The sequence below is a fragment of the Sorangium sp. So ce281 genome (assembly GCF_051527395.1).
GTDB lineage: Bacteria > Myxococcota_A > Polyangia > Polyangiales > Polyangiaceae > Sorangium > Sorangium cellulosum_B.
This window is the reverse complement of the sequence record NZ_CP150322.1, coordinates 2,304,388-2,419,730: the sequence shown is the minus strand read 5'-3', so window position 1 is coordinate 2,419,730 and position 115,343 is coordinate 2,304,388. Positions and strand designations below refer to the sequence as shown.

The 115,343-nt window shown below is 71.7% G+C and carries 94 protein-coding genes and 1 tRNA gene (2 of these 95 only partly in view); 30 read left to right on the top strand and 65 right to left on the bottom strand.

Features of this window, described 5'->3' with window-relative positions; genetic code table 11:
• Positions 1-1,073, bottom strand: the 5' portion of a protein-coding gene (locus WMF27_RS09235) for a radical SAM protein (protein ID WP_437769290.1). The gene continues 169 nt to the left of window position 1, outside the view; 1,073 of the gene's 1,242 nt are visible here — the first part of the coding sequence; it begins with the start codon at positions 1,071-1,073; its stop codon lies off the left edge, out of view.
• 249 nt (positions 1,074-1,322) lie between these two features.
• Here WMF27_RS09235 and WMF27_RS09230 point away from each other — a divergent pair, with 249 nt between their 5' ends.
• The gene (locus tag WMF27_RS09230; RefSeq protein ID WP_437769291.1) at positions 1,323-1,733 is read left to right on the top strand and encodes a putative metal-binding motif-containing protein; all 411 of its coding nucleotides are present in this window, start codon (positions 1,323-1,325) and stop codon (positions 1,731-1,733) included.
• 79 nt (positions 1,734-1,812) lie between these two features.
• Here WMF27_RS09230 and WMF27_RS09225 read toward each other — a convergent pair whose 3' ends face one another.
• Positions 1,813-3,219, bottom strand: coding sequence for a hypothetical protein (locus tag WMF27_RS09225; RefSeq protein ID WP_437769292.1), 1,407 nt, complete (start codon positions 3,217-3,219; stop codon positions 1,813-1,815).
• Between the two features lie 204 nt (positions 3,220-3,423).
• Positions 3,424-4,629: an SMP-30/gluconolactonase/LRE family protein gene (locus WMF27_RS09220; protein WP_437769293.1), complete on the bottom strand. Its 1,206-nt coding sequence runs from the start codon at positions 4,627-4,629 to the stop codon at positions 3,424-3,426.
• Positions 4,630-4,848: 219 nt separating this feature from the next.
• On the opposite strand from WMF27_RS09220, the gene WMF27_RS09215 reads away from it, so the two are divergent.
• Positions 4,849-5,829 carry a 2-dehydropantoate 2-reductase gene (locus WMF27_RS09215; RefSeq protein ID WP_437769294.1) on the top strand — a complete coding sequence of 327 codons (981 nt, stop codon included), beginning with the start codon at positions 4,849-4,851 and terminating at the stop codon, positions 5,827-5,829.
• Positions 5,830-5,841: 12 nt separating this feature from the next.
• Here WMF27_RS09215 and WMF27_RS09210 read toward each other — a convergent pair whose 3' ends face one another.
• On the bottom strand, positions 5,842-6,138 hold the full coding sequence (locus WMF27_RS09210; RefSeq protein ID WP_437769295.1) for a hypothetical protein: 297 nt from the start codon (positions 6,136-6,138) through the stop codon (positions 5,842-5,844).
• Positions 6,139-6,257: 119 nt separating this feature from the next.
• Between WMF27_RS09210 and WMF27_RS09205 the strand changes: the two genes are divergently transcribed.
• Both WMF27_RS09205 and WMF27_RS09200 read left to right on the top strand, forming a co-directional pair.
• A complete protein-coding gene (locus tag WMF27_RS09205) occupies positions 6,258-7,406 on the top strand; it encodes a multiheme c-type cytochrome (RefSeq protein ID WP_437944066.1) in 1,149 nt (382 codons plus the stop codon).
• 148 nt (positions 7,407-7,554) lie between these two features.
• The gene (locus WMF27_RS09200) at positions 7,555-9,168 is read left to right on the top strand and encodes a hypothetical protein (RefSeq protein ID WP_437769297.1); all 1,614 of its coding nucleotides are present in this window, start codon (positions 7,555-7,557) and stop codon (positions 9,166-9,168) included.
• A gap of 90 nt (positions 9,169-9,258) precedes the next feature.
• Here WMF27_RS09200 and WMF27_RS09195 read toward each other — a convergent pair whose 3' ends face one another.
• Entirely contained in the window at positions 9,259-9,663 is a 405-nt protein-coding gene (locus tag WMF27_RS09195) for a GFA family protein (RefSeq protein ID WP_437769298.1), read from the bottom strand.
• A 319-nt stretch (positions 9,664-9,982) separates the two neighbouring features.
• On the opposite strand from WMF27_RS09195, the gene WMF27_RS09190 reads away from it, so the two are divergent.
• Positions 9,983-10,552, top strand: a complete 570-nt coding sequence (locus WMF27_RS09190) for a hypothetical protein (protein WP_437769299.1) — start codon at positions 9,983-9,985, stop codon at positions 10,550-10,552.
• Between the two features lie 183 nt (positions 10,553-10,735).
• On the opposite strand, the gene WMF27_RS09185 is transcribed toward WMF27_RS09190, so the two are convergent.
• From WMF27_RS09185 to WMF27_RS09130, 12 genes are all read right to left on the bottom strand, one after another.
• Positions 10,736-11,239 (bottom strand): hypothetical protein, encoded by a 504-nt coding sequence (locus WMF27_RS09185; protein WP_437769300.1) that lies wholly within the window; start codon positions 11,237-11,239, stop codon positions 10,736-10,738.
• 96 nt (positions 11,240-11,335) lie between these two features.
• Positions 11,336-12,322: a hypothetical protein gene (locus WMF27_RS09180; RefSeq protein WP_437769301.1), complete on the bottom strand. Its 987-nt coding sequence runs from the start codon at positions 12,320-12,322 to the stop codon at positions 11,336-11,338.
• A gap of 38 nt (positions 12,323-12,360) precedes the next feature.
• Complete coding sequence (locus tag WMF27_RS09175; protein WP_437944065.1) at positions 12,361-13,425, bottom strand: hypothetical protein; 1,065 nt, start codon at positions 13,423-13,425, stop codon at positions 12,361-12,363.
• Positions 13,422-14,135 carry a hypothetical protein gene (locus tag WMF27_RS09170; RefSeq protein WP_437769303.1) on the bottom strand — a complete coding sequence of 238 codons (714 nt, stop codon included), beginning with the start codon at positions 14,133-14,135 and terminating at the stop codon, positions 13,422-13,424. The genes WMF27_RS09175 and WMF27_RS09170 overlap by 4 nt, the downstream gene beginning before the upstream one ends.
• Before the next feature lie 214 nt (positions 14,136-14,349).
• A complete protein-coding gene (locus WMF27_RS09165; protein WP_437769304.1) occupies positions 14,350-15,729 on the bottom strand; it encodes a DUF5050 domain-containing protein in 1,380 nt (459 codons plus the stop codon).
• Positions 15,730-16,185: 456 nt separating this feature from the next.
• A complete protein-coding gene (gene purK / locus WMF27_RS09160; RefSeq protein WP_437769305.1) occupies positions 16,186-17,397 on the bottom strand; it encodes a 5-(carboxyamino)imidazole ribonucleotide synthase in 1,212 nt (403 codons plus the stop codon).
• A gap of 55 nt (positions 17,398-17,452) precedes the next feature.
• Positions 17,453-17,956: a 5-(carboxyamino)imidazole ribonucleotide mutase gene (gene purE, locus WMF27_RS09155; RefSeq protein WP_173427451.1), complete on the bottom strand. Its 504-nt coding sequence runs from the start codon at positions 17,954-17,956 to the stop codon at positions 17,453-17,455.
• A 115-nt stretch (positions 17,957-18,071) separates the two neighbouring features.
• Positions 18,072-18,398: a TerB family tellurite resistance protein gene (locus WMF27_RS09150; RefSeq protein WP_012234447.1), complete on the bottom strand. Its 327-nt coding sequence runs from the start codon at positions 18,396-18,398 to the stop codon at positions 18,072-18,074.
• A 123-nt stretch (positions 18,399-18,521) separates the two neighbouring features.
• On the bottom strand, positions 18,522-20,279 hold the full coding sequence (locus WMF27_RS09145; protein ID WP_437769306.1) for a hypothetical protein: 1,758 nt from the start codon (positions 20,277-20,279) through the stop codon (positions 18,522-18,524).
• 30 nt (positions 20,280-20,309) lie between these two features.
• A complete protein-coding gene (locus WMF27_RS09140) occupies positions 20,310-22,937 on the bottom strand; it encodes a HEAT repeat domain-containing protein (RefSeq protein WP_437769307.1) in 2,628 nt (875 codons plus the stop codon).
• A gap of 122 nt (positions 22,938-23,059) precedes the next feature.
• Entirely contained in the window at positions 23,060-23,668 is a 609-nt protein-coding gene (locus tag WMF27_RS09135; protein ID WP_437769308.1) for a hypothetical protein, read from the bottom strand.
• Entirely contained in the window at positions 23,665-24,546 is an 882-nt protein-coding gene (locus WMF27_RS09130; RefSeq protein WP_437769309.1) for a hypothetical protein, read from the bottom strand. Before WMF27_RS09130 ends, WMF27_RS09135 begins: the two co-directional genes overlap by 4 nt.
• Before the next feature lie 171 nt (positions 24,547-24,717).
• Here WMF27_RS09130 and WMF27_RS09125 point away from each other — a divergent pair, with 171 nt between their 5' ends.
• Positions 24,718-25,719, top strand: coding sequence for an LLM class flavin-dependent oxidoreductase (locus tag WMF27_RS09125; protein ID WP_437769881.1), 1,002 nt, complete (start codon positions 24,718-24,720; stop codon positions 25,717-25,719).
• 420 nt (positions 25,720-26,139) lie between these two features.
• Here WMF27_RS09125 and WMF27_RS09120 read toward each other — a convergent pair whose 3' ends face one another.
• The gene (locus WMF27_RS09120; protein ID WP_437769310.1) at positions 26,140-26,928 is read right to left on the bottom strand and encodes an FkbM family methyltransferase; all 789 of its coding nucleotides are present in this window, start codon (positions 26,926-26,928) and stop codon (positions 26,140-26,142) included.
• A 482-nt stretch (positions 26,929-27,410) separates the two neighbouring features.
• Here WMF27_RS09120 and WMF27_RS09115 point away from each other — a divergent pair, with 482 nt between their 5' ends.
• Positions 27,411-28,364 carry an alpha/beta hydrolase family protein gene (locus WMF27_RS09115; RefSeq protein WP_437769311.1) on the top strand — a complete coding sequence of 318 codons (954 nt, stop codon included), beginning with the start codon at positions 27,411-27,413 and terminating at the stop codon, positions 28,362-28,364.
• Here WMF27_RS09115 and WMF27_RS09110 read toward each other — a convergent pair.
• Positions 28,343-29,647, bottom strand: coding sequence for a PQQ-dependent sugar dehydrogenase (locus WMF27_RS09110; protein WP_437769312.1), 1,305 nt, complete (start codon positions 29,645-29,647; stop codon positions 28,343-28,345). The two genes, WMF27_RS09115 and WMF27_RS09110, sit on opposite strands and share 22 nt — an antisense overlap.
• A 147-nt stretch (positions 29,648-29,794) precedes the next feature.
• Between WMF27_RS09110 and WMF27_RS09105 the strand changes: the two genes are divergently transcribed.
• Both WMF27_RS09105 and WMF27_RS09100 read left to right on the top strand, forming a co-directional pair.
• The gene (locus WMF27_RS09105; protein ID WP_437769313.1) at positions 29,795-30,994 is read left to right on the top strand and encodes a hypothetical protein; all 1,200 of its coding nucleotides are present in this window, start codon (positions 29,795-29,797) and stop codon (positions 30,992-30,994) included.
• A 304-nt stretch (positions 30,995-31,298) separates the two neighbouring features.
• On the top strand, positions 31,299-32,612 hold the full coding sequence (locus WMF27_RS09100; RefSeq protein ID WP_437769314.1) for an inositol-3-phosphate synthase: 1,314 nt from the start codon (positions 31,299-31,301) through the stop codon (positions 32,610-32,612).
• Here WMF27_RS09100 and WMF27_RS09095 read toward each other — a convergent pair.
• Together WMF27_RS09095 and WMF27_RS09090 are read right to left on the bottom strand one after the other, a co-directional pair.
• The gene (locus tag WMF27_RS09095) at positions 32,603-32,743 is read right to left on the bottom strand and encodes a hypothetical protein (protein WP_437769315.1); all 141 of its coding nucleotides are present in this window, start codon (positions 32,741-32,743) and stop codon (positions 32,603-32,605) included. The two genes, WMF27_RS09100 and WMF27_RS09095, sit on opposite strands and share 10 nt — an antisense overlap.
• Before the next feature lie 26 nt (positions 32,744-32,769).
• Positions 32,770-33,768, bottom strand: a complete 999-nt coding sequence (locus tag WMF27_RS09090) for a diacylglycerol/lipid kinase family protein (protein WP_437769316.1) — start codon at positions 33,766-33,768, stop codon at positions 32,770-32,772.
• Positions 33,769-34,365: 597 nt separating this feature from the next.
• Here WMF27_RS09090 and WMF27_RS09085 point away from each other — a divergent pair.
• On the top strand, positions 34,366-35,049 hold the full coding sequence (locus WMF27_RS09085) for a hypothetical protein (protein ID WP_012234436.1): 684 nt from the start codon (positions 34,366-34,368) through the stop codon (positions 35,047-35,049).
• Positions 35,050-35,081: 32 nt separating this feature from the next.
• Here the strand turns inward: WMF27_RS09085 and WMF27_RS09080 are convergent, their stop codons facing one another.
• The gene (locus WMF27_RS09080) at positions 35,082-36,596 is read right to left on the bottom strand and encodes an ATP-binding protein (protein ID WP_437769317.1); all 1,515 of its coding nucleotides are present in this window, start codon (positions 36,594-36,596) and stop codon (positions 35,082-35,084) included.
• 99 nt (positions 36,597-36,695) lie between these two features.
• Here WMF27_RS09080 and obgE point away from each other — a divergent pair, with 99 nt between their 5' ends.
• Positions 36,696-37,736 (top strand): GTPase ObgE, encoded by a 1,041-nt coding sequence (gene obgE, locus WMF27_RS09075; RefSeq protein ID WP_437769318.1) that lies wholly within the window; start codon positions 36,696-36,698, stop codon positions 37,734-37,736.
• A gap of 912 nt (positions 37,737-38,648) precedes the next feature.
• Positions 38,649-39,884: a hypothetical protein gene (locus tag WMF27_RS09070; protein WP_437769319.1), complete on the top strand. Its 1,236-nt coding sequence runs from the start codon at positions 38,649-38,651 to the stop codon at positions 39,882-39,884.
• On the opposite strand, the gene WMF27_RS09065 is transcribed toward WMF27_RS09070, so the two are convergent.
• Positions 39,876-41,972: a CotH kinase family protein gene (locus tag WMF27_RS09065; RefSeq protein ID WP_437769320.1), complete on the bottom strand. Its 2,097-nt coding sequence runs from the start codon at positions 41,970-41,972 to the stop codon at positions 39,876-39,878. The genes WMF27_RS09070 and WMF27_RS09065 overlap by 9 nt on opposite strands.
• Positions 41,973-42,153: 181 nt before the next feature.
• Here WMF27_RS09065 and WMF27_RS09060 point away from each other — a divergent pair, with 181 nt between their 5' ends.
• Positions 42,154-42,792 (top strand): Uma2 family endonuclease, encoded by a 639-nt coding sequence (locus WMF27_RS09060; RefSeq protein ID WP_437769321.1) that lies wholly within the window; start codon positions 42,154-42,156, stop codon positions 42,790-42,792.
• 58 nt (positions 42,793-42,850) lie between these two features.
• Here WMF27_RS09060 and WMF27_RS09055 read toward each other — a convergent pair whose 3' ends face one another.
• Positions 42,851-43,732, bottom strand: a complete 882-nt coding sequence (locus WMF27_RS09055; protein WP_437769322.1) for an NAD-dependent epimerase/dehydratase family protein — start codon at positions 43,730-43,732, stop codon at positions 42,851-42,853.
• Positions 43,733-43,957: 225 nt separating this feature from the next.
• Between WMF27_RS09055 and WMF27_RS09050 the strand changes: the two genes are divergently transcribed.
• Entirely contained in the window at positions 43,958-44,623 is a 666-nt protein-coding gene (locus tag WMF27_RS09050) for a hypothetical protein (protein WP_437769323.1), read from the top strand.
• Positions 44,624-44,838: 215 nt separating this feature from the next.
• Complete coding sequence (locus WMF27_RS09045; RefSeq protein WP_437769324.1) at positions 44,839-47,490, top strand: SUMF1/EgtB/PvdO family nonheme iron enzyme; 2,652 nt, start codon at positions 44,839-44,841, stop codon at positions 47,488-47,490.
• A gap of 18 nt (positions 47,491-47,508) precedes the next feature.
• On the opposite strand, the gene WMF27_RS09040 is transcribed toward WMF27_RS09045, so the two are convergent.
• Both WMF27_RS09040 and WMF27_RS09035 read right to left on the bottom strand, forming a co-directional pair.
• A complete protein-coding gene (locus WMF27_RS09040) occupies positions 47,509-49,017 on the bottom strand; it encodes a phenylacetate--CoA ligase family protein (RefSeq protein WP_437769325.1) in 1,509 nt (502 codons plus the stop codon).
• A 106-nt stretch (positions 49,018-49,123) separates the two neighbouring features.
• The gene (locus tag WMF27_RS09035) at positions 49,124-50,152 is read right to left on the bottom strand and encodes an NAD-dependent epimerase/dehydratase family protein (RefSeq protein ID WP_437769326.1); all 1,029 of its coding nucleotides are present in this window, start codon (positions 50,150-50,152) and stop codon (positions 49,124-49,126) included.
• 159 nt (positions 50,153-50,311) lie between these two features.
• Between WMF27_RS09035 and WMF27_RS09030 the strand changes: the two genes are divergently transcribed.
• Complete coding sequence (locus WMF27_RS09030; RefSeq protein ID WP_437769327.1) at positions 50,312-51,307, top strand: ATP-binding protein; 996 nt, start codon at positions 50,312-50,314, stop codon at positions 51,305-51,307.
• Positions 51,308-51,344: 37 nt separating this feature from the next.
• On the opposite strand, the gene WMF27_RS09025 is transcribed toward WMF27_RS09030, so the two are convergent.
• Positions 51,345-51,947 (bottom strand): hypothetical protein, encoded by a 603-nt coding sequence (locus WMF27_RS09025; RefSeq protein WP_437769328.1) that lies wholly within the window; start codon positions 51,945-51,947, stop codon positions 51,345-51,347.
• The gene (locus WMF27_RS09020; RefSeq protein ID WP_437769329.1) at positions 51,944-52,708 is read right to left on the bottom strand and encodes a thiamine phosphate synthase; all 765 of its coding nucleotides are present in this window, start codon (positions 52,706-52,708) and stop codon (positions 51,944-51,946) included. Before WMF27_RS09020 ends, WMF27_RS09025 begins: the two co-directional genes overlap by 4 nt.
• A gap of 122 nt (positions 52,709-52,830) precedes the next feature.
• On the opposite strand from WMF27_RS09020, the gene WMF27_RS09015 reads away from it, so the two are divergent.
• Entirely contained in the window at positions 52,831-54,321 is a 1,491-nt protein-coding gene (locus WMF27_RS09015; RefSeq protein ID WP_437769330.1) for a hypothetical protein, read from the top strand.
• Positions 54,322-54,387: 66 nt separating this feature from the next.
• On the opposite strand, the gene WMF27_RS09010 is transcribed toward WMF27_RS09015, so the two are convergent.
• The 15 genes from WMF27_RS09010 to WMF27_RS08940 form a co-directional block, all read right to left on the bottom strand.
• Positions 54,388-55,950: an acyl-CoA carboxylase subunit beta gene (locus WMF27_RS09010; protein ID WP_437769882.1), complete on the bottom strand. Its 1,563-nt coding sequence runs from the start codon at positions 55,948-55,950 to the stop codon at positions 54,388-54,390.
• 37 nt (positions 55,951-55,987) lie between these two features.
• Positions 55,988-56,773 (bottom strand): enoyl-CoA hydratase/isomerase family protein, encoded by a 786-nt coding sequence (locus WMF27_RS09005; RefSeq protein WP_437769331.1) that lies wholly within the window; start codon positions 56,771-56,773, stop codon positions 55,988-55,990.
• Complete coding sequence (locus WMF27_RS09000; RefSeq protein ID WP_437769332.1) at positions 56,770-57,708, bottom strand: 3-keto-5-aminohexanoate cleavage protein; 939 nt, start codon at positions 57,706-57,708, stop codon at positions 56,770-56,772. Before WMF27_RS09000 ends, WMF27_RS09005 begins: the two co-directional genes overlap by 4 nt.
• A gap of 24 nt (positions 57,709-57,732) precedes the next feature.
• On the bottom strand, positions 57,733-58,221 hold the full coding sequence (locus WMF27_RS08995) for a MarR family winged helix-turn-helix transcriptional regulator (protein WP_437769333.1): 489 nt from the start codon (positions 58,219-58,221) through the stop codon (positions 57,733-57,735).
• A 50-nt stretch (positions 58,222-58,271) separates the two neighbouring features.
• Positions 58,272-59,639, bottom strand: a complete 1,368-nt coding sequence (locus WMF27_RS08990; RefSeq protein ID WP_437769334.1) for an STAS domain-containing protein — start codon at positions 59,637-59,639, stop codon at positions 58,272-58,274.
• A gap of 34 nt (positions 59,640-59,673) precedes the next feature.
• Positions 59,674-60,084 (bottom strand): hypothetical protein, encoded by a 411-nt coding sequence (locus tag WMF27_RS08985; protein WP_012234416.1) that lies wholly within the window; start codon positions 60,082-60,084, stop codon positions 59,674-59,676.
• A 34-nt stretch (positions 60,085-60,118) separates the two neighbouring features.
• The gene (locus WMF27_RS08980) at positions 60,119-60,610 is read right to left on the bottom strand and encodes an ATP-binding protein (RefSeq protein ID WP_231864758.1); all 492 of its coding nucleotides are present in this window, start codon (positions 60,608-60,610) and stop codon (positions 60,119-60,121) included.
• Complete coding sequence (locus WMF27_RS08975; RefSeq protein ID WP_044964406.1) at positions 60,610-61,599, bottom strand: PP2C family protein-serine/threonine phosphatase; 990 nt, start codon at positions 61,597-61,599, stop codon at positions 60,610-60,612. The genes WMF27_RS08980 and WMF27_RS08975 overlap by 1 nt, the downstream gene beginning before the upstream one ends.
• Positions 61,600-61,647: 48 nt before the next feature.
• Positions 61,648-62,565, bottom strand: coding sequence for a slr1658 superfamily regulator (locus WMF27_RS08970; protein ID WP_012234413.1), 918 nt, complete (start codon positions 62,563-62,565; stop codon positions 61,648-61,650).
• A gap of 24 nt (positions 62,566-62,589) precedes the next feature.
• Positions 62,590-64,974: a PP2C family protein-serine/threonine phosphatase gene (locus WMF27_RS08965; protein WP_437769335.1), complete on the bottom strand. Its 2,385-nt coding sequence runs from the start codon at positions 64,972-64,974 to the stop codon at positions 62,590-62,592.
• Positions 64,975-65,056: 82 nt separating this feature from the next.
• On the bottom strand, positions 65,057-66,220 hold the full coding sequence (locus tag WMF27_RS08960) for a methyltransferase domain-containing protein (protein ID WP_437769336.1): 1,164 nt from the start codon (positions 66,218-66,220) through the stop codon (positions 65,057-65,059).
• Positions 66,221-66,291: 71 nt separating this feature from the next.
• A complete protein-coding gene (locus tag WMF27_RS08955) occupies positions 66,292-66,849 on the bottom strand; it encodes a hypothetical protein (RefSeq protein ID WP_437534412.1) in 558 nt (185 codons plus the stop codon).
• A 1,034-nt stretch (positions 66,850-67,883) separates the two neighbouring features.
• Positions 67,884-69,098, bottom strand: a complete 1,215-nt coding sequence (locus tag WMF27_RS08950) for a tetratricopeptide repeat protein (RefSeq protein ID WP_437769337.1) — start codon at positions 69,096-69,098, stop codon at positions 67,884-67,886.
• The gene (locus tag WMF27_RS08945; RefSeq protein WP_437769338.1) at positions 69,095-70,657 is read right to left on the bottom strand and encodes a SpoVR family protein; all 1,563 of its coding nucleotides are present in this window, start codon (positions 70,655-70,657) and stop codon (positions 69,095-69,097) included. The genes WMF27_RS08950 and WMF27_RS08945 overlap by 4 nt, the downstream gene beginning before the upstream one ends.
• A 6-nt stretch (positions 70,658-70,663) precedes the next feature.
• Complete coding sequence (locus WMF27_RS08940) at positions 70,664-71,773, bottom strand: DUF444 family protein (RefSeq protein ID WP_437769339.1); 1,110 nt, start codon at positions 71,771-71,773, stop codon at positions 70,664-70,666.
• Positions 71,774-71,971: 198 nt separating this feature from the next.
• Between WMF27_RS08940 and WMF27_RS08935 the strand changes: the two genes are divergently transcribed.
• On the top strand, positions 71,972-73,105 hold the full coding sequence (locus WMF27_RS08935; protein WP_437769340.1) for a hypothetical protein: 1,134 nt from the start codon (positions 71,972-71,974) through the stop codon (positions 73,103-73,105).
• A gap of 238 nt (positions 73,106-73,343) precedes the next feature.
• Here WMF27_RS08935 and WMF27_RS08930 read toward each other — a convergent pair whose 3' ends face one another.
• The gene (locus WMF27_RS08930) at positions 73,344-74,054 is read right to left on the bottom strand and encodes a hypothetical protein (protein WP_437769341.1); all 711 of its coding nucleotides are present in this window, start codon (positions 74,052-74,054) and stop codon (positions 73,344-73,346) included.
• A 320-nt stretch (positions 74,055-74,374) separates the two neighbouring features.
• Here WMF27_RS08930 and WMF27_RS08925 point away from each other — a divergent pair, with 320 nt between their 5' ends.
• Entirely contained in the window at positions 74,375-74,536 is a 162-nt protein-coding gene (locus WMF27_RS08925; RefSeq protein ID WP_437769342.1) for a hypothetical protein, read from the top strand.
• Between the two features lie 752 nt (positions 74,537-75,288).
• Here the strand turns inward: WMF27_RS08925 and WMF27_RS08920 are convergent.
• The 3 genes from WMF27_RS08920 to glnE all read right to left on the bottom strand — a co-directional run bounded on the left by WMF27_RS08920 (position 75,289) and on the right by glnE (position 80,916).
• Positions 75,289-76,686 carry a carboxypeptidase-like regulatory domain-containing protein gene (locus WMF27_RS08920; RefSeq protein WP_437769343.1) on the bottom strand — a complete coding sequence of 466 codons (1,398 nt, stop codon included), beginning with the start codon at positions 76,684-76,686 and terminating at the stop codon, positions 75,289-75,291.
• Between the two features lie 442 nt (positions 76,687-77,128).
• Positions 77,129-77,671: a hypothetical protein gene (locus WMF27_RS08915; RefSeq protein ID WP_437769344.1), complete on the bottom strand. Its 543-nt coding sequence runs from the start codon at positions 77,669-77,671 to the stop codon at positions 77,129-77,131.
• A gap of 47 nt (positions 77,672-77,718) precedes the next feature.
• Positions 77,719-80,916 (bottom strand): bifunctional [glutamate--ammonia ligase]-adenylyl-L-tyrosine phosphorylase/[glutamate--ammonia-ligase] adenylyltransferase, encoded by a 3,198-nt coding sequence (glnE, locus tag WMF27_RS08910; RefSeq protein WP_437769345.1) that lies wholly within the window; start codon positions 80,914-80,916, stop codon positions 77,719-77,721.
• Positions 80,917-81,041: 125 nt separating this feature from the next.
• On the opposite strand from glnE, the gene WMF27_RS08905 reads away from it, so the two are divergent.
• On the top strand, positions 81,042-81,785 hold the full coding sequence (locus WMF27_RS08905; RefSeq protein ID WP_437769346.1) for a metallophosphoesterase family protein: 744 nt from the start codon (positions 81,042-81,044) through the stop codon (positions 81,783-81,785).
• Between the two features lie 174 nt (positions 81,786-81,959).
• Positions 81,960-82,892 (top strand): diguanylate cyclase, encoded by a 933-nt coding sequence (locus tag WMF27_RS08900; protein WP_437769347.1) that lies wholly within the window; start codon positions 81,960-81,962, stop codon positions 82,890-82,892.
• A 137-nt stretch (positions 82,893-83,029) separates the two neighbouring features.
• Here WMF27_RS08900 and WMF27_RS08895 read toward each other — a convergent pair whose 3' ends face one another.
• The 3 genes from WMF27_RS08895 to fni form a co-directional block, all read right to left on the bottom strand.
• Complete coding sequence (locus tag WMF27_RS08895; protein WP_012234398.1) at positions 83,030-83,407, bottom strand: response regulator; 378 nt, start codon at positions 83,405-83,407, stop codon at positions 83,030-83,032.
• Positions 83,408-83,409: 2 nt separating this feature from the next.
• The gene (locus WMF27_RS08890; RefSeq protein ID WP_437769348.1) at positions 83,410-84,255 is read right to left on the bottom strand and encodes a GAF domain-containing protein; all 846 of its coding nucleotides are present in this window, start codon (positions 84,253-84,255) and stop codon (positions 83,410-83,412) included.
• A 225-nt stretch (positions 84,256-84,480) separates the two neighbouring features.
• Positions 84,481-85,587, bottom strand: coding sequence for a type 2 isopentenyl-diphosphate Delta-isomerase (gene fni / locus WMF27_RS08885; RefSeq protein WP_437769349.1), 1,107 nt, complete (start codon positions 85,585-85,587; stop codon positions 84,481-84,483).
• Positions 85,588-85,759: 172 nt separating this feature from the next.
• Here fni and WMF27_RS08880 point away from each other — a divergent pair, with 172 nt between their 5' ends.
• Positions 85,760-86,719 carry a hypothetical protein gene (locus tag WMF27_RS08880; protein ID WP_437769350.1) on the top strand — a complete coding sequence of 320 codons (960 nt, stop codon included), beginning with the start codon at positions 85,760-85,762 and terminating at the stop codon, positions 86,717-86,719.
• Positions 86,720-88,012 (top strand): argininosuccinate lyase, encoded by a 1,293-nt coding sequence (argH, locus tag WMF27_RS08875; protein WP_437769351.1) that lies wholly within the window; start codon positions 86,720-86,722, stop codon positions 88,010-88,012. It abuts the gene before it with no gap.
• 121 nt (positions 88,013-88,133) lie between these two features.
• Here argH and rpiA read toward each other — a convergent pair whose 3' ends face one another.
• The 7 genes from rpiA to WMF27_RS08840 all read right to left on the bottom strand — a co-directional run bounded on the left by rpiA (position 88,134) and on the right by WMF27_RS08840 (position 93,165).
• Positions 88,134-88,832, bottom strand: a complete 699-nt coding sequence (rpiA, locus tag WMF27_RS08870) for a ribose-5-phosphate isomerase RpiA (RefSeq protein WP_437769352.1) — start codon at positions 88,830-88,832, stop codon at positions 88,134-88,136.
• A 26-nt stretch (positions 88,833-88,858) separates the two neighbouring features.
• Positions 88,859-89,500, bottom strand: coding sequence for a phospholipase D family protein (locus WMF27_RS08865; RefSeq protein WP_437769353.1), 642 nt, complete (start codon positions 89,498-89,500; stop codon positions 88,859-88,861).
• Complete coding sequence (locus tag WMF27_RS08860; protein WP_437769354.1) at positions 89,497-89,940, bottom strand: acyl-CoA thioesterase; 444 nt, start codon at positions 89,938-89,940, stop codon at positions 89,497-89,499. Before WMF27_RS08860 ends, WMF27_RS08865 begins: the two co-directional genes overlap by 4 nt.
• A 5-nt stretch (positions 89,941-89,945) precedes the next feature.
• Positions 89,946-90,521: a DUF3501 family protein gene (locus WMF27_RS08855; RefSeq protein ID WP_437769355.1), complete on the bottom strand. Its 576-nt coding sequence runs from the start codon at positions 90,519-90,521 to the stop codon at positions 89,946-89,948.
• A 34-nt stretch (positions 90,522-90,555) separates the two neighbouring features.
• The gene (locus tag WMF27_RS08850; protein WP_437769356.1) at positions 90,556-91,914 is read right to left on the bottom strand and encodes a hypothetical protein; all 1,359 of its coding nucleotides are present in this window, start codon (positions 91,912-91,914) and stop codon (positions 90,556-90,558) included.
• 169 nt (positions 91,915-92,083) lie between these two features.
• Positions 92,084-92,512 (bottom strand): rubrerythrin family protein, encoded by a 429-nt coding sequence (locus WMF27_RS08845; RefSeq protein ID WP_437591927.1) that lies wholly within the window; start codon positions 92,510-92,512, stop codon positions 92,084-92,086.
• An 83-nt stretch (positions 92,513-92,595) separates the two neighbouring features.
• Positions 92,596-93,165 (bottom strand): Fur family transcriptional regulator, encoded by a 570-nt coding sequence (locus WMF27_RS08840; protein WP_437769357.1) that lies wholly within the window; start codon positions 93,163-93,165, stop codon positions 92,596-92,598.
• Positions 93,166-93,566: 401 nt separating this feature from the next.
• On the opposite strand from WMF27_RS08840, the gene rpsU reads away from it, so the two are divergent.
• The 3 genes from rpsU (at position 93,567) to WMF27_RS08825 (ending at position 95,389) form a co-directional block, all read left to right on the top strand.
• The gene (rpsU, locus tag WMF27_RS08835; RefSeq protein ID WP_012234386.1) at positions 93,567-93,791 is read left to right on the top strand and encodes a 30S ribosomal protein S21; all 225 of its coding nucleotides are present in this window, start codon (positions 93,567-93,569) and stop codon (positions 93,789-93,791) included.
• Between the two features lie 201 nt (positions 93,792-93,992).
• Positions 93,993-95,105 (top strand): glycosyltransferase, encoded by a 1,113-nt coding sequence (locus WMF27_RS08830; RefSeq protein ID WP_437769358.1) that lies wholly within the window; start codon positions 93,993-93,995, stop codon positions 95,103-95,105.
• 209 nt (positions 95,106-95,314) lie between these two features.
• A tRNA-Pro gene (locus WMF27_RS08825) sits at positions 95,315-95,389 on the top strand.
• 149 nt (positions 95,390-95,538) lie between these two features.
• On the opposite strand, the gene WMF27_RS08820 is transcribed toward WMF27_RS08825, so the two are convergent.
• A complete protein-coding gene (locus WMF27_RS08820) occupies positions 95,539-97,143 on the bottom strand; it encodes an amidase family protein (protein ID WP_437769359.1) in 1,605 nt (534 codons plus the stop codon).
• An 89-nt stretch (positions 97,144-97,232) separates the two neighbouring features.
• Between WMF27_RS08820 and hrpB the strand changes: the two genes are divergently transcribed.
• Positions 97,233-99,956 carry an ATP-dependent helicase HrpB gene (hrpB, locus tag WMF27_RS08815; RefSeq protein ID WP_437769360.1) on the top strand — a complete coding sequence of 908 codons (2,724 nt, stop codon included), beginning with the start codon at positions 97,233-97,235 and terminating at the stop codon, positions 99,954-99,956.
• 1 nt (position 99,957) lies between these two features.
• On the opposite strand, the gene WMF27_RS08810 is transcribed toward hrpB, so the two are convergent.
• From WMF27_RS08810 to WMF27_RS08800, 3 genes are all read right to left on the bottom strand, one after another.
• On the bottom strand, positions 99,958-100,995 hold the full coding sequence (locus WMF27_RS08810) for a hypothetical protein (RefSeq protein WP_437769361.1): 1,038 nt from the start codon (positions 100,993-100,995) through the stop codon (positions 99,958-99,960).
• Positions 100,995-102,089 (bottom strand): bifunctional chorismate mutase/prephenate dehydratase, encoded by a 1,095-nt coding sequence (locus WMF27_RS08805; protein WP_437769362.1) that lies wholly within the window; start codon positions 102,087-102,089, stop codon positions 100,995-100,997. Before WMF27_RS08805 ends, WMF27_RS08810 begins: the two co-directional genes overlap by 1 nt.
• A 123-nt stretch (positions 102,090-102,212) precedes the next feature.
• On the bottom strand, positions 102,213-102,557 hold the full coding sequence (locus tag WMF27_RS08800; RefSeq protein WP_437769363.1) for an FmdB family zinc ribbon protein: 345 nt from the start codon (positions 102,555-102,557) through the stop codon (positions 102,213-102,215).
• Positions 102,558-102,819: 262 nt separating this feature from the next.
• Here WMF27_RS08800 and smc point away from each other — a divergent pair, with 262 nt between their 5' ends.
• From smc to WMF27_RS08785, 3 genes are all read left to right on the top strand, one after another.
• Positions 102,820-106,425 carry a chromosome segregation protein SMC gene (gene smc / locus WMF27_RS08795; RefSeq protein WP_437769364.1) on the top strand — a complete coding sequence of 1,202 codons (3,606 nt, stop codon included), beginning with the start codon at positions 102,820-102,822 and terminating at the stop codon, positions 106,423-106,425.
• Entirely contained in the window at positions 106,422-107,003 is a 582-nt protein-coding gene (locus tag WMF27_RS08790) for a hypothetical protein (RefSeq protein WP_437769365.1), read from the top strand. Before smc ends, WMF27_RS08790 begins: the two co-directional genes overlap by 4 nt.
• Positions 107,004-107,185: 182 nt before the next feature.
• Positions 107,186-108,835, top strand: a complete 1,650-nt coding sequence (locus tag WMF27_RS08785; RefSeq protein ID WP_437769366.1) for a hybrid sensor histidine kinase/response regulator — start codon at positions 107,186-107,188, stop codon at positions 108,833-108,835.
• A gap of 111 nt (positions 108,836-108,946) precedes the next feature.
• Here the strand turns inward: WMF27_RS08785 and WMF27_RS08780 are convergent, their stop codons facing one another.
• From WMF27_RS08780 to WMF27_RS08765, 4 genes are all read right to left on the bottom strand, one after another.
• Positions 108,947-112,195, bottom strand: a complete 3,249-nt coding sequence (locus tag WMF27_RS08780; RefSeq protein WP_437769367.1) for an error-prone DNA polymerase — start codon at positions 112,193-112,195, stop codon at positions 108,947-108,949.
• On the bottom strand, positions 112,192-114,066 hold the full coding sequence (locus WMF27_RS08775; RefSeq protein ID WP_437769368.1) for a DinB/UmuC family translesion DNA polymerase: 1,875 nt from the start codon (positions 114,064-114,066) through the stop codon (positions 112,192-112,194). The genes WMF27_RS08780 and WMF27_RS08775 overlap by 4 nt, the downstream gene beginning before the upstream one ends.
• Before the next feature lie 17 nt (positions 114,067-114,083).
• Positions 114,084-114,884: a recombinase A gene (locus tag WMF27_RS08770; RefSeq protein ID WP_437769369.1), complete on the bottom strand. Its 801-nt coding sequence runs from the start codon at positions 114,882-114,884 to the stop codon at positions 114,084-114,086.
• Positions 114,885-115,158: 274 nt separating this feature from the next.
• On the bottom strand, positions 115,159-115,343 hold the 3' end of the coding sequence (locus tag WMF27_RS08765; protein WP_437769370.1) for a citrate synthase. Its footprint extends 964 nt past the window's final position; only the last 185 of its 1,149 coding nucleotides appear in the window; its start codon lies off the right edge, out of view; it ends in the stop codon at positions 115,159-115,161.

The following is a 115,343-nucleotide window of genomic DNA, read 5'->3' as shown; positions in this document are numbered from 1 at the left end:
GCCAGCGTGCGCGCCCGGAAGTGGCAGTACGGGTTGTTCCCCGGCCGCCCGAAGAGCGCGTGCGCCGTGAAGGTGCACCCGCCCATGCACACCTCCGCGAACGCGCAGCTCCGGCAGAAGCCCCAGAGATCGTCGGCCGTGCGCGCCCGCGCGAACGCGAGCCGCGGCGCCTCGTCCCAGATCTCCTGGAGCGCGCGCCCGCGCAGGTCGCCGCCCACGTAGGCGTCGCTCTGGAGCGACGGGCAGCCCTTCACCGCGCCGTCGGACTCGATCCCCAGCACCAGCTTCCCGGCTTGACAGCCGCGAAAGTGGTCGCGGCCGCCCTCGCGCAGCGAGCGCAGGAGCGCCTCCTCCGGGCCGAAGTAGCCCAGGTTGTTGCCGGGCATCACCGTGATCCCGTCCCGGAAGGCCCGCCGCTTCAGGGCGGCGATGCGCGGGAGCACGTCGAGCAGATCGTAGGGCTGGAGCAGCATCGCCGGCCGGTCGGCCGCGCGGCCGAGCGCCGCGGTGATCTGCACCTGCCACGCCGTGATCCCCTGCTCCCGGAGCAGGTCGTAGAGCGCCTCGAGGTCGCCCTGGTTCACCCGGTTGAGGTTGGTGTTGGCCGCGGTGAGCAGCCCCGCGCCCCGGAGGTGCCCGAGCGCCGCGAGCGCGCTCCGGTGGCTGCCCGGCGCCTTGCGGATGAGGTCGTGGGCGCGCTCCAGCCCGTCGACGCTGACCGAGACGCTGTGCAGGCCGGCCGCCTTCATCTGCGCCGAGATCTCCGCCGTGATCCCCCGCCCTCCGGTCGTCATGGTCGGCCGCACGCCCGCGGCCTTGAGCGCTGCGATGATCTCCAGAAAGCCGTCGTGCAGGTAGGCCTCGCCGCCGATGAGCACCACCTCGCGCGCGCCCATCGCCGCGAGCTGCCGCACCACGCCCAGCGCCTCCTCGGTGCCGAGCTCCGAGGGCCGCGCGGCCCCTGCCCTGGATCCGCAGTGCCGGCAGGGCTGATCGCAGCGGAGCGTCAGCTCCCAGACCACGTACGCCGGGAAGTACTCGCCGGGGACCACATCGAGACGGCGCAGCGCCATGCCGGAGCCTACCGCGAACTCCGCCGCCGGCTCCTGCTCTCCGGCGCCCTTTCGATCGCGCGGGGGATGGATGATGACCTGCGCACGCGCACGCGCACGCGCCACGCGCACGCCGCTGCGCCACTCCCCTTCATTTTCCTTGTGCGTCGCCGAGGCGGCTTGCCATAGAATGGGACGGTTTGACCTCCCTGGCTCGGCCTTCCGAGGCGCGCCAGGGCTCGGCCTCATGGCCCAACGGCGGAGATCCTCATGCTCACCCTCGGCGCTTGTCCTTGCTGCGATGGTTTCCTGCCTCCCGGCGCTTCCGCCTGCCCGCATTGCGGCGCGACGCCCACGGCCGAGCGCGCCAGCTGCGCGCAGGCGCGCCACGGGATCGCGGGCCGGCTGCTCGCGGCGGCGTCGGGCGGCATGATGGCTGTCACGCTGATGGCCTGCTACGGCATGCCCCCGTGCGACGAGCCCGCGACCGACAGCGACGGCGACGGCTACCAGGCGACATGCGAGGGCTACGGGCCCGAGGAGGACTGCGACGACGGCAATCCGGACATCCACCCCGGCGCGACGGACGTGGCAGGTGACAGCATCGATCAGGACTGCAGCGGCGACGACACCCCGCTCGGCACCGGCGGCGGGGGAGGCGGCGCCGGCGGCGCCTCCTGACAAATCCCCTCACTTTGCTGGCATTTTAACGAAAAAAAATTGAACAGGGAGACGGGGAGACGGGGAGATTGATGGGATTTCACTCCCCGACTCCCCGCCTCCCTGTGAACTTTCCCGAAAACGGAGCCGCCGCCCATTCGGACAACACACGGCGGACGCGCTCGAGATATCCCCCCTCGCGCACGATCTCCTGGTATCCCGGCACTGCGCCGACCCACTCCCGCATACGCACGTTCGACGCCTCGGTGAGGTACATCGTGGGAAGCCCCATGAGCGCGGGCCCGTCCATGCCTGCGGTCGTCACGCCGAGCTGGCCGACAAGGCCGTGCGTTCGCTTCAGGTGCTCGAAGAACTGCAGCTGCGCCCGGCGCATGTCGAGCTGCCGGAAGGTCGGGTCCTTCCAGAAGAGCGTCATGTCGATCGCTCCCTCGGGGACCCGCGCGTCTCGAAGGGCGTCGCCGGTCAGCACAGGCACGAACCCCGTGCGTTGAACGAGGTCCGTCAGCTCGAGCAGCTCGGCGAGCGTCGTGTTGCGGTGCGGGTGGTGGCTCCCCTCGCGGATCCAGAGCAGCACCTTCTTCCGGCATGACGCCCCCGCCCGCGCTTCCGCGAGCCTGCGATCGACCCAGGCGATCACCGATCCCGGAATCGGCGCGTCCGCCAGAAACGCTGTGCGAAGTCTCCCCTGGGCGGACGACGGATCGACCTTGAAGGCGCGGGCGACGATCTCCGTGGTCTGCTTCACCGCGCGCGGGCGCGGGCGGTACGCCTGAAGGTGATCGCTCAGGCCTGCATCGCGCAGAAACGCCTCGGCTTGCGGCGTTCCCGGTTTGCCTGGCTCGACCTGGATGGCCGCGCCCGCGAGGACGGCGGCCGCGGCGACGTACCACCCCTCGCCGAACGAGAAGCCGCCGTCCGTGTGAAATGTATACGCGTGGTTTCGCTCCTCGATGATCCTGCGCGCCGCGCGGGCGGCGACCTCGGCCTCGTGGGCCGCCGCGCGCGCAGCGCGGGCGACCTTGGACCGCGGAGAGCCGCCCTCGAGCTCCGAGGCGCTGATCGCGGCCGCGCGCGCCGAGGCCTCTGCGCCGGTCACGATCGCCTCCACGCGCCGCCAGCCGTCGTCGCAGGCTTCGCGCGTCGGCGCGCGCTGCGCGCTCAACGAGAGCTGGCCCGCTCCGTGGAGCGCGTCTGCCGCCCGCGCCGCGTGGGCCCTCGCCAGCGTCGAACGGGCGCCCACCGCCGTCGCGAGGATTCGTTCTCTTCCAGCGGCGACCTCATGTTCCTGGAGGGCGGCGCGCTCCTGCTCGGCGGCGGCCAGCGCGCGATCCGCCTGCTCGATCGCGCATTCGAGCAGACGCCGATAGCGCTCGCGCTGCCCCGGCGCGTGCAGCGTGGTCGCCAGGGCGAGCGCGGCGTCGAGGCTGCTTTCGGCGTCGCGCCCGATGTGCTGCGCGGCGAGCGTCTCGGCGACAACCACTCCCATGCACACCGGCTCGAGTCCCTCGATCATCGTGACCTACGCCGGACCGCCAGACCGGTCAAGCGCTGTCGCCCGCAGGGTGTTCCGCGTCGGTGAATCCATCACGGATTTCCTGGACAGCGCGCTCGCGCGCGGGGACGAGCCGCCGGACGCTCGCTGCTGGAACGCCGGCGCGGTTGAGCACCGGCGACCCGCGTCCAGCAAAGTTCAGTTAGGATATCCGGGGATGTTCACCTCCATCGCGTAGAGCGACGCGCCCGACGTGATGTAAAGGGTCTTTCGATCGGCCCCGCCGAACGCGACGTTCGACACCTCGCCCATCCCCGTGATCGCGCCGAGCCTCGCGCCACTCGGCGCGAAGACGTCGATGCCGTCGCGCCACGCGATGTAGAGGTTGCCCGCGCAGTCGACGCCCATGCCGTCGGCCTTCGGCAGGTTCGCCGCGAAATTGGACGAGGCGCCGGGCGCTCCTTCGGCGCTCAGCGGATAGCGAAGGATCCGGCCGGGGGTGAACTCGGTCACGTACAGCACGCTCTCGTCCGGCGAGAGCGCGACGCCGTTGGGGGTCTCCAGCGTGCCGATGAGGCTCACCGCGCCGGACGGGGACACGCGGTAAGCTGCTGTCGGCAACTCCGGCCTGCCGGCGCTGAGCTGAAAATCGGGATCGGTGAAGTAGACGTTGCCGTCGCTCCGCACGACGACATCGTTCGGGGAGCTGAACCGCTTGCCCATGTACGATCCGGCGATCTCGCGCCGCGCCTTCGTGCCGAGATCGAACACGGAGACGCTGCGCGTGTCGTGGGTACACCCGATGAGGTTCCCGTCGCTGTGGAGGCCCAGCCCGTTCGTCCCGCTGTTCTCGAGGAACACCTCGATCGTGCTCGGAGGCGTGAGCTTCTGGATCTTCGCCTTCGGGCCGTTGAGGGGCGGCGCGTTCTGCGCCTGCATGTTGATCTCCGAGAAGAACAGCGCCCCGAGCTCGGCGACCCAGACCGGGCCCTCGACGTACGTGAACCCCCCTCTCACCAGCTGCGGCCTGCCGTTCGCCGGCACCGGATCGGCCGCGTACGGGCCGCCCGGGCAGACGGCCGACACCCCATCACCGCCGCCCGCCCCGGCGCCGCCCGCCCCGGCGCCGCCCGCCCCGGCGCCGCCGCTCCCCGTCGCGTCGCCCCCGCTGCCGCTCGACGCCGCCGCGCTGCCCGCGCCCGCGCCCGCGCTGGTGGAGCTGGAGCTGGAGCTGGAGCTCGTGGCGCCCACGCTGCCCGTGGAGCCGCTCGACCCGCCAGCTCCAGCGCCGCTGGAGGATCCGCCCCCGCCCTCCGACTGGAGCGGGTCGTCGTCGCCGCCGCCGCAGCCATTCGCCGCGACGAGCACGATGCAAGAAACGACGAGCGAGTACGTGACCTTCATAAGCAAGTGCCTCCAAGCGCCCCCCGGCTGGTGTGCCGATCGGGCCCGCTCATCATCGTCAGCTCGCCTCGCGCCGCAAGGGCCGAGGCGACCGAGCGGCACAGCGCCTCGAACGCGCGCTCCACGCAGGTCAAGGACCGGCGCGCCGCGCTGCGCCGTGAACGGCGGCGGCGGGCGAGGAGGCAAGCGGCGGCCGGCGACGGTAGGATGCAGGGAACCATGAAAATTGCTGTTTACGGCTTCGGAGCCATCGGCGGTTTGCTCGGCGCCCGGCTGGCCACGGCTGGCTGCGACGTGAGCGCCGTCGCGCGCGGAGAGAACCTCGCCGCCTTGCAGAAGCGCGGCCTGCTGCTGCAAGGCGAGGGAGAGATCACCCGGGTGCCGATCCGCGCCTCGGAGGATCCGGCCGCGCTCGGCGCGCAGGACGTCGTGATCATCGCGGTCAAGGCCACCGCGCTGGCCGACGTCGCCGCGCGCATCGCTCCGCTGCTCCGCGAGGACACGATCGTCGTCCCCGCGATGAACGGCGTGCCGTGGTGGTTCTTCGCCCCCGAGAACGTGCCGTATGCCGGCGCCCGGCTCCGCTCGCTCGACCCGGGCGGCATCGTTCCGCGCGCCATCCGGCTCCGCCAGGTGGTCGGCTGCGTCGTGCATCTGTCGGGCTCCAGCCCGGAACCGGGGCTGGTGCGCGTCGGCCCCGGCAACCGCCTGCTCCTCGGCGAGCCGGCCGGCGGACCTTCGCACCGCGTGGGCGCGCTGGTCGAGCTGCTGCAGCGCGCCGGCTTCGACGCCGAGGCCAGCGCCGATATCCGGACCGACATCTGGTACAAGCTGTGGGGCAACATGACGATGAACCCGGTGTCGGTGCTCACCGGTGCGACGTGCGATCGGATACTGGACGATCCGCTGGTGCGCGGCTTCTGTCTCCAGGCGATGCAGGAAGCGGCGGCGATCGGCGCGAAGATCGGGTGCCCGATCGCGCAGAGCGGAGAAGACCGGATGGAGGTCACGCGCAAGCTCGGCGCGTTCAAGACATCGATGCTGCAGGACGCGGAAGCGGGCAAGTCGCTGGAGATCGACGCGCTGGTGACCGTGGTCCACGAGATCGGCAAGCTGACCGGCGTACCGACGCCGACCATCGACGGCTTGCTCGGCCTCGTGCGCCTGTGCGGCCGCACGCGCGGCCTGTACGCCGGATGATCCAATCGTCGCTCAGGGCCGGGCTCCACCGCAGTCGCCCGGGCAATTGCAGTCGTTCTCACCCGCGCCGCAATCGCCGTCGCCGCATGTCGCGCAGAGGTGCGCGTCGGGCGCCGTGATCACGCACGCGCCGTCGACGCGCGCCATGCTCGCGATGGGCGTGAGACCCGGGCAGCAGGCCGTGAACGACTTGCTCGACGCCATCCCTCCCTCGCCCGAGCAGCGCGACGCGAGCGCTGCGCACGAGCCGTCGGCTTGCTGGACATACCCGGGCAGGCAGTCGCACTGCGGCCGCCGGGGGCGCAGCACCGGCACCGTGCCGGCCGGGCCTCTCGGCCCGAGCTGAACGGCAGCCGGGAGCGGCCGGCGTCGCGCGGGTGCCTCGGAGGTGACGCGGCGGCGGCGGTGTTGTAGCGGAAATGATCGCTGTGCGGCGCTGTGCACCTGGCCTCGGCTTGCTGGTCGCGGGCGCCCTCGCGGGCGCGTGCGCTGCCGCGCCGGACGCGCCCGCGCGGCCCACGGGTGACGTCGAGGCGCCGCCGGGCAGCGCCCTGCCCGGGGCCGCGGGGGCGGCGCGGGTGCCCATGCCGAGGCCGGCGCGGGCGCGGCTCGGGGCGGCCGTGATCGCGAACCAGGCCTGCGAGGGGTGCCACGAGGAGGTGGCGCGAGAGTGGCGCGCGTCGCTCCACCACCGGGCCAACACCGAGCCGGCCTACCGGCGGGCGTTCGCGATCGAGCCGATGCCGTTCTGCCGGGCGTGCCACGCGCCCGAGGCGAGGCCGGAGGCGCCTGAACCGGAGGCGCTCGGGGCGCTCGGGGTGGGGTGCGTGACGTGCCACGTGACGAGCGACGCCGAGGGCGAGCTCGCAAGGCAGGCGGTGGCGCCGGTGCTCGCGGCGCCCTGGGCGGGGCGCGGGGCGCCGCCGGCGGCGCCGCACGCGGTGATCCGGGACGCGCGGTTCGGGGGCGCGGACGCGTGCGCTGCCTGCCACGAGTTCGCGTTCCCCACGGCGCGAGGGCGGTCGGCCGCGGAGCTGATGCAGTCGACCGTCGTCGAGCACCGCGCGTCGCCGGCCGCCGACCGGCCCTGCGCGGCGTGCCACATGCCCCGCGGGCCCGGGGGGCGGCGCGTCCACGGGTTCGCGGGATCGCGGGACGAGGCGCTCGTGCGGAGCGCCGTGGCGGTGACGGCGCGGCGGCTCTCGGCGACGCGCGTGGCGGTGACGCTCGCGCCCGCGAACGCGGGACACGCGTTCCCGACGGGGGATCTGTTCCGGAGGCTCGAGGTGTCGGCCGAGGCGCTCGGGCCCGACGAGCTGGTGCTGGGGCAAGCGGAGCGCTACCTGACGCGGCACTTCGCGCTGCGGCCCGGGACGATCGGGCGGAAGCTGGTGGCCGACGACCGGGTGCACGCGGAGCCCGTGACGGTGGAGCTCGACGTCGGGGCCGCCGGCGAGGGGCGCGCGATCGCGTGGCAGGTGGCCTACCAGCGGGTGGCGCACCCGAACGGGGTGGACCTGCGCGACGCGGAGATCGAGGGCGAGATCCGGGTCGCGTCGGGGAGGCTCGCGCCATGAGCGGACGAGGGATCGGCGCGAGGGGGAGCAGGCCGGCGCGGCGCGCGGTCCGGGGTGGTGAGCGGCCGGGCAGCCGGCGGGTCGGGGATGAGAGCATGGGAGCGCGGCGCGGCAGTCAGGCGCGGCCGCGCCTGGAGGAGGACGGGCGATGATCGGGCGAAGGGCGTCGTGGGGGCTGGGCGGGCTCGTGATGGCGATGGCAGGGTGCGGGCCGGCGCCCGCGCCGCAGGCGGCCGACGGGCCGCGCGCGGAGGCCGCGGCGCAGGCGCCGGGCGCGGCGGGCGCATCGAGCACCGCGGGCGCGCCGGGCGCGGCGGGCGGGGTGAAGGCGGACGAGGCGGCGAAGCCGGAGCCGCCGCCGACGTCGGCGTTCGCGCCGGTGGCGCAGATCCCGGAGGAGGTCGAGCTGCGGCTGCACCCGGTGGAGGGGGCACTGCTCGTGTCGACCTCCAACCTGACGATGCTCGAGGGGGAGCAGGAGGCCGTGGCCGCCGCCGTCGGCGTGCTGAAGGAGGGGAAGATCGAGTTCCCGAAGCGGCTGCACCTGCCGGGGTGGTGGGTGTCCGTGATCGGCGTCCACGGGCGCTATCCCGACCAGCTCGACCTGATCGCGACGGGCACGACGGGCCGCACCGGCGTCGCCGAGCACTACGCCCTGGGGGCGAAGGGCTGGGTGCAGCGCGTGAGCGACGCGGGGCAGTGGTTCACCGGGGTGGCGAGCATGGGCAGCTCGCTCGTGGGGCTGGTGGGGCCGACGATGATCGGGCCCTCGCGGTTCGTCACGCTGCGCGGGCCCAGGGTGGGGCTGACGATCACGCCGGCGCCCAGGAAGGGGGAGTGCCGCGGGTTCGACTTCGACGGGGCATCGCGTTACTCGGAGACCGAGGTCCGCCCGGAGGCATTCGGGGCGACGCGCGATGGGACCGCGCTGAGCTACGGGCTCAACTGCAAAGGGGAGAGCGCCCTGGAGGTCTGGAAGCCGGGCGAGAAACGCTCGACCATCCTGCCCATCCCGGCGCCCTCCGACGAACAGAGCGCCGACGATGTGCGCACGCTGGTCCTGCCGGGCCCCGGCGACGGCGAGGCGTGGATCGTGGACGGGGGCGTGCTCCGCTACCAGGGCGGGGAGGCGAAGAAGATCGACCCGCCGGCGAAGGGCGCGCGCGTGCTCACCGCGTCGGCGGCGCCGGACGGGACGCTGTGGGCGCTCGCGGACGGCGCGCTGTTCGCGCGCAAGGGAGATGCCTGGGAGCAGGCGCCGCTGCCCGACGGGGTGAAGGCCCGCGACGTGGCCGTGGGGAGCGACGGCGCGGTGTGGGTCGCGGCCGGCGGGGCGATCCTGAAGCACGGCGGCGCCAGCGAGGCCGCGGGCGCCGCGCCTGGGACCATCCAGCTCCAGAAGGGGCCGCCGCCGAAGCCCAAGGAGAACCGGACCTTGCCGAGGCCCGGCGGGCCGAAGTGCCCGCAGAACCTCGTGGTGCTCTACACGTTCAGCAAGACGGCGCCGGACGACTACGACTTCCCGCTGACGCGCAAGGCGCTCAAGGGACGCACGGAGTTCTCGCCGGCGCGCTTCGTGGTGACGCGCGACATGGGGCAGCGCTTCTTCGCCGCGTTCGTGCCGACCTGGGATCTCGCGAAGAAATTGGAGGAGCGGATCAAGACCGATGTGCAGGGCTCGACGCCGCAGATCGTGTGCGCCAAGCCGGAGGTGGTGCGGGAGCTCAAGCTGGATCTGAAGACGGGAGAGGTCGCGAAGTGACGACGGGTGAAGACGGCGCGGCGGGGCGCCGCCGTGCGGCGGCGCCTCCGTCGATGGGCCTCCGTCCGCCGCAGCCAGCGGCGGCGACGGTCACAGGTGCCGGGTCTCTCCCGGCGGCGCGCCCCAGTTGTTGTTGCGTCCGTCGGCGTACCGGATGGGCGCGGAGATGAGCTCCGCGAGATCCACGTCGTCCAGCGAAGCGAGCTGGACCGCCACGTAATCGCCGCCGATCTCCTCGACATGCCCGCGCCCGAACGAGCGCACGCCGCAGTGTCGACAGAACAGGTGGTGCCCGACCTTCATGCCGAACTGGTAGTCGCTCAGCGCGTCCTCACCCGCGAGCAACCGGAACGCGTCCGGCTTGAGGATCACGTTCCAGTTTCTCGTCTTGGTGCAGATAGAGCAGTTGCACTTGTTGGTTCCGGCGCTCAGGTCGATGTCGGCCTCGAAGCGGACCGCGCCGCAGTGGCAGCTCCCTGTATAGGTCTTCTTCATGTGCAAACCTCCTGGCAGGACGGGCGTTCGCGTTCGAACGCGCGACCCCCTGATGGCCTGACGGTACCCGAATCCGCACCGGCGGGAGCCCCCTTCGAAGCACCGCCGCGCGGTCTGGAGGCGCGCTGCGCCGGCGGCGCCGGGGCGTCCATCCGCCGAGCCGCGGGTTCGTTGCCCTGACACACATGTCATGCCGCTCGGCGGGCGCCTGGCACAAGGCGTCAGGAGCGCCGGCTTCTTGCGCCCGCGCAGGTGGCCCGCCCGTTGCTATGCCAGCGCGTCCATCCACGGCGGTTCCGCCGGAGAGAGGATGCCATCCATGACCTTATCTCTTTTTTCCCTCGTCCCACTCGGCTCTTTCGCGCGCAAGGCCGCCGCGCTCGCCGCCGGATTCGCCATGGCCTCCGCCATGCCCGGCTGCATCATGGACCCGAAGTCATGCACGGAGATTGGCTGTAGCGACGGCTTCTCCATCACCGCCGCGACGGCGGACAAGCGCTGGGCAGCGGGAGAGTACACGCTGGAGGTCGCAGTGGACGGCGACAAGGTGTCGTGCGCCTACAGCTGGACGAACACGCCGACGGTCGGCGGCGGCGGCGTGTTCGTCCGGTGCAGCCCGACCGTCAGTGTCGCGGTCAATGCGGTGACAATCTGCACGGAGACGAGGCGCGGCGACGCCGTCTCCCAGAGCTGCGTCCCGGCCCCCGGGCAGTTCACCCAGCAGCTCGCGATTCAGGGCACGCCGGCGCGCGTCGACGTCGTCGTGCGCCGGGACGGCGCCCTCGTCGGAGAGCGGAGCTTCACCCCCGCGTACCGGACATGGTACCCGAACGGCGAAGACTGCGAGCCTGCGTGCCGGCAGGACGCGCAGGACTGGGCGCTCCCGTAGCGCACCGCTCTACAGCGGTTTCCGCCCACCTCTGCACCATCCAGAGCAGAGCGGCAGCAGAGCGGCGGTCACCCGCACAGGAGACGGGCCCAGATCGGCGTTTTCGGCGCGCAAGCGCACTCCGGTGCGCTGAGCACCGAAAACGTCGAGGTGGGCCCGTATCCGAAGCGGGTGACCGTCGCTCTAATCCCAGCGGGCGGAGAGCACGCCTCTCATCCGGTCGATCCGCAGCGCCCTCTCCAGGGCGCGCCCCTCGTACGCGCTCAGGAGCGCGGGGAGCGCCTGCCGGGCCAGCGCCAGCAGCGCGCGGCGGCGGACCTCCGGATCGAGCCTGCCCTCGACGACGATCTGGCTGAAGGCCAGGGCGAGGATCGCCTCGTCGCGGGTGAGCAGGCCGTACTCGTCCTCTTCGCCGAGCGCCTCGACCTCGGCCGCGCCCACGGCGTCCCAGCCGGCATTGCCGACCTCCCAGCGCTCGAGGAGCGCGTCGAGGAGCTCGATCGGGCTCTTCTTCGGGTGCTCGTCGCGGAAGTCGCGGAAGGCGGTGAGGGTCTCGTGCGCGGTCTCGTTGCCGAACGGAGCGGTCTCGTCGGTGAGCGACCAGAAGAACGGGTCGGCGAGAGCAGCGGCGGCCCGGGGGTGGCAGTCGTCGAGGGAGAGGTCGGGGAGCTCGGGCGCTTCGGTCATGGCAGAGGGCTTTCCGTCGGGTGAGGCGCGGGCGCGCCGCGCCGCCACCTTACCGCGTCGGCGCGCCCCGTCCGAGCGCGGCGCCCTCCTCCCCCGTCATTTCCAGTGCCATTTGCCCTTCCCCTTGCCCTTGTGCTTGTGCTTGTGCTTGTGGATGACGAGGACCCGGCCGTCGTCGTCGTCATCGTCGTGCACCACCACGGTCGGCTTGACGTCGACCTTCACGGCCCACGTGGTCGCCACCAGGATGCCGATCACGGGCGCGCGCGGGCCGACCACGATCACCGCGCCTGGACGGTAGCCGCAGAGGACCACGTGCGTGTGCCCGCCTTCCTTGAGCACCACCGTGATCTTGGTCGGATTGACCTTCACGTCGAGCTTGCCGGTGAAGTAGAGCCGATCGGGCCCGGGCGCGAGCACGATGACGTCCGGCCCCGACGCCGTCTGGATCGCGAGCTTGATCTCGCGCTCGCCGATCGGCACCGGCTTGAGGTTGAGATCCAGCACGTACACGCGCAGATCCCCGCTCTCCTTGTCGGCGACGATCTCCACGATGTCGTCTCCGACCGGCTGGAGCACGCCCCCGTTCGGCCCCTTGGTCCCGTCGAGCTGGGTGGTCTGGTGCTCCCTGGCGCTCTCCTGGAGCTCCCGGGTCCCGCCGCGCGGCACGTGCAGCACCCCCTTGAACGGCTCGCCCTTCACCTTGAGCTCGTAGCTGACCTCGGTCAGGTCGTCCTCGAGCGGCGGGAGCTTGGCGAGCAGCACGCCGCCCGATTTGGGCTCCGGCACGAGCGCCGCGGTCATGGGGGCTCCGCCCTTGCCAGGCACCTTGACCGAGACGCTGCCCGACACGTCCGCCTCGATGGGCTTGCCGTCGCGATCCTTCACGAGCGCCGTCACCTGCCCGTCCTGGGCCACCGTCATGACGACGGACCCGGGCTCGTGCTGCTCCGTCAGCGCCCAGTTGTCCTCGATGCTCTCCGCCGTGATCTGCGGCGACTTGCTGCAAGCGGGCGAGGCGAGCGCCGCGGCGGCGACCCCGAGCGCGACGACCATGGACCGGAGACAACGTTGGATTCGCATACACCCCTCTCTGGCAACACCCTGAAGGCTTGATCGCCTCATACCTGCTTGCGCGTCACGGACCAGATGAACCCGTCGTACCAGAAGTGCATCAGCGCGACGGCCTGCGTGATCGACCACAGCGCGCGGTCGTCCGCCGGCGCGAGCTCGGCCCAGACCCCGTACACAAGGACGCCCCCGAGGAAGACCGCCACCGCGATCGGCGTCCCGGCCCGGAGCGCGTCGAGGCGCAGCCGGCGGCGGAGGCGGCCGCCCTCCGACCACCAGACGAGCGCCAGGTACTGCACCGCGTGGAACAGGTTCATGATGAAGAAGGCCTGTCCCCAGGGGTTGAAACCCCACGTGTAGATCGAGCAGAGGCCCGTGCTGACGAGCAGCCACACCTTGGGGAACGACACCCGATACCCCCGCCGGATCATCGCTCGGTAAGCGAGCGCGTAATAGAGCAGGTACGACGTGCCCGCGGCGATGACGGCCCAGCTGATGACGCGGTGGCTCGACGTCATCAGCGCAGGGACGGCGGTGAAGAAGGCGGGGCCCACGCCCTCGAAGGCGTCGAAGCTCTGGAAGTGGAGCAGCATCGTCGCGCCGCCCAGGATGGGGCCGGCGTAGAGGACGAGGTTGAGCCACAGGTCCAGCCGGCGGCCGAGCGCCGGCGCGTTCCCCGCGCGCGCGTCGTAGATGCGCCCGAGGCCGAACGTCTGGAGCGCCGAGTGGTAGACGTCCCAGAACACCACGAGGACCGACACGCAGGCGACGGCCCACATGGACAGCATCATCGCGGCAAACAGGGCGACCGGCGCCACGAGGAAGCGGAGCCGGTGCCGCCGGAAGATGTCCGCGTTGCCGTGGCTCCGGAGCAGCACCGCGGCGAGGTGGCCGTGGATGAGCGTGCCGATGAAGAGCCCCGCCCCCGTGACCTTCTCCCCATGAAGCCTGAACGTCGCGTCGACGAACGGCGTCCCCGCGATCAGGGCGCCCGCGGCGAGCGCGACGGGCGGCGGCAGCAGAAAGAAAGCCCAGTCGTACCAGGGGCCGACGATGTACGCGGCCCGGCCCACACCGAGCTGCGCAGCGGACACGGGCTCGGCCCGTGCGCTCATGTGGGAGGCTCGAGCGCCGCGGGCCGCGGCTCCGGTGCTGCTGGCGAGAAGCCGATCGTCCACCCCTGCACGGCGAGGTGATCGACGAGCGACAGCAGGAAGAGATTCACGCCGAGCATCTCCATCGACTCCTCCACGAAGTCGATGAGCGCGTAGATCAGGTTGTCGCTCCCGGCCCGCTCGGTCCAGTACCCGAGCGGCAGCTCCAGGACGAGCGCGCCGGTGACATAGATCCCGCCCGAGAGGAGGAATCGATTCCGCGTATCTCGCGGCAGGTGCGAGAGGAACCGGAGGTAGGCGACCGCGAACACCGCCACCGCGGCGGCCGCCGGGATCACCCAGCTGAAGTACAGGACCCCGCCCAGATCGAGCCAGGAGCTCGCCGCTTCATGGATCTCGACCACCTCGTCGAGCGAGATGTAGAGGAACGCCGCGGAGAGCCCCCACCAGTGCTTCACGAACTTGCCCGTGCGCCGGGCGCCGGCGGCGATGAAAGCGAGCGTGAGTGAGCACACGAACAGCAGTGACGAGGTGTACCACGTGGGCACATTCTGTTCGTAGCTCAGCGAGAACAACGGGACGACGCCGCTCTGGCTCCTCAGGTGGAGGAGCGGCTTGAGCACCTCGACGCCGAGCCCGGTGCCTGCAATCACCGCCATCACGGCGAGCAGCGCGACCTGGAGCCGGGCCCTCGGGAGGGTGATCTGCATCGAATGAGGAGAACTACGCCAGGACGCCGGACACGGTCAATGCGCAAAGCCGCCGACACCGGCGCAGCGGGGCGGCGCAGCGCGCCCTGGCGAGCGGACTCGGGAGCGCTCGCCATGCGCTCTCGAGGCCACCTCCGGTGCAATGCGGTGAGGGCGAACGGGCTCCCTCCGCCGCGTTCGCCCCTGCTGCCCGCAATCGCCGCCGGACGCGCGCTCAAGGAGCGCTGTAGGACACGATCTCGCCTTCGAAGCGGTAGTCACCGCCGTTGGTCCAGAACACGTCCTGACCTTCCGGGGCGAGGATGCGCCAGGCGAAGTGCTGGCCGAGCGCGAGCACGGTGGTCGTATTGCCCGCGAGATCGTGGGCCTGGACGCTGCGGTTCCGGCTCATGTCCGTCGAGAAGAGCGTCGAGCCCCTGAGGGCCAGCCCCGCCATCGAGCCGCCCTGGTAGATCAGCGTCTTCGCTCCTCCGGCGATCGGCGCCTTGAACACGCCGCCGTCGCCGGCGTTGGCCCAGTAGACGAACTGCGCGTCCACCGCGATCCCGGCCGGCTCGCCCTCGTTCTCGGCGATGACGGTCACGTCCCCGCCCGCCTTCGCCACCTTGTAGACCTTGTTCGTCGTGGCGCCGCCGGTCCAGTAGATGTTCTGTGCGTCCTGCGCCAGGTGCTCCGGCGCCCCGGCGCCTTCCGCGAGGACGACGGGCTCGCCGCCGTCGAGGGGCATCTTGTAGATGTTGTGTCCGTCGCCATCGCCGAAATAGACGGACGACTCGTCCCCGATGACGCTCAGCACGTAGCCGATCTCGACGAGCGTCTCCATCCCCAGGGTCGATTTGTCGACGCGCTTGAGCGCCGAGGGGATGACCGGATCGTTGTCTCCGCCGCTCGCCCAGTACACGTGGGAGGCGTTGACCCACAGCGCCTTGGGGTCGGGATCCGCGGGGGTCATCGCCTCCACCTCGGTCGTGCCCGGCTTGACGCGATAGATGTAGCCGTCGTTCGAGTCCGCGGGCGCCGTGGACTCGGTGCCGCCGCTCGCAAAGTAGAGGTAGGTGTCGTCGGCGGCGAGCGCCATCGGGTAGGCGTGCTGGCTCGCCATCGCCGCCGGCGGGACCATCCCGGCCTGGAAGCGGGAGAAATGAGGGGTCTCCGTGATGACGCCGGCAGGGGAAGCGTCATGACGCCCGAGCCGCGTGAAGTCATCGGAGTCGGCCGGCGCGGTGAAGGCATAGGCGTCGAGGATGGTGTTTTCCCCGAGCTCCGCCTCGAGCTCGACGGTGATCGGCAGCGTGAGCGTGATCGGCTTGTCGAACGTCTGCCCCTCCGGGCCGAGGAGGTACATGGGCCCCACCCCGCCCTCGCGCGCGCCCTCGACGCGCTCGATGGTGATGTCGGTCGCCGCGCTGACCGCGCCCGGCGGCACTTCGATCTTGAACCCGTCGTCCGAGGTGAACACGCCGCCCTGAGCGTCGACCGAGAACTGCGGCTCGTTCCCCTGCGCGGCGCCGTCGTCCGCGTCCGCCCCCCCGCACGACACGCTGCCCAGCCCGCCCGCCACACACGCGAACACCATGAATGAGATTCTTTTCATCGACTAGCTTCTCCGCGGGCGGTCGCCGCCGCCCATGATCGACAGGGTTGCAAGCAGGGGCACGGCCGGAGTCTCCACGGTCGCGAGCCGATGAGATGCGAACATGCCACAGCGGCGCCTCTTACGAGATGATCGTTGGAGTCGGGATCGGGTGTTGTCGGATCGGCTGCTGCCTGGTCGCCATGAAGACAAAGACGCCGTGAGCGCGCTCCGCACTGGCAGTGAAGACGATTGACGCTGCCGAGCACACTGCACGCGGCCCCGGTGCCGCCGTCGCGTCCACACGACAGCGGAGCCCCAGAGCCGCGGGAAGCGAAGCCAAGCATGAGCAAGTAGGACCACCCCCTACCCGTCACGCTGGTCCCGGGTGAGCAGTTGCGCCGCGGCTCATCGGCGGCTCACAAATCGGCGGCCGTGGAGAGCGTCGTGCGCCGGCGGAGGCCCGCCGGCGGCGGGTCAGCGCCCGGGGAGCGGCAGCCCGGCCTGCGCCGAGAGCCGGGCCATCGCGAGCTTCGCGGCGACGAGCGCCTCCTCCGGCGTGCGGCCCGTGGCGGAGAGGTGGCCCATCTTGCGGCCGGGGCGGGCGACCCGCTTGCCGTAGAGGTGGAGCCGGACGCCCGGGATCTCCAGCGCGGCCTCGAACGGCGGCGGCGCGCCGCCGAGCCACACGTCGCCGAGCAGGTTGAGGATCGCCGCGGGGCGGACGATCTCGACCGAGCCGAGCGGCAGGTCGCACACGGCGCGGACCGCCTGCTCGAACTGGCTCGTCGCGCAGGCGACCTCGGAGGCGTGGTAGCTGTTGTGGGGCCGCGGGGCGAGCTCGTTGATGAGCAGGCGGCCGTCCTTGAGCAGGAAGAGCTCGACGACGAGCAGCCCCTCGACGCGCAGGCCGACCGCGAGGTCGAGCGCGATCTGGACCGCCTGCCCCGTCACCGCGGCCGAGAGCGGGCCCGGCAGCAGCGACCAGTCGAGGATCTGGTCGACGTGGTGGTTCAGCGCCGGCGGGTAGACCGCGAGCTTGCCGCTCGGGCTCCGCGCGACGAGCACCGAGAGCTCGGCCTCGAGGTCGAGGGCCTGCTCGACCACGCAGCGCTGGCCGCCGAGCGACGCGAAGAGCGACGCGGCCTCGCGCTCGAGTTCGCCGGTGCCGCCGGCGCCGCCGCCGCCGTCGTCCAGGCGCGCGTCCCCCGAGAGCCGCAGCTGGCCGCGGCCGTCGTACCCGCCGACGCACGACTTCACGAAGCACGCCCCGCCCATGGCGCGCGTCGCCTCGAGGAGCTGCTCGCTCGTCGCGACCTCGCGGAAGGGCCCCACCGGGAAGCCGTTGCGCGCGAGCCAGCCCTTCTGGACGCCGCGATCCTGCACCATGGCCAGCACGTCGGCCGACGGGCGCACCGGCGCGAACCGGGCGGCGGCCACGAGCCCGTCCGTGGCGACCTTCTCGATCTCGAGCGTCACCACGTCGCACTGCGACGCGAGCTCGGCCGCCTGCGTCACGTCGTCGAACGAGGCGACGATGCAGTGATCGAGCACCGAACGGGCCGGGCAGTCCGGGTCAGGGTCGAGGGCGTGGACCTTGTACCCGAGCGTGCGGGCGGCCAGCGCCGTCATGCGGCCGAGCTGGCCGCCACCGAGGATACCGAGCGTGGAGCCGGGAGCGATGGGCATTTCCGGAGGACCTGGTCGAGGGGGAGCGAAACGAGGCCCGGCGAGGCCTGACGAGCTAGACGATGACCGAGTCGCGTAGCACCGCCGCCTCCTGGGCGCCGCGGAAGGCGGCGAGGCGCTCGCGGAGCTCCGGGTGCTTGCCCGACAGGACCGCCGCCGCGAACAGGGCCGCGTTGGCCGCCCCGGGCTTGCCGATCGCCATCGTGGCGACGGGGACGCCCTTCGGCATCTGGACGATCGAGAGCAGCGCGTCCATCCCGTTCAGCGCCGTGGCGGGGATGGGCACGCCGATGACGGGCAGCACCGTCTTGGCGGCGACCATCCCGGGCAGGTGGGCGGCGCCGCCGGCGGCGGCGATGATCACCTCGATCCCGCGCTCCGCGGCCGTGCTCGCGTACTCGAACATCCGGTCCGGCGTGCGGTGCGCCGAGACGACGCGCACCTCGTGCGGGATGCCGAGCTGCGTGAGCAGCTCGCTCGTGACGGCGAGGTGCTCGTAGTCGCTCTTGCCGCCCATGATCACGCCGACCCAGGGCTTCTCGGCCGAGCTCGCTCCCATTTCCGCCGGGGTCCGGCCCTCGCCGGCCCCTCCCTGCGCCATCGTGCTCATCGTTCCACCGCTCACCGGCTCATCGTCCGTCCGTCGTCCGTCATCCGTCGCCCCCCCGCCCGCGTCAGCGCGTGAGCTGATCCAGGAGGCTCAGGCTCTCGCGCTCTTCCTCGCCGATCTCGCCGTCGGACGAGATCATCTCGCGCGCGGCGTTCAGGAAGAGCTGCCGGTGCGCGCGCGGGATCTTCATCGGATCCACGTCGTCGGCCGCGGGCGGCACCTCGAGCCAGCCGCGCACCTGCTTGGCTTCCTCCGCGTCCAGGTGGAGCCGCAGGATCATCTTGCGCACGAACGCGCGCTCCTGGTCGCGCACCTGGAGGTCGGCCCAGGCGAACGAACAGATGAACCGCATCAGCTGGAGGCGTTCTTCGCGAGAAAGCTTGTCGAGCATGGGGCGAGGACTCTAGCCCGGATCCGCCGGCGTTTTGTGTGGAAATCAGCGAGCCGCGCGCCGCGTAAGGGGATTCCCGGTTCCGGAGTGCCAGCCCCCGCCCGGGCGCCCGCTCCTCGCCGCTCAGCGGTACGGGCGGGCGGCGCGCGGGCCGCGCAGCAGCGCCGCCACGTGCAGCTGCTCGCCGAGCAGATCGCGCAGGGTGGCGGGGTCCTCGAGCGGGGCCGGCAGCGTGATCACGATGGCGTGCGGCGCGATCCGCAGCGCGCGCGTGCGGGCCTGCAGGCCCTTGACCGCCTCGCGCATCCTGGGCGAGGCGGCGCGCAGCTGCTCGGGATCGTCGGGATCGAGCGCCACGTCGAGGGGCGGCTCCACCACCAGCGTGATCTCGGAGCGCTCGGGGTGGGGGCCTCGCTCGAAGCAGGTGTCGAGGTGGAACGTCGCGCCGTCGACCTGCGCGTCCCGGATGCGCATGCGGCCCACCTCGAAGCGGCCGTGGACCTCGGCCGCGAACCGCTCCCAGGCCGCGCGCATCCCCGCCATCGGCGTGGGCGGCGGGATGCGCCCGTTCGCGGCGCCGATCTCGGCCGCCAGCGCGGCGAGGTGCTCCAGGAACGCGCCGAGCCAGGGCTGATCGTGGCCCGGCGTCCGCGACCGGACCGACACGTGCTCGTCGTCCAGCCGGACGTCGTCGAAGGCGAGCAGCGCCCGGCGCAGCGGCCCCGCGACCACGGCGCGCACCTGGCCGGGATCGCGCCCGCGCACGCGGTAACGGCGGCCGAAGCCCTCGTCGTCCTCGGACGACAGCGCGAGCAGGAAGCGCCTCACGCCGACCTCCAGGTCGAGCCCCCACGACGGCCAGCGCAGCTCGCCCGCGAGCGCGCCGCTCGACGAGGAGCCCGCGTCGATCCACACCGACGCCGCGGCGCCGGAGAGCGTGCCCGAGAGGCGGAGCTCCAGCGCGTCGAGGGACAGGCCGTGGCGCGCGCCGACCGCTTCCCAGACGGCGCGCCACCTCCCGGAGCCGATCTGCCGCCGCATCGCGCCGAGGCCGGGCGGGCTGTCGAAGACGCCGAGCGCGAGCGGCGTCGTGTGGACGACGCCGTCCGCGCGCGCGAGCTCGACGCGCACCTCGAGCCCCCAGACGAGGGCGACCCAGCCGGCGTCGAACGACGGCGCGACGGAGCGGGGGATCCGGAACCGGAACGGCAGCTCCCGCCCCTCGTCGCGGCTGTCCGCGCGGCGGAACGCGGTGAAGCGGTGCGCCTCGGTCGCGCGGTTCGGCGCGGAGCGGTCGACGCTGAGGAGGCGCTCGACGCCGACCAGCGAGATCTCGATCCCGCGCACGCCCCGGCCCTGCACGTTGCCGAGGGCCACCGCCCCGGAGATCTCGTCGCCCGGCGCGAAGACGCGATCGTCGAGCGAGACCTCGACGAAGGGGCTGTCGCCGCGCGCCGTCGTCCCCGCGGCCGGCGACCGGGCCGGGCGGGTGACGGGGCGGGGCGTGACGAGCACCTCGTAGGACTCCTGGACGTCGAGCCACCACGGGATCGCGATGGAGAGCGTGATGCCGTAGCGGATCTCGGCGCGCGTGCCGAGGTACGAGCAGGGCGCGTCGGCCGGGACCGGGAAGCTCGCGCGGTAGCGCTGCTCGCCCTCCGGGAGCGTCGTCGGCCCCGAGACGCGGGCGACGAGCGAGAGGAAGTGGGGCGGCACGAGGACGCGCTCCTCGACGCGGGCGACCTGCATGCCCTCCAGGTGGAGCTCGATCGCGTCGACCGGCGTCCTCCCGCGGCAGCGGAGCACCAGCTCGACGAGGACGACGTCGCCCGGGTGGACGGTCCTGGACATCCGGAGCTCGACGTCGGGTCGGGTTCGCATGGTGTCCGGCTCAGCGCGGCGGGCGCGGGCTCACTTCACGAGCGGGGCCGGGACGGTCAGGCGGATCGGCCCGCGGGGAGCGCCGCGCTCGAAGAGCTCTCCGCGCCGGTCCGCGACGCCGAGGCGCATGAGCCCGTCCGCGCGCACGAGCGCGAAGGGCGCGCGCGGGGCCGGCGCGTCGCGGACCGAGCCGCCCCGGCCCGCGTCGAACGGGACGATGAAGACCACGACGTCCTCGGCGCCGGCGGCCGGCGCGCGGGGCGGCGCGGCGCGGGCGCAGCGCCCGGCGACCGCGGCGTTCCTGTCCTCGGCGGCGCAGCGGGCGAGCGCGCGGCGATCGTCGTCGGCGCCGCTCCGCGCGACGTGGTCGGCGGCCGCGAGGCGGACCGCCTCCGCGGGGTCGCGCGCGAGCAGGTCCCGGGCCGCGTCGCCGTCGCAGCGGGCGCCGGCCACGGTGAGGGCCGCGAGCGCGTTGGCCCGCACGTAGGGGCGCGCGTCGGCGAGCGCCGCGCAGAGCGCCGCGGCCGCGCGGGCCGGCTGCCCGGCGCGGCCGGCGGCGCGCCCGATCGCGCCCGCCGCGTTGCTCGCCACGGCGGCGTCGGGGTCCTTGAGCAGCGGCAGGAGCAGCGGCAGCGCGTCCTTGTCCCCCGCTGCGCCCAGCGACCAGACCGCGTTGGCGCGGACGCCGGGATCCGGATCGCCCGCGAGCTTGCGGAGCGCGGCGGCGGCCTCCGGGTGCCCCGCGAGCGCCTCGGCGATCTTGCGGCGATCGTCGATGGGCGCCGCCGAGGCCATCCGCGCGAGCGCGGCGCCCGCGGCCTGCCCCGGCATGCGGCCGAGCCCCTCGATCAGCGCGTCGCGCGCGGCGTCCGGCGCGCTCGCGATCGCGGCCGCGACCTCGTGGACGAGGCCCTTGCCGCGCGCGTCGCGCGCGGCCTTCGCGTCCGTCGCGCCGCCGGCGTCGTCCGCGCGCGACAGGGCGCCCGAGAGGGCGATGCCGAGCGCGCCGCGGTCCTGCTCCGCCGCGACCGTGAGGCGCTGGAGCAGCGGCCGGGCGCTCCCTGGGCCGGCGACGCGGGAGAGCGCGATCGCCGCCCGGAGCCGCACGTCGGCCGACTCGTCGTCGAGCGCCGCGAGCAGGGCGGCGTCCACGGCCGCGCCGAGCGTCCCGGCCGCGCGCGCGGCCCCGAGCGCCTCGATCACGGCGAGGCGGAGCGGCGCGGAGCGCGCCTTGGCGAGCGGCAGCAGCGCCGCCTGCGCGCGCGGCGAGCCGGTGCGCCCGAGCAGCTGGACGAGGGCGAGCCTCTCGTCGGGCGCGGTCGCCGGGTCGACCAGCTGGGCGCGCGCCGGGTCGACCGCGCGCCCGTCGGGCCGCGCTGGATCGAGCAGCGCGGTCGCGGCGCGGATGGCCTCCGCGCGGACCGCGGGGTCGGCGTCGCCGAGCAGCTCCAGCACGCCGGGCAGCGCCGCGGGATCGCCGAGCGCGCCGAGGGCGCGCAGCCCGTGCCGGAGCGGGACGACGCCCCGCTGCATCCCCCGCGCGAGCGCGGGCAGCGCTTCCCTGGCCCTGAGCTCGCCGAGCACGAGGGCGGCGCCCGCCGCGGTGTTGGCCGACGGCGCGGCCGCGAGCGCCGCGACGAGCGCGGGGACGGCCGCGGCGCCGGCGCTGACGAGGCCGTCGCGGACCGCCGAGCGCGGCGCCGCGGGGTTGTCCTTCGCGAGCGCCGCGAGCAGCGCCTTCACGGCCGCGTCGGAGCCGATGCGGCCGAGCGCCCGGAGCGCCGCCTCCCGCACGTCGTTGCTCGAGGTGGCGCTGTCGGACGGCCGCGCCCCCGGGAACGCGCCCGCGGCCCCCGGCGACGCCGTGACGAGATCGGCGATCGCCGACGTCGCGTCGTCCGAGCGCAGCCGGCCGAGGGCGGTGACCGCCTCGACGCGCACGTCCTGGGACGCGTCCTGGAGCGCGAGCAGCAGCGCGCTGACCGCGCGCGGGTCTCCGAGCTCTCCGAGCGCGCGCGCCGTGGCCTTGCGGACCTCCGGGATCGAGTCCTGCACCTTGCCGATCAGCGGCACGACGGCGCGCGCGTCGCCGATCCGGCCGAGCGCGCGCGCGACCTCCGCGCGCACCTCCGGCGCGGTGTCGTCGAGGTGGCCGAGCAGGGGCGAGACAGCGTCCGGGAGCCCCGCCGCGCCCATCGCGGTCGCGGCGGCGAGGCGGACGTGCGGGTCGGGATCGCCGAGCACCCGCCCGAGCGCGACGACGGAGCGGTCCGTGGGCGCCGCGCGGATCACGTCGCAGGCCGCGAGCCGCAGGCGCGCGTCGCCCTCGCCGAGCCACTCGATCACGAGGTCCCCCGCGCGCGGCATCCGGAGGCGCACGGCCGCCCCGGCGAGGTGCAGCCGCACCTCGACGTCCGGATCGCTCATGCCCCGCTGGATCAGCCTGATCGCCGTCTCCGGGGCGAGCTCGCCCACGCGGGTCGCGGCCAGGCGCCGCTCCAGGGCGTCGCCCGACGTGAGCGCACGCGCGATCTGCTCCGGCACGTTGGGCCAGAGGGTCGCGGCCGCTCCCCCGGGCGACGCCGCAGCGGCGGCCGAGGCGGCGACGACGAGCAGGACCTGCGGCAGGCGGCGCAGCGGCGAGGACGAACGGCGCACGAGCCGAGCGTAATACAGCGGGCGCGGCCACGTCATGGCGTTCCAGACGGCTCGCTCCGGCGCCGGGCGTGACCTGACATCCGCGAAAGCTCCAGGACTTCCAGCACGCCAGAGTCCTCGATTCAGAGGAGCCCGAGCATCTGCCTGTTCGTGATGCCGAAGCGGTCGTCCAGGAATTTTACGACCGCGTCAATGAGAATGCGCTTCGCCTGTTCGCGCCGGTAACCCACGTGCGTGAGCGCCTGCGCGGCCCTCTGCAGCACCGCCACCACCTCGTTGCGACAGTCGTCATAACTCCCCCCTTTGTAAGGCGAGTGCTCGTGGACGTGGCGCAGGACTCGCTGAACTTCCGGAATGGCACCCAGCTCGCCACCTTTCAGGTACTCGACGAGAACGCTGTTGAAGTAGTCGTCGCCAAACCGTCGCGCAGGATATTGGAACCAATCCTCGAGCATCAATGCAATTCGCAACGCCTCATTGTCCTCGTCCACCGCCCGAACCCCTTCAGACGCGAGCACATCGCTGAGGTGTGTATCCCAGTCATCTCGCCGCTCGTCCGTCCCGTTGAAGATGACATGCAGCTTGGCAGGGCCGTACGAGAGGCCGCTGCGCTTACGGATGACCTCGATCTCCGCCTTCTCCCCTCCGCGAATCCGCCGAAGCCAGGTGCGCGCGACATGGGAAAGGTCCGCATTTTCTTGGTTCTGGAACAGGTCGTCGAGGTCACTCATCGCTTCTCCTCCGGCGGTCTCTCGACAAGTTTGTTCAGGAACGCATCCAGCACCAGGCCCGCTGCGTTCCGGCAGGCGTGCTCGCGATATTTCTTGAACTCATCATCCCTCTCTTCATCGGCGAAATCCACGATCCCTTTGACTACGAGCCAGGCCGCCTGCTCAGCGGCCCCGAGGAGCCCGGCGCCCTCCATCTCACCCCCCACGATGGGCTGCCCGCGCGAGGACAGCGCAGTCAGAAGATGTGCTCGGAACGTCCTGGAATGGATCTTGGCAGCCCCGGAGAGCAGCGCTCCACGATGCACGTGGAACGACCTCGGCGACGACCGCTCAATCTCCCTATCAAGGATCGCCAACAGACCTCGACTCGCGGGCAGCGCCTGCACCTTCGGATATTCGGTCAGCGGGAGCTCATCCTTTGACTTGATCGTGCGCAGATCGTACGGGAGCAGGTGCGTGGATACGAGCACGTCCGCGTGTCGCTGCCGTTGCCGATCGACGCCGAAGGCCATTCCCACCGCGACGACGCCCCGCGCGCCGGTCCACTCCATCCAGCGGATGGCCTGCGCTGCCGAGCCTCGGTGGCGCAAGGCCCCTTCGTCGATCCTGACAACACAGAGCCGCGCAGAGCCGACCTCACCGAGCTCATGGTACTCGCCGATCGGCCCCTTCCTGGTCTCGAACGACAGGCTTCGCACCTCGGCGGCCGCCTTCATCTGTGCTTCCTCGGTCGCGGTGACGACGAAGACGAGGTAGTCCACGCTAGGGATCGACGGCTCGAGGAGGCCCAGTTCGACGTCCCCGTCCGGAAGATCAACGGGCACGTCGAGCAGCAAACGACCGCCACGAACCTGCGCGGGCCAGGTGCGCCTTACCATGGCTGAGGTCTGTAGCATGGACCGAGCGCGAGCGGGGCGGAAGCACCCGATAGGCCTCCGCCGGAGCCTGTGCCCATCGGAGGGCGGGCGCGCCGTGTCCCGGAGGTGCTTACCCGCATGGACCACGGCGTCGCGACCGTTCTGGTGCGACACTGGGGCGAGGTGTCCAACATGATTCCGTTCTCCGTTCTCGACCTTGCCCCGATCGTCCAGGGCGGAGACGCCGCCCAGGCGCTCCGCAACTCGCTCGATCTCGCGCGCCACGCCGAGCGGCTCGGCTATCACCGCTACTGGCTGGCCGAGCACCACAACATGGGCGGCGTCGCCAGCGCCGCGACGTCGATCGTGATCGCGCACGTGGCCGCCGGCACCTCGACGATCCGCGTCGGCGCGGGCGGGATCATGCTGCCGAACCACGCGCCGCTCGTGATCGCCGAGCAGTTCGGCACGCTGGCGTCGCTCTTTCCCGGGCGCATCGATCTGGGCCTCGGGCGCGCTCCGGGCTCCGACCCGATCACCGCCCGCGCGCTCAGGCGCAACCTGGCCGGCGACGCGGACAGCTTCCCCCGGGACGTCCTGGAGCTGATGGGCTACTTCCGCCCGGCGGAGCCTGGCCAGCTCGTGCAGGCCGTGCCCGGCGCCGGGCTCCGCGTGCCGATCTGGATCCTCGGCTCCAGCCTCTTCGGCGCGCAGCTCGCCGCGGCGCTCGGCCTCCCCTACGCCTTCGCCTCGCACTTCGCGCCGGGCCAGATGACGCAGGCGATCGCGCTGTACCGAAGGGAGTTCCGCCCCTCGGACGAGCTCGCAGAGCCCCGCGTCATGCTGGGGATCAACGTGGTCGCCGCCGGCACCGACGAGGAGGCGCGCCGGCTGTGGACCTCGCTCCAGCAGGCCTTCGTCAACCTGCGCCGTGGCCGGCCGGGGCCCTTTCCTCCGCCGGCCGACGATTTCGAGCGCGACCTGAGCCCCCTGGACCGCGCCGGCCTCGAGCAGGCGCTGGCCTGTTCCGTCGTCGGCTCGCCCGAGGCCGTGCGGCGCGGGCTGGACGCCTTCATCACGCGCACCCGCGCCGACGAGCTCATCGTGAGCTCGTCGATCTTCGATCACGCCGCGCGGGTGCGCTCGCTCGAGCTCACGGCAGCGGTGCGCGACGAGCTCGCCCGCGCTGGGTGAAGCGCCTTGCCCGGAGGCGCGGGCTCGCGCTGGGCGGGGCGCCGGCTCGGCACGCAGCGCTCTCCGTCCGGCTCGTTCGCGGGACGGTGGTCGAGCACCTCCGGGCAAGCCCGCCGCACTTCCACGACGGTCCTCCACCACCTCCGGGCAAGCCCGCCGCACTTCCACGACGGTCCTCCACCACCTCCGGGCAAGCCCGCCGCACTTCCACGACGGTGGTCGAGCACCTCCAGGCAAGCCCGCCGCACTTCCACCGAGGTCCTCCACCACCTCCGGGCAAGCCCGCCGCACTTCCACGACGGTCCTCCACCACCTCCGGGCAAGCCCGCCGCACTTCCCCCGAGGTCCTCCACCACCTCCGGACAGCCGTCGGGCGTGCTGGTCATGAGGGATGTCGACGCTGCTCGAAGCTCGGCGAACTCACGATGAGCTCGTCGGCGCGGGTGCGCGTGATGAAGGCGTCCAGCCACCGAGGCGGGCGTAGACGTCGCCCGATCCCGATCCGAGGGTCAGCGACGCGAGGAAGCGGCGGATGCCATCCGCGTCGAGCCACGCCGTTTCGCCGAGGACGAGGCTCTCTCCGTGGGACCAGTTGTAGCGGTAATCCCCCAGCGAGGTGAGCCGCTCGACGCACTCGAGCGCGATCTCCCGCGCGGCGGGCAGGTATTCGAACGAGAGCGCGGGCAGCGGCCTCGAGAGGCCCGAGAGGACCTCGGCCTCGAAGCCTTCGACGTCGATCTTCACGAAGGCGGGAACGCCGAGCTCGTCGATCAGCGCGTCGAGCGTGCGCACCTCGACCTCTGCGCCCTCGGACCATCTCACGCCCCGGAACGACGGATCCCTCTGTACCTTGTCGATCCAGGCGCGCGACAGCGTCGTGACCGTCGGCGCGCGCTCGCTGACGAAGAGGCGCGCTCGTCCCGGCGCCCGACCGAGCGCGGCGTGCAGGAGGACGACGTCCCCGTCGCGCCCATAGAGGCCACGAAGCAGGCGGACGAACACGGCCTGGGGCTCGACGGCGACGACGCGCGCGCCGAGACAGCGGAACGCGCGGATGCGATCCCCCGCGTGCGCCCCGACGTCGAAGCAGAGCGAGCCCGGCGTCACGAACTGCCCGTAAAGACGAGCCATCCGGCGGCCGCGGAGCGGCACGCCGTAGTACATCGCGAGCGAACGCGCGATGCCGAACCAGCTCTCCACGCGCGTCATCGCGCTCCTTACCGCCCCGCGGGTCGAGCCCGGAGCATCGCAGGCCCCGCCCGGCGGCCTGGCGTACCTCGTATCGTCATTCCGCGGCGCAGCTCCGATCGTCAGCCGCCGCGAGCGACGGTAGCACGGCGCCCGCTCACCCGCCGCTCCATGGGGAGCGTATCGATTCCACGTTACCGAGCGGGCGTTTACCGAGCGGGCGTTACGTCCACTTCCGGCGCGTCCGTCCGCTCGGCGAAGGTGACATCAACGGCTTCCCTCGAAGCCGGGGAGGATGCGCGGCGAGGCGGATGGATCCGTCGCGGCGCGCGACGGGTCCCGGCCGCCGGCGTCACCGGCCGTGGTTGCGGATCCACGGGGCGTCGGTGTTACCCCACCATCGGTCACCAAGGTCGGGGTGGTCGTGCCGGTGAGCCCCTGATAAACGGGCGGGCACCGCCCGTGGTCTTCCCGTCACCCCGACGCCATCAGGAGAAGCTAGCATGAGTCGATTCGTGGGCTGCCGCAGCCTGACCGTTCGAGACCCGATGAACGACCTCTCGTTCCCGGTCCTCGTGATGTACCCGACGGACGTCCCTGCCGAGGTCGTCGCCATGGGGCCTTACGCGCTCGAGGTGGCCCGGAACGCGCCCGCGCACGGCGGCCCTTTCCCCTTCGTGGTCATCTCGCATGGCGGCGGCGGGACGCCCCTCGGGTATCGGACGCTCGCGTCCCACCTCGCGCAGAGCGGCTATGTCGTCGCGATGCCCGAGCACCCCGGGGACAACCGCAACGATCGGTCCCTGACCGAGGCGGTCGAGAACCTGGAGCGCCGGCCCCGGCACGCCCGGCTGGCGGTGGACGCCGTCTGCTCCGACGCCGAGCTCGGGCCTCGCCTGCTGGGCGACGACATCGCCGTCATCGGGCACTCGATGGGTGGCTACACCGCGCTCGCCCTCGCGGGCGGGCAGCCCTGGACGGGGCCGGGGCAGCGGGTCGCGGTCACGAAGGACCCGCGCGTCAAGGCGCTGGTCTTGATGGCCCCCGCGGCGTGCTGGTTCGTGCCCAACGACGCCTTGAAGGACGTCGAGGCGCCCATCCTCCTGCTCGTGGCGGAGCACGACCGCATCGCGCCGCGATGGCAGGGGCAGCTCGTCCTCGACCTCGTCCCCGACCCGGCCCGGGTCACGTTCAAGGTCGTCGAGAACGCGAACCATTACTCGTTCCTGAGCCCGTTTCCTCCCCAGATGCGGCGCCCGGACTTCCCGCCCGCGCTCGATCGCGCCGGGTTCGATCGCGAGGCGTTCCACCGTCGGCTCGAGCGCGACGTGCGCGAGTTCCTCGACGCGGCGCTGCGGCGGAGCCCTTCGTCGCCGCCACGTCGACAGCCCGTCCCGGAGGGAGCAGGCGACGCGCCGGCGGCCGTGGAGCCGCCTCACCCCGGATCGAGCCGGTAGACGCGCCCCGTGTTGAACATCACCACGTAGACCTCCCCGGCCGCGTCCTCGCCGAACGAGGACGGGAGTCCATTCGGGTTCAACGCCGAGGTCAGCTCGGCGGGATCGGTCGCTGCCTTGCCGTCCCACACGAAGGAGAAGAAGCGGCCCGTCACGTAGTCGGCGTACAGGTAACGGCCGCGCAGGCACGGGATCTTCGCCCCGCGGTAGACATAGCCGCCGACGATGGAGCCCGCCTCGCTCCGCGGGTGCTCGACCGCGGGCGGGAGGCCGCGCGGCTTGCACGTCGCGCCGGGAGGGTAGCAATGGGCGCCCTCCATCGCTTCCCAGCCGTAATCGTTCCTGCCCTGGCCAGGGCGCTCCACCAGGATCTCTTCCCAGCTCTTCTGGCCGACATCGCCGATGTACATGTCCCCGGTGAGCCGGTCGAAGCTGAACCGCCACGGGTTCCGGAGCCCGTAGTCCCAGATCATCGGGTCACCGCCCGTCATGTTGCCCGCCGGCGCCTTGCCCGGCTGATCGACGTCGATGCGGAGGATCTTGCCGAGCTTCGAGGTGAGATCGGCCGCGGGGCTCGGCGATCGCGCGGAGTCGCCGATCGCGGCGTAGAGATGGCCGTCCTTGCCGAAGGCGAGCATCCCGCCGACGTGGTTCCAGGCGCCGTGCTTCACGTCGACCAGCGACCTGACCGGCTCGGGATGGGCGGAGTCGCCGCCCTGCGCCGCGCGCTTCCACTCCTCGATCACCACGTTGCCGCGCGGGGCCGACGAGTAGTGGAGCCAGAAGCGCCCGTTCTTCGCGTAGTCCGGGTGGAACGCGAGCCCGAGCAGGCCGCCCTCCGCGTTCGGCGCCGGAAAGAACACGCGCGATCGCACGTCGAGGAACGGCGCCTGCTGGACGGCGCCGCCCTTGATGAGCCGGACGACCCCCGTCTTTTCGAGCACGAGGAGGCGCGACGGATCGCCGGGCGGCCCGGCGACATACGTCGGCTGATCGAGCCCGCTCGCCACTAGGGTGAGCTTCAGCTGCGGGACGCCCCCGCACTTCGCCGGGCGGTCGAGCTCCGCGGCGCTCGCGGGCGCCCCCTGCGCCGCGGGAGCGCCTTGTGCGGCCGGCGCCCCCTGCGCGGCCGGCGCCCCCTGCGCGGCCGGCGTGTCTTGCGCGGCGAGCGCCGCGCCAGGCGCCCCCGTGCCCCCCTGAGCCGCCTGGACCGGGCCCCCCGCCGCGGCCTGGCCGGGAGGGCCGCCCTCGCGAGGCTCCTCGGGCGGCCCCGCGACCTGCACGCGCCTGTCACAGGCGGCTACACTGCCAGCGAGCAGGAGGCACCAGGCGGTCCGATGGCACGCTCTCGTCACATAGGCAGCGCGCCCCACGACGCGCCGGTGGCTCGGTCTCTCGGGCAAGCGGGCACCTCCCTCTCCACCTTCACCATGAGAGGCCGCGCCTGGCAAGCCGCGGTCGCGTCGCTGCTGCTGGCCGGCTGCGGCGGCTGCGGCGCGCAGGAGGCGCCCCGGCCCGAGCCGCTCCCCACCGCACCGGCCCAGACCGTCCCGGCGGCCGCGGCCACCACGCGCGCGGCAGGCACCGGCGATCGCCCCGGCCAAGGCGCGGCCCAGGCGCGCGGAGGCCTGCCGCCTTGCAAGGACGGCGACACCGATCCTCACGATCTCCGCTGCACCGGGCTCTACAGCGACCCCGGCGCGCGCACGATCGCGGCCGATGTCCGCGAGTTCAAGCCGGCCTTCGAGCTCTGGAGCGACGGCGCCGAGAAGACGCGCTGGATCTACCTCCCTCTGGGCGCGACCATCGATGTCTCCCGGATGAACGACTGGATCTTTCCTGTCGGCACAAAGCTGTGGAAGGAGTTCCGTCTGCCCGTCGCCGGCGCGAGCCGCCGTATCGAGACGAGGTTCCTGTGGAAGACCGCGGAGGATCGCTGGACGCGCGCCACCTACGTCTGGTCGGAGGACGGAGCGAGCGCGACGCAGGTGAAGGCCGGTGTCCCCCACGTCCCCGGCGCCCCCGACTACGCGATCCCGGCGCAGGTCGACTGCATCCGTTGCCACGCTGGCAAGACCGACAACCCGCTTGGGTTCGAGGCGATCCAGCTCGCCGCGCGGGGCGCCGGCGGCCTGACGTATGCCGAGCTCGTCGAGCGCGGCCTCCTGTCGACGACCTCCGGCGGCCCGCTCCCCGACGCGGCCGCGCTCGAGGTGCCCGGGACCGCGACGGAGCGGCGCGCCCTCGGCCTGCTGCACGTCAACTGCGGCGTCTCGTGCCACCACCGGCTCGGCGTCGCGACGCACTTCGAGATGCGCCTCGACATCGACGCGGCCGGCCGGGTGGGCGACGTGCGCGGCACGCGCGTCTACCAGACGGCGATCAACCAGCCCGCGAAGCTCCGCCCGCCCGGAGCGCCGCCGGGAGCCCGCTATGACCGGCTGAGGCCCCTCGATCCGGATCGCAGCGCCGTGCTCCGCGCCATGTCCCGGCGCGACGCGCCCGGCGCGCCGCCCGAGCAGATGCCGCCGCTCGCGACCCGGCGCGTCGACGAGGAGGCCGTCGCCGCGATCCGCGCCTGGATCGAGGCGATGACCCCTGCCGCCGGCTACCCGCGCCCCTCGCCTTGATCGCTATCGCCCGCCGGGGTTGCCCGGCGCGTCGCGAACATGCCCTCTCGTGGCAGCACCGCATGCCGCCGTCCGAGGCGCCGAGGGGAAGGGAGCGCCGGAAACGCGCGAAGGGCGCCCGCGGGAAACGCCATCGCGCGCGCGCCGGCCCCGTGGTGATCGCGGCCCTCGAGCTTCATGCTCCCGGCGGGTCGCGGCGCCGCGCGGCCCCGACCGACCTCGCGCTCGCCGTGTCCACGGCGCCGGCGGATGCCCGCCCTCACCCGACGAGCGCCCACGACCACGACCGGGGGGAACACGTCACGTGAAGCAGCCGAAAGAGATCAAGACCGCGGAGGGCAAGCTCGGGGTCCTGCTGCCGGGGCTGGGCGCCGTCTCCACGACGACCATCGCAGGCACCCTGCTCGCGCGGCGCGGGCTCGCGGCGCCCATCGGGTCGCTCACCCAGATGGGCACGATCCGGCTCGGCCAGCGCACCGACAAACGCGCGCCCAGGATCAAGGATTTCCTGCCGCTCGCGGCGCTCGATCAGCTGGTGTTCGGCGCGTGGGACATCTTCCCCGACAACGCCTACGAGTCGGCGCGGCACGCGGACGTGCTCGATCAACGCCACCTCGACGCCGTCCGCGAGGAGCTCGAGCGGATCCGCCCGATGTCCGCGGTGTTCTACCCGCAGTACGTCCGGCGGCTCCACGGCAACCACGTGAAGAAGGGCGCGAGCAAGGCCGCGATGGTCGAGCAGGTCCGGGAGGACATCCGCGACTTCCTCCGCGAAAGCGGCGCTGCGCGCGCCGTCGCCGTCTGGTGCGGATCGACCGAGGTCTATACCGCGCCCGCGGAGGTCCACTCCTCCGTCGCGCGCTTCGAGGCGGGCCTCGCCGAGGACCACCCGGCGATCTCGAGCTCCCAGATCTACGCGTGGGCCTGCCTGAAGGAGCGCGTCCCGTTCGCGAACGGCGCCCCGAACCTGACGGTCGATTTCCCGGCCGCGTGGGAGCTCGCGAGCAAGCAGGAGGTCCCCATCGCCGGCAAGGACTTCAAGACCGGCCAGACCCTGATGAAGACGGTGATCGCCCCGGGGCTCAAGGCGAGGATGCTCGGCGTCGCAGGGTGGTTCTCGACGAACATCCTCGGCAACCGCGACGGCGAGGTGCTCGACGACCCGGACTCGTTCCGATCGAAGGAGGTCTCGAAGCTCGGGGTGCTCGAGCACATCCTCCAGCCGCACGTCTACGGCGAGCTCTATGGCAAGCTCTTCCACAAGGTGCGGATCGAGTACTACCCCCCTCGGGGCGACGCCAAGGAGGGGTGGGACAACATCGATCTCGTCGGCTGGCTCGGCTACCCGATGCAGGTGAAGATCAACTTCCTCTGCCGCGACTCGATCCTCGCCGCGCCGCTCGTGCTCGACCTGGCGCTCCTCCTGGATCTCGCGCAGCGCGCCGGGCTGCGCGGCACGCAGGAGTGGCTCAGCTTCTACTTCAAGAGCCCCATGACCGCGCCGGCGCTGTACCCGGAGCACGATCTCTTCATCCAGTCGATGAAGCTCAAGAACACGATGCGCTGGCTCATGGGGGAGGACCTCATCACCCACCTGGGCAACGAGTACTACGACTGAATCGCGACGAGCCCGCGCGACGCGAGCGGCTCGAGCTCGCCGGCGCTCGACGCGCGGTTCGCGTCGCGGTCGCTCCAGAGCACGAGCGGCGTGCTGGCGGCGCTGCCGCGAGTCGTGCCAGTCTGGTCCAACCCGCATCCTGCCGGACGGCTGAGCCTTATCCGCGCGGCGGCGCGTAGAAATCCACGATCCGGATCGGCTCGGTCAGGCGCACGCGCACCCGCGATCGCTCCCCGCGGACGTCGCCGCCAATCTGGAAGCTCGTCACCGGGTCCATCTCGATCGTGACCTCGTCCACGAAGTAATCGAACACCGTCTCGAGGTCGTCGTACTCCCCGCTCCAGATGCGCGAGAAATTCCGCATGAACGTGAACGGCGAGACCACCGACACGCGCAGTTGCATGCGGTCCTGGCGATCGTCCGCATAGGGGAACATCCGGAAGCCGAAGCCGTAATAGGGGATCGTCGACAGCGCCGCGATCTTCGCCGGCCCCTCGTAGATGACGCCGCCCTTCTTGATGGGCGCCCCCAGCATCGCCCCCTTCTCGCCGACGCGGATCGCGTCGTTGCCCTCGTTGATGATGCGGCAGTGCGGTGTTCGCCGCACGAGGTAGCTCGGGATCGTCCGCGTCGTCGCGGCGACGGCGTACGCCACCGGCCCCGGCGCGAGCCGCTTCAGCGGGCCCCGCGCGAGCGCCGACTTCACCGCGTTGTAGTCGCGGAGCATCACCGCGTCGATCCCGAAGCCGCAGAACGGCGACAGGATGTCCTCGGCCTCCACCAGCCGCAGGTTCCGGCTCCCGGCCTCGGCGCGCAGCCGCTGGAGGTCGACCGCGAGCCCGGGCTTCGCGCCCGCGCCGGCGGACGCGCCGAGCACCCACGCCAGCGAGTTGCCCGTCCCCAGGCGCAGCAGACCGAACCGCGGCAGCGGCAGCCCGCGCCGCTTCGCCTCGTTCACCACGGCCGTCACCACCACCGTGAACGTCCCGTCGCCGCCGCCCGTGAGGATCGTGCCGTAACCCCGGTCGACCAGGATCCGCGCGATGCCCTCGCTCTCCTCCACCCGCCGCGAGACGAACAGATCCCCCGTGTCAAGGATCTGATCGAGCGTCTCGATCACCTCCGCCGTCACGCTCTTGGCGTTGCCGTTCACCACCACGGCAATCCGGCCGCTCGCCGCGCCTCGCGGTATTTCGCTCGCACGACGCGGCGCATCAGCGACCACGGCCTTGGGGACGTCATCGGCGGGGCCGCGACCGGCGGGCGGAGAGGTCATACACCGCGATCTACCACGACCCACCCCTGCGCTTGGTGCGCGGGATCGCGCGGGCTGGCTGTCTGGATGGATGGATGGATGGATGACCAACCGCCCGGCCGGCGGCCGGCGCGCGACAGACGCCGCGGGCGTGGCCTGCGCCGGACCGCAGCGCCGAGCCCGCCGAGGCCGGCGATTGTGGACCGATGTGGCCGACGCGACGCATCGACCCCGCCCGACGACCGGCTTCCGGGACGCCCGATAGCGTGCGATGCTCGCTGGTTTGGCTCCCGGACCGATCTTGGGTCATGCTGCCCTTCGGGAAAGCGAAAAGCCTCCCCGAAACTTAGTGGACGGGGTGGTCGATTTTTTGGTAAGGCGACGACCTGGTGAGCCAATCGGGCTTGACAGCCGTGCGGGTCTTTACCGCCGCGCGGGCGGCGCGCGCTTGAGGCGAAGGGCCGCGACGATCTCGTACCCAGCGGGGGACGCAGCGACATGCCGAAGATCACAAAGCAGGGCAGCTCCGAGAAGGCGACGGGTATGAAGAAGAAGGCCTCTTCGAGCAGCAAGGGGGGCGCAGAAGCTCAACTTGCGAAGCCCGTGAATCCGGTAATCAAGGAAGATTCGAAATCAGCGTCGAGCGCGTCGAAGCGTAAGCTCGGCCTCCGTGGCGCTGCGCCCTGGGCTGCGCGGCACGCCGCGAAGCACGCCGCCGAGGCGCGGGCCCGGGCCGCGGAGCCGGCGCCCCCTGGCAGCGCCCGGGCGACCATCCGCGTGCCGAGCGGCGCCGAGGAGATCAAGGCGAAGATCGCCGAGCTCCACAACCAGACCCAGAAGATCCGCACGCTCCGCAAGCGGCTCGACAAGGGGTTCTTCGATATCGGGGTGGTGCTCGCCGAGATCCAGCAGCAGGAGCTGTATCAGGCGAAGGGCTACGGCTCGTTCGAGGCGTTCCTCGAGCGCGAGATCGACCTCGGCAAGCAGACGTCGTTGCGCCTCATCAAGGTCGCCCACGTCTTCCAGCGCGAGGTGGCCCTCGACTACGGCATGGACCGGCTGTTCGTGGCGCTCGCCGCCCTCGAGGGCGAGGTGCCCAAGCCCGCCCCCTCCGCGATCCCCTCCGCCCCCGGCTCCAAGCCTCCCCTCCCCCTGAAGCCCCCCATGCGTATCGTGGGGTGAACGCCGCTCGACGGTGCGCGTACCGGGCCCCGTCAGCTTCCAGCGCCGCGGGGGGGTGACGAGCCGATCGGGCGCTCGACGGGCTCGGGGACGAAGCGGGGGAGGCTCACCCGGACCGTCGTGCCGTCGGCGGCGTGCGCGGCGACATCCACGCGGCCCGCGTGCTGGTCGACGATCTTCCGGACGATCGCGAGCCCGAGGCCCGTGCCCGCCGCCTTCGTCGTGAAGAACGGATCGAAGATCTCGGCGAGGATCGTCGGCGCGATCCCTGGCCCCGTGTCCCCGATCGACAGCCACACCTGGTGCGCGTCCCCCGACGCGCAGGCCCGCAACACCCCGCCGTCGGGCATCACGTCGAGCGCGTTGACGACGAGGTTCAAGACCACCTGCTTGAGCTTCTCGACGTCGCCCAGCGCGAAGCAGTCGTCCGCCAGATCGCGGACGACCTCGACGTGGTGGCTCGCGAACGCCTCCTCCTCGAGGTCGAGCACGTCGCGCACGACGCGGGCCAGATCGACGGGCTCCCGGTGGGGCGCGCGCGGCCGGGCGAGCTCGAGGAACTCGCCGAGGAGCCTGCCCAGCCGGGCGATCTCCGCCTCGACGATGCCGACGCGCCGCTTCATGGGCTCGCGGATCGCCTCGTCGGAGAGGCGGTCGATGCCGCGGCTGAGCAGGTGGAGCTCCAGGACCGCGGCGTTCAGCGGGTTCCTGATCTCGTGGGCGAGCCCGAGGGCGAGCGGGGCCATGGCGTTCAGGGCCTCGGCGTCGGCGGCCCGCCGCTCGAGGGCGCGCCGCTCGGTCACGTCGATGCCGATGCCGTAGACGAGGTCGGTCCTGCCGCCGCGCCCGCCGCCGCGGACGCCGGAGAGGTGCCAGCGCACGCGGCGGATCGCGCCCACCGCGTCCCGGACGCCGACCTCGACCTCGGCGGCGGCGTCGCCCTCGACCACGCTCAGGAACGACTGGTTGAACCGGCGCTGATCGGGCTCGTCGACGAGCGCCTCGGAGAACGCCATGCCGAGCGCGCCGTCGCAGGACACGCCGGTCAGCGCGGACAGGCGCGGGTTGAAGAGCGCGACGCTGCCGCCGGCGTTCAGGCCGAGGATGAGCACGTCCGCCGCGTCGATGATCGCCCGGTACCGGCGCTCGAGCTCTTCCCGCTCCCGCTTCAGCGAGATCTTCTCGATCGCCTGGGCCACGGTGGAGATGAGCTCCTCCGGGCGGAACGACTTGAGGATGAAGGCGAAGGCGCCGGCGCGGAGCGCGGCCATGGCGGCGTCGACGGTCGCGAAGCCGGTCACGAGGACGATCTCGCCGTGGGGGGCGGCGGCGCGGAGCGGGGCGATGAGCTCGAGGCCGCTCGCGTCCGGGAGCTTGACGTCGACGACCGCGACGTCGAACCCGTCGCGCCGGGCGGCCGCGAGCCCCTGCTTGCCGTCGGGCGCGAGGGCGACCTCCACGTCGAGCTCGCGCGCGCCCTCGAGGACCTCGCGGAGGTTTGCGGCGAGGCTCGTGTTGTCGTCCACGATCAGGATTCGAGCGGGCACCTGGGGTCTCCTGGGCGAGCGGTCCGGCGGGCGGCCCGGGGCGCGGGGCGTCCTTCCGCTTTGGGGTGTTTCCTAAATTGTATGCTATGAGCCGCCGTCATGCGGTTCGTCGATCGGTGCCGTCTGAAGGTGATCGCCGGGGATGGCGGCAATGGAGCGATCGCATTCCGTCGTGAGAAGTACATCCCGTTCGGCGGCCCCGCGGGTGGAGACGGCGGCCGCGGCGGGGACGTCGTCTTCGTGGGCGACGGGGGCCTGTCCACGCTACTCGACTTCACCTACGCGCGCACGCTCGAGGCCGACCGGGGCGAGCACGGGATGGGGAGCGACTGCCACGGGCGCGCCGGCGCCGACCGGGTCGAGAAGCTCCCCGTGGGGACGCAGATCTTCGACGCGGAGAGCGGCGAGCTGATCGCCGACGTGACCGAGCACGGCCAGCGGGTCATCGTCGCCCGCGGCGGCAAGGGGGGCCGCGGCAACCTGCACTTCAAGTCGCCGCACGACAGGGCTCCGCGGCGCGCGGAGCCGGGCGAGCCGGGCGAGGCCCGTGAGCTCCGCCTCGAGCTGAAGGTGCTCGCCGACATCGGCCTGCTCGGCTTCCCGAACGCCGGCAAGAGCACCTTCGTCGCGGCCGTCTCGGCGGCTCGGCCCAAGATCGGCGACTACCCGTTCACGACGCTCACCCCGATCCTGGGCATGGTCGAAATCGGCGGCGGCGTCCGGGCGGGCGGGTCGAGCTTCGTCATCGCGGACATCCCGGGGCTGGTCCCTGGCGCGAGCGAGGGGGTCGGGCTCGGCATCCAGTTCCTGAAGCACGTGGAGCGGACGCGGGCGCTCCTCCACCTCGTGACGCTCGACCCGGGCGAGGGCCGCGAGCCGCTCGCCGACTACCGGGCGCTCCGCAAGGAGCTCAAGAAGTTCAGCCCGGAGATCGCGGTGCGCCCGGAGATCGTCGCCCTGACGAAGGCCGATCTGACCGAGGTGCGCGAGGCCTACCCGAAGCTCAAGGCGCGGTTCGCGAAGGCGAAGGTGAAGCTCCACCTCATCAGCGCTGCGACGGGCGAGGGGGTGCCGGAGCTCGTCCGCGAGCTCGCGGCGCTCGCGCGCAAGCGGGAAGAGCCGGCAGAGCAGGACGGCTGAGCGCCTCGGCCCGGACGGCGGGCGCGGCGCGCACCGACGGCGCGGCGTGAGCGCCGCCGCCGTCGGCGCATCGTGACACGGCGGAGCCCGCTGGCGCGCTGGCTCGAACGGACGCTGGCTCGCGGAACGCGAAAGAACGCGGAAGAACACTGAAGAACGCGGATGGCGGCGCAGAGCCGGCGCCTCGCGCCCCCTCGTCATCACATCACCCGTCATCCGGCGCACTGGAAAAAGGGGGGCAGCCGCCTTCGTGCGCACAGACACGAAGTGTTCTCACGTGGGGTGGTCCTCCACATCCGTCGTTATTTGGTTCGAGCGGGCGCGCGCGCCACCTGGACAGGAGAGCAAAACTCGAGTCCAATTTACGATCCAGACTCACGTGTCCTGTCGGAAGGAGAAGCCTTATGCGCTGGTCGACCCCCAACAACCCCTCTTCTCTCGCGTGGCGTGTGGCCCTCCTCGTGGCGCTCGGCGCGGGCGGGACGGCGCGCGCGGATGTGGCGCAGCCGAACGGCACCGTCGTCCCGGTGGTCACGAGCCGATTGAGCGATCTGCTGAACGGCTCGGAGAAGAACGACATGCTCGACGAGATGATCGACGTCGTGGCCGACGCCGCGGTGGAGCCCCAGGTGTTCTCGCCGCTCTGCGAGTTCAGCGGCAAGTACATCGAGAAGGGGGGGCGGCGCCAACTTCGCGGTCGGCTGGTACAACGTCGACGATGGCCGCGACGGCGACGACCCGCCGCTGTACGTCCCCGTCGACACCGGAGCCAACCTCAGCACCCCGGCGCCGGAGAGCGATATCCAGATCCTCTTTCCGTTCTCGGGCTCCCTGCCGTCCGCCGAGAAGCGCGAGCTGACGGCCGTCTCGATCCGGGAGAACCCCGCCTACGCGGGAGGCCTCATCGGCTTCGTGCTGATCCCCAACCCGAACGGCACCGGCAATGGAAACGCCACGCAGTACCATTACACCGAGCACCGCTTCAACGTGGAGTGTACGGCGTGCGAGAGCCCGGGGCCCTGGTACTCCGATCTCATCTACAGGTCGAACCAGCTCGCCAACACGTTCTACCTGGGGTTCGAGGATCTCGATTTCCGGAACGCCGCCGGCAGCGCGGGCGTCAACGGCAATGATCTCGATTACGAGGACTTCCTGTTCCGCTTCTCCGGCATCACGTGCCCCGCGGCCGGCCAGCCGTGCGAGGTCGAGGAGAACGTGGGCGCGTGCCGCGCGGGCATCTCCGACTGCGACGGGCAGGGACAGGCGATCTGCACGCCGATCGTCGAGCCTGGCAGCCAGGCCGAGCAGTGCGACGGCATCGACAACGACTGCGACGACATCGTCGACGAGGAGGCGCCCTGTCCGGAGGACCAGGTGTGCAGCCGCGGCCGCTGCGTGAACCGCTGCGGCTCGGCCGAGTTCCCGTGCGATCCTGGGCTCGTGTGCGTGGAGGGCCTGTGCGTCGAGCAGGCGTGCGTCGACGCGAAGTGCGATGTCGGCCAGGTGTGCCATGACGGCGTGTGCCGCGCCCCGTGCGACGGCGTGGTGTGCCCGCACGGCCAGACCTGTCGCGGCGACCGCTGCCTGGATCCGTGCGACGGCGTGACGTGCGGCGCGGGCGAGGTGTGCGAGAGCGGCGTCTGCGTGGTCCAGTGCAACTGCCGGGGCTGTCCGTCGGCGGACCGCTGCGCGGCGGACACCGGGCGGTGCGTCGAGGCCGCGTGCGCCGACGTGTCGTGCGGCGCGGGCACCACTTGCCGTGGCGGGGCGTGCGTCGACCTCTGCGATGGCGTCGTGTGCCCCGCGGGCGAGCGGTGCGTGGCCGGCATGTGCGCCGAGGAGCCGCCGGCTCCTGCCAGCACGACGGCGGCGGGTCCGACGCTCGACGTGGCCGCCTCGGTCGGCGCGGGCGACGCCGCGTCGGGCGCGGCCGGATCGGGCTCGGGTGGGGCTCCCTCCACCGGCGCGGGCGGGGACGCGAGCGGGAGCGGGGAGTCGGCGGGCTGCAGCTGCAGCCTCGGCGGCGACGCGCCGTCCGCCGGCGGCGTCGCCGCGTTGCTCCTCGCCGTGAGCCTCGGGCTCCGCCGCAGGAGGGGCGGAGACCCGGAGCGCTCGGCTCCTGGCCTCCGTATCCGTCGTTCAGGGTGATCCGGACGCCGGCCCGAAGAACTCGACATCATCGATCTCGATGGTGCCCGAGTCGACCTTGTCCTTGCCGAGGAAGCCGCTCGCGCGGACGCCGTTCATCTCCGCGCTGAAGGAGAGGCCGACGATCGACCGGAGCACGTCGTTCACGTCGTCGCCCGGGTCGCGCCCCTGATCGATGGCCCAGCCCGGGAGCGCCATGTCGGCGAACCTGAGCTCGATCAGCGTCGGCTCCGCGGTGAGCCGCACGTCCCATCCGTGGCGAACGCCCGTGAGCCCTTCGCTCTGCGCCGGGCTCTCGACGTCGAAGCGCATCCCGCGCGCCGCCTCCGCTCGCGCCCAGAAGCGGACCCCCTCGAGCGCCGTCGCGTCGAGCATGCCCTCGGCGAGAGGCACCCCGAAGTACACGTACTGCCCCCAGGGAGACGCCTCGTCGCGGAAGTCGAAGCGGAGGAGCATGCTCTGCGCGCCGTTCAGCGGAGCTTCCTGCGAAAGGCCCTGCACGGCGCTCGACGCGTTGTTGGTGGACAGCACCGTCCCGACGTACAGCCCGAGGGTGTCCGCGGCCTCGAAGTCGTTGATCCCCGTCGCGGTGAACGAGAAGGGCGCGAGGGGCGTGCCGCTGGCGAAGCGGCCCAGGCGCTCTCGCAGGATCGGCAGCTCGTTCCTGAGGCGCTCCACCGCGGGCTCCCACCCGGCGAGCCCGGGCCCGAGCGGGTCCTCCTCGACGGCGGCGCGGATCAGCGCCGCGTACTTGTCGACCTGCTCCTCGAGCCGCCCCTCGCTGAACGGGCCCTCATGGAGCGCCTGCAGCGCGGCCTTGTAGCCCGCTGCGTCCTGGTTCAAGGCGCCGAACAGCGCATCGCAGCCCGGCGGGCGCACGTGCTCGGAGCCCATGAACACCGGGACCACGGCGCTGCAGTCCGCCGGCGTCTCCGTCCATCGCGGCACGTGGCCGAAGTAGGAGCTGGGGCCGAGGGTCTGATCGAGATCCCACGGGATGAGGTGGAACTTGCCCGAGGACGGCTCGTCGTAGACGTAGAAGTTGTGGTTGAACGCGGCGCCCGCCTCGTTGGCATAGTAGGTCGTGACGCCGTCCCAGTTCACGATCGCCTCGTCGACGGCCATGTAGCGCTGCAGCTGCTCGACGTCCGCCCACTCCGACAGCGCGGTGAGCCGCTCCGCGCCCTCGGAGGACGCGAGGGCGGTCGAGAACGCGATGAACCGCTCGTGCGTGGCCACGTCTTCGTTCGTCTCGATCCGCTCCGCGTAGTAACCGGCGTCGTCCGAGACCGGCCACGCTTCCTTGTAGAGATCGCCGTCCGGAGCCTCGGAGAAGTGGTGTTCCAGGAAGCGGCCGTCCACGTCCTCGACCATCGAGAAGAGCCCCTGCGACTCGCCGTTCACGCGCAGCGTCGCCCACGCGCTCCGCGGGGCGGCGACGCCCATCTCCCGGAACAGGCCATAGGCGATCCGCTCGTGGAGCCTCGTCGGGTCCCAGATCATGGAGTGGAAGTTCAGGCGCTTCTGCGCGTAGAAGCGCTGTCCGTCGACGACCTCGTCGAACTTCACCTTCATGCTGAGCTTCGGACAGGTGAGGTTCCCCTCCCCGTCGAAGCACATGTCGAGGGTGCCGTACCCGCCCTTGAACCGCAGGCCGACCACGCCCAGGCTCTTGCCCTTGTAGCAGGCCTCGGCCTCCACATACCGCTCGTCGCGGGCGTTCTCCTTGAGCTCCGCCCAGCGCTCTTCCGGAAGGTAGAAGTCGAAGCGCGGGACCTCCTCCGCCGCGTACAGCTCGTCCGCGTCGCGGTCGGCCAGCGCGGGGTCGGACGGCTCGCACCGCGGCGTCGGGGGCTGCCCGCCGCTCCCGCCGTCGCTCGCGCCGCCCTCTCCGCCGGCGCCTCCGGCGCCTCCGCCCCCGGCGCCTCCGCCCCCAGCGCCTCCGGCGCCTCCGCCCCCAGCGCCTCCGGCGCCAGCCCCGCCCGAGCCCCCTGGCCCGACGCCGCTGCTCGCGCCTTCGTCATCGCCGCAGCCCGCACCCACCGCGGCAGCCGCAAATGCAAGCACCATCCAATACCCAAGCTTCATCCAGCGATCCTCCAAGAGCCCCGACCCTAGTCGCGGCCATCGCGTCCGTCGATGCCTGAATTTCACGGCAGGCATGGACGCCTCGCTGGACATCGTGCGGCGCCGCGTGACCTCGCGACCCCGCTCATGACCCGGCACGATGACCCGGCACGAGGCGCGTGGTGATGGTAGTTTTCCAGGCGTGAGCCAGCGCCCGTATCCCGAGCCCCAGGCAGCCCGCCTCCTGTCCGTCGCGGAGTGGGCAGCGCTGCCGGAAGACGAGGCCGGTGAGCTCATCGATGGCCGCCTGGTCGAGGAAGAGATGCCCGATTGCGTCCACGAGCTGGCCGTCGCCTGGCTCATCCACACCCTGCGGGCCTGGCTCATCCCGCGCGGCGGCTTCGTCTTCGGCTCCGAGGTGAAGTACGCGCTCAAGCCACGGCGCGGGCGCAAATCCGACGTGTCGGCGTTCCTCCCGACCTCGCGGAGGCCCCCGGCCCGTGGCGCCGTCGGCATCCCGCCGGACATCATGGTCGAGATCGTCTCCCCCTCGCCGCGGGACAGCCGGCGCGATCGCGTCGAGAAGCTCGAGGAGTACGCCGCGTTCGGGGTGCGCTGGTACTGGTTGCTCGATCCGCAGCTCCGCACCCTTGAGATCCACGAGCTCGCGCGCGGCGGGCTCTACCAGCACCGCCTCACCGCGCCCGGAGGGGTGCTCCGGGAGGTTCCGGGCTGCGGGGGGCTGACGCTCGATCTGGACGCGCTCTTCCGCGAGCTCGATCGGCTCGACGCGACGGAGCCGCAGGAGCCGCCGCAAGGCAGCGCAGACGGCGAGGCGTGACAGCGCGGGCGGCGAGCGGCGCGGCCGCGCGGCGGTTCACCCGCGATGCCAGCGCGGCTCACCCGCGGCCCCGCGGGGCGCGCTCGCTCGGGGCGGGGGCCGGCGCCTCGGCCTCGACGGCCAGGCACGCCTCGAACCCCTCGACGTAGCTCGGGTAGAGCAGCGCCATGCCGAGGGCGCGCTTGACCTTCGCGTTGTCCACGGCGCGATCGTGGCGGAGCGTCTCGTGCAGATCCTCCCGCGGCGCCCCGGCAGGCAGCGCGAGGCCGAGCCGCGCGCAGAGCCAGCGGACGACCTCGATCTGCGGCACGGGCGCGTCGTCCGCGACCAGGAAGATCTCGCCGGGGGCGGCGCGCTCCAGCGCCGCGAGCGCGAGGCGCGCGAGGTCCTCGACGTGGATGCGCGAGACGACGTTCCTGCCCTGCCGATCGCCCTCGCCGGTCATGCGGAAGTCGCCGCGCAAGAGCCGCTGGTGCAGGCCGCGGCCCGGGCCGTAGATGCCCGCGGCGCGCAGCACCACGGCGCCGCGCGCGCGGTACACGTCCTCGGCCGCGAGGCGCGCCGCCGCGCGGGGGCCGTCGGCCGACGTGGGCGTCGCCTCGTCGATGCGCCCCGTCGCGTCGCCGTACACGGCGGTCGACGAGACGTACGCGATCGCGCGCGCGCGGCGGAGCGAAGGCGCGATCGCGGCGTCGGTCGCGCCGTCAGGCGGGAAGGCGACGAGCACGTCCGCGCCGTCCGTGACGAGCCGGTCGACGGCCTCGGCGGTGAGCGCCGGGAGGACGCTCACCTCGATGCCCGCCCGCGCGAGCTCCGCGGCGCGCTCGGACGAGCGCGTCGTCGCGACGACGCGGCCGCCGGACGCCCTCCGCAGGCCGGCGACCACCGCGCCGGTGAAGCCGCAGCCGAGGACGATGAGCGGGGGGGAGGTGTTGAGCATGGGTTCCGGGCGACGCTTCTACCAGCAAGAGCGAGAGGACGCCTCTGCGGCGCGAGAGCGCTGCCGGCCGGGCCCGAGGTGCACGGACGGGGGCGCGAGGTCGTCGTCTTCGTGCGGGTGGGTCGCCGGGTCTGCGCCCCCGCCTAGGATGGTAGGGCTGGCGGCCACGCTGCGATCGCCGGCGTGGCGGGGGAGAGGCGCACCGAAGGCAGGAAGGACAGGGAGATGGGTAAAAGGGAGAGAGCGAAGCAGCTGCTGCTCGTGGTCGCGACGGCGGGGCTCACCGCGTGTGAGGACGACGGCGCTATCAACCCTCCGTCTCCGCCGCTCGTGTGCGACGAGGTCGCCGACGGCTCGGCGCTGTGGGCCAGAGGGACGCTCACCAAGGATCCTCAGGAGCCCAGCGCTCTCCTGTGGATCGAGCTGAACCACGAAGGCGCATGGGTCGACCCCCCGGTCGTGACGGCCCTTTCGGGGATGACCATCACCTCCATCGACGCGTCCTTCGATTCGAGGAACATCCATGCCGCCATGGACGACGGCGCCACGACCGCCAGCTTCCAGGTGCGCGGCAAGCTCACCGACCCCGAGACGACGTGCGACGTGGACCGCACGTTCACCGTGACGATCGACGAAGAGAGCAAGGTCGAGATCACGAGGCACGACGCGCTCCCGTTCCTGCCGCACAGGCACGCCTCGCTCGATCCGCGCAGGCACGCCTCGTTCGACGTGATGCGATGCGACGGCAGCGACGTCGGGCGGCGTGCGTCGGGCGGCGAAGACGAGCGCGTCCCACGGACGAAGGCCGCTGGCACCACCGAGGCGACGGCCGACGTGGCGCGCGGCGACGCTGGCCGGAGGGGCCGGGCAACGATCAGGCGAAGAGGCTGAGCGAATGCGGCGAGCACGTCTCCGCGCTGGCATGGTGGCACCTCGACCTCGCAGGTCGACGGCCCGCGCCCCGGGGCCCGCCCCGGCCGCTTCCACGGCCGGGACGGCGTGGATCCAACGGATGGTCGAGGGCCCGCGCCGCATCTGGTAGCCTGGTGGGCGGGGAGCGGGCGGCCGGGACGCAGCGTGCTCGCCGCAGCGACGCTCCTCTGCGCATGGCGGTCCACGTCTTCATCTCCTACGCCCCCGCGGATCGGTCGCACCTCGAAGCGCTCGAGGCGCACCTCGCCTCCCTGAAGCGGCAGGGCCTGGTGAGCACCTGGCACCGCGGCCGGATCGGCCCAGGCGCGGTGCGCGACGAGTCGATCGCGGCGGAGCTCTCCTCCGCCGAGGTGGTGCTGCTGCTGGTGAGCGAGGCGTTCCTCGCCTCGGACAGCTGCTACGAGCGAGAGCTCGGGCGCGCGCTGGAGCGTCATCGCAGCGGGGCAGCGCGCGTGGTGCCCATCCTGGTGCGCGCGTGCGACCTGGAGGGCACCCCGCTGGCAGAGCTCCAGGCGCTGCCTCGCGATGGAACTGCGGTGACGAGCTGGGCCAACCCGGATGAAGCGTGGAGGGAGGTCGTGCAGGGCATCCGCGCGGCCGTGGAGGAAGCCGCCGCGAGCGCGCGGTCGGAGGCGGCGCGCGACAGCGCGGCCGCGCCGCCCGGCGCGCTCGGCGTGAGCCCGCGCGAAGCAGACGAGGCGATCCGCGCTGTCGACAAGCAGATCGCCGCCGCGCAGAAGCGGCGGGTGAAGCTGAGGGCCGCCGGCGCGAGCACCGAGCAGGTGGACCGGGAGATCGTCGACCTCAGGCGCAAGCGCCGGGAAGGCGGCCAGCTCCACGTCGGCGAGGAGCTCAGCGACGGCCGGTACCTGCTGCTGGAGCGGATCGGGCGCGGCGGGTTCGCGACCGTGTGGCGCGCGCTCGACGCGGGGCGGGGCGACCTGCCCGTGGCGATCAAGGTGCTGCACCCGAACCTCGCGGGCGACGAGAGCCGGCAGGAGCGGTTCTTTCGGGGCGCGCGCGCGATGGCGGAGCTCGACCATCCCGGCGTGGTGCGCATCCTGGAGCCGAAGGGCGAAGACGGCGGCTGGCACTACTTCGTGATGGAGCTCGTCCGTGGCGAGGACGTGCGCAGCGCGGTCGTGGGGAAACGGCTGGCAGCAGAGCAGGTGATCCCGATGCTCCTCAGCGCTGGAGAGGCGATCTCGTTCGCCCACAGGCGGGGGCTCGTGCATCGGGACGTGAAGCCGGCGAACATCCTGCTCGACGCGGACGGGCTGCCCCGGATCACGGACTTCGATCTGGTCTGGGCGCGCGACACGACGGGGGGCACGAGGAGCGGGGCGCTGGGGACCTTCCTTTATGCGGCGCCGGAGCTGATGCACCGCCCGCAGGACGCGGACGCGCGCGCGGACGTGTATGGGCTCGGTATGACGGCGGTGTTCTGCCTACACGGGGCGGAGCTGCCGCCCATCATGATGCGGTATCCGGGGCGGGTAATAGACCAGCTGCCTTGCAGCGGTGCGGTGAGAAAGGTGCTCGAGAGGTCGATCGAGTTTGAGGCATCGGAGAGGTATCCCGATGTGGCAGCGTTCTGTAAGGCGCTCAGTGGCGCGGCGGGGGGAGGCAGTGCGCCGCTGGAGGCATCAAACGGACCGGTTCCCCAGCAAGGGACGACGATGGAAGCGCCAGACGGTCCGGTGATCCAGCAAGGGGCAGCGCTGGAAACGGCAGAAGGCCCCGTACCCGAGCGAGAGCGGCAGGCGCAGCTCCGCCGCAACCGCGTTGTGTGGCAAGACTCGAGAGAAGGCGGACCGGTTCGCGATGCGATCCAAAAAGCCATCCTGAGGCCGCGGGCGGCGCGCGCTGAAAGTCCGGTGGAGTTGACCGCGTTGGAACTCGACGTGAGCGGGGAGCGAACGGTCGTGTCCGGGAACTGGAGCCTAATATGGCCGAAGCACCCGCTCCCTGGCTCGGCGGAGGCGCCATTCGAGGAGCGCGGTACATTCCACTGCACCCTCCTCGAGAAGCCGGGCAGGAATCGAGCACCCAAGGTGATCTACCGGAGCGACTTCTTCGAGTCACTCCTGACGTTAGTGGACATCCCTGGCGGAACGTTCTTCATGGGTAGCCCCGACGAAGACACGGAAGCTCACAAGGCCGAAAGGCCCCTGCGGGAGGTGGCGGTCGAGGCATTGACAATCGCTACTACACCGGTCACGGTGGAACAATACGCTGCCGTGACAGGCCAGACCGCCGGAGAGGAGGCAAACCGCCCCATCTGCAACGTATCGTGGCAAGACGCCATCGAGTTCTGCAATGCGCTCTCTCGGCTGGCGGGCAGGCAGCCCTGCTACCTGTTAACGTTGGATAGCCTGGCATGGGTGCACGGCGCGGACGGTTTCCGGCTGCCGCGGGAAGCGGAGTGGGAATACGCGTGCCGCGCCGGGACTACAACTCGGTATTTCTTCGGCGATGACGAGCACCGGCTGGCGGACTACGCGTGGTACCGCGAGAACAGCGAAAACCGGGCTGCACCGGTTGGACAAAAGAAGCCCAATCCGTGGGCTCTCTACGACATGCACGGGAATGTTTGGGAGTGGACATGGGATGAGTATCACGGGCTTGATAAGACAGCGTTACCCGACCCACGCCTGAAGATAGTAGCTCAGCATGCAAACGAGATTGCCCGAACAGTACGCGGCGGCTCGTTCGTCGATAGGCCCAAGTGGCTGCGCTCGGCAAGTCGGATTGGATACAAGCCCAGGCATAAGAACGAGCACCTCAGCTTCCGCTGCGCAGGCCCCGCCCGCCGCCGAGATTGACCTCGTCCTCCGCCGCCCTCACCACGCCGGCTTGCGCGTATACCGGTGCTTCACTCCGAGCGGGAAGTACTCCGGATCTCCCGCCGCCCGCAGCGTCACCCGCGGCGCCCGCTTCCCCGCCGGCACGTAGCTCCTGAACTCGCTGTTCAGCCGGACGAGGTGCTCCTCGATCGACCGCGCCGCCGCCTCGCGCCGCGCCTCGCTCTCCCCCTCCCCCGGCGCGAGCTCGACCACCACCGAGAGGGCCATATCCCTGTCCGCGCCCTCGCGGACCTCCAGCACGAACTTCCCCGTCACCCACTCCTTCACGCCGGGCTGCTCGATGCCCACGACCACGTTCTCCGGATAGATGTTCGCTCCGAAGTACGACACCGTGAAATCCGAGCGCCCGAACACATGGACGAACGGGAGCTCCCTGGCCCCACGCTCCCCGTCGAGCTCCCGCCGCGGGTCGAAGCCGAAGCCGGCCAGGGCCGCCATCATGTCCGCGTGCGAAGTGACGCCCCCGCTGTCGAGGATCGCATAACGAACCAGCGGGACGCCGTTGTCGCCCGAGAAGAGGAGCATCCCGTCGCGCTGCTCGAAGTACCTGTCGGCCGGGTCGTACTGCACGAGCGTCGGGAGCCGGTCCTGCCCGAACAGGGCGCGCGCGGCGTCCGGCCTCCCCGCGAGGAACCGGCGGATCGCGACGCTGAGCGGCGTCTCGTTGCCCAGCACGCCCGCGTCCGCCGTCCCGTACAGCGAAGCCGAGTCGTAGCAGGGCGACGTCGACCCGACGCGCTCGCCGACCAGGGACCGCCACTCCTCGCTGAACACCTCCCCGGCCATCACGAGCTTGATCCGGAAAGGTGCCCAGTCGACGCCCCGGGCCCGCCCCGTGTCGATGACGTCCTTCAGGAACGGCGGATAGCCGAGCAGGACGACCTGCTCGAACGCCGGCCCCAGATCCTGCACGACGCGGAAGATCTCGTCCTTGTTGTTGCCCGGCGTGACGACCGTGATCGGATATCCCTTCGCCGCGAGGTGACGGCAGCACGCGGCGGTGTACATCCCGCCGACCCACGAGCCGAGCGCGAAGCACACGACCGCGAGCGTGCGGCGCGTGTCGGCCCGGAAGCCGTCGTGGAACACCTGCTCGAAGCGCCGGGCGATCGGGAGCTCGTCCGTGACGGAGCGGGGCCAGAACGTCGGCTTTCCGGTCGAGCCCGAGGAGACGGCGATCATGTCGCACGGCTCGACCCGCCCCCCGCGGCACAGATCCGCGATGGGGTGCCTGAGCACGTAGTTCTGCTTCGTGATCACCGGCAGCGCCGCGAAATCCGCGGGCGTCCGGATCGCCGCCGGGTCCACGCCGTGCTCCGCGAGGAAGCGGCGGTAAGCAGGGACAGCGGCGGCGACCTCGTGGAACAGCGCGAGCGCGCGGTCGGCCGGATCGGCCTCACGGTGCCGCGACAGCGCCGCGTCGAGCGGCGTGCTCAGGAAGGCGTCGATGGCCGCCAGGACCCGCTTGGGTTGCACATCCTGCATCGCGAGATCTCCCTCCGTCCGATGGTTCGCAGCAAGCGGACGCCGGTTCAACGAAAGCGCCCGCCTGCCTCTCTATCCGCTCGCGGGCGAAAGCGCCCGCGCAGCGTCAGCGCCCTCCACCCCCCGCCGCGCCAGCGAGCTCCGCCGCGAGCGCTATCTCCTCGGCGCGCTTCTCGTAGCCGTCCGGCGGCTCGGGACGCGGGTTCGCGAGCAGCGACGTGATCACCGTCTCCAGCCAGCGCCGGAGCGGCGTGTGCTGGAAACCGAGCTCCGCCCTCGCCTTCGCTGGATCCAGCAGCGACATCCAGCGGTCGCTGAACGGCGACATCGCGACCGGATCGATGCCGCGGGCCCTGATCGCCGCCGACGGGATCGGCGCGAGCCGCGCCGGCGCGCCGAGCAGCGAGGCGATGAGCTCGAGCAGCTCGGCGAGCGTCGGCGTCTCGTCCATGCAGAGGTTGTACGCCTCGCCGAACGTGGACGGCACGAGGAGCAGCTTCACGATCGCCCTGACGACGTCGCCGCTGTAGACGTGCCGCACCGGGTGTCCGCCGCCGTCCGGGACGAGCAGCGGGCCGCCGTCGAGCATGCGGACGATGTACCGATCGAGGCGGCGGTAGGGATCGCGCTCCCCGTTCACCATCGGGATGCGCAGGACGGTCGCGGGAAAGCGGTCCCTCTGCCAGGCGGCGGCGAGCTCCGCCTCGCAGCCGCGCTTGTTCATGCCGTAAGACCACGCCTCGCGGTCCTCTTCGCCCGCGGGCTCCGGGAGGAGCGGGCCGTGGTCGTCGCGCTCGCGCGACGGCCGCGGGCACGCCTCCCGGACGAGGTACACCGAGCCGGTGCTGATCATCACGTAGTGGCCGATGCGCCCGCCGCCGAGCGCCTGGGCCGCCGCGCGGCCGTCCGCGGCCGTGTACGCGGTGAAGTCCACCGCGGCGTCGAACTCGCGACCTCCGAGCGCCTGCGCGAGATCGCCGGCCGCGCGATCGCAGCGGACCCGCGCGACGCGATCGCCGAACGCGTCGCGCGTCGCGCCGCGGTTCAGGAGCGTGACCTGGTGGCCCGCCGCGAGCAGGCGATAGACCAGGAAATGACCCATGAATCGAGTGCCGCCGAGCACGAGGACGCGCATGCGCGGCAACCTATCACCGCCGCGCGCAATGACGATGACGAGGACGCCATCGCGCGCGGGCGCGGGAAGGCGCGCGGCCAAGGAAGCCGCCGCCGGGCGGCCTCGCGCGCGGCGCGGACCGGGACCAGGTCGAGCCCCGGTCGTGCTAGATAGCGGGCCGTGCCGTTTTCCCACATCCTCGGCCAGGACACCGCGGTCGGCACGCTCGTGCGCGCGCTCGAGGCGGGCCGCGTGCACCACGCCTACCGCTTCGAGGGCCCGCCGGGCGTCGGCAAGGAGCTCGCGGCCGTCGCCCTCTCCCAGGCGCTCGTCTGCACCGGAGGCGATCCGCTCGGCTGCGGGCGCTGCGACGCGTGCCGGCGCGCGGCCGCGCGCTCCGACGGCCGCCCCGCGGCGCCGCTCCACCCCGACGTGCAGATCGTCGCGAAGAACTTCTACCCCGCCGCCGTCATCGGCCGGAGCCGCGACGAGCTGACCGAGATCTCCGTCGATCAGGTCCGCGCCATCGTGCTCGCCCGCGCCGCCTACCCGCCCCACGAGGGGCGCGCTCGGGTGTTCATCGTCCGCGACGCCGAGGACCTCAGCGTCGGCGCCGCGAACGCGTTCCTCAAGACGCTCGAGGAGCCGCGGCCCGGCACCCACTTCATCCTCTTGACCTCGCGCGGCGACCGGCTGCTCAACACGATCCGCTCGCGCACCCTGCCCGTGCGCTTCGCCCCGCTCTCCGAGGCCCTCATCCGCCGCATCCTCCGTGATCGCGGCGTGCCCGAGGGGCGGCACGACCTCGCCGTCGAGCTCGCCGCCGGCAGCGCGTCCACGGCGCTCGATCTCGCGGACGAGGAGCAGACCGCCTCGCGCGACGCCTTTGTAAAGGGTGTCCTCGAAGCCGCGGCCGCCCGGGACCTCGGGCCCGCCGTCGCGTTCGCCGAGTCGGTGGACCGCGACAAGGGCGCCCTCAAGGACGACCTCCGCGCGCTGAGCGCCGCGCTCGCCCGCGAGGCCCGCGCCGCAGTCGCGTCCGATCCGCGCCACGCAGGCCTGTCGGCCCGGCGTTACGCGGCGGTCTCCCGCGCCGTGGCGCAGCTCGAGCGCAACGCCTCGCCGAGCCTCGCGATGGCGTCGCTGATCGCGGAGCTGCGCAGCGTCGTCGGCTGACAGGCGCCGCGCGCCCACGTGGCCGCGCGGGCCGGCGTCAGCCCTCGCCGCCTCCGCCCAGCCGCTCGTATCCGCCGTCCTCGATGCGCCGCCCGGCCCACGCGTGGATCCGCCCCTCGCTGGCGAGCACCACGGCCGCGTCGCGCCCGGCGCCGTCGTAGAGGGCGATGATCCCTGCGTCGCCCACGGGGGGCGCGCCCTGCCCGCACCGCTCGAGCGCCGCCGGCAGCCGCGCCCGCCGCCGCATGGTCGCGCCCGCGATCTCGAGCGTCGCCGGCGGCTCGTCCGGCGAGTCGGCCGCCGCAGGCGCGAGCCACAGGATCTCGCGCCGCGGCGCGGGGAAGGCCACGACCGCCCCGTGCGTGCCGCCCTCGGGCGCGAGGAACACCGCGGCGACGATCTCGCCCCGCTCGCGCGCGACGATCGCGCCCGAGAGCCAGCGCTCCTCGCTCCCGGCGAGGACCACGTCGCCGAGCGCGAGCGGCAGCTCGTGCCAGGGCGCGTCCCCCGGCGGCGCCGGCGCGTCTCGCGCGCGCTCGCCGCCGTTCCCTCCCGGCGCCTCCCGCTGGCGGCGCGACGCCATGTAGCCCACGGTCGCGGCCACCGCCGCGGCGGCCGCCGCGAGCAGCGTGAGGCTCATCGCGCGCCCCTGTCCACCGGCGCCGCGCGCGCGCCCGCCAGCGCGAGCGCCTGCGAGAGCGCCTGCTGGAGCGCCCGCGCCCGCGCGCTCACCTCCTCGAGGGCGCGCGGCGCGGGCGTGCCCTGATCCGGCAGCAGCGCGGCGATGATCGCGGCGGCGGAGCAGCGCGCGCCCACCTCGGCCGCCCTCTCCAGCGAGATGCCGCCGATCGCCACGACCGGGAGCCCGGGACGCACCCGCTCGACCAGGGCGCGCAGCGACGCGAGCCCCTCGAGGCCGACCACGGCGTCGGGGCGCTCCTTGCTCGAGGTCGCGAAGATCGGCCCGATGGCGACGTAATCGAGGCGCTCGAGGGAATCGCCGGAATCACCGGCATCGCGGAGCTCGCTCGGCGCCCGCAGCGCGGCCTCGATCTGCGCGGACGTGTGGGTCGAGAGCCCGACGCGCAGCGGGACGGAAGCGCGCTGCGCCAGCCTGCGAACCGCGGCCACCGGGAGATCGTCCTGGCCAACGTGCACGCCGTCGCAGCGGGCGAGGATCGCGAGATCCGCCCTGTCGTTCGCGAACAGCGGCACCCCCGCACGCGCGGCCAGGGGCTGGATCGCGCGGAGGAGCGAGAGCGTCTGGGCCGCCCCGCCCCGCTTGTCGCGCAGCTGGATGGCCGCGGGGCGCGCGTCGAGGACGGCCTCGGCGAACGCCGCGGGATCGAGCCCGCGGCGCGCGAGCGAGTCGGTGTCGACGATGGCGTACAGGCCGCGCATGACCACGCTTCGAGCGGTGGGAGAGCGCCCGGGCGCTCCGGAGGAGGCCAGGCTCGCTGGCTACGCTAAGGTTGACGCCCCCGGAAAGAAAGCGGAAGCGTTCGCTCCCGAACGGATCCTCCATGCGCACACGTCTCGTCCGGATCGCCTGTCTGTTCACCTCGATCGCTCCTGCTGCAGCGGCCGTGATGGGGCTCGCGTCGAGCCCTGCGCTCGCGGAGGAGAAGTCGAGACCCGCGCAGCAGACCCAAGGGCCGGGCTCCGCAGTGCCCGCGCAGAGGCCGAAGGCTGCCGCCGCCCCGCCGCCCGGCGGGAGCAAGGTCGCCGCGCCCAAGGCGAGCGTCGGCGCGCCCAAGGCGAGCGCGAAGAAGAAGGCGCCCGAGTCCCCGCCGCTGCCGCCTCCACCGGCGCGCCTGTGGCTCATCGCGCCGTCGCCTCACGGGCCCTGGACGTTGCGGATCGACAACGAAGGGGAGCGGCCGATGCGCATCCCGGCGGACGTGCGGCTGCTGCGCCTGGAGGTCGACACGCTGAACAAGCGCGCGAAGAAGACGGTCCGCTGCGCCGCGCCCGCGGGGCTCAAGCCGAGCGGCTTCCCGGAGCGGCGCGCGCTGCTGCTGGCGCCCGGTCAGTCGTACATGGAGCATTTCGACCCGCGCCTGCTCTGCTTCGGCAAGGACGAGGCGGCGCTCGCCGGCGGCTCGGTGGTGAGGGCCTGGTACGGCTGGGGTCCGCCGCCCAAGTGGTCGAAGAAGCCGCCGGCGGCGCCGTTCGCTGCGGAGTCGACGGACCATCCGCCGGCGTTCGCCCCTGCGCCCGGCCTCGCGGCGCCCACCGTCGTGCTGAGCTACGCGCTGCCCCCCGAGGAAGCCACGGAGAGGGGACACGACGCAGGCGACGCCGAGCCGCCCTCTCCGGCAGCCCAGACAGCTCAACACCAGGACGACAAGGCGGCTCAGCCCGCGGACGACAAGGCGGCTCAACCCACGGACGACAAGGCGGCCCAGACGTCCGCGGACAGGCCAGCTGGCGAGTCCCCGGAAAAGCGCGTTCCGTCGGACAAGGGCCACAGCGCCGGTCCGCGGAGCAAGCCGATCGTGGACGCCAACGCGCCTCGCCTGGAGCTCACGAGCAAACCCTGGTCCGACGCGGCGAGCCCTCGCTCGATCGTCGTCCGAGTGAGCGCCAAGAACGCTGGCAGGCGCCCCATGACCGTCGCCATCCGGTCTCGGATGCTCGAGTTCCACGTCGCCGGCCCGAACGGCGAGACGATTTGCACGGCGGCCCCGCCGACGGGGGCGATCCCGCGCGATCTCTTCAGGACGCTGAAGCCCGGCGCATCAGCCGACGTCTCGCTCCTCCTCCGGGAGGTCTGCCCCGCCGACACGTTCAACCGCGAGGGCCTCTACGAGGTCACGGCCACGCTGCACGCGAACGAGCCGGGCACCCAGCTCGGCCTGGACGCGTACACCGCCGTCGTCCCGGCCAAGAACACGACGCTCCTTCGCGTGAAGAGCGCGCCAGAGCCGTTCTACGCGGCCGCGCCGCGAGCCGTGCCGACGCCCAAGCCCGAGGCCAGCCAGGCGTCGGAGCACGAGGCTCACGACGAGTAGATTGAAGGAAGCGGACCGCGCGCCAGTGCGGCAGGGACGCTTGGTGCAGCCCGTCCCCGGCGCGGCTTACACCGGCAGGATCCCCCGCTTCTTCTCCGGCCGCTCCACCCGCTTCTTCCGCGCGAGCTCCAGCCCCCACGCGATCGCCCTCCGGGTGTCCCGCGGATCGATCACGTCGTCGATGAGGCCCCAGCCGGCGACCTTCATCACGTCGATGTTCTTCTGGATCGCGTCGACCATCCCCTGCTTCACCTCCGGCGGCGGCGGCGCGTCGCCGAACATCTTCCTCGCCGCGATCCCGAGCATCCCCTCCGGCCCCATCACGCTGATCTCCGCGGTCGGCCAGCCGACGATGAGGTCCGGCTCGTACGCGCGCCCGCACATCACGTAGTAGCCCGCGCCGTACGCCTTGCGCACGACCACCGTGATCTTGGGCACCGTGGCCGCCGCCATGACGTGCAGCATCTTCGCCCCGTGGCGGATGATCCCCTCGTGCTCGACCTTCGAGCCGATCATGAAGCCAGGCACGTCCTGCAGGAACACGAGCGGGATGTTGAACGCGTCGCAGATCTGCATGAAGCGCGCGGCCTTGTCCGACGCGTCCACGTCGAGGATGCCGCCCATCTGGGTCGGCTGGTTGGCCACGACGCCGACCGGCTGGCCGCCGATGCGCGCGAGGCAGGTGATGATCGACCGCGCCCACCGCGGCTTCAGGTCGAACCGCTCGCCGTGATCGACGATGGCGTCGATCAGCTTCAGCATGTCGTAGGCGCGCCGCGGGCTCTCCGGCAGGAGGTCGAGCAGCGACTCCTCCCGCCGGTCGATCGGATCCGTGACCGGCAGGCGCGGCGGCTCCTCATCGCAGCTCGAAGGGAAGAACGAGAGATACCGCTTCACCGCGGCGACACACTCGGCGTCGCTCGGGTACTCCGCGTCCCCGACGCCGCTCTTCGTCGCGTGCACCTTGCTGCCGCCGAGCTCCTGCTCGGAGATGTCCTCGCCCGTCATCGCGCGCACGAGCGCGGGGCCGCCGAGCGCCAGCGAGCCGACGTCCTTGACCATCGGCACGAAGTCCGCGAGCCCCGGGATGTACGCCGTGCCCGCGGCGCCTGGCCCCACCATGGCCGCGACCTGCGGCACGACGCCGCTCATGTGCACCTGCTCGCGGAACAGGTGCCCCGTGCCGGCGAACAGCGAGATGCTGTCCGGGTGCATCGAGCCGGGATCGATGCGCGCCCCGCCCGAGTCGATGAACCACACGATCGGCCAGCGGCCGCGGAGCGCCATCTGCCGCAGGCGGGTCACCTTCTCCTCGCCCGTCTGCCCGATGCTGCCGCCCTTCACGGTGAAGTCGTACGCCGCCGCGCAGACCATCCGCCCGTCGACCTTGCCGAACCCGCAGACCACCGCGTCCGCCGGCGGCCGGTCGCTCCCGTCCGGCCCGGCCGCGAGCCCCATCTGCGTGCCGTGCATCCCCACCTCGAAGTGCACGCCGTCGTCGAAGAACGCCGCGAGCCGCTCCCGCGCCGTCATCTTCCCGCGCGCGTGCTGCCTCGCCACGCGCTCCTCGCCGCCCATCCGCCGCACCTGCTCCCGGCGGGCCTCGAGGTCCTTCACGAGCTCTCGCATGTTCACGGGCCACCTCTCCCTGCGCGCCTCGGCGCGCCTACTTGCCCGACCAGCGGGGCTTTCGCTTCTCCAGGAAGGCCAGGAGCCCTTCCCGCGCGTCGTCCGTCGCGAGGCAGCCGGCGAGCCGCTCGCGCAGGAGCGGCAGCGCCGACTCGAGGTCGAGATCGTCCTGCGCCGCGAACGCCTCGAGGCCGAGGCGCACCGCGATCGGGCTCTTCGAGGCGATGGCGGAGGTCACCTCGTCGACCGCGGCGTCGAGCGCGCCCGGCTCGACCACCTTGTTGAGGAGGCCGCACTGCGCGGCCTCGTCGGCGTCGAGGCGCTGCCCGAGGAGCATCATCTCCAGCAGCTTGCGCCGGCTCACGTGCCGCTGGAGCACCGCCATGATCATCATCGGGAACAGGCCGACGTTGATCTCCGGCGTCCCGAGCTTGGCGCCGCGGGCGCCGATCGCGAAGTGCGACGCCGCGACGAGCCCGAGCCCGCCGCCCAGCGCGTGCCCGTTCACCCGCGCCACGATCGGCTTGCTCGAGTTCGCGAAGGCGAGCAGGAGATCCGCGTAATCGCCCTTCATCTCGGGCGGCGGCGCCCCCTCGGCGCCCGCGATCTGCGCGAAGTCCCCGCCCGCGCAGAACGCGTCGCCCGCGCCGGTCAGGACCACGCAGCGCACCGCCTCGTCCGCCGCGCCCGCCGCGAGGGCGTCGAGGAGCTCGCTCACCATCGCCGGCCCGATCGCGTTCTTGCGCCACGGGTTGTTCAGCGTGAGCCGGAGGACGCCCCCCGCGGAGGACGCCTGGAGGACGGTATACGCGCGCTCCGTCACGGGGCCGCCGCTCCTGCCGCTCCTGCCGCGCCGCCGTCGTGAAGGCCCAGGATCTGCCGGGCTTCCTCGATCGTCGCCGGTCTGCGGCCGACGTCGCGCACCATGCGCACGGCCACCTCGCAGAGCTCACCGTTGCTGCGCGCCATCTCGCCGCTCGGCAGGTAGAAGTGGTCCTCGAGCCCGCACCGCACGTTGCCGCCGAGCACGAGCGCCGCCGCCAGCATCCTCCACTGCCCGTGGCTGATCCCGATCACCTCCCACTCCGAGCCGGGAGGCATGATCCTGGTCTGGAGCTGGAGCGACTCCACGTGCGCGGGGATGCCGCCCAGCACGTTGACGATGAACGAGAACTGGAGCGGTGGTCTGAGCAGCCCCATGTCGACGAGCGGCCAGGTACCCTGCGTGTGCCCCGTATCGAAGCACTCGAGCTCCGGCTTCGTGCCGGCCTCGTTCATTGCGTTGAGGAGCTTGCTGATCTTCGCGTACGTGTTGGGAAACACCATGTCGAAATCGAAGGTCTTCCGCGCGCGCGAGTACTTCGAGTAGTTCATGGTGCCCATGTTGAGCGCCGCGATCTCCGGGCGGCTCTCCCGGAGGGTCGCGCACTGCTCGCTCACGTCGTCGAGGAGCGTGCCCGTCGAGAAGTTCAGGATCACCGGGCAGCGCTGGCGCACCTCGTCCTTGATCCGCGCGAACACGGCCGGAGAGAACGTCGGTGATCCGTCGTCGTTGCGCGCGTGGATGTGCACCGCCGCCGCCCCTGCGTCGTAGGCCCGCTTCGCCTCCTCGGCGATCTCGACAGGCGTATAGGGGATGGCGGGGCATTGCTTGCGGCCGGCGAGCACCCCTGACAGCGCGCAGGTCACCACGCAGATATCGGGATCTCGTCCGTTCGGATCCCTCGGTTCCCCGGTGAACGTCGGCTTCTCTCTCATGCCCCCTGCCTCCCTTTCGCGTCCTCAGCGCCGTCGCTCTTCTTCAGTCCGGCTCTGTCCGACCCGCGAGACCACCTGTTTTTGCAGCTTCGTCAGGATCCGGAGCAGATCGCGCAGATCGGTCGAGCTCAAGCTGAGCAGCGCGCTCCGGAAGATCTCCATCGGTTCGACCTGGATCTCGCTGGCGAGCCGCGCCCCCTTCTCGCTGAGCCGGATATGGACGACGCGCCGGTCGGCCTTCGAGCGTTCGCGGCGGACGAGCCCCTCTCGCTCCATGCGATCGACGATCCCGGTCACCGTGCTGTTCTGCGCCCGGATGCGCTCCGACAGCGTGGACAGCGAGAGATCCTGGAACGACTCCAGCAGCTTGAGGATGGTGAGCTGTGGCCCCGTGAGGCCGAACCCGCTCGCCATGCCCTTCGTGAGCCTGCGCGACTCCGTGTAGAGATAGATGATCATCTCCACGATGGCGTCGATCTCCGGCCTCTCGGGCGGCGGCAGGGTCGCTGTCACGATGCTTCGTGTACGAAATATTCGCTCCCCGGGGGAGGCGCAACCTGGATCTACCGACGTCCTCGCCGCGTCCCTGTCGCCCGGTCTGCCCGGAGCTCCCGGATGCACCACCGCAGCGCCTCCTGGAGGTCCCGATGCACCTGGACGGACGAGAGCTCGACGCCGAGCGACGAGGCCGTCTGCGCCACCTGCGGCTGGACTCCGGCCACGACCCCTTGCGCGCCGAGCAGCTCGATCGTCTGCAGCATGCCGATGAGGTGCTGCGCCGTCGTGGAGTCGACCTCTTCGACCCCCGTCACCTCGACGATCGCGTAGCGCGACTTCGTCTCGACGATCGTGCGCAGCAGCTTCTCCGTGATCTCTGTCGCCCGGTGACGATCGATGCTGCCGACGAGCGGCAGCACGAGCACGCTGTCCCAGACCTGGATGATCGGCGTCGACAGCGTCTCGATCGCGGACTCCTGCCGCGAGATCACCGCGCGCATCGACTCCTGCTGCTCGACCACCTCGCGCAGCGACTCCTCGGCGCGCATGCGCTCCAGCGTGATCGCGACCATCTCGCCGATGACCTGGAGCAGCGCCCGGACGCTCTTGTCCCACGCGCGGGTGGATCGCACCGCGTCGAGCCCCACGACGCCCACGAGCCGCCCCGCGTACACTGCAGGCATCCGGACGAGCGAGGCGATCCCGAGCTCCGTGAAGGCCCGCCGCTCGCTCGCTGCCTCATCCGGCAGGTCGGCCACGCGCGGCACGTCGCACACCTCGAGGCGGAACAGCCGCTCGACGAGCCACGGATACACGTCCCTGGACACGACTCCCCGCTCCGCGCGCAGCGACGGCACCCCTTCGGCGCACCACTCGTGCGTGTTCAGGAACCTCCGCCCGTCCTCCGCGAGGAGGAACAGGCTCGTCCTGTCGGCGCGCAGCGCCTTGCCGAGCTCCGCGAGCGCGGACTGGAAGCCGCGGTCGACGTCCGCCAGCTTCACGTTGATGAAATGGGCCGAGATCGACGCGACCAGCATCTTCGTCTCGATCCGCTGCATCAGCGCCCGCTCGAGGCGCTTCTGCTTGCCCACGTTGCGCGCCCACCCGTACACGAGCCCCTCGCTCGGCACCGAGAGCATCGACCACGACAGCCAAACGTAGAGGCCGCTCCTGCTCCTGCACCGGTTCTCCAGCCCGAGCGTGCCGGGCCCCTGGCGGAGCCGATCCATCTGCTCCCTGGTCGCGACGACGTCGTCCTGGTGCACGAGATCGAGGAGGCTCCGGCCGACGAGATCCTCGGTCCTGAGGCCGAGCGTCCGCTCCCAGGCGCCGCTCACGCGCAGGAACGATCCATCGCTCCGCAAAACACACAGCGGATCGGGACAGACAGCGAAGAATCGCTCGACGTCCGCTTCGTTCGCAGCTGTGTCCATCGCCGGTCGCCTTACCCAGACCACACCCCCACGCTCAGGTCTCCTTGACGTCCTCGAACGTCGTCCGCGCGGCCACGTGCTCCTCGTTCAGGTTGAGCAGGATGGGCAGCGTCTCGTGCTGCCAGTCATCGTCGAGGATCCGCCGCACGGTCACCCGGCCGGGCACCAGGTTGTAGACGGCATCCACGATATCCATGATGACGTAGAAGCCGTTCGAGTTGCAGAACCGCATCTTCACGAAATCCATCACCGTGGACGTGATCGGGTGCTGCGGGAGGACTCGGGCGAGCTCGTCCAGGTAGCTCGACAGGTACCGGTACGGGTTGTCGATCCGGATAGCGCCCTCGAAGGTCAAGACGAGGCGGTTGTCGTCATCGAGCCGGGCGACCGACTGAAAGACGCTCAGCCCGCCATCCGTGATTTCTCCATAGCTGAGAGCCTTCATACGCGACCTTTCGTGGAAAACATACGCAGCCTTTTCAAGGGAAAGTAGCCTGGACGACGAGGATTCCATCGACGTACTGCGTCGAGAGATGGAACTTGTTCTCGGCGGTCAACCGAATGAGCCCTAGACCGCCCCTGCGTCGATCGTTGCGCCTTTCGCGCACCGTCCTGGCAAAGAGCTCTCTCGGGTCCTCCGCGGCGAAGATCTCGTCGAATACCGCCTTGACGGTCCGGTACTCTTCCGGCGTAACGCGGTTGGATACCTTGATGAGCAGCCGATCCGGATCGATGCTCAGATCGAGCCGCACCTCGCTCTCACGCTCGGTCCCGTGCTGGAGCACGTTGGTGACCAGCTCCGTGACCACCACGTTGACCTTCTGGCAGATCCGTCTGGGATAGAACCTCACCAGAAGCGCGTCCAAAAAGTTCGCAAGCAGGCCGGCCACGTCGCCCGTGATGTGATCGATCGGAGAGATATATATCGATGCACCGACCGACGTCTGCGAATGATTCTTCTCGGGCTTCATCAGGCGCACCTTCGCAGGATGATCAGTGTGATGTCGTCGGCGTCCGCCACCCGGAACCGCGTGTAGTCCTCGATGCACCGGTCGAGGATCACCTGCACCGGTTCCTCGCTGTGCTTGACGACGATTTCGTTGAGACGTTGCACGGAATATATCTCCCCGCTCGCGTCCTGCGCCTCGAACATCCCGTCTGTGTACAAGGCGAGGACGTCATCCTCCTCGAACGGCAGCTCGAACTCATGAAATGGCTTGATGCGCAGACCGATGAAGTTGCTCACCCGGTTGAACGAGCGAGGCGTTCCGCGACGGACCAGGAGCCCGTACCCTCCGCCCGAGACGTAGCGGAGGAATCGGTCAGTAAACATGACGAAGTTCACCGTCGCGTAACGGCGAACCTCCCGGAGGAACGAGTAAGCGCTCCGGTTCACCCAGTCCACGATCGCCCCCGGGCTATCGAGCCGCTTGGTAGCGTGGGCGAACTGCGCCTTCAGAAACGCCATGATGAGCGCCGACGATACTCCGTGACCTGAGATATCGTAAACACCTATCGCGTGACGCTCGCCGGGAAGGTAGAAGAAGTCGTAGTAGTCTCCTCCGACCTGGGCGAGCTGCTTGTGAAAGATGGCCATGTCGAACGACGAGGCGATGGCCCCGCTCGCCTCCGGAAGCAGGGCGCGCTGGACCTGCCGCGCCACCGCGAGGTCGTCGTCGATGGCCCGGTTGTACCCTTCAAGCTCGTTCTCGATGCTGGTCGCGTGTTCCAGGATCGCCTCGTGCACCAGGGAGAGGTCGTCGAAGTCGAGCTTCAACTTGTCGACGTACTCCAGCAGCGCGCTGCAGCGCTCCATGAAATCTGTGAAGTTCCCTTCCTCGCGGAGCAAGGTGTTCCACGCTTGCCGCTCCTTCACGATCGCCCTGATGGCATCCAGATTGCTCTGCTTCTGCAGGAAGCCTCTGGAGTGCATCGAGCTGATGTCCTTGGGTGCAGTCATGGCTCGACCTGGACGCGATTCGGGTTGGACGGAAGAACCCATCCGATCTCAATCACAGAGTATCATCTCGAAGTTCTGATTGAACTTCTTGAGGTTGGGCAGCGACTTCCCCTGCCACGGGATGGACTTCGACCCGCGAACGATGAGCTGGAGCTCACCCTTCTTCCGGGTGGCGATCGCGAACTTGTAGAGGACGTTGATCCCTGAGCTGTTCAGGAAGTTGAGCGCCCTGACGTCGAGTGTGATGGTGGGAGGGTTCGTGGCCAGGACCTTGTCGAGCAGCTCCTCGATGGGGGCGTACTCGGTGGTGCCGCCAAGACGAAGGATGCCTTCCAGGTACACCACCACCTCAGAGGGATCGTACCAAACCCGATAGTTACCACCCTTGATTTCCATTCTCGACCTTTCATTCAAAATAGGAATCCTGGCCATCGTCTTGATGCTGAAGCTGTTGACCGAAATCGGGTCCAGCTTCCAGCCAAGACTGACACCGTAATCATTCATGATGATGAGATACCCGAGCCCCGACCCGGCGTTCTCCGCGTCCTCGGCGTTCGCCTCCGCCTGCCGACGCAGGAGCTCCCCAGGGTCCTCCTGCGTGAGCTCCAGGAGCTTCTCGCGAAGCGAGGGGACGGCGGCGTTCGTGATCTGGTTGCTGACCAGGCACACCAGGTCCTCACGCCCGATACCCACGGTCACGGTGATGTCACCGTGCTGATTGAACTTGACTGCGTTCTCAACCAGTTCGTTCAGAACGTACCCGATGGCGCCTGAGACCTCGTCTCGGCTGATGAGCCTGTCCTCGCCGTCTATCTCCGGAAAGAGCTCGCCGAAGTACTCGGCCATGAAGTTGGCCGTCAGGTTACAAAGGCTCCATCTCACCGCGAACGAGTCGGGGTACAACGTCAGCGACATGTGTTCGCTGAACGAATCGTCTAAAGAGTAGACGCCGATGATTTCGCTCATGGTAATGCCCAGTCTCCCCCTTGCTCATACCCTCTTAATGACAAGTACAGTGATGTCATCATGGATTTTGTTGTAGCCTACGTGCGCCAAGACGTCCTCGATGATAGCGTCCTTGATCTCCCGCGAGGTTCTTTCGTGGTTTCGCGAGATCACCTGACACAGACGGTCGATTCCGTACTGCTCCTCTGCAGAGTCCTCCGCCTCGGTGATGCCGTCGCTGAAGAGCGTCACGACGTCCCCGGTCTCCAGCTTCACCTCGATGCTACCGATGAAATCGCTGATATCCAGGTCGATGCCTATCGGCAACCCGAGCCCCATGGTCTCGACGCGCTCGAGGGTCCCGTCCTTCCGGACGATGATCAGATCCTCGTGCTGGCCGGTGAGCTGCAGCCCGCCGTCGCTGTAGTCGAGCAGGGTCAGAGACAGGTTCTTGTCCGACCGGATGCGCTGGATGTTCTGGTAGATGACCTTGTTGACGATGCTCAGGAACTTCTTCGGATCCCGCTCGTTGGCCGCGAGCAGCGTCCGGACGGCCGTCTGGACCATGAGCATCAGCACGCCGCTCTCCAGCCCGTGGCCGGTGACGTCGCCGATGCCGATCTTGACGAGCTCGTCGCTCCGGAGCACGTCGTAGTAGTCCCCGCCGACCTCGTCGGCAGGGGCCATGTAGCCCGCGATGTCGAGGCCGGGGATCTCCTGGAGCTCGCTCGGCGCGGGGAGCACCATGAGCTGGAGCTGCCGCGCGACGTTGAGCTCGGCGCCGAGCCGGATGTTCTCCTGCGCGAGCTTCGCGTTCAGCTCGCTGATCTCCTCGTTCGCCTTCTCGAGGGCCCTCGTCCGCTCGCCGACGAGCTCTTCGAGGTTGTTCGTGTAGGCCTCGATCTCGCTCGCCATCTCGTTGAACGCGACGCCGAGCTGCCCGATCTCGTCCGCGGAGTTCACGTCGATGCGAACGCCGTAATCGCCCTCGCGCATCCGCGTCGCGCCGGTCGAGAGCGCGACCAGGGCGCCCGTCATCTTGCGGGAGATGAGGTAGACGCCCAGCATGAGCACGAGGAACGAGGCGATCGTGATGAGGACCTGGGTCCCGACGATCACCGTCCTGCTCTTCTCGATGCTCTTCTGCGCGGCGAGCAGCGAGGCGTACATCTCCTTCTTCGGGACGACGAAGCCCATCGTCCACCGCTCCTTGGCGATGCGCGCGTCCGGCCCGGCCCAGCCGTTCACCGGCGCGAGCCGCTGGAGGGCGATGATGTACGTCTCGCCCGATATCACCATCTCCCGGTAGTCGACCTTATCATCGTTCGGGAGGACGATGCCAGACACCCCCGCGTCCTCGCTGTCCTTGAAGAACCGCTGGAGCATGCCGACGCCGGAGTTCTGGCCGGCGCCCGCGTCCGTGCGCAGCCGCAGCGTCTTGGCGCCGAGCTCGTTGACCGCGAAAACGTTCCCGTCCGCCTGCGCCAGGAAGGCGAAGCCCGCGGTGGCCAGCTTGACGTCCTTGATCGACTCGATGAGCTGCGCGAGCGTCAGATCGAGCCCGACGGACCCCACGAACGTCTTGCGGTCCTTCGCCCAGAGCGGGTGGAACGCCGTCATCACGATGCCGCCGCCCGCCGCGTCGTCGTACGGCGCCGTGACCGTGGTCTGATCCGGGTGCGCGCTCAGCCCGGCGGGGTCCTTCGCCCACTCGTTCCAGCTCTCGGCGATGCCGGGGAAGAAGAACTTGTACCACCCCTGGTCGTTGTGCCCCGGATACAGCCTGTCGAAGGTCGACGCCATGTCCGTGTACGGCGTCAGCCGCACATACGGCTTGTCCTCGGGGCCGATGTAATAGATCTGAAGCTTGTCGGCGCCGTACTTGCCGAACGCGGGCAGGATCAGATCGAGAAACGCCGTCTCGTCGACGGCCCTCTGAACCTCGGGCAGGATCGTCCCGTCCTTCCCCAGATAGCCCCAGACGCTGACGACGCTCGGCTCGCTCGGATCGTTCTGGTACCAGTTCCCCTTCGGGTTGTACTTCATCTGATCGCGAAAATACGGGAAGTCGGCGGCCGTCCGCAGGAACGGGGCGACGTCCTCCTCGCGATCGATCACGGTCTGCAACACGCCGGCGAGGGTCTGGAGATCCCTGTACGCCTCGCCGAGCCTGAGGTTGACGTGAGTGGCCTTGTCCTCCAGGTGATTGGTGAGGTACTCGCGGTTCGCCGAGTTGAGGCCGGCCTCGATCTCCGCGGCGGCCTCGCTGCTCAGCCGGTGGATGCCTTGCCGCCCGACGACGACGTTCCACACGGCGCCGAGCAGGACGCTGACGCCCGTCACGAAGATGATCTTGGTGCTGAACTTCCTGAACCTGAAGAGCAGGCTCTGAGGCCGCTGTTCGCCAGAATTCCGAGGTTGAACGCTCACGGCTGGCAATCTCCTAACGGCACGGCCCTGGGCCACTCGAGCGGCATCACGACGCGGCGGAGCATGAAGACCGGGTCTCCCCTCACATGACCCGCATCGGCTTGCGGCCCGAGCCGGCGTAGATCGGCCACGAGGCGAGGCCGTGCGGGTGCGTGATGGCCGCCATGTGAGCGCGCAGCCCGGTGCTCAGCTCGGCGTGGTAGTCCGGCGGGGCGCCGGCGGTCCGGGCCATGTTGGCGGTCACCGAGATCCAGCACTCGACGACGCGCGCGAAGTCGAAGCAGTCCGTGTTCATGTTGTTGATGTCGATCAGGTTGACGCGGATGTCCTCGAGGCCGGCCTCGCCCATGATCTGCCGCGTCTTTATCCCCGTATCGAGATCCATCCCGATCGACCTGCCGAGCTCGACGAACCGCTTGTAGGTCGCGCGGATGAGGTCCTGCTCCGGATAGCCGTACGCGCACGACAGGAGCTCGTTCGTGATGTAGATCCGGCCGCCCGGCTTGCAGATGCGATAGAGCTCCTGCATGATGCGCTCGGGCTGCGGAAAGACCTGGAGAGACAGACGGCAAGACACGAAGTCGAACGAGTTGTCCGGCAGCAGCAGCGCCGCGGCGTCCCCGTACTGATACTCGACGTTCTCCAGCCCGAGCCGCCGTATGTGGTCCTGCGCGTACCGGAGCGCGGGCCGGGAGTGATCGACCCCGGTGACGTGCTCTGGCTTGAACTCCTTCTGGAGCAAGATCGCGAAGTCGCCGAAGCCGCACGCGATGTCGGCGATCTTCATCCCCGGGTAGAGGCCGTGGTTCGTCAGCCCCGTCTTCTCGTGCTCCCAGATGATGCGCTCCTGGAGGCGGAGGACGTCGATGAACTCGGCGTCTTCGAGCATCCCCTGGCTCGGGTAGAACGCGACGTCGTAGATCTCGACGGAGACGCTCGAGTAGATCTCCGCGATGACCTGAAACTTGCGGATCGCCCAGGGGATGACGCTGGAGATGATCAGCCGGATCTTGAGGTTGGGGCGAGCCTCGACGGCCCAACGGACAAACCTGTTGATCTCCAGGAATGCCACGTTGTTCATGTACTTGAGCCGCTTGAAGTCCAGGCAGAGCTCGCCGCTCGCGTTCTTGGCCGCGGTCTCCAGCGTGCCGCGGATGGCCCTCATCTGATCGGCACCGAACGGCCGCAGCATGCCCGAGAGCGCAACCTCCTGGTCGGTCTGGTCGACGCGCATGCTGAAGGTCACCTGCGAGCGCCACGAAGGGAGGCCGCTCGCAGACGAGGGCGGTACGGCGGATTCGCGACCGATCGGAGCAGTCATAGTTCTTCTACCTCAGTGAACGGGAACTGAATCGCCAGAAGGAGCCAGTCCCCGCTCGTGGGTTCGGAGATACTGAGCTTCGAGCCGTAGACGACCGCGAGTTCGAGCAGCCCGAGCGCCTGGGCGTCATCATCCGGAACGTCGTGCTCGAGCTGCTCTCGATACCAGGCCATCGGGTCCGGCTGATTGGCCAGCTGGACGGCGTGGTTGTAGAACTTGGCGCTCTGCTCGTTGATCGGGACCTCCGCCTCGACGAGGATGTGGTTCTGCTTCTTGCGGAACCGCATCTTGATCTCGCCGGTGGAGCCGTGATTCCTGTATATCGCCTCCAACAATTCGTTGAAGAACGTCGAGAGCAAGGTCGCGTGGCGCTCGGGGTCATCCTCATTGGCGCTCGCGTACCTCGCGAGGAAATTGGCTAGCTGATGACAGTGGTTCCACCGTTTACTGAAGCCACCGACCGAGAAGTTCGCGGAAATGACCATGCCGTCCGCCGGTAACGCGGGCGGCGGTCGCAAGGTCGGAGCTATGTCGGCCTGCTTGGAAACGGACATCAAAGCCTCGGGGGTTGGTTGACAAGTGAGGCACGAACGAGATTACCCGGGTTCGGGGTGCCCCGTCGAGTGCATCGCGAGGTTTCCAGCGAGCGCCATCCGGGCCTTCACGCGGCAGAAACGTCAGCGATCGCCCGGCCGGTTGCACCAGGCATGCCACCGCGCCGTAGTTTTTCTGTAATACCGCTCGCATTTGTCGAAGATCACTGGTCCCATGGCCAGGTGAACCGATGTAGGGCGCCGCCCGCTGGCCGACGGCTCCGTTCGGTCGCTTCGCGCAACTCCGGGTGAAACGGGCTCCGCTTGCCTCAGCACGCGGTGTTCGTAGGTCGCCACGACAGGCAGACATTTTGTCCACAGAACACCCACGCCGGCGACGCCAATTGTAATTCGCTATACATGTGCTCCCCGCTCGCCTCGGCGGGGCGCACAGTCGTTGACCATCAGACCATTTGGAGCAGCAGAAGAGAGGTAATCGAAAGTGCGTCGCTGCTGTCAACCCCTTCCTGCGCGCGGCGGAGGTGCGCTCAGACATGGTGTGGTCCCGCGAGTCGCCGCGGGAGTGCGAGGAGATCCGTGCGCCGACCTACCACGTGGCCCAACGCGCGCCGGAGCCGAGTGCGTCTCTCGGCCGCGGATTCGGTATGCGGCCCTCTCGCGCGGGAGTCGGCGTCTCGAGGCAGCGCCGCGATGAGTCCCACGCCGGGCGAGCGCTCGGGGCTGGCGCCGGGTGTCGTCAGGCGTCCGGGAGCGCTGTGCAACATCGATGGTCCCGCAGCCCACGTCCTGCTGCTGGGCGCCGCTCGACCGAGCGCCCTCACCTTCGCCACGAGCGGCGCGAGCCGCCAAGGGACGCGCGAGGTCGGACATGGCAACGATTGAGCTTGACAAACATCCATGCCGGCTACGTGTGTTCACCGTCGCGCTGTCGGGCGCGGCAGCGCGCCGCCTCCGAGCGCCGGGCGCAGCGGACGCCTGACCGCGGGCTCGCGCCGCGCAGCGCCGGGGAAGCTCACGCCACCGGCGCCTCGACGTCACCGCCGCGGAGCGCCTCGCCGCTCGATGGCGTCGAGCTCGTCCATCACCGCCTTCACACGCGGATCCGTGGGATCGACGGCGCGCGCCTTCTCGTACGCCGCGCGCGCGTCCTTCAGCTGGCCCGACTGCGCGAGGGCGTTGCCCAGGTTGATCCAGGCGCTCCCGAGCTTGTCGTCGAGCTTGAGCGCCTCGCGGTAGAGCGCGGTCGCCCTCTGCAGGTCGCCGCGGAGGTGGTACGCATACCCGAGGTTCGATCGGTAGGTGGCGCGCGCCGGGTCGCGCGCCACCGCCGCCTCGAGGTGCGGAACGGCGCGCGCGGGATCGTTCGCCGCGAGGAGCGCCGTCCCGAGGTCGTTCTGCAGGCGCGCGTCCGCCGGCGAGAGCCTCGCGGCGCGCTCGTAAGCGCGGATCGCGTCGGCCGTCTTCCCCGCGGCCAGGAGCGCTGTCCCGAGGTTCGCCTGCCGCTCCGCGTCCCCGGGGGCGAGCTCCGCCGCCCGCGTCAGCTCGCGGACAGCGTCTTGCAGGTTGCCGAGCGCGAGGTGCGCGACGCCGAGCGCGGAGTGCGCCTCGGCGTCGCTCGGGGCGAGCTCCGCGGCACGCGTCAGCTCACCGAGCGCCGCGTCGGCCCGGCCCAGGACAAGGAGTGTGCGGCCGAGCTCGAGGTGCGCGAGCGCGTGGTCAGGCTCGAGCGCCACCGCGCGCTTCAGCTCCGGGAGCGCGGCGAGCAGCGTCCTGTCGCCCGGCGCCCCGTTGTAGTCGGTGGAAACGCCTGCCCTGGCGATCGCCGCGCGCTGGGCGCCGACGATCGCCGCCGCGTCCTTCTTGTCGAGCTGCGCGGCCGCGCGATAGGCCCTCTCGGCAGCGGCGAAATCGCCGCTCGCGTAGGCGGCGTCGCCCTCTTCGAGCTTCCTGTCCGCGGGCGTGCCGGTGCCGCGCGCGACGCGCGGAGGAGGGCTCGCCGCCGCCGCCTCGCTCGTGGAAGGCGCGTCGAGCGGGACGCCCGAGCCGACCGGCGGGGCCGCGCCCGGGGCCGCGCCGCTCCCCGGAGGCGGCGCGGGCGCCGCGTTCGCCGTCGGCTCGATCCGGGCAGACGGCGCAGGGGCCTCCGCCGGTGGTCGCGGCGCCGGCGAGCGCGACGCCGGCGCCGCCGGGGCGCAGCCGGCGAGCGCGAGCAGGACGCCGAGCCGGCGGATCGCTCCGCAGGCGCTCACAGCTTGTACGGGGTCATCGCGTGCTCCTTGCCGTCGTACCGGAGCAGCACAGGCTTGTTATCCATCTTCGTCGCCACGCCGACCGGCCGCTTCCAGCATCGGACGAGCGCCACGAGCGTCTCGCGCGCGTAGTCGGCGCGGAGGTCGAAGCCGCCGTGCACGTGCTCGAGCAGGAGCTCTCCGCGGTTGCCGTAGTTGGCGTCGACGACACGGATGTACGGGTCGCCGAAGTTCGTCAGCTGGAAGAGGAGCTTCTCCTTCACCTCCTTGAACTCGCGGCTCTCGATCTCGAACCTGTCATTCCGCCCCGAGAAGCCGAACGTGTACATCTTCTGCTCGATCACGAACTCCGGCGTCAGGAACTCGTCGATGAAGGTCACGTCGTTGTAGAGCGCGCGCACCTGGAAGATCTTCTCGCGGCCGAGGCCGAGCCGCATGTCCCACGTGCGCTTCGCGTCGAGGTCCGCGCACTCCTCCCACTCGCGGCCGAAGCGGCCCTTGTTCCATCGCTCCTCGATGTAGCGATAGAGCTCCACGCCAACCTTGTAGGGGTTGAAGCGCCCCGGCGCCGTCGCCATGACACCGGCGTTGTTCTCGGCGTAGTCGATGATCTCCGACGCATCGAGGACCTTCTCGGTCATCATCTTCGAGTGCCAGTACGAGGCCCACCCCTCGTTCATGATCTTCGTCTGGCGCTGCGGGACGAAGTAGTAGGTCTCCTCGCGGATGATCTCGAGCACGTCGCGCTCCCACCGATCGAGCGGCGCGTGGTCGAGCAGGAACTTGAGCACGTCGCGCTCCGGGCGCTCCGGCACCTTGCGCTCCGGCTTCTTCTGGTCCTGCCGCTTCTTCCGCTGCGCCGCGAGGATCTCCTCCGGGTTGATGAAGGAGTCCATGTACTCCTTGGCCCGGAGCTTGTAGGTGTCCATCGGCTCCTCCGTGGGCTCCTCGTCCTCCTTGGCCACAGGACGGCCGGTGAAGGGGGCCCACGGGTCGATCAGGTTCTCGAGCGAGAGGCAGTGGTCGACGAACGCCTCGACCTTGTTGATGCCGTAGCGCTCGATGTGGCGCGACACGCGCGCGCCGTGGTTCGCCATCTTGTCGATCCACTTGCGGTCCGGATCGTAGGCCTCGCTCTTCCGCACCGGGTCGAGGATCGGGCCGCGATGGTCGAGATCGGTGGACCGGAAGCAGAAGTTGTTCTTGAAGAAGTCGACGTGCGCGTACACGTGCGCCATGACGAGCTTCTGGTCGGTGAGCGAGTTGCCCTCGAGGAGGTAGGCGTACGAAGGATTGTTGTTGATGACCATCTCGTAGATCTTCGAGAGGCCATACTCGTAGCTCTTCGAGAGCTGCTCGTACTCCATGCCGAACCGCCAGTGCGGGTAGCGGCTCGGGAAGCCGCCGTACGCGGCGATCTCGTTCATCTGATCGTACGTCAGCATCTCGAAGATGACGGGGAAGAAGTCGAGCCCGTAGTCCCGGGCGATCTTCTCGATGCGCTCCTTCTCGGTGCGCAGGTAGCGGGGAAGCGCGGTGTTCAGGGCGAACTTGCTCATACCGCTCTACTTCCCCTTCCCCAGAAAATCCTTGATGCTGCCCACGATGGCGTCCTTGTCCCTGATCTCGCTCACCACCACCCGATCGTCGTGCGAGAAGTGTTCTTTCAGATCCTTGATGAACTGGCCCGAGCCGTACGGGCTCTCGACCTGCCCGTAGGCGAACATGTTGACCCGCGGCAGGATCTGGGTCTTGAGCACGTCCACGCAGGAGAGCGTGTCGTCCATCGACCAGTTGTCGCCGTCGGAGAAGTGGAACGGATAGATGTTCCACTCGTCCGGCGGGTAGTCGTTGTCGATGATCTGCGAGCACAGCTTGTAGGCGCTCGAGATCATCGTGCCGCCGGACTCGCGCGTGTGGAAGAACGTGTCCCGGTCGACCTCGCGGGCGATCGCGTCGTGGATGATGAAGCGCGACTCGAGGCCCTTGTACTGGCGGGTCAGCCACGCATCGATCCAGAACGACTCGATGCGCACGATCTCCTTCTGCTCGTCGCCCATCGACCCGGAGACGTCCATCATGTAGATGATGACCGCGTTCGCGACGGGCTCGGTGATCGTCTTCCACGAGCGGTACCGCTTGTCGTCCGGGACGGGGACGACGACGGGCGCCGACGGGCGGAACGTCCCGCTCGAGATCATCCGCTTCAACGCCTCGCGGTACGTCCGCTTGAAGTGGCGCAGCGACTCGGGGCCCACCCTGCGGATGCCGGAGTAGCGATCGTGGGCGTTCGAGATCTTGCTCTTGCCCTTGTCCTGGATGTCGGGCAGCTCGAGCTCCTCGCCGAGGATGCCGGCGAGCTCCTCGAGCGTGACGTCGACCTCGAGGAGGTGGTCCCCCTCGCCGCTGCCCGCCTGCCCCTGGCCGGGCTGCTTGTCGTCCGAGCCCCCCACGGGATCGCCGGGGTTGCCGTCGCCCTGCCCCACACCGCCGCGTTGCTTGTCGCCGAAGCGGAAGCGCGGGATGTCGATCTGAGGGATGGGAATCGAGACGAGGTCCTTCCCCTTTCGTCCGATGAGCTCGCCCTGCGAGATGTACTTGCGCAGGTTCTCGCGGATGCGGCCGCGAACGATCTGACGGAAGCGCCCGTGATCCTGGTCGATCTTCAACGACACGCTCGCGAGTGTAGCATCGGAAGCCGCCTCGGGTCCGCACGTTCGGCGGGCCGCCGAGGTCTCCCGCCCCGGCGGCGCCGCTTCCCCGCTTCCGTTCGACGTCTCCATCCCCGACTTCCCCACTTCCCCACTTCCCCGCCGTTGCCCCACCGCCACGCCCGCCCGTCGTGAACTGGCCCCCGTGTTAGCCTCGTCGCCGTGCTGTTTCGAGCGCGCTCCCTCCGCGCGTTCCTCGCGCTCGTGGTCCTCGCGGCGCAGGCCCTCGGGTGCGGCTCGCGAGAGCAGCTCGTCGGGCTGCCCGATCTCGCGGGCGCAGGGGGCGCCCCCGACGCGCCGCCCCCGGACCCGCCGGTGTGCCGGGAGGACGGGCTCCCCTGCCAGGGCGCGGCGGACTGCTGCAGCGCCGTGTGCGCGCAGGGGATCTGCGGCGGCGACAGCTGCGCGCGGGACGGCGCGCCGTGCGCCGCCCCGGGCGACTGCTGCGCCGGCCTGTGCACCGGCGGGCTCTGCGGGCAGGGCTGCTCGGCCGACGGGGCGCCGTGCCAGAGCGCGGCGGAGTGCTGCGCCGGGGTCTGCATGGGCGGGGCCTGCGGGCGGGGCTGCTTCCGGGACGGGAGCGCGTGCGGGTCCGCGGGACAGTGCTGCTCGCTGAGCTGCGTGGAGGGCGCGTGCCGCGCGCCGTGCATCCAGAACGGCGCGCGCTGCAGCGCGGGCGACGCGTGCTGCAGCGGCGCCTGCATCGCGGGCGTCTGCGCCGAGGCGTGCGCGCCCGACGGCTCCGCGTGCGGCCAGAGCGCGGATTGCTGCACCGGGCGCTGCAACGCGGGCATCTGCGGCGGGTGCAGCTCGGACGGGGTCGCGTGCGGCTCGGCCGATGCGTGCTGCTCCGGCGTCTGCGCGCAGGGCGTGTGCGGGGGCGCGGCGTGCTCGCACGCGCCCTGCGCGATCGGCGCGCCGCTCGCCACGGACTGCGGCGGGTGCGCGGCGGAGCTCTGCCGGTTCGACCCGTTCTGCTGCACCACCAGCTGGGACGAGATCTGCGTCGGCGAGGTCCCCAGGCTCTGCGGGCTGGTCTGCGTCGAGTGCGCCGCAGACGGCAGCCGCTGCGCGTCCGGCGAGGCGTGCTGCAGCGGCGCGTGCGAGGACGGCGTCTGCCGGCCTCCGTGCGCGCGCGACGGCCAGCCGTGCGCGGACGACGTCGCGTGCTTCTTCGGCTGCCTCGACGAGGGGAGCGGCCCCGCCGTCTGCGGGTTCCAGTGCATCCACAGCGCGGAGACGTTGCAGCTGCTGCGCTGCGTGGGCAGGAGTTGCGGCGGCGGCGCCTGCTTCTGACGCGCGGCGCGGGCGCGACGGCGGCGCGAGGGGCGCGGGTCTCGCGCGGGCGTGGGGCTCGCCGCGCCCGCGGCTCCGCCGCGCGGGTCTGGAGCGCGGATTGCCGAGCGCCTGACGCGCAATAGGCGCTTCCGCCGGGGTTGGCTACAGCGGATCCTGATTTCGATTCCGGTGCTTCCCGCCGACTTTCCGACCGGGAAAGAGGGAAGGCTGTGGCACCATGAGTCCACGAGCGAGCTCATGTCGAGAGAGCTCGGGGGGAGGGCTCAATGCCGAGAGGCGAGACATCGAAGGATACGTCCAAGCAGAGGAAGCGGGTCCAGAGCGGCGAGCGCGAGCAAGCTGCGCCCGCGAACTCCCGGGGCGAGGCGGGTCGGAAGGCTCCGCGCAGGCGGACGAAGTCCGCTGCCGGCGCACGGATGGCCGCTGCGTCGACCCGGCGGGTGACGCGGGCGAAGAAGGGAGCGAGCAAGGCAGGCGCGAGCGCCGCGGCGCGGCCGGGCACGGCGCGGAGCACCGCGGCGGCGGAGAAGAAGAAGACCAGCAGCGCGCCGAGGAAGGCGACCGCCGGACAGACGAGCCGGCAGCAGAGCGGCGCGGCCAAGAGGGCGGCCACGACGAGGAAGCGGACCACCACCGGTAACGCGGCGGGGCGCGGCCGGAGCGCGGCGGGCGCGACGCCGGCCGGCGGGCGCAAGACGACGCGCGCGGCGGGCGCGACGCCGGCCGGCGGGCGCAAGACGACGCGCGCGGCGGGCGCGAAGCGCGCGGCCCCGCAGCGCGCAGCGGCGATGAGGAAGCCGTCGGCCAGCGCCCGCGTCGGGCGCGGAGCCGCGCGGCGAACGAAGGCGGCGCAGCCGGGCGCGCAGAGGGCGGGGCAGAAGCGCGCGACCGCCGGCAAGCGGTCGGCGGCCAGCTGAGCTGCAGCGTCGGGCGCGCCGCTCGCCACGGGGCGCCCAGCCGCATCTTTCCCATCCCATCCCATCCCAAGCATCCCAAGAGGACGCCGGCAGATGCTCGGCCGTCGAGCCTCCGCGCGAGGCCCCCACCTCCGGGCGCAGCGGCACGCCAGCCACCTTCGCGGCCCACGGGAGAGGTGGGCACGCGCCCGCTCCGCCGCGCCGGCGACGAATGCTCCCGGAGCGCGGCGTCGTGCGCGGCAGAGCGGCTGACGCGCACGACGCCGCGCCCGGGCGCTGCAGCGCGGCTGACGCGCACGACGCCGCGCCCGGGCGTGATCAGGGCGGTGACGGCAAGGGCTCGCCGACCATGAGCACCACCCAGGTGGCGGCCAGGAAGGGATACGGCGCCCCGCCGAGGCCTGGCATCGTCGACCGCGCGCGCCGCGCGCAGAGCGGGCAGCCCGCGCCGCCGCGCCGGCTGAACGTATGCCGGCGCGAGGACGGCGGCGGCGGCGCAGGACAGACCTGAACTTCATCGCCCTCCATCACCCCGCGCATCCCCCCCATCTCGCCCTGCAGCGGAAGCGCCTCCGTGCGCCCGGTCTCCTGCGACGCCCCGCGCAACCGCGGAGCACGACCGCCCTCGCGAAGCCAACGCTCGATGGCCCGACATGCAGCCGCTGGCTTAGGGCGATGCTGGACCATCGTAGGAATGTTCCTTCTGCCGAGCCGAAGACCAGCGACCCAGGCTCCGGATGTGACCCCGCACTGCGGGCGAGATTCATCCTAGCAGGATCCCCGGACCATGCATGGATGACATTCCGTATCTGCGTAGTGCTTCCCACCGCGACAGCCTCTTGTCTCGGCTGTCGTCATGATTGTCGCCTTCGTACGCCTCCGTCTGCTCAATCGATATCTCCGAGGCGCACGCGCAGCGCAGCGCGGCGAATGGCTGCGCAGCGCGGCAGCGCGTCCCGCCGCCGGCGCGCGATGGATCACAGACGTCCCCCGGCTCGCGGTCTCCCGCGGTCAGGCGAGGCGGATAGCGACAGGACACCCCGGAGAGGCACGAAGGCGACCCCCGATGGCGCGCGGCGCCCGCCGGATCGAGCGGAGACGACGCTCTCCGCCCATCATCAAGGATCGTTTGCGGGGCAGCTCGGGATGGAGACGACGTAGCTCAGGAGAATACCGACATGCGTCCTTCGGCGCCGGCGAGGCCCGGGGCCGGCGCGCGGGCGCCGGCGGCGCGGTGGACGCCAGGGACGCGAGGGAGGCAGGTCACTGCGGGATGGGGATCGGCGGCGGCTCGTCGTCGGGAACGATGCAGGACGACAGATCGAACAGCATGAAGAGCAGCGCCTTCTCCTGAGCGCTCAGCTCCTCCGTGGAGCACCCCTCCGGGAAGGGCGGGCCCGTGAGGTCCGCCGCAGAGACATGGATGTCCGTGAACACGAGACGCCCGCACTGCTGATCTTCCGGGACGTCGACGGGCGTGTTGAATGTGAAGTACTGGACCCCGGCCGGCTCGGGCTCGTTGTAATAGATCCACCGGGTCGAGATGTCCTCGGTCACGTCGCTCACCGTATGCTGCGCGCCGTTGATCACGATCTCGCCGGGCACGTCCGACGCGCCGACATTGACGAGCCACTCCGCGAGGGCTTGCCCCTTCGGGAGCGTGGTGTCCACGAGCGCCGTGAGAGGGCTCTCCGGGTCCGTGACGTCGTTGTCCCAGACCGCCGTGTCCGGGAACGGCGCCGGCCCCTTCTTCAACCAGACGTTGTGCCAGTGGGACGCGAACACGCGCCCGCCGAGCGAGGTATAGTCCAACATGGCCTGGCGCGCGGGGCCGGGTTTGTCCTCCTGGTGCGGATCGCCCTCGCAGGCGAGGATCACCATGTCGTACTGGCGCAGGGCCTCGACGGTCCCCCAGAGGCTCGTGGCCGAGGTGAACTCCACGCCTTGATTCAGGCCATCCGCATAGCGCGTCGTCACCTCGTGATCGACGTCCCCGCGGCCGGCGAACAGGTTGATCCGCCCGGTCCCGGTCTCCGGCGTGAACTCGCTCTCATCGATCCCGAGTTTGTGCAGCAAGCACTCGAGCGGATCAGCGCCGCCCGTCGTGAGCGCGATCTTCGGGATGTGCCCCTCCGATTGGTTGCGCGGCAACCGGATGATCCCGGCGTCCGTCGCGGTGTCCTCGCATCGCTCGACCACGGGGAGCGTCATCTCGCGGCGCCATTTGCCCACCTGGACGACCAGCGGGATGTTCTCGCCGACCGGTACGTCCTCCAGGACGAACTTTCCTTCCGTATCGGTCAGCGCCGTCACGAGGGGTGAGCCGGAGAGCGTCGCGCTGCACTGATCGCAGGTCGCGCCGTCGGGGATGGGATCGAGCGGCGCATTCGGGACGTAGACGATCACGTTGTAGAGCGGCAGTTTGCCCGAGGGGTCGTACACGGTGCCGCTCACCGTCGTCTTCGCCCCGTTCTCGCACTCGACCTGCTGGCATTCGAGGCCCTCGCAGTCGCCTTCGCCTTGGCCTCCGACGCCGCCCCCGCTGGCGATCGCCGGGAAGCCGCCGAAGCCACCGCCAATTCCACTCCCACCGCCAGGCCCCGCGCCGCCGGATGCGATCGGCGCCGTGCCCCCGGTATCTCCGCAGGAGCAGCCAGCCATGACGCCCGGTGCTACAGCGATCGCAGCCATCAAGACTCCCGCCTTGCCCGACCAAGTCACCATTTCGAGCCTCCCGGCGACGCGAGCAAAGGTGCTCTGCTGCCGCCCAGTCTCTATCGTATGCCAGACCGTAGAAATCGGGAAGTATGTCCAGCAAAGAGCAGGAATGGAGCGATGGGTTATTAGGGCGAGCCCTGATACCTCTGACTACCGCGTCCGCGAAGGACATGCGTGTCGCGCGGTCGGACGGCCCGGACAGCGGATCTCCGTGCGTCCGACATGGTGCGTGACGCAATGACAAGAAGGATTGACGGATCGATGATTCGTGACGAGCGCGTTGCTCTCTGAAGCCGCACGCCGCGCGCGCCGCGAGCGAGGTCCCGCGACGAGCGCCGCTCGCGCCTCCGGCTCGCCTGAGCCCGCTTCGGGCCGGTCCGGCGGATTATTGCGGATCGACGCGGGTCAGCCCGAACCAGAGCACGGCGTGCCACCGCTCGTGCCACTTCAGCAGCATCGGCCCGATCGCGAGCCCGGCCTCCACGGTCCGCAGCTCGTCCTTGACCGCGCTCACCGGCCAGGGATTGCCGAACGCCTTCTCGCCATACGTCAGCGCGAGCGTCGGCTTGCCGTCGAGCTCCGAAGGGATCAGCTGCGCCTTGAAGCGACAGATCCGGCTCCCGAAGACCACGTTCCTGCCGGAGTTGCCGCCATGGTCGAACTCGTTCCCTTTCCAGGGCATCCAGCGCGACGCGAGCGCCGTGATCAGCGGGCGCGTCGCCAGGTGGATCTCGGCCGTCGGCTGCAGGGCGAGCAGGCGCCCTCGCGGCAGATCGCCGAGCTCCGCCGGGTCCGCCGGCTTCCCTGCCTCGTAGAACTGCCTCAGCGTACCCGGGTGCGCGCCGACGAGGCTATCGAGGGAGGTCGTCCCCGTGACATGACGGTGCCCGACGGACGGGCGTGCGCTCTGCTCGCTCTGGATGGTCATCGGAACGCTGGCATTCCACCGCGTCCGACAAGGGTCAACGGCAACCGTCAGCGCTCGTCTTCGCCCGGTTCCCTCGGTTCCCTCGGTTCCCCCGGTTCCCTCGGTTCCCTCGGTTCCCCCGGTTCCCTCGGTTCCCTCGGTTCCCCCGCGGTCGCCTCTCGCGCCTCGGTCGCCGCGCCGCCCGCGACGATGGCCTCGTACGCCCGGCGTACGCGCTCGGTGATCGCGCCGTAGCGCGCGAGCAGCTCGCGCGCGGCCTCGGCCGCGGTGCGGCCCCGGATGCCCGTCCGGCGCGCGAGGGTCGGGACCCCGGGCGCGTCCTCCTCGAGGAGCTGCGACGCGTCCGCGTGCACGATGCGGATCCGCTGCTCCAGCTTGCGCAGGAACGCGTGGCCGTCCCGGAACGTCTCGGCGTGCGCGGCCGAGAGGTGTCCGGCCGCGGCGAGCGCGTCGATCGCCGCGAGCGTCTCGGTGGTCCTGACGCGCGGATCGGCGCCGTGCCGGATCTGCAGGAGCTGCACCGCGAACTCGATGTCCGCGAGGCCGCCCCGCCCGAGCTTGAAGTCGCGGCGGCCGCGGCGCTCGTGCGAGAGCTCGCGCTCCATGCGCAGCCGGAGCCGGTGGATCTCGTCGGCGATCCGATCGAAGTCGTCCGCTTGGAGGTACGCGGCCTCGTGCGCGATGGCGATCGCCTCCGCCCCGAGCTCGGGATCGCCGGCCGACGCGCGCGCCCGGATCAGCGCGAGCCGCTCCCAGATCGCCGCGCGCATGTGCCGCGCGCCGGGCGACGACTCCGGCTCCGCGGGCGCCGGGGCAGCCGCGTCGGCGCGGCGGATGCCGTGGTAGCGAGCGAACGAGTCGGCGGACGTGACGAGCAGCCCCTGGCTGCCCGACGGGCGCAGGCGCGTGTCGAGCTCGTAGCCTGAGCCCGCCGCGTGCGACATGGAGATGAGCCGGATGATCTGCCGCGCGCGCCGCGCGTAGTACGTGCCGGGGTCGGACGCGGCCCCCTGCTCGCCGGGCGGCGCGCACGCCGGGTCGAACAGGAAGAAGACGTCCAGATCCGAGCCGTAGCCGATCTCGCGTCCGCCGAGCTTGCCCATCGCGATCACGGCGAGCCCTCGCACGGGCTCGCCCGGCGGCGTCCCCAGCGCGAAGCGCGTCGCGGCCTCGAGCGACGCGTCGGCCAGATCCGAGAGCGCGAGCGTCGCCTCGCGCGTGCCGACCTCGCCGCTCAGGTCGGCGAGGCCGACCTCGATGGTGACGCGCGCCTTGGCGCGCCGGAGCGCCCCGATGAGCGCCTCCTCCGGATCCTCGTCCGGCGACGCCTCGCTGAGGCTGGCCTCGATCGTGTGTCGGATCAGCTCGGCGCTCGGCGCGCCGCGCGCGAACAGGACGGCGTCGACGAGCTCGGGGTACCTCACCATGGCGTCGCCGATGAACGCGCTCGATCCGAGCGCCTCGACGAGCCTGCGGAGCGCGCGCGGCTCGTCGCCGAGCATGCGCGCGTAGACGGAGGAGTGCCTGATGCGGGAGAAGCACAGCCGGAGAAAGCGCGCGGCCTGCTCCGGATCGGCGGCGTCGACCACCGCGGCGAGCAGCGTCTCCGCGAGGGAGGAGGACCCCTCGCGGCTGCGCGCCCCGAGAAGGCCGTCCGGGTGGCGGGACAGCTCGAAGAGATCGTCGGCGACGTCGCGGAAGCGCGCCGTCAGCGAGGCGTGCGGCTCCGGCGGCGCGGCGAGCTCGGGCGCGCCGCCGGCGGCGGCCGCCGGCTCGCCGCCGAGGACGAGCACGGCGTGCTTCGCCAGCGCCTCGGCGAACACGTCGCGATCGCCGTGGTCGAGGGCGGCCATCGCGTCGATCCACCGCGACGGCCGGGCGCTCCCCTTCGGCAGGAGCGACAGGAGCCGGGCCTTGATGCGCCCCCGGCGCTGCGCGGTGTCGGCCAGGAACGCCGCGGCGTCCTCGAAGCGCAGCGTCCGCGCGAGGCGCGCGATCTCCGCCTCGCTGTCGGGGAGGAGGTGCGTCTGCACGCCGGTCGCGGACTGCACCGCGTGCTCCGCGCGCCGGAGCGCGAGGTAGCCCTCCACGAGCTCCCGCCCCTCCCGGTCGGTCACGTACCCGAGGGTGCGCAGGCGCCGCAGGCCGTCGAGCATGCCCTGCGCGCGCGCGCGGGGCTCGCGCCCGCCCCAGATGAGCTGCAGGGCTTGCACGAAGAACTCCGCCTCGCGGATCCCTCCCGGGCCGAGCTTCAGGTCGCGCGACGCGTCGTGCGGGAGCTCCGCGCGAGCGCGATCGACGAGCTCGATCATGTCGACGGCGAGGTGCGGGTCGACCTGGCGCCGCCACACGAACGGGCCGAGCACCCCGAGCGCCTCGGCGCCGAAGTCGAGATCGCCGGCGATCTCGCGGGCGCGGAGCAGCGCGGCGCGCTCCCAGAGGCGGCCGAACGACTCGTAGTAGCGCTCGGCTGCGGCCAGGGAGTTGACGAGCGGGCCGCTCCGGCCCTCGGGGCGGAGCCGGAGATCCACGCGCCAGACGAAGCCGTCCTCCGTGACCTCCTCGAGCGTCGACGTGAGGCGGCGCGCGACGCGGGCCCAGAAGTCGTGCAGGGTGACCGAGACGGCGCGGTCGCCGGGCAGGCCCACGTGCCCGTCGTCCGTGTCGTAGAGGTAGATCAGATCCACGTCGGAGCCCGCGTTGAGCTCGTCGCCGCCGAGCTTCCCCATCCCGAGCACGACGAACTTCGAGCGCGCGCCCGTCGCGGTGCGCGGCTCGCCGAACCGCGCGGTCACGGCGGAGACGGCCTCGGCGAGCGCGACCTCGATCGTGGCCTCGGCGAGCGCGGTGAGCTCGCGCGCGGTGACGTCGATGTCCGCGCCGCCCGCCGACGGCGGGAGCAGCTCGCGCAGCGCGACGCGGATCCGCTCCTCGCGCGCCACGCGCCGGAGCTCCCGCCGGACGCGGTCCGTGTCCGAGACGTCGCCGACGCGGCTCCGGATCCGCGCCAGGTACGTGGCGCGATCGCGCGCCGTCTGGTGGCCCTCCGCCGCGAGCCGCTCCACGATGTCCGGATTCGCCTCGATGATCGCGCCGATCGCGGGGTAGGCGGCCGTCAGGAGCGCCGCGATGGCGAAGGCCATCGTCCCGGGACGAAGCCGGGACGACAGCCGCTCCGCGCGATCCTTCACGCGTTGCTCATCGATCGCGCTCGCGATCTCCAGGAGCCTCGAGACCTGTTGCATGGCGGGAGGCTAGCAAGACCGTGGGGGCGTGAACGGCGGTTCCGCAGGGCCCGACCGCCGGTTTATCGCCACCTTGCCCCACCTCGCGCCTTGGCGGCGTCGCTCTCCGATCCTATGCTCGCCGGGTGCGATTGCTCTGCGTCTCGGATATTCACGGCCACGCCGACGCGCTCGCGGCGGTCCTGGCCACGGCCGAGCGCCGAGGGTACACCCAGCTCCTGGTCGCCGGGGATCTCTGCTTTCCCGGCCCGAAGCCGCTCGAGACGTGGCGCCGGCTCACCCAGGCCAAGGCGGTTTGCGTACAGGGCGTATCGGATCGCGCCCTGGCGACGCTGGACCTCGACAAGGTCAGGGCGCGGAGCGAGCACGAGCGAGCGCGGCTCGATCGCCTGTCCCAGACGCGCACCGAGCTCGGCGAGCTGATCCTGGCGCGGCTGGCGCGGCTCGCCCCGACGTACCGCCTGCCGCTCGAGGACGGCGGCGAGCTCGTCCTGGTCCACGGCTCCCCGGCGGATCCGCTCGAGCCGATCTCTCACGACATGACCGATGAGGAGGTGCTCTCCCTGCTCGGCGACGATCCGGCGGATGTCGTGATCTGTGGTGGCTCCCACGTCCCGTTCGATCGGATGGTGGGCGGCGTGCGCATCATCAACGTCGGCTCGGTGGGCGAAGCGCCGTGCTCGCTGCGGGGCGACGTGCGGGGCACCGTCGATCACGTGCGTGTCGGTGCGCGCGCGCCTGGCGACCTTGTGCGGAGCGGTACCGTCTCCGCCTATGGCGCGGGGCACGCCGACGCGACGTTCATCGAGCTCCGAGCGGGCGAGCTCTGGGTCGAGCAGCTCGTGGTGCCGCTCGGCAGGGCTGCGTGAGCGCGCATGTGCGCGGGAGCGCTCCGTCGGGAGCGCGCGCAAGTGAAGGGAGACGCTCGAGCGGCGCGAGACGCGCGGCGCTCCGTCACGCACCCTACCCGACAGGGAACATCGCCTGTGCCATGCCCTCCCGCTTGAACCTATTTCAAGGATTTAGGATCATCCTCAGGGAGCATGGGCAGCTACCTCCCCGACGATGACTTCGAGGCTACGCGGGTGGCCAACGTTGGGGAACTCCACAAGGAGCTCCCGGCGCGCTCGCCGAAGGACCGCGCCTACCTCATCGTGCTCGCTGGCTCGAACGTCGGCGAGATGTACCGGGTCGAGGGCGCCGAGATCGTGATCGGCCGGGCATCCGGGGCGACCATCCGGCTGAACGACGACGGCATCTCGCGGCGCCACGCGCGCCTCCTCCAGATGGACAGCCAGGTGCTGATCGAGGATCTCAACAGCTCGAACGGGACGATGGTGAACGGCGAGCACATCACGCGCGTCGCCCTGCACGACGGCGACAAGATCCGCCTGGGCTCGACGACCATCCTCAAGTTCACCTACCACGATCACCTGGATGAGTCGTTTCAGCAGCAGATGTACGACGCCGCGCTGCGCGACGCCCTCACCAAGGCCTTCAACAAGAAGTATTTCCTGGATCGGCTCGAGACCGAGGTCTCCTATGCGCGGCGGCACGGCGCGCAGCTGTCGCTGCTCATGTTCGACGTCGATCATTTCAAGAGGATCAACGACACCTTCGGGCACCTCGCCGGCGACTACGTGCTTGCGAGGATCGCCAAGATCGCGAGCCACACGGTGCGGACCGAGGACGTGTTCGCGCGCTACGGCGGTGAAGAGTTCGGCATCCTGTGCCGCGGCGTGGGGCTCGAGAACGCAGGCATCCTCGGCGAGCGGCTGCGCCTCCTCATCGAGGGGTCGGTCTTCGAGCACGAGGGCGTTCGCATGCCGACGACGATCAGCGTCGGCGTCGCGGCGCACCCCGACCTCGCGGTGCAGAACGGCACGGACCTCATCGCGGCGGCCGATGAGGCGCTCTACGAGGCGAAGCGCACCGGCCGCAACCGCGTGCTCCTGAAGTTCGGCCCGAAGCCGTAGAGCGGGGCGCGGGTTCATCGCAGCGCCGCCCCGCACGGCCCCGGCCGTGGTAGGCCGCCGCGCCGCCCGAGCGGCCGGCGAATGGAAGCGTGCGCCCGCAGGACGCAGGCGACAGGGCGCGGCCGGTGGCGCGCGCCTCAGTCGATCTTGAGGAGCTCCTTGACCTTGGCGATGACCTGCGGGGCCTGGATCGGCTTCGTGATGTACGCGTTCGCGCCGAGCTGCAACGCGCGCTGGCGATCCTCCTGAGACCCCTCGGTGGTGATGATGATGATCGGGGTGTCCTTGTGGACCGGATCCGTGCGCACGCGCTTGACGAGCTTGAGCCCGTCCATGATCGGCATGTTGATGTCGGTGATGATCACGTCGTACTTGGTCGAGGCGAGCTTGCGGAGACCGTCGACGCCATCGTCTGCCTCGGTGACGCGGAGGTTCTTCACGCGCGCCAACGCGAAGACCAAGAGCTGCCGCATCATGGGCGAGTCTTCAACGATCAGACACGAGTACTCGGCCATGATCAGTCCTCCAGGTCCAGGAATGCCTGGACGCCAGGCACCTTCCGGCCGGCGTCGGTGAAGAGCCGCGCGTTGATGAGGGCGGGGGCGGCCTGGGCCCCGAGGAGCTTGAAGAGCTCGGTGTCCACGTTCACGAACTCCGTCTTTTGCGGGAGCGTGCTGAAGATCGCGATGACACCCACGGTGCGCCCGTTGAAGTCGAGCGGGATCACTGCAGCGGGATCCTCGATGCTCCCCTTGGAGACGTCCTTGGTCTCGTCGAAGAAGATTTCCCCCTTCGAGAATGCCTGGCCGACGACGCCTTCGGTCACCGGCACGCGCGCGATCTCCTCGACCGCGACGCCTTCGCTTGCGATCGAGACGAGCTCTTTACCATCGGGAGACGCCAGGTACACGGAGAAGGCGCCCGCCCCGAGGAACTGCGCCAGGAGCTCCTTGAGGTTGCGGAGGACATGGCGCACGTTGCGCGCCGCGTGCAGCTGCGACAGCGCGACGTACAGGTTCGCGAGGTTCGCGAGCTCTCCCTCCGCCTCCGAGTAGCGGCTGTTGAAGCGGTCCGAGGCCGCCACCATCCGCACCGACTGCGTCACGAGGTCGCGTTTCTCCTGCTCGAGCTCCTCGATCTTGCGGAGCAGATCGCGGATGGCCGAGTCGCTCGCGAGGTGCGCGCGGAGCTTGCCGTTCTCCGACTCGAGCTCGGAGATCTTGTCACGAAGGCGCTCGTTCTCGCGGAGGAGCTCCTCGGTCAGCTGCGCCCCCTTGCGGAAGAACTGCTGAATGAAGGCATCGCGCTCCTTCTTCAGGTCCTCGGGGGGACGATCGCTCGGACGCCCTTTTTTCTCCGTCATTTTATCCCGGGGTTCTCCAGAGCTTCGGACCGTATCATGCGGGGCTGACCGGACGGAAGCGTCGAGCGCGGGCCAGAGGCATGCCCGGCGCCCCCGCCAAGGACAGCGACCGCTGGGCGCCTTGCCGTCCCCGCCGACAACGTCGGTTCGGCCCCGCCGGCCCTACCCCGGGGACCGGACCCCGCCGTCTCGTCCCCCCTACCCCCGTTACCGCCACCGCCACGACTACGCCCTCTCCGCCTGCTTCATCTGCTTCATCTGCTTCATCTGCTTCAGCAACCGGGTCCACCTGCGCAGCTCCCGTCCGAGCAGCACGGGCGCCTTCTGGAGTGACGCGACGTCGCGCGCGCCGACGAGCAGCATGACCGCCCGGAGCTCGGCCTCGACGCTCTCGAGGTACCGCACCGCTGCGTCCCGCCCCCCCGAGACGAACGCCTGGAGGACCGGACGCGCGATCCCGGCCGCATGCGCGCCGAGCGCGAGCGCTCGAGCGACGTCAAGGCCGCTCGTGATGCCCCCGGTCGCGATGATCGTCTTGAAACGAGGACGGATAGCGCGGGCGATGAGCACCGAGGCGGCCGTGGGTACCCCCCACTCGCGCAGCGCCTCACCGAGAGAGCGGGCCGCCCCCTCGGCGCGGGCCGCCTCGACGGCGACCCAGGAGGTGCCTCCAGAGCCGGAGACGTCCAGGTCGCGGACGCCCGCCCGGGCCAGGCGGTACGCCGTCCCCGGGCCGATCCCGCAGCCGGTCTCCTTCGCGACGACCGGCACGCTGAGGCCGCTCGCGAGCCGGCCCACCGCATCCAGCGCGCCGGCGAAGTCCCGGTCGCCGCCCGGCTGGACCAGCTCCATCGCGGGGTTCATGTGGACGCAGAGCGCGTCGGCGCCGACCTGGGCCACGAGCTCGGCGACCGCCTCCGTCGACAGCGATCGCGCCTGCACGGCGCCGATGTTCCCGAGGAGGAGGGTGGTCGGAGCATGCGCGCGGACCTCGTAGGAGGCGGAGGCGTCGCCGTTCAGCATCGCCCGCTGGCTCCCGAGCCCGAAGCCGTACCCGCGCTCCTCGGCGATCTGCGAGAGCTCCCGGTTGATCGCATGCGCGCGCTCCGTCCCGCCGGTCATCGCCGCGATCAGGAGCGGGACGCGGAGCCGCTTCCCGAGCAGCAGCACCGAGGTGTCGATCGCGTCGAGGGAGAGCTCCGGCAACGCGTCGTGGATCAGCTCGACCTGCTCCAGCAGCGTGGTCTTGGCGCGGAACCCGACATCGCCGGTCGCGCAGAGCTCGATGTGATCCGCTTTCCTCTCGGAGATGCCCTTCGCCTCTTCCGTCATGGGGGCACAACTTTACGCGGTCGCCGACCGCCGTCGAAAGGGAAGTGGCATGGACAAAAAAACGCCAAAATTCGCGTCCCCGAGCCAGGCGCTGCCGCCCGGTCCGCCTTCCGCTGCCGCTACCCGGGAACTACCGCGCGACCGCCGCGCAGCGGTGGCATACAGTAGCTGTATGGACCTCCCGGACGAACCGCAGATCCGCTGGATCCTTCGTACGACCGCGACGCTCCTCCAGCACGGCGCGGAGCCGGTGCGCGGGCTGGTGCAGCCGACGGCCGAGTTCTTCCCGGACGCGTTCGACGGCTCGCCGAAGACGGTGGCCGCCCTGATGCTGCGGGTCCAGGAGCACGCCGGGCTCCAGGATGTCCCGGTGGAGCTCGCGGTGGTCACCCCCGAGGGGCAGGCCAGCACGGTGAGCTGCTCGAGCGGCGCATGCGGCGGGATGGCGCTGGAGTCGAAGCTGGAGCGCGTCGCCCCGCGCGGCGACGGCGGGTACCGGGTCGCGCTCTCCGCGGGCGAGCTCCGCAACCCCACGGTGCTCACGACGGCGTTCGTGCGCGCCGTGGCGTACATGTTCCTGAGCGAGGCCGACGCCTTCGACGCGCTCGCGCCGTCGGACCGCGAGCCCGCGGTGGATCTCGCCGCCGTGCTGCTCGGCTTCGGCGTCCTCGCGACGAACGGCTCCTACCTGTACGCGAAGGGCTGCGGCGGCGTGCAGGTGCACTCGGCGACGAAGATGCCGGTCGACGAGCTCGCGCTCGCGCTCGCCGTCTACTGCCGGCTGCACGACGTGCCCGATCGGACCGCCGCGCGGCACCTCGACGTGACGCCGCGCGCCCACTTCGACGAGTCCGCCGTCTGGGCCAGCTCCAACGCCGGGCTCGTCCGGATGCTACGCGCCGCGCCGGACCGGATCGCCGCGGACGACTTCGCGATCGGCGAGTCGAGGAGCTGGCTGGCCCGCGCGCTCGGCCTCGGCAAGCGCCGGCCGGCGCGGACGGCGGACGATGAGCTGCGCGAGCTCGAGCGAGAGCTCGCGGCCGGCGCGGCGAAGCCGCGATCGCTGGACGAGGGCAAGGCCAAGAAGCTTGCCGAGATCCGTGCTCTCGTGGACGAGAGCCTGGGGAGCTGAATGAGCGTACGACTCTGGGACAAAGGGGGCGCGACCGACGCCCAAATGCTGCGTTACACCTCGCGCGACGACTGGCAGCTCGATCAGCGCCTGCTCGCGTACGACCTGCGGGCCACGATCGCGCACGTCCGCGGGCTCGCGCGGATCGGCGTGCTCAGCGAGGCGGAGCGGGACGCGCTCGTCCGCGAGCTCGAGGTGCTCGCGGCGCAGAACGAGGCCGGCGAGCTGCGGCTCACCGAGGACGACGAGGACGGCCACAGCGCGATCGAGGCCGCGCTGGTCGCCCGCATCGGCGACGCGGGCAAGAAGGTGCACACCGGCCGGAGCCGCAACGATCAGGTGCTCGTCGCCACGCGCCTGTACGAGCGCGACGCGCTGGACGAGCTCGCCGAGAACGCGACGGCCGGCGCCCGCGCGCTGCTCGATCTCGCCAGGCGTGAGGCGGAGACGCCGATGCCAGGCTACACGCACCTGCAGCGGGCGGTGCCGTCGTCCGTCGGCTACTGGGCCGCCTCGTTCGTCGAGGGGCTCACCGACGCGATCGACGTGGTGCGCGCGACGCGGGCGCTCGTCGATCGCTGCCCGCTCGGGGGCGCCGCCGGCTTCGGCGTGAACCTCCCGCTCGATCGCGTCGGCGTCGCGCGCGAGCTCGGGTTCGCCGGCGTGGCGCTGAACCCGCTCGCGTCCCAGACGTCGCGCGGCATCATCGAGGCGCAGATCCTCGCCGCCGCGTGGCAGGTGATGGCGGTGAGCCGCCGGCTCGCGTGGGATCTCAGCCTGTTCGCGATGAGCGAGCTCGCGTTCATCCGCCTCCCGGAGGCGTTCACGACCGGCTCGTCGATCATGCCTCAGAAGCGCAACCCCGACGTCGTCGAGCTCATGCGCGCGGCGTGCTCCGTCGTCCAGGGGGCGCTCGCCGAGGTGCAGTCCATCGTGGCGCTCCCGTCGGGCTACCACCGCGATCTCCAGCTCACGAAGGGCCCCACGATGCGCGGGCTCGACGAGGCGCTCGCGACGTCGCGCCTCTTGCCGCGGCTCGTCGAGGGGCTCGCGTTCGACCGGGAGCGCATGGCCCGCACGATCACGCCGGAGTGCTTCGCCACGGATCGCGCCGTCGAGCTCGCCGTGGAGGGCGTCCCCTTCCGCGAGGCCTACCGCAAGGTCGCGGCCGAGATCGCGGAGCTGCCGGCCGGCGACGCCGCGGCGAGCCTCCGCGCGCGCGTGTCGCTCGGGGCTCCGGGCAACCTCGCGCTGGACGACCTGGCCCGCAGGCTCGATCGCCACGCGCGCTAGCTCCGCCTGTCAGAGGTCCTGCCATGGGCGGGCGCGCGCCGCGCTGGCGCCGCCCGCCCGAAGGCCGTGTTCCCTGGCTTCGCGTGTCGGCGATCCCCGGCGGGATTCGTGACACGCGGAGCTAGCGCTGTCGCGTCAGCTCGCGGACGGCGCCCGGGTCCGCCACCAGCACGAGGGTCGCCATGTCGAGGAACAGCCCCGTGTCGACGACGCCGGGGATCTTGCGGATGCGCGCGTCGACCACTGCGGGCGCGTCCATCGGGCCGAACGCGGTGTCGAGGATCCAGTTGTGGTTGTCGGTCTGGAAGGGGTACCCGTCCGGGTTCTTGCGGATCGCCGGCTTGCCCCCGAGGGCGGTCAGGTGCCGCGTGGCCGTCGTGCTCGCGAAGGGCACCACCTCGACGGGGATGGGCGCGCGCGAGCCGAGCTTCTCGACGAGCTTCTCGGGCGTGACGAGGATGATGAACTGCGCGGCCTCGTAGGCGACCACGCGCTCGCGGAGGAGCGCGCCGCCGAGGCCCTTGATGAGGCCAAGGTCGGGCGACACCTCGTCGGCGCCGTCGACGGCGACGTGGAGGCGCTCGATCTCCTCGAGCGACACCATCGGGATGTTCTCGCGGCGGGCGAGCGCCTCCGAGCGCTCCGACGTGGCGACGCCCTTGATCTGGAGCCCTCGGCGGACGCGCTCCCCGAGGCGGCGGATGAAGGCCTCGGACGCCCGCCCGGTGCCGAGCCCGAGCAGCATCCCGCTGTCCACGCGCGCGAGCGCGGCGTTGGCGATTCGATCGAGGTCGGAGGGGTCCGGTCCCGCGGTGCTCATGCGCTGCTCATCGGCCATCGGGACCGTCAGCGCAACGGGATTTTGTCGAGCTGGTCGAGCGGCCCCGGGCAGAGCGGCCGGAGCCTGCAGCCCTTGCACTCGGCGCCGGTCCAGATCGCCTCGAACGTCGCCTGCATCTCGTCGAGCAGGAGGTCGTCGTCGGTGAGCACGCCCGCCTCGAAGTTCCGCCGCCCCTCGCCCTTCGCCCCGAGCCCGGCGCCGGTGAGGTTCGCGGAGCCGAGGTAGAGGAGCGCGCCGTCGACGGCGATCATCTTCAGGTGGACCCGCGGGCAGCGCCGCATCTCGATCGGCGGCCGGGGCCGCCGGCGGAGCTCGGCGCGGAAGGCGCGCGACGGGACGCCGGCGTGCAGCAGGCGCAGCTCGACCCCCCGGGCGGCGAGCGCGTCGAGCAGGTCGAGGAACGACATGTACCGGCCGCGCGCCCGCGCCCTCGATCCGATGGGCGCCTCCACGCGCAGCTCCTTCACGTTCGCCGTCGCGATCCACACAGAGACGCGCGCGTTCGCGACGGCGCCCATTACGAGCGTGTCGTAGTGCGCCCTGTCGCGGAGGAGCGTCAGCTCGACGCGCCGCTTCAGCAGCGATCGCGCCTTCGCCTCGGGCTCGGTCCTCGCGCGCGCCCGCGGTCGCGCCGGCCGAGCGCTCACGCCCGTTGACCGGCGCCGGAGGGCGCCTGCTCGAGCTCGAGGTGAGCGCTGAGCAGGGCCCGGACGTCCTCCGGCATCGGGACCGACACCAGCTGTACGAGGTCGGTGGTCACCACCGTGTGCCGTAGCTCCGCCGACAGCACGCCGTCGTGGGCGCGGTGCATACGGTACCGGAGCGTGGCGCTCCGCCGGCCGATGCGGACGATCGACGTCTCGATCCGGAGCGCCTGGCCGTAACGCACCGGCGCCGCGTAGTCGGCCTCGACCCGCACCGCCGGCAGCCCGATCCGCCGCTCGAGGATGAGCCCGGCGTAGCCTCCGTCGAGCGGCGCGAAGAACCGCTCCATCGCCTCGTGCGCGTAGTTGAGGAAGCGCGCGAAGAAGACGATGTTCGCGGCGTCGACGTCTTCGAACTTGATCGGGCGATCGAGGGAGACCATCGCGGCTAGGACAGGTCCTCGGCGAGCTTCTCCAGGGTCGCTCTCCCGAGCGGCGCCTTCACCGCGTAGCGCGGGTGCCCGACGACGAGCGATACCGTCGCCTTCCTCGCCTTGATCGCGGCCTGCGCCTCGGCCGGGAGATCCGCCTTGAGGTAGTGCACGGCCGTCGTGCGGCCCTCCATCGCCCCTTCGCGCTTGCCGAGCGCCCGCGTGGCGACGCCGTCGACCTCGATCGACACGGTGTCCTCGAGGCCCACCAGATCGATGAGCATCCGGTCGCGCAGCGCTCGATCGGGGATCTCGACGAAGAGCGTCAGGCTGAGCTGCCCTGCGCCCGGGATGAGATCGTTGTACGTCTCGATCTCGTGGAGGATGCCGCTCTCGCTCGTGATGCGCTCGGTGCGGAGCATCTCCTGGATCTGGAAGAGCACCGAGTCGCGGTTCTCGAACACCGCGGTCAGGTGGTCTCCGATCCGCACGCGGCGGGGCCGCTTCTCCTCGATGATGCGGCCGCGGAATCGCTCGCGGATCGCCTCGTATTCGCCGATCCCGAGCACCTCGTTGCGATCGATGGGACGCATGACGCTCCTCTCCTTGACGACGTCGGACCGAGACTCACGGCGTCGGGCCGAGCCCGTACGCGTGGGCGAGCGCCTCGACCGGGTGCAGCACCTTCGCGCCGTTCTCCTTGACCATCCTGAGACCCGCGAGGGTGCAGTCGCTGACGATGACGTCCGCGCCGCCGACGCCGCGCACGAGCTTCGACGCGTACTTGCGCCCGGTCTCGTAGTGGGCCGCCTTCATCCCCCACGTGCCGTCGACCGCCGAGCACTGCTCGATGACGCGCACCTCCGTGTCGGGGACGACGCCGAGCACCCTGGCGCCCGGGAAGCCGATCTTCTGCGCGCGCAGGTGGCACGCGGCGTGGTACGCGATCGTGCCGAGCCCCTTCTTGAACTCGCGGTTGAGCTTCTTCTCGCGGCCGAGCTGGACGAGGAACTCCATCATGTCGACCGTCGCGGCCGCGACCTCGCGCGCCTCCGCCGTCTGCAGGTACTCCGGCCACTCCTTCTTCATCGTGTAGCCGCACGTCGGGCCGATCACGACGATCTTCCTCCCCCGGCGCACGTGCGGGAGCAGGAGCGCGACGTTGTGCTTCACCTTCGCGGTGAAGGCCGCGAGATCGCCGCCGTCGAGGTTCGGCATCCCGCAGCACGTCAGCGCCCCCGCAGGGGTGTCTCGCGGATCGTCCGCCGAGGAGCAGCCAGGGACGTGCACCGCGTAGCCGTTGTGCTCGAGGACGCGGACCGCCGCCTCGGGGACCGCGGGCGTGTTGTATTCGCCGTAGCAGGTCGCGAAGAGCACCACGTCGCCTTGCTTGCCGGCGCCGGCCGCGGCGCCGTGCTCCGCGAACCAGGACGAGAACGGCTTGCGCGCCATCTCCGGGAGCGGGAACTCCGACGAGATCCCGGTCACCTTCTCCTGCACCTTGCGCAGCAGGCGGCTCGCCTGCACGAGGTTCGCGAGCGGCGCGACGGCGCCGGAGCCCAGCTCGCCGATCAGCTGCGGCTCGCCGAGGATCCTGTCCACCAGCGGGATGCCCTCCCGCTGGGCGCGCACCGCGCGCTCTCGCGCGAGCACGCGCGGGAAATCCAGGAGCTCGTACGCGTGCTCGTCGGCCGTGTACGGGCACTTGATGTAGCAGAGCTTGCACTGCCAGCACTCGTCGCCGACGGCCTTGAAGTCATCGTAGGTGAGGGCCTCGGCGCCTTCGGCGACGCCGGCCTCGATGTCCCTGTCGACGCGCGCGAAGAGCTCGGGGAACGAGCCGCAATACCCGACGCACATGCGGCACTCGTGACAGATCTGGAACGTCCGCCGCAGCTCGGCCTCGAGATCGCGGGGCTCGAGGTATCGCTCGTCGTTCGGCGATGTCGCCGGTGGACGGTCTGGTGCACGCCGGATGACGCTCACTGGTCGGCTCCTCTCAACATCGTCAACGTGGGATACGGCGCGAAGGGGCGGCTCGCCGCGCGGCCCGGCGCCGGACGGCCGTCGGGGCCGCGATGGCGCGCGCGCCCCGGGTCGAGTCGCCGTCGGTCCGGCGCGCCCCGGAGCGCTCGCGCACTCGCGTCGGTCGATCTCAGAAATCGAGCGACTGCAGCGCCTTCGTGAAGCGCCCGGCGTGAGACTTCTCGGCCTTCGCGAGCGTCTCGAACCACTCCGCGATGTCGTCGAAGCCCTCGTCGCGGGCCTCCTTCGCGAAGCCCGGGTACATCGTCTCGTACTCGTGGGTCTCGCCGGCGACGGCGGCCTTCAGGTTCTTCTCCGTGCTGCCGATCGGCAAGCCGGTCGCCGGATCGCCCGCCTGCTTGAGGTAGTCGAGGTGGCCGTGCGCGTGGCCGGTCTCGCCGTCCGCCGTGTCCTTGAAGAGACCGGCGACATCGGGGCGGCCTTCGACGTCGGCGACCTTTGCGAAGTACAGGTAGCGGCGGTTGGCCTGCGACTCCCCGGCGAACGCGTCCTTCAGGTTCTGGTGCGTCTTCGTGCCCGTCAGCTGCTTGGTTGTCATGGGTTCGCTCTCCTTCGGTTGAACGGCTGGGATGGTGAGTCCCTGGTACCCGCGTAGGTCGGCTCGGCGGCGCGGCGGATCCGCTAGACACGTCCAGGGCGCCGCGCGCCTCGAGCCCCTGGAGGGCGGAGCCGACTGCTCGCCGCGCTTCGCCCGGCGTCTCGCGTCTTGCCCCGCGCGCCTTCGCCACCCCGGGCGCCCTTCGCGCAGGCAGCGCAGAGCCCCCGGTAGATCCGCTCGACGGCGCGGACCTCGAAGCCGGGCGCGGCAGCGAGAGGCGCGGGGACGATCTCGTCCGGGCGCTCGGCGGATGGGCCCACCGGCTCGCACGGCACATCGCGGACGAGGCCGCAGCGATCGCAGACCGCGTGATGATGCGCCCCCATGTTCGGATCGAAGCGCGAGGCGCCCGGCGACAGCGACAGCGCGACGCACAGCCCCGCGGACGCCAGCGCGTCGAGCGTGTTGTAGACGGTGGCGAAGCTCATGGTCGGCAGCGCCGGCAGGAGCCGCTCGAACAGCTCCTGCGCCGTCGGATGCGTCGGGTCCGCCGCGAGCTCGCGCACGATCGCCAGGCGCTGCGGCGTCAGCTTGAGCCCCGACGCCCGCACGCACGCCAGCATGGAGGCGATCCGCGTATCGTCCTCGACCACGCTGCGCTCGAAGCCGCCCGCGCGACCCCGGACACCGCGGGGCGCGGCCCCCTTTGCCACAGCTGTCCGCGAGGTGGCCACGGCGAGATGTGTACTTAGAAACATTCTCAGGTGCAAGTCCTAATAATTGCCGACGGACAGCCGGAGAAATCCGCGCTCTGGTACGGATTTTGGCGAATTTTAGCGAGCTAGACGAGCTGGACGAGCTGGGCGAACCAGACGAGCCTGGCGAATCGACCCGGACGGCGCGCATGCGACGTCATGCTCCGCGGCCGCCGGGAGGTCTTGCGAGGCTAGAAGGCCTCTGCCATAGTGCGCGCCCCGCGATGCCGGCCCCCCGCCGGCTTGCATTCTGCCCGCCAACTGGGCCAGTTTTTTCCCAGCAGAGGACGCTTCGAGACATGCCGACCGACGCCATTCAGTGCAAACCGCTCGAGGTCGCCGTGGGCGACAAGGGTATCGAGCGCGCCATCAAACATCTCAAGAGGAAGATGGCCGCCGAGGGGATCCTCCGCGAGCTGAAGCGCCGCCGGCACTACATGAAGCCGTCCGTGAAGCGACGGAAGAAGGCCTCGGAGGCCGCTCGTCGCCGCCGGAAGCGGTCGAAGATGGACATGGTCGCCTAGAGCGACCGCCCCTCGCACGAGAGCAGCCGGCCAAGACGCAGAAGACGCACACGGACGCTTGATTCGAGCGTCCGGGGCGTGCTCTGCGTCTTGTCATTTTGTTCGTCCAGCGGTTGCCCCGGCAGCGTGATGCAGCCGCGGCTGCGCGCCTGAGCGGCGCGGAGGCGGCGCCCGCACCGCGTCCAGCCTGGTGAGGTCCCGATGCGCGCCGTGGTGCTCACGACGTCCTATCCGGTCAGCGACGAGGATCCCTCCGGCCATTTCGTGCGGTCGTCGGCGGAGGCGCTCGCGCGCAGCGGCGCCGAGGTCCACGTGATCGCCGCCGGGGGCTCGATCCTCGAGCCACCTTCGCGGGACGGCCGGCTCGTCGTCCATCGGGCAGGCGGGGGCGCGCTGTTCGCGTGGCCCGGCGCCGTGGCGCGCGCGCGCGAGTCGCCGCTCCGGCTGCTCTCCGCGGCGCCGTTCGCGGCCGGCGTGCTCGAGCGGCTCCGTGAGATCGGGCCGGTCGATCGCGCGGTGGCGCACTGGATCATCCCGTGCGCGTGGCCGCTCCTGCGCGCGCTTCCGCGCGCGCCGCTCGAGGTGCACGCGCACGGCGCCGACGTCCGGCTCCTGCTCCGCGCGCCGCGCGCGGCGCGCGCCGCGGTGGTGAGCGCGCTCCTCCGGCGCGACGCGCGCTTCGTCTTCGCGGCGCGCGCGCTGCGCGACGCGCTCGCAGGCTCGCTCGATCCGGAGCAGGCTCGCGCGCTGGACCTCGCCTCGCGCGTCGAGCCCCCCGTGTTCGATCTGCCGCCGGTGGCCCGGCGCGCTGCCGCGCTCCGTCGCGAGATCTTGAAGGGCCCCGGCGAGCGCCTCGCCGTCGTCGCGTGCCGGCTGATCCCGACGAAGCGGGTCGAGCTCGCGATCGAGGCGGTGCGCTCCGCGGGACCCGGGCTGCGCCTCGTCGTCGTCGGAGACGGTCCAGAGCGCGGCGCGCTCGAGCGCCTCGCGAGCCGCGGCGGCCTCGACGCAGGGGGCTCACGCGGCGCGGGCAGCGCGGACGTCACGGCGACGAGCGAGGGCAGCGCGGCGGTGCGCTTCACGGGCACGCTCCCGCGGAGGGAGGCGCTCGCATGGATCGGCGCCGCCGACGTCCTGCTGCACCCTTCATCGCACGAGGCCGCTCCCACGGTGATCCGAGAGGCGCGCGCGCTCGGCGTGCCCGTCATCGCCTGCGACGCGGGCGACGTGGTCGCATGGGCCAGGAGCGACGGCGGGATCCTCGTCGCGGACAGCACGGCGCAGAGCCTCGCGGCCGCGCTCCGCGGCATCTGACCGCGCCGCTCGGATCGCGCGCCCGCGACGTCGCGCGGAGAGCCCCGGCGTTTTCGTCGGAGGATCCGCGCCCCGCGCCCGGCTGCATCCAGCGCCAAACGCCCCGTCGGGAGCGAGTCTGCGATCCTCGATGCGATGCCCTTGCAATTCCCAAGGCTTCGACTACGGTGCGCCCTCGCTCCGCAGCGAAACGAAGCGGCGGAGTGGCTCGGGGCGTAGCGCAGCCTGGTTAGCGCACTTGACTGGGGGTCAAGGGGTCGGTGGTTCGAATCCACTCGCCCCGACTGGTCCGGCGGAGAGGTTCTCCGGCGGACCTTTCGGCTTTGTAGAGCTTCAGCTTCTTTCGACCGTGGACGCGCCGGACAGCGACCGCGCGGCGGCATCATCGAGCTCCGGTGTCGTCCTGGTCAGCCGGCTCCCGGCGTTCGCCGCGTCATCCGGCGAGCGAGGGCGGTGAGACAGGCGTGACGGGCCGATCGGCCTCGCCGGCGAGCTCGTCCTCGATGGCGATCATGGCGGCCATCACCAGGTGTTCGGTGAAGGGGAAGCCGACCACCTGCACCCCGACGGGCAGGCCAGCGCTCTTCGCATCGACCTCGGCGGCCCGCTTCTCCAGCCGGTCGCGCGGCCGCTCGCGGCGCGCCTCCTCGGGCCGCACGCGGGTCACGGGGACGACGCCGGCCGGGAACTGCGTGAGGTTCCACAGCATTGCGGCGCTGCCCGCGAGGACGAAGTCGCGCGACGCGGCGTGCGGCAGGGCCGGCGTGGCGTAGGGCGGGCAGAGCAGCAGGTCGAGCGCTTCGGCGCGCATCGCCGACGCGATCGCGGCGCGCGCCTCGCGCAGGGCGTGCGTGGTGCGCCAGAACTCCGAGACCGACTTCGGCCCGGTGACCTCGAGGAGACGCTGGAGCCGCCGCTCGCCCGCGAGGCCAGCGACGCGCGCGGCGGCGCGGCGCGCGAGCGGCGGGAGCGAGGCCATCGTGCGGAGCGCGCGGAGCGAGACGTCGATGGCCGTCCCCGCGCGGCCGTCCTCGCCGGCGTCGAGGAGCGACAGCGCCGTCGCGCCGCCGTCCGCCGAGAGCGCCGCGAAATACGCATAGACCGCGTCGGGGATCCCGGGCGGCGTGAACGGCACGACCGTCGCGCCCCGCGCGCGCAGGGCCGACGCCGCCTTCGCGACGGCGCGGGCGACGGCGGTCGAGGGAGGCACCAGCCCGTCGTCGCAGTAGAACCCGACGCGCAGGCGCGCCACCTCGACGCTCGCCGGCTCGACGATCGGGAGCGGCGGCACGCGCACGTCGAGCTCCGCCATCGACGCGGGATCGAGCTCGGACATGACGAGCGCGAGGTCGCGGGCGCTCCTGGCCATCGGTCCGATCTGCGCGCGGATCGCCTCCTGTCCGAGGAGCGCCGTGTTGCTCCCCTGGTTGGTCCAGCGATCGAGCGTGGGCTTGAGGCCGACGATGCCGCAGCAGTGCGCGGGGACGCGGATGCTGCCGCCGATGTCCGTGCCGATCCCGAGCGGCGACATCCCCGCCGCGATGGCGGCCGCCTCGCCGCCGGACGAGCCGCCCGAGCTGTGATCGAGGCTCCACGGGTTCGCCGTCTGCCCGAAGAGCGGGTTGCGCGCCTCGTTGTACAGGAGCAGCTGCGAGACGTTCGTGCGCCCGAGGATCACGGCCCCCGCGCGCCGGAGCAGCGCGGTCACCGTCGCGTCGCTGGTCGCCCGATGCCCCCTGCGGGACGCGACGCCGAGCGTGGAGGCCATGCCGGCCATGTCGAGCGACTCCTTCACGGTGATCGGGAGCCCGTGGAGCGGGCCGCGGACGTCCCCGCGACGGCGCTCCTCGTCGAGGCCGCGGGCGGCCGCGAGCGCCTCGTCGCGGAGCACCTGGGTGAAGGCGCGGAGCCGCGGCTCGAGCGCGTCGATGCGCGCCAGGTGCGCCCGCGTGAGCTCCTCGGAGCTGATCTCGCGCGCCGAAAGGAGCGCGGCGAGCGCGGTCGCTGAAAGATGGGTCGGATCGGTCGATGCGCTCACGGCGATTCGACGAGTATCACAGGTCCGCGCGCGCCAAGGATTGCTAGGCTCCGCTGCCGCGCGCCCATCGCGCGGAGAGCGCCGAAGCCATGCAGCCGCTGCCGATCGATCCGATCCTCCCCGATCTCTGCGCCGCCCTGCGCGCGCGCCCGAGCGTGGTGCTCGAGGCCCCGCCCGGGGCGGGCAAGACGACGCGCGTGCCGCGCGCGCTGCTCGACGCGGGCTTCGCGGAGCGCGGCGAGATCCTGGTGCTCGAGCCGCGGCGGCTCGCGGCGCGCCTGTCCGCGCGGCGCGTGGCCGAAGAGCTCGGCGAGCGCGTGGGCGAGACCGTGGGCTACACGATGCGCTTCGAGGAGGCGTCCAGCCAGGCCACGCGCGTCCGCTTCGTGACCGAGGGCGTGCTGACGCGGCGGCTCCTCGTCGATCGCGAGCTCCGCGGCGTGAGCGTCGTGGTGCTCGACGAGTTCCACGAGCGGCACCTCGCCGGCGACGTCGCGCTCGCGCTGCTCCGGCGCCTGCAGCGCGGCGCGCGGCCCGATCTCCGCCTCGTGGTGATGTCCGCGACGCTCGACGCCGGGCCGATCGCGGCGTTCCTCGGCGGGCCGGAGGCGCAGCCCGCTCCGGCGGCCGAGGCCGGACGCGGCCACGACACCACAGCGGCGGGAGCCTCGGTGGCGCCGACCCTACGCGCCGAGGGGCGGATGTTCGACGTCGCGATCGAGTACCTGCCGAGCGCCCGGGTGAGCGCGTCGACCCACGCCGCGGGCGACCGCCGCGCCCCGGCGCACTGGGGCGACAGGACGCTCGAGAGCCTGGTCGCGTCGTCGGTGCGGCAGCTCATCGAGGAGGGGCTCGACGGTGACGTGCTGGTGTTCCTGCCCGGCTCCGCGGAGATCAGGCGGGCGATGGACGCGTGCGCACCCATCGCGAAGAGCGAGGATCTGCTGCTCCTGCCGCTCCACGGCTCGCTGTCCGCGGCGGAGCAGGACCGCGCGGTGCGCCCCGCGGATCGGCGAAAGATCATCCTCTCGACCAACGTGGCCGAGACCTCCGTGACCATCGACGGCGTCGTCGCGGTCGTCGACAGCGGCCTCGCGCGCGTGGCCGCGCACGCGCCGTGGTCGGGGTTGCCGACGCTCCGCGTCGCGCCCATCGCCCGCGCCTCCGCGGCGCAGCGCGCGGGGCGCGCCGGGCGGACGCGGCCCGGCCGCTGCCTCCGGCTCTACACGCGCGGGGATCTCGCCTCGCGGCCGGAGCACGAGGCGCCCGAGATCCGCCGGCTCGACCTCGCGGAGACGGTGCTCGAGCTCTGCGCCGCCGGGGTCACGGATCTCGAGGCGTTCGGGTGGCTGGAGGCGCCGCCCGCCGCCGGGCTCGCCGCGGCCGAGGCGCTGCTCGTGCGGCTCGGCGCGCTCGACGAGGGGCGGCGCGTGACGCCGACCGGACGGCGGATGCTGCGCTTCCCGGCGCACCCGCGCCAGGCGCGGATGATCGTCGAGGCCGAGCGGCGCGGCGTCGCCGGCGACGGGTGCACCCTCGCGGCGCTCGTCGCGGAGCGCGACCTCGGCGCGCCGCCGGGCGGGCGGGCGCCCCATGGTCGGAGGAGCGACGCGCGGCACAGCTCCGACCTGCTCGCCGCGCTCCAGGCCTTCGAGGAGGCGGATCGCGCGCGGTTCGCGGCGGACCGCCTGCGGTGGCTGGGCGTGGACCCGGCGCGCGCGCTCACCGTGGAGCGGACGCGCAAGCAGCTCTCGCGGCTCGCCGATCACCGCAGCGCCGCGCCGCCGGAGACCGTCGAGGCGCGCGAGGTCGCCCAGCGCATCGCGATCCTCTCCGGATACCCCGACCGGGTCGGGCGCCTCCGACGGCCGACCAGCGCGACGGGTCGGACCGGACGGGAGGTCGTGCTCGCCGCCGGCGGGACGGCCGCGCTCTCCGAGGCGAGCGTCATCGACGACGTCGATCTCGTGGTCGCAGTCGACATCGAGGAGCGCAGCGAGGGGCGCTCGGCGCGCACGGTCGTCCGGGCGGCGAGCGAGATCGAGGCCGACTGGCTGCTCGACCTCTTCACGGACGCGATCCGGGACACGACGGAGGCGACGTGGAACGCCGCCGCGGAGCGCGTCGAGGTCGTTCGCCGGCTGTCGTACGACGCCCTCGTGCTCGACGAGGCGCGGCCGGCCGCGGGCGCGGCCGGTCCGCTGTCGGAAGCGGCGGCGCGGGAGCTCGCGGCGCAGGCGAGGGCGAAGGGGTGGCGGGCGTTCGTGAAGGGCGACGCCCTCGATGGCTGGCTCCTGCGGGTCGCGTTCGTGCGCGCGCACTGCCCCGACGCAGCGTTACCGGACGTGGGCGAGGACGCGGTGCTCGCCACGCTCGAGGCGCTCTGCGACGGGCGCAGGAGCTTCGCCGAGCTCCGCGACGCCGATCTCTCGAGCGCCGTGCAGGCCTCGCTGGGCCCCGCGAAGGCGCGAGCGCTCGCCGAGCTCGCCCCCGAGTCGATCGTCCTGCCCGGCGGCCGGCGGGCGCGCCTCGAGTACACGGCGGGCGCGGCGCCGTCGCTCGCGTCCCGGCTGCAGGACTTCTTCGGCATGGCGGAGGGGCCGCGCGTCGCCGGCGGCCGGGTGCCTGTCGTGCTGCACCTGTGCGCGCCGAACCAGCGCCCCGTGCAGGTCACGACCGATCTGTCGGGGTTCTGGGCGCGCCACTATCCCGCCATCGCGAAGGAGCTCCGCCGCCGCTACCCGAAGCACGCGTGGCCGGACGACCCCGCCCGCGCCGCGCCGCCCTCGCGCGCGCCGCTCCGCAAGGCTTGAGTCAGCGCACGAGCGCCACGCTCCGCACCGTGTCGGCGACCGTGCGGAGGAGCATGCGCACGATCCCCTCGCCGAGGGGCAGCGTGAACGCGACGTCGCTCTCGCGCTGCGCGACCTGCATCGGAGGGACCGAGCCGTAGCCGAAGCCCCACGAGGAGAGCAGGGTCGCGATCCTGGCGATCTGCTCGAGGTTGCGGAGCGCGACGGCGCCGTTCGCCGCGCTCTGCGGGTCCGTGTACGTGAGGGCGCCGGCGAAGTTGACCCCGGGCGGCTGGAAGTTGCCGATGACGCGCACGTACTGGAGCCCCGCGAGGAAGGGGAACTGCCCCGCCGCGGACGCGACCGCCGCCTGGCTCGAGAGATCGCCGGCCACGGCGAACGACGCGCCCTTGGTCCCGAGCAGCTCGACCATCCACGAAGGCACGGAGCGCGTCAGCTTGCCGGAGCGGAGCCGATCGAGGGCCCGCCGCATCCCGGTCTCGTTGCCGGTGAGGATCGTGTGCGGCGTGAGCACGACGAAGCCGACGTTGCCGGCCGTGAAGAGATCGTTGTCCGCGTAGCGCGTCTTCACGAGCGGCGCGCCGATCACGGTGATCGACCTGGCGTCGGCGGAGCGGCGGATCGCGTCGACGTCGAAGTTGCCCTGCATCACGGCGCAGAAATCCGCGCCCTGCATGGCATAGAGACCGCCGTAGACCTTCACGATATCGCGCGACGGGACGAAGTTCGACTCGGGGCCCAGCGGGAGCAGGCTCGTGACGATCTGGTTGACCTCGCCTCCCAGGCCGGACGTGAACATGGCCGCCGCGTCGAGGTACCCGAGCATCACCGCGCCGCTAGGAAGGACCGCCAGCGGGTCGCGATCGATCGCCGTCGCGTCGATCTTCTCTCCGCCGACCAGCGCGAGGCTGTCGTCGGCGCCGCCGCAGCCGCCGAGCGCCTGGAGGGCGAGCGCCGCGATCGCGATCGCGCCCGCCGCGCGGCGCAGGGCGGCAGCGCCTCGGGAATGGAACAGCGTCCGCACCATCGCGCTCGTCATCAAGCTCGCTCGTGCGGGGGGTCGGGGCGCTCCAGCGGGAAGGAGCCGATGATCTTCAGCATCTTCGTCTCTCGCTTCACGCCCTCGAGCGCCGCGACGAGCGCCCGATCGGTCGTGTGTCCGCTGACCTCCACGTAGAACACGTAGTCCCAGCCCTCGCCGGGGACGGGGCGGGAGTGGACCCGCCGGAGGTTGCAGCTGCGCTCCTTGAAGTGCTGGAGGATGTCGTGGAGCGCGCCGGGCCGATCGTGGACGCTGAAGAGGACCGCCGTGGCGTCGTGGCCCGAGCGCGGCGACGGGAGCCGGGACAGCACCGCGTAGCGGATCCGGAGCTCCCCCTCGTCGCCGACGTTCTCGCGGGCGACCCTGAGCTCCTGCCCGCCCGCGAAGCCGCGGGGGACGATGGCGGCGCTGCCCTCGTTCTCCGCCGCGAGATCCCAGGCGGCCTGCGGGCCCCGCACATCGAGCACCAGCGCGCGCGGGTGCTGGAGCTCGAGGTAGTTCACGCAGGCCACGTGGTCCTGAGGCGAGGAGTACACCCGCTCGACGTCGGCGAGGTTGCCCGTCCGGTTCACGAGGTCGAGCGCCTGCACCAGCTGGCGCTCGCCGACCACCTTGAGATCGGCGCCGCCGATCGCCTGGATCGTCGGGAAGATCGGCCCTTCCTTGAGCGACTCGTACGGGACCACCGCGAAGTCAGCGCGCGAGCGCGCGACCTCCTCGATGGCGGCGAGGGGGCTGTCGGCGCGGACGAACTCGCCTCCGAGCCCGAAGTGATCGTGCGCCGCGGTCCAGCCATAGTCGCCCTCGGCCCCCAGGTACGCCACCCGGGGCGCGACCTCGAACGCGCGCGAGGCCGCGTCGATGGCGACGAAGATCGGCCGCACCGCGCGCTGCGGGAACGGCGGCGTCACGGCGCGCTCGAGCGCCTGCATGTGGGCGGCGTCGGCCGTGGGGGCGAACCGGGCCGTGCCCGTCCTCAGCTTGGCAAGCTCGTGCGCGATGCGAGCCCGCCGCTCGATGCTGCGAAGGATTTCTTGATCCAGCTCCGTGAGCTGCCGGCGGAGCTCCTCAAGTCGCTTTCTCTCATCCATCCAGGGCACCCTAGCACCGCGCCCGGCGCCGGTGGGCACGACGCACTGCCGGCGCACCACGACGGCGCCACTGCGCGCTGCGCCGCGCTGGCCACACCCCCGTCGCTGCTCGCCGAGCTGGCGTCAGGCCGCCGCGGAGGAGGAGGCGGGCGACGCGCTGGAGTCGCTCTTGGTGCTGCCGCTCGCCGGCGAGGCGCTGCTCGACCCGGAGTCCGAGCTCGCCCCTTCCGACCCTGAGGAGCTGCCCGACCCGCCGTCCGACTTCGCGGGCGGCTTGTTCGACCCCGAGGCGTAGAGGTCGGAGTACCAGCCGCTGCCCTTGAGGATGAAGCCCGTGCCGCGCGAGATCTGCCGCCGGGCTGTCGCGTTGAGGCACGACGGGCACTCGGTGAGCGCGGCCTCCTTGATGGACTGCTCGGCCTCCCATTCATGCGCGCAAGATGTGCAGGCGTACTCGTAAGTGGGCATGACGTTTCTACTCCTCGGAACAACCGGAGGAGTATGGCCACGTTAGCCACCTGTCAAGGCGGCTGCCAAAGCACCCCTTGCGCTTCGGACATCGCTGCACCAGCGGGATGCGCAAGACCTGGTCCTCGGTGCGCGTGAGGAGCCAGGATTCCGCTCTTGCCGCGCGGCGCCAGCCCACGTAGACCCCGAGACGCCAGTTGTGACGGTACGTGGCGTGCTGTGACGATACGTTTAAGCCCGCCCGGCCGGTCCCGGGGACGTCATGCGCATTCGTAAGCTCGAGATCAGCGGGTTCAAATCGTTCGTCGACCGGACGGTGGTCCATTTCGACACGGACGTGGTGGGCATCGTCGGTCCCAACGGCTGCGGCAAGTCGAACATCGTCGACGCCATCCGGTGGGCGATCGGGGAGCAGAGCGCGAAGCACCTGCGCGGCAAGTCGATGTCGGACGTCATCTTCAACGGCTCCGAGACCCGCGCCCAGCACGGGATGGCCGAGGTGACGCTCACCTTCGACAACAGCGAGCCGACGGCGGCGTCGCAGCTGCCGCTGGAGTACCGCGACTACGCGGAGATCGCGGTGACGCGCCGGCTCTTCCGCGACGGGACGAGCGAGTACCTCATCAACAAGACCCAGGTCCGGCTCAAGGACGTGACCGACCTCTTCCTCGGCACCGGCGTCGGCACGAAGGCCTACTCCATCGTCGAGCAGGGAAAGATCGGGCTCATCGTCTCGGCGCGCCCCGAGGACCGGCGGATGCTCATCGAGGAGGCCGCCGGCATCACGAAGTACAAGGCCAGGAAGAAGCAGGCCGAGCAGAAGATGGACCAGACGCGGCAGAACCTGCTCCGCGTGGGGGACATCGTCTCCGAGATCCAGCGGAACCTCGCGTCCCTGAAGCGCCAGGCGGCCAAGGCCGAGCGGTACGTCAACTACCGCAAGGAGCTGGAGGACCTCGTGCTCCACGAGGCGTCGCACAAGCTCCTCGAGATCACGGTGCTCACGCAGCACGAGTCGCTCGGCAGGGCCGCGCACGCGGAGCGCGAACAGGCGTCGCGCACGGCGCTCTCGGCGCGCGAGGCCGAGATCGAGGTCACCCGGCTCGAGGCCCTCGCCTGCGAGGAGCGGGCCGAGCGCGCGCAGAACGAGGCGTTCGCGGCCGACAACCAGGTGCGCACCCACGAGGCGGAGATCGCGCGGGCGCGCGACCGCCTGCGGCACCTCGAGGAGCGGCTCGTCACCGCGGCCAAGGAGCAGGGAGAGCTCGAGAAGACGGTCGAGGAGCTCACCACCGAGAAGGCGCAGCTCGAGGCGCAGCTCGCCGGCGTCGACGAGGAAGAGGCGCGGGAGAGCGAGCTCGCGCTCGAGCAGCACGAGCGGCTCGAGGAGCTGCGCCACGGAGAGCGGACCGCGGAGCACGAGGTCGCCGCCCTGCGCCGGCGGGCCGCCGAGGCCACCGCGGCGGTCGCGGCCGCCGAGGCGTCGCTCGCCGGCTTCGATCGGCGCATGGCGGAGATGAGCCAGCGGCGGGCGAAGCTCGAGGACGAGCTCGGGCGGCTGATGTACGAGTCGGAGGAGCTCGAGCGGCGGCGCTCGTCGCTGACGCGCAACGTGGCGGAGCTCGCGGACGGGAAGCGGATCTCGGCGGAGGAGCGGTCGCGGCTCGACGTCGAGATGAAGGCGCTGCGCGAGCAGGCGGTCTCGAGCGACCGCGCCGTGGAGCACGCCAAGAACGAGCTCGGGCAGCGGCGCAACCGGCTCCGCGCGCTCGAGGAGCTGCACGCGCGGCTGGAGGGCGTCGGCGCCGGGGTGAAGAACCTCCTCAAGACCAAGGACCCGGCGCTGCTCGGGCTCGTGGCCGACCGGATCGAGGCGCCGGCCGAGCTGACCGCGGCCTTCGCGGGGCTGCTCGGGGACCGGCTGCAGTGCGCGGTCGTGAGCGACGTCGAGCACGGGATCGCGCTGCTCGCGGATCTGTCGAAGAACAACCGCGGGCGGGCGAGCGTGATCGCGGCGCGGCCCTCGTTCGTGGCCGGCGCGGCGCGGCGGCCGCCGCGCGGGGAGGGCGTGCTCGGGCCGCTCGTGGACCGGCTCGTCTTCGCCCCCGAGGACGAGGCGCTGGCGCGCGCGCTCGTGGGGGACGCGGTGGTCGTCGCCTCCGCCGAGGTCGCGGCGCGGCTCGCGGCGGAGGGCGCGGGGTGCACGCTCGTGACGCTCGACGGCACCGTCCTCCGCGAGGACGGCGTGGTGAGCGGCGGCTCGGGCGACGCGGTCGCGGCCGGCATGATCGAGCAGAAGCGGGAGATGCGCGCGCTGCACGAGTTCGTCGCGACCAAGTCGGAGGAGGTGACGGCCCTGCTCGACGCGCAGCAGAAGCTCCGCCTGCGCATCACCGAGGTGGGGACGGCGCTGGAGCGGGCGCGGAGCGAGGCGCACGAGGGAGAGCTCGCGCTCGTGACGGCCGAGAAGGATCTCCGCCGCGCGGAGGAGCAGCTCGCCGCGGCGCAGAAGCGCGAGGGCGTGGTGCGCTCCGAGCTCGAGGACCTCGCCGACAACCTCGACGCCGGCGGGAGCGAGCAGCAAGCGGCGCGCGACAAGCTCGAGGCGGGGCGAGCGGCGCGCGAGGCGTCGGCGGCCGGCCTCGAGCACGCCGAGCAGGTCGCGGCCGAGTGGCGCGAGCGGGTGCTCGGGCAGCAGTCGGTCGTGACCGAGCGCAAGGTGAAGCTCGCGCGCGTGCGCGAGCGCGCCGCGGCGGCGCGGGGCACGGTCGAGCGGCTCACGCGGTCGTGCAACGAGCTCCGGGGCCGGATCGCCCGGCTCGACCAGGAGCGGACGGAGAGCGCCGTGGGCGCGGGGAAGGCCGCGGCGACGATCATGATCGCGCGGGAGGCGCTGGTCCGCGCCGTCGCCGAGGCGCACGCGGCGCAGGCCGCGCTGACCGAGGCGCGGCGCTCGCTGGACGAGGCGCGGCAGGCGCACGGGGTGCGCGAGGCCGACCTGCGCGGGCTGCGCCAGGAGCTGGCCGAGGTGTCGGAGCGGCTCCGCAAGCACGAGCTCGCGCTGGAGCGGCTGCGGGTCGAGCACGACCACCTCATCGAGGGGGTGCGCGAGCGCTTCCGCGGGCTGGAGCTCGCCCGCGTGGTCGGCGACTACCACAAGCGGCCGCCCGCCGACGCCTCGCACCGCGCGCGCATCCAGGAGCTGACGGAGCTGCTCGACCGCATGGGCCCCGTCAACCTCGACGCCGTGCGCGAGCACGCCGAAGCCGAGGAGCGGTACACGTACTACTCGGGCCAGAAGGCCGATCTCGAGAAGGCGCTCGACGACCTCGAGAAGGCGATCGCCCAGATGAACCGCGAGTCGAAGCGGCTCTTCAAGACGACGTACGACGGCATCAACGCGCGCTTCAAGACGCTGTTCCCCAAGATGTTCCGCGGAGGGCAGGCGGAGCTCAGGCTGACGAACCCCGACGACATGCTGGAGACGGGGATCGAGATCCTCGCGCAGCCGCCGGGCAAGAAGCTCGGGAACATCGAGCTCATGAGCGGCGGCGAGAAGGCGCTCACCGCGGTGTCGCTCATCTTCGCGATCTTCCAGTTCAAGCCGTCGCCGTTCTGCATCCTCGACGAGGTCGACGCGCCGCTCGATGAGGCGAACGTGGCCCGCTACAACGAGGCGATCCGGAGCATGACGAGCCACTCGCAGTTCATCCTCATCACGCACATCAAGCGCACGATGCAGTCGGTCGACGTGCTCTACGGCGTGACGATGCAGGAGCCCGGCGTGTCGAAGCTCGTCAGCGTGAGGATCAACGAGACGGCGAAGCGCCCGGAGCGCGAGGCGGCGCCGGCGGCGGCGGTGGCGTGAGCGCGGACGGGGCGGCCGCGCAGCGCCTGTCGCGCGGCGCCTCGGGGCTCCGGCACCTCCGCTGGGCCCGCGAGGTGCTGGCGACGCTCGAGGCCCACGTCGAGCACAACACCGCGCTCTCCGGCGCCGATCACGAGGCGCTCCAGGGCGAGGCGAGCGCGCTCGCGGCGGCGGTGCAGGCGCTCAGCGGGGCGGTGAAGCGGTACCGGGATTTCCTCGAGCGAACGCGGGTCCGCTACCGCGGGCGCGTGCGCGTCGCGGAGTACCTGGTCCGAGAATCCAACGCGGGCGAGGCGGGCAGCACGGCGCACGCGCACCTTGGTGCGGCGCGCGCGCACCTCGAGGAGGCGCTTGTGGAGCTCACCTGGATGGAACAGGCGCAGCGCCAGCCGCTCAAGGCAGCGCTCTCGGCCGAGATCGATCGGCTGCGCGAGGCGATGGCGCGGATGGATGCACACCTCGCGGGGCGGCTCTCCGGGAAGTTCGTCGAGAGCCTGTACCCACCGCTCACGGACGGCGCGACGAGGGTCGCCGACGACGGCGATCCGGACGACGACGCGACGTCCAGCCCTCGATAGCCGCGCGAAGCGGGCGAGCCGGCCGGCTGGCGCGCGGCTCGAAGGAGACCGGCGGCGCGGCGAGGCGCCTGGCAGGCGCAGCGGAACGGATCACCATGCCTGCACGCCGGGATGGAGATGCGGTAAAGGATCTTCGAAGGACCCCTGAAACGGGTCTTCGAAGGACAGCTGAGAGGACGTCGATGGGCTGCGCGGAGCCGGCCGCCATCCTGCTCCTCCGCGGGCGCGCCGCGGCGAGCGAGCGATTCGAAGCGCTGATCCGACGCCACGTGCCGGACGTCGGCGTCACCTCCGATCCCGCGCGCGCCCTGGAGCGGTGCCTGGGCGAGGCGCCGCCAGTGCTCGCCGTCGACTGGAGCGAGCCCACCAGCGCCGCCGCGTTCTGCGGCCGCGTGCGGGCGCAGCCCGGCGGCGATGCGGTGTTCGTCCTCGCGATCACCGAGCGCGACGGGGACGTCGACGGCATCCTCGCGGCCGGCGCGAGCGATTTCCTGCTCGCGGGCGGCGACGGCGCGGGCCCCCGGGCGCGGCTCTCCGTCGTCCGCGAGCGCGCCGCGCGCGACGCCGCCTCGCGCCAGGCGCTCGCGCAGACGCAGGCCCGCCTCGTCGGCGCCGGCCGCATGGCGAGCGTCGGCACGCTGGCCGCCGGCGTCGCTCACGAGATCAACAACCCCCTCGCGTTCGTCATCACGAACGTCGACGCGGCCATCCGGCGCATCGGCTCGCTCGATCGCCGGAATAGCGCCGCGCGCGGCGGCCCCTGGGCGCGCTCTCACGGCGACGGCCGCGCCCCATCGAGCGAGCTCTCCGACGTGCTGAGCCTGCTGGAGGACGCGCGCGAGGGCGCCGAGCGGGTGCGGCTCATCGTGCGCGATCTCCACCGCTTCTCGCGCGCCGAGGAGGACCGCCGCGGGCTGGTCGACCCCCGGCGGGTGCTCGACTCCTGCGTCCACATGGCGATGAACGAGATCCGGCACCGCGCCCGCGTCGTCCGGAGCTTCCAGGAGGTGCCGCCCGTCCAGGCGAACGAGCCGCGGCTCGCGCAGGTCTTCCTGAACCTCATCGTGAACGCCGCGCAGGCCATCCCCGAGGGGCTCGCCGAGCAGAACGAGATCGAGCTCTCGACGCGCTGTGGCGCCGAGGGGTCGGTCGTCGTCGAGGTGCGCGACACGGGCGCCGGGATCGCGCCCGAGTCGCTCGAGCGGATCTTCGAGCCGTTCTACACGAGCAAGGGAGCTGGCGAAGGGCTCGGGTTGGGGCTCGCGATCTGCCACTCCATCGTCACGGCGCTGGGGGGTCGGATCGAGGTGGACAGCCGCCCCGGCAAGGGGAGCACGTTCCGCCTCGTCCTCCCCGCCGCCGCGGCCAGCGAGGCGCACGCCTCCGCCGCGCCCGGCTCGTGCGCGTCGAGGTGGCCGCGCGAGGACGGCAGCCTCGACGCGCTCGCGCCGGAGGCGGCGCAGCGGCAGCGGGTCCTCATCATCGACGATGAGCCGCTGCTCACGCGGGCGATCGCGGGGACGCTCGAGCCACGGCACGAGACGACCGCGACCGCGAGCGCGCGCGACGCGCTCAGCCGGATCCGCGCCGGAGAGCGCTACGACGCCATCCTGTGCGACCTCATGATGCCCGATATGACAGGAATGGATTTCTACACCTCGCTCGGCGAGCACGCGCCCGAGCAGCAGCGCCGTGTCGTGTTCCTGACCGGCGGCGCCTTCACGGAGCGCAGCAAGGCGTTCCTGCAGCAGGTCAACGCCCGGCTGCTCCTGAAGCCGTTCGACGCGGCGACGTTGCTCTCGCTGGTCGACGAGGTCGTCGCCGCCCGCTGACGAGCGCGCTCGCGCCGACGAGGTCGTCGCCGCCGCCCTGACGAGCGCGCGTGCTCTCCTCACGCGCCGCCGATCGCCCCCCCGCTCCGGGAGCGCGGCGTCGGCGCGCCCTCACCGGTAGTCGCGCGATTTGAGCGCGATCTCCTCGCCGCTGGGCAGCTCCAGCCGATCGAGCTCGCGCGCGAGCACATGGACGACCTCACCCTGCCGCTCGATCCGCCCGGCGACGAGCAAGAGCGCCGCGTTCCTCGCCACGTGCTCGTACTCCGCGAAGACCTGCCGCTGGACGATGACGTTGACCACGCCGGTCTCGTCCTCGAGCGTCATGAACGTCACGCCGCTCGCGGTCGCCGGCCGCTGGCGTCCGACCACCATCCCGGCGACCCGCACGCTCTCCCCGTCGCGCGCGGCCTTGATCTCCTCGGCGGTCCGCACGCGCCCGGCCCCGCGCCGCCGCTTGAGCGCCCGCCGCACGTGCCGCATCGGGTGGTCGTGCAGCGACAGACCCACGCGCCCGTAGTCCAGCGCGAGCTGCTCCAGCGGCCTGAGCGGAGGGAGCCCGACGTCCCGGTCCTGCTCGATCGGAACGCCCTCGAACAACCCGTCCACGCGGGGGGCGCGCGCGCGCCAGAGCGCCTCTCTCCGGGCAGGCACCAGCGCGGCGAGCGCGCCCGCTTCTGCGAGCGCCTCCACCTCGTTCTTCTTCAGCTCCGTGCGCCTCACGAGATCCGGGAGGCTCGTGAACGGCGCCTCCTCGCGCGCCGCCACGATCGCCGCCGCGGCCGCCTCGCCGAGCCCCTTCACGAGCCGCATGCCGAGCCGCAGCGCCAGGCCCGCCGAGGGCTCGGCGGAAGGCTCCAGGGTCGCGTCCCACGCGCTCTGCACCACGCACACAGGCCGCACCTCCACGCCGTGCCGCTGCGCGTCCTGCACCAGCGCCGACGGGCTGTAGAACCCCATCGGCTGCGCGTTGAGCAGCGCGCAGGTGAACGCCGCCTGGTGGTGGACCTTGAGCCAGGCCGACGCGTACACGAGGAGCGCGAAGCTCGCCGCGTGCGACTCCGGGAAGCCGTACTCCCCGAAGCCCTGGATCTGCTGGTAGAGCATCTCCCCGAACTTCGCCGAGATCCCCTGCTCGGCGAAGCCCTGGATGAGCCGCCCGCGGTGCCGCTCCAGGCGCCCGTGCTTCTTCCACGCCGCCATGTCGCGGCGCAGCTGGTCGGCCTCGCCCGGCGTGTAGCCCGCGCCGACCATCGCGATCTGCATCACCTGCTCCTGGAAGAGCGGAACGCCGAGCGTGCGCTCCAGGATGGGATCCAGGCACGGGTGCGGGGACACCGGCGGCTCCTGCCCCGTCCGCCGGCGCAGGTAGGGGTGCACCATCCCGCCCTGGATGGGCCCGGGGCGCACGATCGCCACCTCGATCACCAGGTCGTAGAACTTGTTCGGCTTCAGCCGCGGGAGCATCGCCATCTGCGCGCGGCTCTCGATCTGGAACACCCCCACCGTGTCGGCCCGGCCGATCGCCTCGTAGACAGCCGGGTCCTCCGGCGGGATCTGCGCGAGCGCCGCGATCGGATCGAACGCGGCGCCTCGGCCCGCATGGAACGAGACCCCCGCGGGCGCGGGGTCCCGCGCCGTGTGGACCAAGGGACCCGTGAGCCCGGCGTACCGGTCCGAGTGAATCAAGCCGAGCGCCTTGCGGATCGCCGTCAGCATGCCGAGCGCCAGGACGTCGATCTTGAAGAAGCCGAGATCGTCGAGATCGTCCTTGTCCCACGGGATCACCGTGCGGCCCTCCATCCGCGCAGGCTCGACCGGGGCCACCTTGTGCAGCGGCTCGGACGACAGCACGAAGCCGCCCACGTGGATCGAGAGGTGGCGCGGGAAGCCCTCGAGCGCGCTCGCCATCATGACGGCTTGCCGGACGCGCACGTCATCCGGATCGAGGCCCGCCTCGCTGACCCGCTGCTCGGTGATGTCCGCCTCGTGGTGATGCACGAGGCCGCTCAGCCGATCGACCTGATCCGCCGAGAAGCCGAACGCCTTGCCCACCTCGCGGAGCGCGCTCTTGCCGCGGTAGGCGATCACCTCCGAGACCATCGCCGCCCGGTCGCGCCCGTACATCTCGTAGATCGCCTGGATCACCTCCTCCCGGCGCTCGTGCTCGAAATCGACGTCGATGTCCGGGGGCTCGTGGCGCTCCTCCGACAGGAAGCGCTCGAAGAGCAGGCTCGACCGGGCCGGATCCACCGCCGTCACGCCGAGCACGAAGCACACCGCGCTGTTGGCCGCGCTCCCGCGGCCCTGGCAGAGGATCTGCCGCGCGCGCGCGATCTTCACGACCTGCTGCACGCTGAGGAAATAGGGCGCCACGCCGAGCTTCGCGATCAAGGCGAGCTCCTTCTCGATCTGCGCGCGCACCGGAGGCGGCGCCCCCTCCGGGTAACGGTCGCGGCAGCCCTCCTCGGTGAGGCGGCGCAGCGCCTGATCCGACGTCTCCCCCGGCATGCAGAGGGCGTCGCTCGGGAAGCTGTAGCGGAGCTCGGACAGCGAGAAGCGGCAGCGGGACGCGACCTCCACCGTGCGCGCGACCCAGGCCGGATGATCGCGGAACAGAGCCGCCATCTGCGCGCCGGACCGCACGTACGCCTCCGCGTTCGGCGCGATCCGCGTCCCCGCTTGATCGAGCGTGGTCTTGGTCCGGATGCACGCGAGCACGTCCGCGAGCGGCTTGCGCGACGGGTGATGGTAGAGCGGGCGCGCCGTCGCCACCACGCAGGGGCCGTAGCGGCGCTCCGCCGCGAGGGCCGCCGCGACGCGCTCGCCGTCGCGGCGGTCGAGGTGCTTCCAGGTCGCGACGAGCGCGCGCTCGCCGAACGCGTCGCGCAGCGTGCCGAGGAGCGCGCCGGAGACGCCCGCGGGCACGAGAGGATCGAGCGGCACGATCGCGGAGAGGCCCCGCTGCGCCGCCGCGATCGCCTCCGCCGAGATGCTCGCCATCCCCTTCTCGCACTCGGCGTGCGCGATCGTGAGCAGGCGGCAGAGGTTCGCGTAACCCTCGCTGTCCTCGACCAGGAGGACCACCGACGGCCGGACCTCCGGCGCGCGCTCGGCGCCCCCGCGCGGCGCGCCCAGCGTCAGCTCGGCCCCGACGATCACCCGCTGCTCGACCTTCTTCGCCGCCGTGTGCGCGCGCACGCTGCCGTAGATCCCGTCGCGATCGCAGAGCGCGAGCCCCTCGAGGCCGAGCTCCTTGGCGCGGTGCACGAGCTCCTCGGGGTGCGAGGCGCCCTCCAGGAAAGAGAAGCAGGAGCGGCCGCAGAGCTCCACGAACGGGACCGACGCGCCGGCGCTCACTCGCACCACCCCTGCAGGAAGGCCTCGCCCGTCGCGCGGTCGACGTAGATCCACGCTTCGCCGCAGGAGCTCGCGCTCGCGCCGTCTCGAGGAGGGCGCAGCTCGCCGAGGCGCACCGGGGCGGCCTTGCCGGACGGAGAGCCCGAGACGAGCCAGGCGCGCGCGTAGTCGCGCGACGCCGGCGTGGGCGTCCACCACTCCACCGCGTCGATCCGCATCACGAAGGAGAGCCGCTCGATCGCGTAGAGGTGCCGATCGACGGCCACGATCGCCCCGCGCCCCACCCGGCCGAGCGGGATCGGCTGCGCGAGGAGCCGCGCGGGCTCCAGCGCCGGCGCGTCCGCGCCCCCCGCCTGCTCCGCCGCGCCCCGATCCGCCGCGGCGCGCGCGCGGGCCGCGGCGGACGCGCGCGTCATGGCCGCCTCGCCAGAGGCCGGCACGAGCCGCGAGCGCGCCTCGGGGCGGTGCGCGTCGGCGATCTCCAGGATGCCCACCCGCTCCTGGCCGATCTCCGCCGAGAGCTCGGCCAGGAGCGCCGGCAGGCTGTCGGGATCGGCCGACCGGTCGCGCGACAGATCGAGCTGCACCCGGCGGGCCCGCGCGATGCGCGAGGCGATGACGTGGACCCCCACCGCGGGCGCCGCGAGCTCGATCCGCTCGAGCCTCGCCTTCAGCGGGCGGAGCAGATCGCTTGCGTCCGAGAGGGGCACCGGCATGTCGACGTGGAAGCGCAGCGAAGGGCCGCGCCCGTCGTCTTCCAGTTCCAGGAGCGCCGCGGCGGCGCCGTCGTCCTCGCGCTCGCCGAGGCGGAGCCGCGCGATCGAGCGATCGTAGGCGATCGCCACGTTGAGCCGCCCGCACGCCTCCCCGCGCGCGGCGAGCCGCGACGCGATCCGCGACGTCATGCCGCGCAGCACGAACAGGAGCGACTCGGCGCTCTCGATCGGCTCGTCGAAGAGCACCTCCTCCTCGAGCAGCCGGGGCACCTCGAACGGCAGGAGCGGCACGGGATCGCGGCCGGCGAGGAGCTCCATCACGTCGGCCGTCCGCGGCCCCAGCCGCGCCGCCACCTGCGCCCGCGGCAGGCGCGCGAGATCCTCGACGCGGAGCACGCCGAGCCGGACGAGGAAGCTCGCCACCTCGCGCTCGACCGGGAGCGCCTGCACCGGCAAGGGCCCGATCGCCTGCGCCCCCTTGCCCGGCGGCGCGATCGGGGCCTCCGCCCCTCCCCCGCCGTCCGCGTGCGCGCCGAAGCGCGCGAGCGCCTGCGCGAGCCGCGGCCCGTCGGCGATCGCGAGCCGCGCCCGGTGGCCGAGCGCCGCCACGCGCTCGCCGAGCTCGCCGAGCAGCGCCTCCTCGCCGCCGACGAGGTGCGACGCCCCGGTGATGTCGAGCCACACCGTGTCGTACGGGCCGTCGCCCCAGGGGCTCCGCGCCTCGCTCGCGGCGCGCTCGGGAGCGCGGCTCGCCCGCGCCGCGCCGGCGCGCGGGGCGCCCTGCTCGCCGAGCTGGATCGCCGCCGTCGCCCCGAGCCCGAGCGCCACCTCGGCGACCCGGCCGAGCGCCGCGTCGATCTCGGCGAACGTCACCCGGTGGATCGCGAGGTGGGCGACCAGCGCCGCCGCCTCGACGACCTTCTGCCCCGGCCTCACCCCGTACCGCCTCGCCTCGTCGTCGACCACGTCGATCACCGCCGCCGGCGCCTGCGGCTCGCGCTCGGGCCGCGGCGCGAGCGCCGCGCGGCGGTCCTCCTCGCCCCCGAGGATCACCGCGAGCGGCGCCTTCCCGCTCGGCGAGACCGGCCCGCGCTGCTTCACCAGCTCGCACGCGAGCTGCGGGAGCACGATCGCCACAATGCGCCTCACCGCCATCGCCTCTCTCCTCTCCCTCACGCCCGCGACAGCGCGGGCCGCGGCTCGCCGCCCGCCGTCCGCTCTGCCCTGTCCCCGGGCCGCTCCCCGAGCACCACCGGCGTCGGCGAGGTCACGCGCCCTCGGCGGTCCTTGGCGACGCGGACCATCAGCCGGTTCTCGGCGACCTGCTCGAGCTCCAGCCGCATCGCGACCGGCAAGGGCATCGGCCGCGCCGCCTGGCGATCGGTGAGGAGCAGGATCGTCCCGTCGCTCCCCTCGAGCGCCAGGGCGAGCTTGCGCACCACGTTGACCCAGCGCGCGAGGTCCTCCTCGCGGCGCCCCGCCCCGGGCGCGCTCCGCTCCCCCTTCCCCGCGCCCTGGCCGAAGGCCCCCGGGACCCCGGCCACGTCGATCACGAGCACCGCGAACGCCCGGCTCATCGCCATCCGCACCGCGACCTTCGCGAGCACCTCCGGCGGGGGCCGCACCACGAGCAGCCGGCTCAGATCGACCTGCGCGCGCGCGACCGCCGGCGCGAAGAGCGAGCCGCTCGGGTCGATCCACGCGCACCACGCCCCCGCCGTCGCGCTCGTCCCGCGCAGCCGCGCCTCCGCTTGCGCCGACGCGCACGCGGAGAGGGCGAGCGAGGTGGAGCGCCCCAGCCCCCGCGGCGCGGCGAGCTCCACCACCCCCCCGCGCGGCAGCCCCCCTTCCGGGAGCGCGTCGTTGATTTCCCGCAGCCCGAGCGGGAGCGTCTTGGCGCGCGCTTCGAACTCGGGGAGGGTATGGCGCAGGAGGTCCCGGGCAAGCGGAGCGGCAAGAGCGGCGGACGACATACTGAACACGATAACAGTGCCCCCGCGAGCCTGCCAACTTTGCAGGACGAACAACGTCCTACCCGCGCCCGGCGCGTTCTCCTTTTGTCCTTCCAGGGCTGTGGAACGGCCTCTCCGGCAATTTCTGTGCGGATAGGATGGCAAGACGACGGGGATGAAGCGAATGCCGTCACGGACTCTTCAATAAGTCCGACCGGGGCAGGTCGACCTCATGGCCGGCGACGACGAGCGCTCCTGCCAGCGGCCTCGCCGCGCACGCGGCGGGCCCGACGCGTCAATGCGGCGGAGCTGCCGCTCCGGGGACGCCCCCGATGTAGCGTGAGCTCGGGCGAATGAGCCGCCCCGCGCGCCGTTGCTCGTCGATGTGCGCGCACCAGCCCGCGACCCTGCCCACCGCGAAGGTCGGCGCGAAGAGCGCGCGTGGCAGCCCGAGCGCGTCGAGCAGCACCGCCGTGTAGA

Excerpts from the sequence above, each read along its gene's own strand:
- WMF27_RS09125 (WP_437769881.1), top strand. The coding sequence starts at position 24,718 with ATGATTCCGTTCTCCGTTCTCGACCTTGCCCCGATCGTCCAGGGCGGA.
- WMF27_RS09215 (WP_437769294.1), top strand. The coding sequence starts at position 4,849 with ATGAAAATTGCTGTTTACGGCTTCGGAGCCATCGGCGGTTTGCTCGGC.
- WMF27_RS09230 (WP_437769291.1), top strand. The coding sequence starts at position 1,323 with ATGCTCACCCTCGGCGCTTGTCCTTGCTGCGATGGTTTCCTGCCTCCC.
- WMF27_RS08985 (WP_012234416.1), bottom strand. The coding sequence starts at position 60,084 with ATGAAGGCTCTCAGCTATGGAGAAATCACGGATGGCGGGCTGAGCGTC.
- WMF27_RS08925 (WP_437769342.1), top strand. The coding sequence starts at position 74,375 with ATGAGCACCACCCAGGTGGCGGCCAGGAAGGGATACGGCGCCCCGCCG.
- fni (WP_437769349.1), bottom strand. The coding sequence starts at position 85,587 with ATGACGGAAGAGGCGAAGGGCATCTCCGAGAGGAAAGCGGATCACATC.
- WMF27_RS09175 (WP_437944065.1), bottom strand. The coding sequence starts at position 13,425 with ATGAGCGCACGGGCCGAGCCCGTGTCCGCTGCGCAGCTCGGTGTGGGC.
- WMF27_RS08915 (WP_437769344.1), bottom strand. The coding sequence starts at position 77,671 with ATGACCATCCAGAGCGAGCAGAGCGCACGCCCGTCCGTCGGGCACCGT.
- WMF27_RS08970 (WP_012234413.1), bottom strand. The coding sequence starts at position 62,565 with ATGAGCGAAATCATCGGCGTCTACTCTTTAGACGATTCGTTCAGCGAA.
- WMF27_RS08845 (WP_437591927.1), bottom strand. The coding sequence starts at position 92,512 with ATGACAACCAAGCAGCTGACGGGCACGAAGACGCACCAGAACCTGAAG.
- WMF27_RS09050 (WP_437769323.1), top strand. The coding sequence starts at position 43,958 with ATGGGTAAAAGGGAGAGAGCGAAGCAGCTGCTGCTCGTGGTCGCGACG.
- WMF27_RS08775 (WP_437769368.1), bottom strand. The coding sequence starts at position 114,066 with ATGGCGGTGAGGCGCATTGTGGCGATCGTGCTCCCGCAGCTCGCGTGC.
- WMF27_RS08880 (WP_437769350.1), top strand. The coding sequence starts at position 85,760 with ATGGACCTCCCGGACGAACCGCAGATCCGCTGGATCCTTCGTACGACC.
- WMF27_RS08920 (WP_437769343.1), bottom strand. The coding sequence starts at position 76,686 with ATGGCTGGCTGCTCCTGCGGAGATACCGGGGGCACGGCGCCGATCGCA.
- WMF27_RS08810 (WP_437769361.1), bottom strand. The coding sequence starts at position 100,995 with ATGACGAGCGCGATGGTGCGGACGCTGTTCCATTCCCGAGGCGCTGCC.
- WMF27_RS09180 (WP_437769301.1), bottom strand. The coding sequence starts at position 12,322 with ATGCGAATCCAACGTTGTCTCCGGTCCATGGTCGTCGCGCTCGGGGTC.
- WMF27_RS08785 (WP_437769366.1), top strand. The coding sequence starts at position 107,186 with ATGGGCTGCGCGGAGCCGGCCGCCATCCTGCTCCTCCGCGGGCGCGCC.
- WMF27_RS08990 (WP_437769334.1), bottom strand. The coding sequence starts at position 59,639 with ATGGACACAGCTGCGAACGAAGCGGACGTCGAGCGATTCTTCGCTGTC.
- WMF27_RS08860 (WP_437769354.1), bottom strand. The coding sequence starts at position 89,940 with ATGGTCTCCCTCGATCGCCCGATCAAGTTCGAAGACGTCGACGCCGCG.
- WMF27_RS08945 (WP_437769338.1), bottom strand. The coding sequence starts at position 70,657 with ATGAGCAAGTTCGCCCTGAACACCGCGCTTCCCCGCTACCTGCGCACC.
- WMF27_RS08980 (WP_231864758.1), bottom strand. The coding sequence starts at position 60,610 with ATGAAGCCCGAGAAGAATCATTCGCAGACGTCGGTCGGTGCATCGATA.
- WMF27_RS09115 (WP_437769311.1), top strand. The coding sequence starts at position 27,411 with ATGAGTCGATTCGTGGGCTGCCGCAGCCTGACCGTTCGAGACCCGATG.
- WMF27_RS09025 (WP_437769328.1), bottom strand. The coding sequence starts at position 51,947 with ATGAGCCTCACGCTGCTCGCGGCGGCCGCCGCGGCGGTGGCCGCGACC.
- WMF27_RS09000 (WP_437769332.1), bottom strand. The coding sequence starts at position 57,708 with ATGAGAGAGAAGCCGACGTTCACCGGGGAACCGAGGGATCCGAACGGA.
- purK (WP_437769305.1), bottom strand. The coding sequence starts at position 17,397 with ATGCCCATCGCTCCCGGCTCCACGCTCGGTATCCTCGGTGGCGGCCAG.
- WMF27_RS09170 (WP_437769303.1), bottom strand. The coding sequence starts at position 14,135 with ATGCAGATCACCCTCCCGAGGGCCCGGCTCCAGGTCGCGCTGCTCGCC.
- WMF27_RS09085 (WP_012234436.1), top strand. The coding sequence starts at position 34,366 with ATGCCGAAGATCACAAAGCAGGGCAGCTCCGAGAAGGCGACGGGTATG.
- WMF27_RS08955 (WP_437534412.1), bottom strand. The coding sequence starts at position 66,849 with ATGTCCGTTTCCAAGCAGGCCGACATAGCTCCGACCTTGCGACCGCCG.
- WMF27_RS08900 (WP_437769347.1), top strand. The coding sequence starts at position 81,960 with ATGGGCAGCTACCTCCCCGACGATGACTTCGAGGCTACGCGGGTGGCC.
- WMF27_RS09065 (WP_437769320.1), bottom strand. The coding sequence starts at position 41,972 with ATGAAGCTTGGGTATTGGATGGTGCTTGCATTTGCGGCTGCCGCGGTG.
- WMF27_RS09120 (WP_437769310.1), bottom strand. The coding sequence starts at position 26,928 with ATGACGCGCGTGGAGAGCTGGTTCGGCATCGCGCGTTCGCTCGCGATG.
- WMF27_RS09135 (WP_437769308.1), bottom strand. The coding sequence starts at position 23,668 with ATGAGTGACCTCGACGACCTGTTCCAGAACCAAGAAAATGCGGACCTT.
- WMF27_RS09150 (WP_012234447.1), bottom strand. The coding sequence starts at position 18,398 with ATGCTCGACAAGCTTTCTCGCGAAGAACGCCTCCAGCTGATGCGGTTC.
- WMF27_RS09010 (WP_437769882.1), bottom strand. The coding sequence starts at position 55,950 with ATGCGAGAGCTCGTGAAGGACCTCGAGGCCCGCCGGGAGCAGGTGCGG.
- WMF27_RS08855 (WP_437769355.1), bottom strand. The coding sequence starts at position 90,521 with ATGCGTCCCATCGATCGCAACGAGGTGCTCGGGATCGGCGAATACGAG.
- WMF27_RS09020 (WP_437769329.1), bottom strand. The coding sequence starts at position 52,708 with ATGCGCGGCCTGTACGCCATCGTCGACACCGACTCGCTCGCGCGCCGC.
- glnE (WP_437769345.1), bottom strand. The coding sequence starts at position 80,916 with ATGCAACAGGTCTCGAGGCTCCTGGAGATCGCGAGCGCGATCGATGAG.
- WMF27_RS09145 (WP_437769306.1), bottom strand. The coding sequence starts at position 20,279 with ATGCGAACCCGACCCGACGTCGAGCTCCGGATGTCCAGGACCGTCCAC.
- WMF27_RS08975 (WP_044964406.1), bottom strand. The coding sequence starts at position 61,599 with ATGACTGCACCCAAGGACATCAGCTCGATGCACTCCAGAGGCTTCCTG.
- rpsU (WP_012234386.1), top strand. The coding sequence starts at position 93,567 with ATGCCGACCGACGCCATTCAGTGCAAACCGCTCGAGGTCGCCGTGGGC.
- WMF27_RS09195 (WP_437769298.1), bottom strand. The coding sequence starts at position 9,663 with ATGAAGAAGACCTATACAGGGAGCTGCCACTGCGGCGCGGTCCGCTTC.
- smc (WP_437769364.1), top strand. The coding sequence starts at position 102,820 with ATGCGCATTCGTAAGCTCGAGATCAGCGGGTTCAAATCGTTCGTCGAC.
- WMF27_RS08895 (WP_012234398.1), bottom strand. The coding sequence starts at position 83,407 with ATGGCCGAGTACTCGTGTCTGATCGTTGAAGACTCGCCCATGATGCGG.
- WMF27_RS09015 (WP_437769330.1), top strand. The coding sequence starts at position 52,831 with ATGCGCACACGTCTCGTCCGGATCGCCTGTCTGTTCACCTCGATCGCT.
- argH (WP_437769351.1), top strand. The coding sequence starts at position 86,720 with ATGAGCGTACGACTCTGGGACAAAGGGGGCGCGACCGACGCCCAAATG.
- WMF27_RS09105 (WP_437769313.1), top strand. The coding sequence starts at position 29,795 with ATGAGAGGCCGCGCCTGGCAAGCCGCGGTCGCGTCGCTGCTGCTGGCC.
- WMF27_RS08800 (WP_437769363.1), bottom strand. The coding sequence starts at position 102,557 with ATGCCCACTTACGAGTACGCCTGCACATCTTGCGCGCATGAATGGGAG.
- rpiA (WP_437769352.1), bottom strand. The coding sequence starts at position 88,832 with ATGAGCACCGCGGGACCGGACCCCTCCGACCTCGATCGAATCGCCAAC.
- WMF27_RS09165 (WP_437769304.1), bottom strand. The coding sequence starts at position 15,729 with ATGAAAAGAATCTCATTCATGGTGTTCGCGTGTGTGGCGGGCGGGCTG.
- purE (WP_173427451.1), bottom strand. The coding sequence starts at position 17,956 with ATGGGAGCGAGCTCGGCCGAGAAGCCCTGGGTCGGCGTGATCATGGGC.
- WMF27_RS09055 (WP_437769322.1), bottom strand. The coding sequence starts at position 43,732 with ATGCTCAACACCTCCCCCCCGCTCATCGTCCTCGGCTGCGGCTTCACC.
- WMF27_RS09190 (WP_437769299.1), top strand. The coding sequence starts at position 9,983 with ATGACCTTATCTCTTTTTTCCCTCGTCCCACTCGGCTCTTTCGCGCGC.
- WMF27_RS09035 (WP_437769326.1), bottom strand. The coding sequence starts at position 50,152 with ATGCGCGTCCTCGTGCTCGGCGGCACTCGATTCATGGGTCATTTCCTG.
- WMF27_RS09185 (WP_437769300.1), bottom strand. The coding sequence starts at position 11,239 with ATGACCGAAGCGCCCGAGCTCCCCGACCTCTCCCTCGACGACTGCCAC.
- obgE (WP_437769318.1), top strand. The coding sequence starts at position 36,696 with ATGCGGTTCGTCGATCGGTGCCGTCTGAAGGTGATCGCCGGGGATGGC.
- WMF27_RS09130 (WP_437769309.1), bottom strand. The coding sequence starts at position 24,546 with ATGGTAAGGCGCACCTGGCCCGCGCAGGTTCGTGGCGGTCGTTTGCTG.
- WMF27_RS09045 (WP_437769324.1), top strand. The coding sequence starts at position 44,839 with ATGGCGGTCCACGTCTTCATCTCCTACGCCCCCGCGGATCGGTCGCAC.
- WMF27_RS08830 (WP_437769358.1), top strand. The coding sequence starts at position 93,993 with ATGCGCGCCGTGGTGCTCACGACGTCCTATCCGGTCAGCGACGAGGAT.
- WMF27_RS08770 (WP_437769369.1), bottom strand. The coding sequence starts at position 114,884 with ATGTCGTCCGCCGCTCTTGCCGCTCCGCTTGCCCGGGACCTCCTGCGC.
- hrpB (WP_437769360.1), top strand. The coding sequence starts at position 97,233 with ATGCAGCCGCTGCCGATCGATCCGATCCTCCCCGATCTCTGCGCCGCC.
- WMF27_RS09220 (WP_437769293.1), bottom strand. The coding sequence starts at position 4,629 with ATGAAGGTCACGTACTCGCTCGTCGTTTCTTGCATCGTGCTCGTCGCG.
- WMF27_RS08890 (WP_437769348.1), bottom strand. The coding sequence starts at position 84,255 with ATGACGGAGAAAAAAGGGCGTCCGAGCGATCGTCCCCCCGAGGACCTG.
- WMF27_RS09200 (WP_437769297.1), top strand. The coding sequence starts at position 7,555 with ATGATCGGGCGAAGGGCGTCGTGGGGGCTGGGCGGGCTCGTGATGGCG.
- WMF27_RS08805 (WP_437769362.1), bottom strand. The coding sequence starts at position 102,089 with ATGGATGAGAGAAAGCGACTTGAGGAGCTCCGCCGGCAGCTCACGGAG.
- WMF27_RS09225 (WP_437769292.1), bottom strand. The coding sequence starts at position 3,219 with ATGGGAGTGGTTGTCGCCGAGACGCTCGCCGCGCAGCACATCGGGCGC.
- WMF27_RS09040 (WP_437769325.1), bottom strand. The coding sequence starts at position 49,017 with ATGCAGGATGTGCAACCCAAGCGGGTCCTGGCGGCCATCGACGCCTTC.